Genomic DNA, 111,953 nt, shown 5'->3' on the forward strand with positions numbered 1-111,953 from the left:
CCTGCCAGCCCGAGCGAGCCAGCACGAACAGGGCCGGCGGCACCATGGTGAGCGCCCAGACGACATAGACCAGCGTTTCCGGAAAGCCGTGCTGTGTGGGCAGTCCCGCAAACGCGCCCCAAACGCCCCACAGCAGCGTAGTGGCCAGGGCGTAGCCGAGCCAGCGTGGCCGGCGTGCGCTGGCGCCCCGCTCAAGCGGCATGGTGGTCGTTGTCTTCATGGTGGCCTTGGCTCCGATTTGTGAACAGATCCGATAGTAACGAAATTATCGAACGAAATGTAGAAATCTTTCTAAATATTTTCGTTTTAGTTGTATTTTTTTCGTTTAAGGAGGGTTGCTTTTCTTTTTGACGTCTCTCGTTTACTATCTAAAGCCATAACATTTTCAGATTCCTTATCGGAGATTTGCATGCAAAAGCGCTGGCCTGGAATGAGTGAAGCCCCGAAATTCAGGGTTCTTAGTGGAGTTCTTGCTGCGGCAATCGCTTTATCGCTCACTCCGGCATGGGCCGGGCCGGCGGCCGATCCGCTGGCGCCCGCCGGCCGCTGGGAAGGCAGTGCCGGCGGCAGCGCCAGCACCCCGCCGATGGGCTGGAACAGCTGGAATGCCTTCCGCACCGAAGTCGACGAAGCGAAAGTCATGGGCGCCGCGCGCGTGCTGGTCGACAGCGGATTGGCCAAGCTTGGCTATATCTACGTTAACCTCGACGATGGCTGGTGGCTCAAGCGCCGCAGCGGCGATGGGCGCCTGCAGATCCGCACCGGCATCTTCCCGTCGGCGGCCACCGGCGGCCCGGACGGCACCAGCTTCAAGCCATTCACCGACCGGCTGCACGCCATGGGCCTGAAGGCCGGCATCTATACGGACATCGGCCGCAACGCCTGCTCGCAAGCCTACGACCTGCATTCCCCCAATCTGCCGGAAGGCACGACCGCCGAGCGCGAGGTAGGCCTCGACGGCCACGTCGAGCAGGACATCAGCCTGTATTTCAAGGAATGGGGCTTCGACTACATCAAGATCGATGCCTGCGGGCTGGCCGATTTCGTGCCGGGTTCCGATCTGGTGAAACGCCAGGACTACCGCGCCATGGCGCCGCTCATCGAACGCGGCTCGATCAACCGCACCGACATCGCTGCCGTGAAAGGCCGCTACGAAGCCGTTGCCGCCGCGCTGAAGGCGGCGCGGCCGGCCAGGGACTATGTGCTGTCGATCTGCGCCTGGGGCATGGCGAACGTGCGCAGCTGGGGCAAGGACGTCGGCAACCTGTGGCGCACCAGCGCCGACATCACGCCAAGCTGGACCAGCATGCTGCACAACTTCGACAGCGCCGCGAAACGCCCGCTGTATGCGGGGCCGGGCCACTGGAACGATCCCGACATCCTGCACATCGGCCATGGCGAATTTGACGCCGCCCATCCGGTCGAAGTGCGTTCCCACTTCTCGCTCTGGGCAATGATCAATGCGCCGCTGCTGGTCAGCTATGACTTGCGCAATGGGCCTGCATCATTCCTCGACGTGCTGGGCAACGCCGACGTGGTGGGACTGAACCAGGACAAGGCCGGCCACCAGGGCGTGGTGGCCTACGATTCCGACGATGCGCAGATCATCGTCAAGACGCTGGGCGACGGCCAGCGCAAGGCTGTCGCGCTGTTCAACCGCGGCGCAGCACCGGCGCCGGTGACTTTGCTCGCCAAACACCTGAAGCTGTCGGACAACGCACCGGTCACACTGCGCGATCTGTGGTCGAAGCAAAGCCTCACTTTCACCGGCGAGAAGGCATTTACGCTGGCGCCACACGAGACGCTGGTATTCGAAGCGACTGGCAAGCGGCAGCTGGAAAACGGCGTCTACCTCTCCGAGATTCCCGGCGCAATCAACGTCGCCATCGACGGCACCCGGCAGCCACAGCTCGACCCCAGCATTCACCGCATGATCGACCCATGGTCCAACACCCGCTCCGGCGGCTCCCGTCCCCAATACGCAGGCTGGGGCGGGGCACAGGCGGATACCACCCCGTACGGCCAGACCCTGCAAGTGGCGGGCCAGTCGTTCGACTCGGGGATTGGCGTGCTGTCCAACTCGCGTCTTCAGGTAAGGAACGATGCCGGCTATGCGCAGTTCACAGCCTCCGTCGGTGTAGATGACTCAACCGAAAACACTGGCCAGCCCCTGCGCTTCTACGTTTATGGCGACGGCAAGCTGCTGGCCGAAAGCCCGGAGCTGGCATTCGGCAGCAAGGCGCACCGCCTGAAGGCCGATATCCGGGGCAGGAAAGTCATCGAACTGGTGGTGCGGGATGCAAAATCCGGCAAGGCGCAGCCCGTGGTGGCAAGCTGGGGAGATGCCCAGTTGACGCGCTGATCCGCAGGCGTTTTGCTGCGCCTGTCCATCGGCTCATTCAGGCGGCTGGACTGAATAACCCTTGGTCTTCAGCGCGGCGATATAGCCGTCGGGGTCAACGATATCGCGTAGCTGGAGCACTGCGAATGTAGAGCGGTTGGCCGCCAGCGCGCGCTCGGCGGCATTCAGCCAGGATTCCCGCATGCGTTGTTCCATGGAGTGGAAGCTGGCCTGCTCTTTCATGAACTGGCTGTTGTATACGGCATCGCGGCAGGAATTCTCGCGCTCTGCAAAATTCAGCTTGAGGATCTCGCCGATATCGCCAACGGCCCAGGCGTTGGCGCGCGTACGCAGCGTATCCAGCTCGCCCTCAAGCTGGTCCAGCGTTTTGCGGAAACACGCCACGTCTTCCAATGGCGACTTCTTGAATTCCTTGAGCATGCGCGAGGGGTCATCCAGCGCCAGCGTGATGGTCGTTTTCGTGACCGGCACCTTGTTCTGTTTGGCGAGCTTCTCAATGCGCTCACGCACTTCCTTATCCGTACCGAGACCAATCTTGCCGAGCGCACGGCGATGCAGTTCGTCTGCCGCAAACAGCGGCCGTTCCCGTTCAATGCCGCTGTCGTCGCCAATGTATTTCTGCTTGAGTTCCAGCCAGCGCGCGTAGACGTCCGCAGGCAGCACTTCCTTCAGTTCCGCGCCGTCAGGATTTTTCTTCAGGCCGATCATCTGCGGCAGCAGGGTCAACCCCTTGAAGAACCCGACGTCGGCACGCGCATTTGGCGGCAGCAGATACTCCTGCGATTCCGCGAGTATCTTTTCCACCTCGCGCGAGCGCCACTCCATCTTCCTGGGCAGCGGCGCGTAGCTGCCGAACACCCACAGCACATGATCGCCCTTACTCACCTTCCACAAGCCCGGGCCCGGCTTCTGGCCCACCACCACGATCTGCTCGGAAGGTTTTTCGGGCTCGGCATCCTGCGCAAATGGAGAGGATGCTGCGAGACTCAGGAGAATGGCTGCGGCAATTTTCATGATCAAATTTTACCTCACCCCTTTCGACTCAAGCAGCGGCCGCATGTGCGATCATTGAATTTTCCAGCCGAAGATCGATGATGATGCGCTACCTCCTCACTGCCATGGCACTCAGCATTTCCGCCGCCGCGCCTGCGCAGGATTACCAGCATGAAGGCGTGCGCGATGCGCTGCCGGTCTATCAGCAGGCGCTGAAGAAGCGCCTGGCGTTCCCGATGGCGTGGTCGCAGGATGTGCACGACCTGCCGGCCTGGCGCGCCGCCGGCCGCGCGAAGCTGTGGGAACTCACGCTGCAGCCGCGCGATAACTCGCCCTTTGTGCCGCAGCTGATTGCGGAGCAGGACCGGGGCAGCTATGTGGCGCGCCAGGTCGTATTCAACCTCACCGCCGAAAGCCGGGTGCGCGCGCTGCTGCTGGTGCCGAAAGCGGCGGGCAGGCATCCCGCGGCGCTGATGCTGCACGACCATGGCGCGAAGTTCGATATCGGCAAAGAGAAGCTCATCACGACTTGGAACGATCCCGCGCGCGAGGCCTCGTCGATGGCATGGGCCGGGAAGAGTTTCTCCGGCCGCCTGCCGGGCGATGCGCTGGCCCAGCGCGGCTATGTGGTGCTGGCGGTGGATGCCCTGGGCTGGGGCGACCGCGGTCCGATGACGGCAGACGCGCAGCAGGCGCTGGCGGCTAATATGTTCAACCTGGGCAGCTCGATGGCGGGCGCCATGGCGGCGGAAGACGTGCGCGCCGCCGCCTTCCTCGCCTCGCTGCCGGAAGTCGATACGCGCCGCGTGGCCGCCATCGGCTTTTCGATGGGCGCCTTCCGCGCCTGGCAGGTGGCCGCGCTGTCCGATGATATCAAGGCCGTGGTGGCGGTGAGCTGGATGGCGACCACGGAAGGCCTGATGGTGCCGGGGAATAACCAGCTGCGCGGCTCCTCCGCCTGGCAGATGCTGCATCCCGGCCTGCTGCGTTATATGGACTTCCCGGACGTGGCCAGCCTTGCCGCGCCCAAACCCGCGCTGTTCTTCACCGGCGCGCAGGACAAGCTGTTCCCTCTGCACTCGGCCGAACAGGCTTTCGCGAAAATGCGCCGCGTATGGCAGTCCTGGGATGCGGAGGCGAAGTTCGATGCGCGCGTGCTGCCCGGCGGCCACGTGTTCCCGCGCGAAGCGCAGGATGCCGCCTTCGACTGGCTGGAGCGCCAGCCCTACTAGATGCTGCGCAGCAGGTTGAGGATCAGGCGCGGCTGGGAGTTGGCCTGCGCCAGCATGGCCATCGCCGCCTGCTGCAGGATCTGGCTACGCGTGAGCCGCGCGGTCTCCGCCGCGAAGTCGGTATCGAGGATGGCGGAACGGGAAGCGGCCAAGTTCTCGGCCATCGTGGCGTTATTACTGCTGGCGTAGCCCAGCCGGTTCTGCATCGCGCCCATGCGCGCGCGCACCATGTCGATATGCAGGATCTGCTCGTCGAGGAAAGTCAGCGCCTTGGTGGCGTCGGCATGCGAGGTCAGGTCAATGGAGGTCGGATTGTAGCCGTCGGCGTCCACATGGAAGATGGACGGTATGCCCAGCTGCAGCAGGTCCCCCGCATTCGCCCCTATCTGCAGGTGTGAGCTGAAGCTCCCGTCCAGCAGACTGATGCCGTTATAGTTGGTGTCCTCCACCATGCGCTTCGCTTCCAGCAGCAGCGCCGAAGCTTCGAGCTGGATCGCCATCCGGTCCTGCGCATTATTGGTATCGCTCGCCGCCTGCACGGCCAGCTCGCGCACGCGCTGGAAGATGTCGGTAATGGTGCCGAGCGCGCCTTCGCCGGTCTGGAGCAGCGAGATGCCGTCATTGATGTTGCGGTTCGCCTGCTGCATGCCGCGCAGCTGGGAGCCCATGCGCTCGCTGATCGCCAGGCCCGCCGCATCGTCGCGCGCAGAGCTCATGCGCAGTCCGCTGGACAGGCGGCGCAAGCTGTCGGCGACGTCCATCCCGTGGCGCTCGATGGCGCGCAGGGCGAAAAGCGCGGGCGTGTTGGTAAGCTGCATGGCGTGTCCGTGGCTGGCGGACAAAGCGCCGCTCTACCCTGTTAACGACAGGAAAGCAGAGAACTTAATCACCAATTGTCACAGCGGGGATTCAAGCGGCGGCCAGTTCCTGCCCGGCCCGGGCCGCCGCCAGCTGCGCCGGCGCCAGGCGGGCCGCGGCCTGCGCCAGGTAGCGCACCGCGCCGGGCATGCCCTGGCGTTCGGCTTGCGCCAGCCAGTGCCAGGCCTGGGCCGCATCGGCCGCCACGCCCTGTCCCGACAGGAACATCAGCCCCGTATTCAGCTGGGCGCGGCCATGCCCCTGTTCGGCGGCCCGCAAGTACCAGTGGAAGGCCTGCACGAAATCGCGCGCCATGCCCTGCCCGCTGTCGCAACGCAGCGCCAGCGTGAACTGCGACAGGGTGTGGCCGTTTTCGGCCGCCTTGCGGTACCAGTGGTTGGCGCGCACCGTGTTCGGCGCCGGACCGTCGTCGCGGTCATAGAGCTGGCCCAGCATGTACTGGGCGGCCGCGTAATCCTGTTCGGCGGCGCGCGAATACCAGCTCAGGGCCTTGCGCAGGTCGCGCGGCAGACCCTGCCCGTTTTCATAGCGCAGGCCGAGGTCGAACTGCGCGCGCGCGTGGCCCTGCTCGGCGGCCTCGCGGCACCAGCGGATGGCCTCCTGCGTATCCTGCGGCACGCCTTCGCCCGCCTCGTACAGCAGGCCGAGATGGTATTGCGCGGCCGGGAAGCGCTGCTCCGCCGCCTGGCGGTACCAGTGCGCGGCGCGCGTGGCATCGGCCGCCACGTCCTGGCCGTGCTGGTAGCGCTGGCCCAGGTTGTTCTGTGCCGCCGCATGGCCCAGCTGCGCGGCGGCGCGGTAGCACTCCATCGCGCGTTCGGGATTGCGCGGCACGCCGCTGCCGTTGTCGTAGATCAGCGCCAGGTTGAAATGCGAACTCACATGGTCCTGCGCGGCGGCGCGGCGGTACCAGTGGATGGCCTGGCGCGTGTCCTGCGGCACGCCGTCCCCCTTGTCATAGCGCAGCGCAAGGTTGAACTGCGCCGGCGCATAGCCCTGCTCGGCCGCCTTGCGGTACCACTGGATGGCCTGTTCCGGATCGGGATCGATGCCATGCCCGTTGTCGTAGCGCAGCGCGAGGTTGAACTGCGCGCGCGCATAGCCCTGCGTGGCGGCCTTCTGGTACCAGTACAGGGCTTGCGCATAGTCCTGCGGCACGCCCTTGCCGGTGTCGTACATCATGGCGAGGTTGTTCTGCGCGCCGGCATCGCCCTGTTCCGCGGCCTTGCTGAACCAGAAACGCGCCTGTTCGGTATCCTGCGCCACGCCCTGGCCCTTGGCATACAGCCAGCCCAGGTTGTACTGCGCGGCCGCATAACCTTTTTCGGCCGCCATCTGGTACCAGCGCGCTGCCTCGCACAGGTCGGCGTCCACGCCCTGGCCCTTCTGGTACATCACGCCCAGGTTGTATTGCGCGTGTTCTAGGCCGGCATTCGCGGCCTGGCGGTACCAGGCCACGGCCAGTTCCTCATTGCGCGCCACGCCCTTGCCGTGGAAGTACATATAACCGAGGCTGTGCTGCGCAGCAGGATTGCCGCGTTCAGCCTGGCCTTTCACGCGCAGGAATTCGGCGGTGTAGCTGCTGTTGTCGACGGCAGCGGCGGTTTTGGCGACGAGGGCTTCGGTGACGATCATGGGCTTATGCCTGCAGGGCGCGCGGCGCGGCCGCTTGCGGTGCGATGCGTTCCTGCGCGGCCAGCACGTCCATGAAGGCGCCCAGCGAAATCGGACGGTGGAACAGGTAGCCCTGCATGGTGCTGCAGCCGTTGGCCTGCAGGTAGCGCGCCTGCACTTCCGTCTCCACGCCTTCCGCCACCAGGTGCAGGCCGAGCCCGCGCGCGATCGAGATGATCGCCAGGATCACCGGGTAATGCCCGCTTTCGTCGTGGATCTCCTTGACGAAGCTCTGGTCGATCTTGATGGTGTGGATCGGGAAGCGGTGCAGGTAGCTCAGCGAGGAATAGCCGGTACCGAAATCGTCGATGGCGACCGACACGCCCAGCTGGCACAGCTTGTTCAGCTGCTCGATCGCATACTGCGGATTGCGGATGCAGATGTTCTCGGTGATCTCCACTTCGATCTGCGCCGGCGAGATGTTGTAGCGCGTGAGCGCGCCGCGCATCTTCTCGAAGAAATCGCCGCGGTCCAGGTATTGCGGCGACAGGTTCAGCGACAGGCGGATGGTGTCCGCGCCGGCCTGCTGCCAGTGCAGCAGGTCGCGGCACAGGGCGCCGATCATCCAGTCCGAAATCGGCAGCATCAGGCCGTTCTCTTCGGCGAAGGGCAGGAACTCGCCGGCCGACAGCAGGCCGCGCTGCGGATGGTTCCAGCGCATCAGGCCTTCGGCGCCGATGATGCGGCCGCTCGCCACGTCGAGCTGCGGCTGGTAGTACATTTCCAGTTCGCCGTGTTCCAGCGCCTTGCGCAGCGCCTGTTCCAGCGCGATCTTCTGGTGCGACACGTCCTGCATCGAGGCGTGGTAGAAGCTGTGGCCGTTCTTGCCCAGCGCCTTCACCTGGTACATGGCGATATCGGCGTGGCGCAGCAGCTCGTCGATGCTTTCGCCGTCGCTCGGATAGACGGCGATGCCGATCGAGGCCGAGATATGCACCACATGGCCATCCAGGTCGAAGGGCTTCTGCAGCGTTTCCAGGAATTTTTCGGCAATGACCTTGGCGTCGTTGCGGTCGCGCAGTTCCGGCAGCACGATGGTGAATTCGTCGCCGCCCTGGCGCGCCAGCGTGTCGCCCTTGCGCAGGCAGTCCTTCAGGCGTGCGGCGGCCTGCTTGAGCAGCTCGTCGCCCTTCACGTGGCCCAGCGTGTCGTTGACCAGCTTGAAGCGGTCCAGGTCGATGAACATCACGGCCAGTTCGGACAGTTTGCGCTTGGCCTGGATCACGGCCAGGCCCAGGCGGTCCTTGAACAGCACGCGGTTCGGCAGGTCGGTCAGGATATCGTGGTAGGCCTGGTAGGAGATGGTTTCCTCGGCGCGCTTGCGGTCCGTGATGTCGCGCGCCACGCCATAGGTGCCGAAGAATTCGTGCTTGCGCACCGCATTGTCCGGCACGTGCATGCCGATCGCGTTCAGCGAAATCGTCATCAGCGTGTTGTTGAAGGTGCGCTCGGCGCTGCCGATGGCCGTCTTGCACTTCAGGCGCAGCTCCACATTGCGCGAGGCGCGCTGGTCCACGCGGCGCTCGTTGAAGGCGTAGCGCGCCTTCTCCTGGTCCTCGTCGTGCACCACCAGCGAATAATGCTTGCCCAGCAGCTCGTCGCGCTCGTAGCCCAGCAGGGTGGCGGCGCGGTCGTTGACGAAGGTGAATTCGCCGGCGTGGTTCAGGGTGTAGATGAGGTCCGGCGAGCTGTCCACCAGGTAGCGGTACATCTTCTCCGAATTTTCCAGGCGCTGCGTGATGGTGTGGTTGTCGACCTTCAGGCGGCGCTTCTGCAGCGCGTTGTCGACGGTCTTGATCAGCTCTTCCGGGCTGTAAGGCTTGCGCAGGTAGTCGTAGGCGCCGCGCTTCAGCGCGCCGATCGCGGAATCGATGCCCACTTCGCCGGACATCACCACCACGTCGCAATCCATCTCGCGCGCATTGATCACGTCCATGATGTCATGCCCGCTCATGTCCGGCAGGCGCAGGTCCAGCAGCACCAGGTCGAACTGCAGCTTGTCCAGCTGGGCCAGCGCGTCGGCGCCGGTGGCCGCCGTTTCGAGGTGGTAGCCGCGGCCGGACAGCAGCGCATGCAGGGAGGCCAGCAGGCGCGGTTCGTCGTCGACCAGCAGCAGGCGCGGATAGAAGGCGGAGGCGTCGTTCGGGGTCAGGATCATGGTCGCTTATACGGAATCGAGCAGGCGGCCCGTGGCCGCGGTCGGGGCCGCGGCAGCGCGCACCGGCAGCAGCAGTTCGAAAGTGGTGCCGCCCTTGCCGCTGCGGCAGCTGATCATGCCGCCCAGCTTGTGCACCAGGCTGTGCACGATGGACAGGCCCAGGCCGCGGTGCGCGCCGCCCTTGCTGCTGGCGACCGGCGCGAACAGCTTGGCCAGCACCTCCGGCGGCAGGCCGGGACCGTTGTCGGCCACCGCCACTTCGGCGTACAGCTGGCGCTCGCGGTTTACCAGGCCGCGGTGGGCGATTTCGATGCGGCCGCCTTCGGGCAGCGCTTCCACCGCATTCTTCACGAGGTTGAGCAGGATCTGCTTCAGCGAGTCCGGGTCGCCCTCGATGTCATTGTGTTCGTCCTGCATGCGCACCAGCAGCTGCACCGAGGCCGGCACGAAGCTGGTGCTGCGGAAGAAGCGCAGCACATCGTCCACCACGCGCCCGATATGGGCGGTGCGCGCGGCGTCGGCGGCGGGCCCCTCGGCCAGGCCCTGGATCAGTTGGCCCACGCGGTCGATCTCTTCGTTCAGCACCGACAGCTCGCCCACCACCGGTTCGCGCCGCGCCAGTTTACTGTCCAGTACCGACAGGTAGTTCTTGATGATGGACAGCGGGTTGTTCACCTCGTGCACCACGCGCCGCGTGGCGTCGCGGTATTCGTCGGCCACATGCGCCAGCTGGCGCTTGGCGTGGCCGCGTTCGGACAGCGCGGTTTCCAGCGCGGCCCCGGCCTGGTTGCCGAAGGCCTGCAGGAAGCGCAGGCGCTGCTGCGCGGCCGGCAGCTGCCAGGCCGCGACGCCGCCCACCAGCACGCCGAGGCAGCGCTGCCCGGCCACCAGCGGCACGCACACCATGCCCTCGCTGCCCAGCATGCGGAACAGCTGTTCCTCGGCCAGCGAGGCCGGCGTGGCGCTGCTCGCGGCCAGCACCGGGCGCCGTTCGGCCGCGGCCTGCGCCGCGTGGCTGCCGTCGCCCAGCGGCAGGGTGAATTCGGCCAGGCGCTGCGGCTGCTCGCTGCCGCCCGCGCCCACCAGTCCCTGCCCGGCCGGATGCTCCAGCAGCAGCAGGGCGCTGTCGAAATCGAACAGGATGCGCGCCGAGCGCGTCATCGCGTCCAGCATGGCGCCATCGCCCTGCTGGCGGCTGAAGCTCTGGCCCATTTCGGACACCAGCACCATATCGCGCACTTCCTGCTGCAGGCGCTGCTGCACCGGGTCGGCCGGCGCGGCCAGCTGCGCCGGCGGCGGCACGATATCGTCCGCCCCTTCCAGGTCGATGCCGAGGTAGTCGGCCGACTGCTGCACCTGGCGCGCGGCATGCTGCACCACGCTTTGCAGCTGCGCCGGCTCCAGGCCGCACAGGCCGGCCGCCTCGTCCAGCGCGTCCGCATCGTCGCGGTGGTAGGCCAGCAGGTGCGCCAGGCGCACCAGGCGGATCAGCGGATGGGCGGTGCTCAGGCGCGCGCTGGCCTCGTGGTGGTACAGCACGGAGTCGGCCAGGAAGGAGTCCAGGCGCCAGCGTTCCACCAGCCAGGCGCCCGCTTCGGTATGGGTGATCTGCAGGGTGCGCTGCTCGACGGCGCACAGCGCCTCGTCGTCGCGCGCCTGGAAATTGGCGGCATATTCCTTGGGCGCCGTGGCCAGCAGCGCCAGCCGGCCCACATTGTGCAGCAGGCCGGCCAGGTAGGCCTCCTCCGGCTGCGGGTAGGCGATCAGGCGCGCCACGTCGCGCGCGATGACGGCCGTGGCCAGCGAATGCTGCCAGAAGCTGCGCAGATCGGTGCCGCCGGAATGGGGGAAGCTGCTGAAGGTCTGGTACACCGATTCGCTGATGACCAGGGTCTTGATCATGTCCGTGCCCAGCGACACCAGCGACTGCTCCAGGCTGACCTGGCGCCCGGCGCGGTGGTAGGCCGAGCTGTTGGCGACGCCCAGGATCTTGCTGGCCATGCCCGCGTCCTGGGCGATCAGCGCGGCCAGTTCCGGCATGCCGGCGTCGTCCGCCTGCAGCAGCTCGATCAGCTTGATCAGGATCTGCGGCATGGCCGGCAGCCGGGCGATCAGCAGTCGATTGCGGATGTCGTGGTCAGGTTGGTGCATGTGCGCTGTGCCGTCAGTGGACGTTTCCCCGGTGCGGGCCGCACGCCAGGCGGGGGCGCGGGACCAAAGGGGATCTTAGCATAAAGGTACGCTGGCTTAAGGGAAACACAAATTTCCCCCTAAACTTTTTCGATTTTTCCGCCGTTAATGTTGTTTCGCCGCCAGTCGGCGCCGGTACTGGCGTGCCAGCAGCCAGAGTCCCAGGCCGCCGCCCGCAAACAGCAGCTGGCCGGCGGCCAGCGCCAGCACCGAATGGGACAAAGCCGGGGCAACGACGCCGGCAATCACCGCGCTCAGCAGGGTGGTGGCGAAGCTCTGGCAGGACGCCACCGTGCCCCGGATCTGGGGGAACAGGTCCAGCGTCAGCAAGGTGGCGGCCGGCGCCACCATCGACATGCCGAAGGTGTAGACGAAAATCGGCAGCACGGTCCACGGCAGCGCCGGGGCGTGCAGCAGGTGGAAGGCCACATTGATGACGGCCGCCGCCAGCAGGAAGACGTAGCCGTAGCCGATCTGGCGCGCGAAGCTGATCCGGCCCGCCACCCGGTTCGCCGCCAGCGCGCCCAGGAAGATGCCGGCCACCGAGGGAATGAACAGCCAGCCGAAATCGCCCGGCCCCAGGTGCAGCTGCTGCGGCAGCATCACCGGCGCCGCCGTGATGAACACGAACAGCCCCGCGAAATTGAGCGCCACCACCCCGGATTTCAGGTGGAACAGCGGCGAGGCCAGGATCATGCGGTAGTTATGCCACAGGTGGCGCGGGTTGAAGGGCTGCCGCTTGTGCGGCGGCAGCGTCTCCGGCAGGCGCAGCCAGCACACCACGAACAGCACGATGCTGAAGCCCAGCAGCGCCAGGAAAATGGTGCGCCAGTCGGCCACCTGCACGATGGCGCCGCCCAGGATGGGCGCCAGCGCCGGCGCGATCGAGAAGATCATCGTCACCAGCGACAGCAGGCGCGCCGCTTCGGCATCGTGGTACAGGTCGCGGATGATCGCCCGCCCCACCACCAGCCCGGCGCCGGCCGACACGCCCTGCAGCACGCGGAAGATCCACAGGTATTCCACGCTGTGCGCGGCGGCGCAGCCCACGGTGCCGATGGCGAAGGCCACCAGCGACACCAGGATCACATTGCGCCGCCCGAAGGCGTCCGACAGCGCGCCATGCCACAGCACCATGCCGGCAAAAGCCAGCAGGTAGGCGGTCAGGCTCTGCTGCAGCTGCAGCGGCGTGGCGCGCAGGTCGGCCTCGATCTGCGGGAAAGCCGGCAGGTAGGCGTCGATGCAGAACGGGCCGAACATCGACAGCGCGGCCAGCACCACCGCCAGCCCGCGCCGCCCGAGCGGCCTGGGCCCCGGTTTCAGCTGGGGCGCAGGGGGTGGAACAGGATCGGGCGGCAGGTTGGCGGGTGATTCCGGGAACATTTACTCGGTTTTCGGTTTGGCTTCTTCGCGCCGGTTAAAGCCCGCCACCATATCGAAGCGGAACAGGCGGCATTCCAGCGCGCCATTGAAGAACGGCGTCTTGCGCGATTCCTTCAGACGCAGCAGCTTGGGCAGGCCAAGGTCGGCGGTGAACAGGTAGGCGGTCCAGCCCGCGAAACGCTGCTTCAGCGTGCTGCTGAAATCGGCGTAGAAGGACTTGGCCAGCTCGTCATCCGCCAGCGTGGAGTCGCCGCGCACGCCGATCCGCTCGCCATACGGCGGGTTGGTCAGCAAAATGCCCGGCTGGGCGGTCGGCGCCTGCACCTGCTGCGCCTCGATCTGCTTCAGCGGCACTTCGAACAGGATACCTGCACTCTTCAGGTTGTGGCGCGTCATTGCCACCATATCGCCCGAGATATCGGAACCGAAGATGGTGGGTTCGGACGGCAGCGGATTGGCCTTGATGGACGCCTTCATCTCCTGCCACGGGGCCGGATCGAAATCGTGGAACTTCTCGAAGGCGAACTTGCGGCGCGCGCCGGGCGGCACGCCCTGCACCATCTGCGCCGCTTCGCACAGGATGGTGCCCGAGCCGCACATCGGGTCGAACAGCGGCACGCCCGGCTTCCAGCCGGACACGCGCAGCAGGCCGGCGGCCAGGTTCTCGCGCAGCGGCGCGTCGCCCGTCTCGTTGCGCCAGCCGCGCTTGAACAGCGCCTCGCCCGAGGTATCGAGGTAGATGATGAACTGGCGCTGGTCCAGGAAGCCGGCGATGCGCATATCCGGCTCGCGCGTATTGACCGACGGCCGCTTACCGTACATATCGCGGAAGCGGTCACACACGGCATCCTTGATCTTCAGCGTGGTGAATTCCAGGCTCTTGAGCGGCGACTTGATGGCGGTGACATCGACCCGTATCGTGTGGTGCACGCCGAACCACTCCTCCCAGGGCTGGGCCAGCACCAGGTCGTAGATATCGTTCTCGTTCTGGTAATGGCAGACGCCCATGCGCATCAGCACGCGCGAGGCGATACGGCTGTACAGGTTGATGCGGTAAGCGTCATACAGGTCGCCCGAGCAATGCACGCCGCCCGGCACCTGGTTATGCACCTTGAGCGTCGGGCTCAGTTGTGCAATCTCCGCCAGCTCTTCCGCCAGCGGCCCTTCCATGCCGCGCGGGCATGGGCAAAAATAAGAAGTCATCGGTGTACCCTTTGTCCGTAAGTAAATATTGCCTGAAAATTGGGGACAGACCCGGATTTCGGAAATCCGGGTCTGTCCCCAATTTATTTAATCAGGGTCTGTCCCCAATTATTTTCCGCTCGAGGAAGTCGAGGCGGTCCTGGCCCCAGAAGCTTTCGCCGTCCAGGATGTACCAGGGCGAACCGAATACGTTCGCTGCCGTCCCCGCTTCGGTGTTGCTGTCGTATTCGGCCTGCACGCTCGCCGTTTGCGCCGCCTTCAGCAGCGCCGCGCCATCCAGCCCGCAGGCGCCGGCGATCGCCGCCAGCGTGGCCTCGTCGCCGATGTTCTTTTCTTCCGCCCACAGGCCGCGCATCACGGCTTCGCTCAGCGCCAGCGCCGCATCCAGGCCATGGCTCAGGCGCGCGGCGATGATCAGCCTGGCCGCCGCGTCCGGCGACACGGGGAAGAATTTCGGCTGCAGCGTCAGCGGCACGCCGAGAAATTCCGACCAGCGCGCCAGCTCCACCAGCCGGTAGGCCTGGCGCTGCGGTGCGCGCTTGGCCAGCGGCAGCCCGCCGGACACGCCGAACACCTTGCCCAGGTCCAGCGGCTTCAGTTCGATCGCCACCTTGTTGGCCTTGCACAGCGCCACGAAGCGCGCATGGCCCAGGTAGGCCCACGGCGAATGCGGCGCGAAATAGTATTGGCAGACCTTGCTCATCTCATCCTCAGAACGGTTTGACCGTCGCCAGCACCACAATGGCCAGCAGCAGCAGCACCGGCACTTCATTGAACCAGCGGTAGAACACATGGCCGCGCGCATTCACGCCGCGCTCGAATTTCTTCAGCAGCGAGCCGCAGGCGTGGTGGTAGCCAATCACCAGCACCACCAGCGTCAGCTTGGCGTGCAGCCAGCCCGGCAGCTTGCTGCCCGCTTCCAGGTACTGTATCCAGACCAGCCAGCCGCCCAGCACCAGCGCCGGCACGGCGAGGAGGGTGGTGAAGCGGTACAGCTTGCGCGCCATCAGCAGCAGGCGCTCGGTGGCCGGCGCCGACTTTTCCATCGCCAGGTTGACGAAGATGCGCGGCAGGTAGAACAGGCCGGCAAACCAGCTGGCGATGAAGACGATGTGCAGCGCTTTGATCCAGAGCATTGGCAGTCCTTGTTGGCGTCTTATTGACGTACTTCGCCGTGGCCGAACACCACGTACTTGAGGGAGGTCAGGCCTTCCAGCCCCACCGGCCCGCGCGCGTGCAGCTTGTCGTTGCTGATGCCGATTTCGGCGCCCAGCCCGTATTCGAAGCCGTCCGCGAAGCGCGTCGAGGCGTTCACCATCACGCTGGCCGAATCGACTTCGCGCAGGAAGCGCATGGCCGCGCTGTGGTCTTCGGTGACGATGGCTTCCGTGTGCTTGGACGACCACTGGCTGATGTGGTCCATCGCCGCGTCCATATCGTCCACCACGCGCACCGCCAGCACCGGCGCCAGGTATTCGGTGGCCCAGTCTTCTTCCGTGGCGTGCGCCAGGTGGGCATAGCCTTCGGCCGCCAGGATGCCGTAGGCCGCGTCGTCGCAGCGCAGCTCGACCTGCTGCGTGGCGTACAGCTGCGCCAGCGGCGGCAGGATGGACGGCGCAATGGCGCGCGCCACCAGCAGCGTTTCCATGGTGTTGCAGGTGCCGTAGCGGTGGCATTTGGCGTTGAAGGCGATGTCCAGCGCTTTCTGCGGGTCGGCCTTGGCGTCGATGTACACATGGCAGATGCCGTCCAGGTGCTTGATCATCGGCACCGTGGCCTCGGCCATCAGGCGCGCGATCAGGCTCTTGCCGCCGCGCGGCACGATCACGTCCACATATTCCGGCATGGTGATCAGGGCGCCGACGGCAGCGCGGTCGGTGGTGTCCACCACCTGCACGCCGTCTTCCGGCAGCCCGGCCGCCACCAGCCCGGCTTTCACGATCTGCGCCAGCGCGCGGTTGCAGTGGATCGCCTCCGAACCGCCGCGCAGGATGGTGGCGTTGCCGCTCTTGATGCACAGGCCGGCCGCGTCCACCGTGACGTTGGGACGCGCTTCGTAGATGATGCCGATCACGCCCAGCGGCACCCGCATCTGCCCGACCTGGATGCCGGTGGGGCGGAATTTGAGGCCGCTGATTTCGCCGATCGGATCCGGCAGCGCGACGATCTGGCGCAGGCCCTCGACCATGGTGCCGATCGCCTTGTCGCTCAGCGCGAGGCGGTCCAGCATGGCCGGCGCCAGGCCGTTGGCGCGCGCCGCGTCCAGGTCCTGCTGGTTGGCCGCGCGCAGCAGCGCGGCGTCGCGCTCGATGGCGTCGGCGATCAGCAGCAGCGCGCGGTTGCGCGTGGCGCTGTCGGCGCGCGCCATGGCGCGCGAAGCGGCGCGGGCGCGTTGGCCCAGCTGCTGCATATACTGCGCCACATCGGGCGTCTTGTCCGTCGGGGTGTTCATCTTTATCCTCTTGCCACGTTCAGCGCCAGGTGCAGCATGGCGTCCCATGCATCGCCGGCAAAGGCTTTGGCGCGCAGGCCCTTGACCATCTTGTCGACCTGCGCGGCCTGCTGCAGCGCCGCTTCCAGCGCGCCCTGCGTCAGGCGCCGCAGCGCCGGTTCCATCATCCGCTCGCGCGGGCCCCAGATGCGGTGCTCCTTGAGCAGTGCGCCCAGCGGCCGGCCCTGCGCCATGCCTGCCTTTAATTTTAGCAGCGTGCGCAATTCTTCGGAGACCGCCCACAGCACCAGCGGCAGCGCCTCTCCTTCGCCCTTCAGGCCTTCCAGCATGCGCACCAGGCGCGCCGGGTCGCCGGCCAGCATGGCCTCACTCAGCTTGAACACGTCGTAGCGCGCCACGTTCAGCACCGCGTCATGCACCTGCTCGTAACTCAGCTTGCCGGGCGGGTGCAGCAGGCCCAGTTTCTGGATCTCCTGATGCGCCGCCAGCAGGTTGCCCTCGACCCGGTCGGCAATGAAATCCAGGCTTTGCCGGTCGGCGCTCTGTTCCTGCTGCGCGAGGCGCAGCGAGATCCAGTTCGGCAGCTGCGCGCGCTCGACGTTGGGAATTTCGATGTACACCGCGGCCTGCTGCAGCGCGCCGACCCAGGCCGCCTTCGCGGTCTGCCAGTCCAGCTTGGGCAAGGTAATCAGCGTCAGGTTGTCCGGGCTCAGGTCCTTCACATAGCTTTGCAGCGCGGCGCCGCCGTCCTTGCCCGGCTTGCCGGTCGGGATGCGCAGCTCGATCAGCTTCTTGTCGCCGAACAGGGACAGCGCCTGGTTCGCGGCCAGCAGCTCGCCCCACTTGAAGCTGCGCTCCACCGTCAGCACGTCGCGCTCCGTATAGCCCTGGGCGCGCGCGGCGCGCCGGATCTTGTCGGCCGCTTCCAGCGCGAGCAGGTGCTCGTCGCTGGTGATCACGTACAGCGGCGACAGGGGTTTGGCCAGGTGGCCGTCCAGCGCTTCGGCCCGCAGTTGCATGGCGCTCCTTATTTGGCCGGCACCACCGGCAGCGCCGGCCCGGTGGGCTCGGTGGACTGCGGGGTCGGCGCCGCCGACGGCATCACCGGCACGCCCGGCAGCGAAGGCGCCACCGGCGCCGCATTGCTGGCCGGCGTGGCCGTCAGCTTGATGGCCGCCATGCGCCGCATCATCTGCTGCACCAGGTCGGTCTGCATGTCCTTGTACAGCAGCGCCTCTTCCTGCTCCTTGGCCAGCAGCTGGGTTTCATTGAAGGTGATCGGGCGCGTCAGGGTGATCTGGGTCGGCGCCAGCAGCTCGTTGCCGGCCTTGTCCTTCACGCGGAACACGATGTTATAGCTGAGCAGGTACTCGCGCACCCGGCCATTGCTGTTCAGCGACAGGATGGTCTTGCTGCGCGTTTTTTCCGGATCGGTGATCACTTCCACCACGCCGTCCGCATACTTCATTTCGCTGACCACGGCGGTGTGGCCGTTGACGCGGATATTGCGTTTCAGGTCGATCGCCAGCGGCGACGATTCCGGCAGCCCGATGTACATGGCGCGGAACGGCAGCGTGTAGTTGCCGCCCGAGCCGCGCAGGTGGAAGCCGCAGGCCGTCACGCTGCCGGCGAGCGCCGCGCACAGCAGCGCCGCCCTTGCCACGCGGACCATCCTGCCCATCCGGCCGACCGCGCCGATACCGCCCATCGAAATCCCCGCCATGCGACGCCCCTTATACGACGATGTTGACCAGCTTGCCCGGCACCACGATGACCTTCTTCGGCGTGCCCTCGATGAATTTCTGCACGCCCTCTTCGGCCAGCGCGGCCGCCTCGATACTGGCCTTGTCGGCATCCTTCGCCACCTTCACGGAGCCGCGCAGCTTGCCGTTCACCTGGATCATCAGCTCGATCTCGCTCTGCTCCAGCGCGGCCGGATCGACCTGCGGCCAGGCCGCGTCCAGGATGTCGCCGCCATAACCAAGCTCCTGCCACAGCACGTGCGTGATGTGCGGCGCCACGGGGTTCAGCAGGCGCAGGAAGATGGCGAAGCCTTCGGACAGCACCGCGGAGGACTCCGCGCTGTCATCCAGCTTGGCCGATTCCAGCGTGTTCAGCATCTTCATGCAGGCCGATACCACGGTGTTGTACTGGATGCGCTTCAGGTCGTAGTCGGCCTGCTGCAGCACCTTGTGCAGCTCGCGGCGCAGCGTCCTGGCCGCATCGGTGGAAGCGGACGCCGTCAGCGCGGCGCCGGCGGCGGCAATGCGCTCGCGCTGCGCGTAGCCGAAGGCCCACACGCGGCGCAGGAAGCGGTTGGCGCCTTCCACGCCGCTGCCCGACCATTCCAGCGTCTGCTCCGGCGGCGAGGCGAACATGGTGAACAGGCGCGCGGTGTCGGCGCCGTACTGCTCGATCTGGGCCTGCGGGTCGATGCCGTTGTTCTTCGACTTCGACATCTTCTCGGTGCCGCCGATCAGCACCGGCTGCCCGTCTTCCTTCAGCAGCGCCGAGACCGGGCGGCCCTTGTCGTCGGTGGTCAGCTCCACGTCGGCCGGGTTGTACCAGACCTTCTTGCCAGCAGCGTCTTCACGGTAATAGGTTTCGTTCAGCACCATGCCCTGCGTCAGCAGGTTGACGAAGGGCTCCTTGAAATCGACCAGGCCGAAGTCGCGCATCACGCGCGTCCAGAAGCGGGCGTACAGCAGGTGCAGCACGGCGTGCTCGATGCCGCCGATGTACTGGTCCATCGGCATCCAGTAGTCGTTGCGCTGGTCCACCATGGTGTCCGCGCCCGGCGAGGTATAGCGCATGTAGTACCAGGACGAATCGACGAAGGTGTCCATCGTGTCGGTCTCACGGCGCGCCGGCTTGCCGCACTGCGGGCAGTCGCACTTGAGGAAGGCTTCATGCTTGTTCAGCGGATTGCCCGAGCCGTCCGGCACGCAGTCTTCCGGCAGCACCACCGGCAGGTCTTTCTCCGGCACCGGCACCGAGCCGCAGTCGGCGCAATTGATCATCGGGATCGGCGTGCCCCAGTAGCGCTGGCGCGAAATGCCCCAGTCGCGCAGGCGGAAGGTGATCTTCTTCTCGCCCAGGCCCTTGGCCGCCAGGTCGGCCGCCACCGCATCGACGGCTTCGGCGTAGCGCAGGCCATCGTACTTGCCGGAGTTGGTCACCACCGAGATGTCCTTGTCGCCATACCATTCCTGCCAGGCGTCCGTGCTGTACTCCTTGCCTTCGGCCGTGATCACCTGCTTGATCGGCAGATTATATTTTTTGGCAAAGGCGAAATCGCGCTCGTCATGCGCCGGCACGCCCATCACGGCGCCGTCGCCATAGGTGATCAGCACATAGTTGCCGACCCAGACTTCCACCTGCGCGCCGGTCAGCGGATGGGTGACGAACAGGCCGGTCGGCATGCCCTTCTTCTCCATCGTCGCCATGTCGGCCTCGATCACGGAACCCTGCTTGCACTCGGCGATGAAGGCCTGCAGCGCCGGATTGTTCTGCGCCGCATGCGTGGCCAGCGGATGCTCGGCCGCCACCGCGCAGAAGGTCACGCCCATGATGGTGTCGGGACGGGTGGTGAACACATACATCTTGCCGTCGCCGATCAGCTGGCCGTCCGCACCCGCAATGCTGTGCGGGAAGGCGAAGCGCACGCCGGTCGATTTGCCGATCCAGTTCGACTGCATGATGCGCACCCGCTCCGGCCAGCCGGGCAGCTTGTTGTCCACATAGTCCAGCAGGTCTTCCGCGTAGTCGGTGATGCGCGCGTAGTACATCGGGATCTCGCGCTTCTCGATCACCGCGCCCGAACGCCAGCCGCGGCCATCCACCACCTGCTCATTGGCCAGCACGGTCTGGTCCACCGGGTCCCAGTTCACGGTGCCGGTCTTCTTGTAGATGATGCCCTTCTCCAGCATCTTGAGGAACATCCACTGGTTCCACTTGTAGTACTCCGGCTTGCAGGCCGTCATCTCGCGCGACCAGTCGATGGCCAGGCCCATCATCTCCATCTGCTGGCGCATATGGGCGATGTTCGAATAGGTCCACTGCGCCGGCGGCACATTGTTCGCCATCGCCGCATTCTCGGCCGGCATGCCGAAGGCGTCCCAGCCCATCGGCATCAGCACGTTGTAGCCGTTCATCCGCAGGTAGCGGTACATCACGTCATTGATCGTATAGTTGCGCACGTGGCCCATGTGCAGCTTGCCCGACGGGTAAGGCAGCATCGAGCAGGCGTAGTACTTCCCTTTCGGGAAACGCGGGTCGTTTTCGACGGCCTTGTAGGCGTCGATGGCCTTCCAGTGGGCCTGGGCTGCTTTTTCTACGTCGGCGTGACTATATTTGTCTTGCATGATGGGATGCGGATGTTGGTATAAGAGTGGAATGGATATGAACCGATCATTATACTGGTTCACGCCATGATGCTCTATCGCGAATATCCGCCCTGCCCCGCCCTGGCCCCGCATGTGGCCTGCCTCTGGACTTCCCACGTCCGCCCGGCGCCGGGGGCCTTGCCATTTATGCATCGTGTACTGCCCGATAACTGCGTCGATATCCTGTGGCAGGACAGCGGCGCTTCGGCCTTTGCGGTCGGCATGATGAGCAGCGCCATCTTCGTGGCCAGCTCCGGACCGGTGCGGACCGTGGCCGTGCGCTTCCGCCCGGGCGCGGCGCGCGGTTTTTTTGGCCTGCCGCTCGCCACACTCACCGATGGCCGCGCGGACCTGGCGGACTTGTGGGGCCGCTCATGCGCGGAGCGCTTGCAGGGTGATTTGTGGGAGCGCGAGCTGTCCGACCGGGAGCGGCTCAACCTGATTGAGCGGGCGCTGGTCGAACGGTTCATGGCGCGGATGTCTGGCTCGCTGCCGGCGCGAGTCGGGACGGTTCGCGGTTCGCCGGTGGCGCGGCTCGCTGCGGTGGACGGGTCGCTGCTGGCACGGGCCGCTGTGGCGCGCATTGAGGCTTGCGGCGGCGCGCTGCGCGTGGAGTCGCTCGCGGACGAGCTGCGCGTCTCGCGCCAGCACCTCGCTGTGCAGTTCCGCGAGCAGGTGGGCCTGTCGCCTAAACTGTTCGCACGCATCACGCGCTTCCGCCGCGCTGCCGAAAAGGCGCGCAGCCAGCATGCGGTCGATTGGGCTGCCCTCGCCCTTGATTGCGGCTATTTCGACCAGTCCCACCTGATCCGCGATTTCCGCGACTTCGCCGCCACTACGCCGGAACAATTCCTGTCCCCGCCACGCTATTGAGGGTGGGGCAGTGCTTTCCCAGCCTTCTCTCAAAACCTCTCAAACTGGGTCTCTTTTTCTCTCTTTTTGACCTTTTTTCTCTCAAATTGACCCGTTTTCATAACAGGTGGCAATTTGAGAGGAAAAAGGCCGATTTGAGAGGATTTGAGAGGGCATTTGAGAGGATTTGAGAGGCCCGTTTTGCCACCCGCGCCCCGGGCCTTGTTCAGTCCGCTCTCAAATCCTCTCAAATGAGCTCTCTTTTTCTCTCTTTTGAACCTTTTTCCTCTCAAATTGTCCAACTCTAACAAAAGGGCCCAATTTGAGAGAAAAATGGCCGGTTTGAGAGGAAAAGAGAGGAGATTTGAGCATGTTTGAGACGACGGGCCTGTCCATACACCCGGACACCATGTACCAGCTGCTGGACTACCTGCGCGAATCCGGCAGCCCCCTTCACCCCGCTGCGGCCGCCGACCAGGCCTTGCGCGCCTGGCTGTCAAAGGCACGCGAACAGCACGGCAAAGCTGGCGCCCCGCTGCGCGGCTATCGCTGGAAGCAGCTTTTCCTGCCTGATGGCAGCCGCTTGCGCGTATGGCTGCGCCACGAACATGGCCACGCCGAGGTGATCGGTGACGAGCTGGTTTACGACGGCCGCCCAGTCTCCCCGAACGAATACGTGCGCTACTGCGTAGGCGCGAACCGCAACGCCTGGGAGCTGATCAGCGTTCTGCTGCCCGGCGCGCCCAAATGGATTCCGGCAGCGGTGCTGCGGCGCCAGGCCGCCACGCCACCGCTGGACGCAGCAGCAGTGGCGCCCGCAACGCCTATCGCCGCCGAACCCGCAATCAAACTCCCGCCCGCCCCGCCCCCGAAGCAGGCCAGCCAAAAGCGCTGGGGCGAGCGCCGCGCCTGGAACCAGCCCGGACGGCGCGAAACCGACTGCATGCCGGAGCAGGTGTTCCTCGACCACTGAAGACGCTTTCCATTTTTCCAATCGGCGCCGCGCGCGCCATGCGAAGATGCGGCTCTCAAGAACAAGGAGGAAGATCATGATCAAAGGCCTGCGCACTGCGCTGTATCCCGTCAACGACCTGGCGGCGGCCAAAGCCTGGTATGCCGAGGTGGCGGGCGTCCCGCCCTATTTCGACCAGCCGTTTTATGTGGGCTTCGCGGTCGGCGGCTTCGAGCTGGGCCTGGTGCCGGACGGCGAGCCGGGCAAGGCCGGCACGCAAGTCTACTGGGGCGTGGACGATATCGAAAGCGAGGTGCAGCGCATCCTCGCGCTCGGAGCAAGCACTCACACCGCGATCCAGGACGTGGGCGACGGCATCCGCGTGGCCGAGCTGGCCGATCCATTCGGCAATGTGCTGGGCCTGATCCAGAATCCGCATTTCGACTTGCAAGCGGTACGCTGAGTCATGCTAATATACGGTTTATATACAAACCGTATAAAGGCATGAAGAAATGGGCATCGTAAAAATTTCCGACCAGATGCATGAGAACCTGCGCATTGCGAGCGGCGCGCTGAGCCGCTCGATCAATGCCCAGGCCGAGCACTGGCTCCGTATCGGCCTGCTGGCCGAAACCAATCCCGACCTGCGCTACAGCGAGCTGTGCCAGCTGCTGCTGCGCGGCGAGATCGGCGGCGGCGGCGGGCCGCTGAGGCTGGGCAGTGTCGAGGTGGAGGCGCTGCAGAATGCGTAAGAAGAACAGCAACGCCATCCTGGTCAAATCGCCGGAGCAGGTGGCGCAGTCGCGCGTGGCGGCCCAGCTGGCCTCGCGCGTGCTGGACATGATCGGCCCGCACGTGAAGCCGGGCGTGAGCACGGAAGACCTGGACCGGATCTGCCACGACTTCATCGTCAAGGAGCTGCAGGTGATCCCGGCGAATGTGGGTTACGGCGGCTTCACGAAAACCATCTGCACCTCGGTCAACGAGGTGGTGTGCCACGGCATTCCCACGCCGAAGAAGGTGCTGAAGGACGGCGACATCATCAACATCGACGTGGCCGTGATCAAGGACGGCTGGTTCGGCGACACCAGCCGCATGTACTACGCGGGCAATCCCGGCAAGGCGGCGAAGCGCCTGTGCGAAGTGACCTATGACGCCATGTGGGCCGGTATCCGCGCCGTGAAGCCGGGCGCCACGCTGGGCGATGTGGGGCATGCGATCCAGATGCTGGCCGAGAATGCGGGCTACAGCGTGGTGCGCGATTATTGCGGCCACGGCATCGGCATGGTCTACCACGAGGATCCGCAGGTGCTGCATTACGGCCGCAAGGGCCAGGGCCTGACGCTGCAGCCGGGCATGATCTTCACCATCGAGCCGATGATCAACGCCGGCAAGCACCACACGCGCGCCCTGCCGGACGGCTGGACCGTGGTGACGGCGGACCGTTCGCTGTCCGCGCAATGGGAGCATATGGTGGCTGTTACCGACAGCGGCTTCGAGGTGCTGACCCTGGCGCCCGGCGAGCAGGCGGCTTGAGAGCCTAGCGCAGCACCAGCTTGAGGGCCGGCTTTTCGCCGTAGTCCTCGTAGCGCTCGTTGATGCCGCCCACGCAGAAGACGATTTCCTCCAGCAGTTCGGGCACGGCGGCGCGCATCGCTTCCGCCTGCTCGATCACCAGTTCCAGCACCTCGTTCGGTTTCAGGCGGAACTGCGTCATGCCCTCGGTATCGCGCAGGTAGCTGAGGGCGTCGATCCAGCTGTCGATGCTGGTCACGTATTCGGGCAGGCCGAGCGCCGCGCGGCTGGCGGCGAAGAAGGTGGCCTCGTCGCGGATTGCCGCGCCATTGATGCTTGCGGTGGCCATTATTTGCTTTCCTTGGGGTCGGTGACGAACACCAGGCGGTTCAGGCCGCGGCCCTGGGCCGCCGCCATCAGCTGCGCCACCACTTCGTAGCGCGTGTCGCGGTCGGCGCGCAGCTGCAGTTCGGGCTGCGGCTCGCGCTGCGCCGCTGCGGCCAGGCGTTCATCCAGTTCGCCCGCCTGCAGCGGGCTGTTGTTCCAGTAAATGGTGCCGGCGGCGTCGATCGCGATGGCGATGCTGTCCTGCTGCTGCGGCGCGGCGGCGGCCTGGGCTTTCGGCAGGTCCAGCCGCACGGCGTTGGTGAACATGGGCGCGCTGATGATGAAGATCACCAGCAGCACCAGCATCACGTCCACCATCGGCGTGACGTTGATGTCGGCCATGGCCTCTTTCTGCCGGTGGTGGTTGAAGGCGCCGAAAGCCATTTCAGTCCCCGCGCGTCAGCCAGGCATGCAGGTCGTGGGCGAAGGCATCAAGCTCGCTCAGCGTAAGGCGGTTGATGCGGTTGAAGCCGTTGTAGGCCAGCACGGCGGGAATCGCCACCATCAGGCCGACGCCGGTCATGATCAGCGCTTCGCCCACCGGGCCCGCCACCTTGTCGATCTGCACCGTGCCGCTGGACGACACCGCCGCCAGCGCGTGGTAGATGCCCCACACGGTGCCCAGCAGGCCGACGAAGGGTGCGGTGGAGGCGATCGAGGCCAGCAGGGTCAGGCCGCTTTCCAGCCGCGTGGTCGAACGGTGGATCGCGTCGCGCAGCAGGCGCGTGGCCTGTTCGGCGCGGCCCACGTCGGCGCCCAGCGTGCTGCGGCCAGCCGCCGCGGCGCTACCAGCGCCAGCAATGGGCATGGACGCAGCGCCAGCGCCACCGGCCGCGCCCGCAACGCCAGCGCCAGCCGCCGGCACGCCTGCGCCGCCGGCCGTGCCGTGGGCCGCGGCGTGCAGCGCCGCAGCGCGCACCAGCTCCGTGTAGATGCCTTCCGCGTCGCCCGCTGCAACGACGGCCACGCCGTCCTGCAGCGCGGGCGCATCCCAGAAGGCCTGCACCACGCGCGCCGCACGCCGCACGCGCCACGCGGTGTAGCCTTTGGCCAGGATGAAGAACCAGCTCGCCAGCGACATCGCCAGCAGCAGCCACGCCACCGCATGGCTGATCGCATCGCCCCGTTCCCAGTAGCTGGCGAAGCTGAAGTGCTCCATCAGCCGTTCAGCCCCAGCACGTCGTACATGTCGTACAGGCCGTTCGGCTTGTCGGCCAGGAAGCGCGCCGCGCGCAGCGAGCCGTGGGCATAGGTCACGCGGCTGCTGGACTTGTGGCTGATTTCGATGCGCTCGCCGGTGCCGGCGAACAGCACCGTATGGTCGCCCACGATATCGCCGCCGCGGATGGTGGCAAAGCCGATCGAGGACGGGTCGCGCTCGCCGGTCACGCCTTCGCGCGCATAGACGGCGCAGTCGTCCAGGTTGCGGCCCAGCGCGCCGGCGATCACTTCACCCATCTTGAGCGCGGTGCCGGACGGCGCATCCACCTTGTGGCGGTGGTGGGCCTCGATGATTTCGATGTCGTAGCCGGTGGCCAGGCTTTTGGCGGCGAACTCCAGCAGCTTGAGCGTGACGTTGACGCCCACGCTCATATTCGGCGCGAACATGATGGCGGTCTTTTGCGCGGCGGCGCCGATGGCGGCCTTGCCGGCCGCGTCGAAGCCGGTGGTGCCGATCACCATCTTGATGCCGTGCTGGGCGCACCAGGCCAGGTGCTCCAGCGTGCCTTCCGGCCGGGTGAAGTCGATCAGCACATCGGCGCCCTGCAGGCCTTGCGCGAAATCGGCCACGATGGCCACGCCGGAGGACTGGCCGAGGAAGGCGGCCGGATCGCTGCCCAGCGCCGGCGAGCCGGCGCGGTCCAGGGCGCCGGACAGGCGCAGATCATCGGCCTGCAGCACGGCTTCGATCAGCATGCGGCCCATGCGCCCGCTGGCGCCGGCAATTGCAATATTGAGTGCCATGGCTGCCTTATTGTTTGATCGGCGGCGTAACCTCGACCGGGCGGGCGGCCGAGCTGTCGGTGCCGGCCGGCAGCGGCGCCTTGCTGTCGCCCATGGTGTTCTCGGCGGCCCGCTTCTGCTCCTTGGCGAACTGCTTGACCGGGCCGGCGATGCGGGCGATGTATTCCTGTTCGGTCGGCAGGTTGCCGCCTTCCCAGCGCGCCACCTTGCCGTCCTTGTCGAAATAGACCACCACGGTGGACACGGTCAGCTCGCCGTTGCCCTTGGCCATGCGGAAGGGGTAGTCCCAGCGCTCGGCGTGGAAGATATCGGCCAGCAGCGGGGTGCCGAGCACGAAGCTGACCTGCTCGCGCGTCATGCCCTCCTTCAGCTTGGCCAGCATTTCCTGGGACACGAAGTTGCCCTGCTGGATATCCGGGCGGTAGGGCGAGAAGAACCACATGAACTTCTGCAGCTGGGTCACGGTGCTGGTCTGGGCGCCTTTGGACGGGTCGAGGGCGGCGGCGTCGGCCGGGTGGCCGCCCTCCTGCGGGCCGAGCACGGTGCGGCTGGCGCAGCCGGTGGTGGCCAGGACCAGGCCCAGCAGGCCGAGGGCCGGAACCCGTTTCAACGACAACAATGGGGTGAAGCGCATAAAAGACCTCAATTCGGATTGAGCAGAAGTGCCAAAACGCTATATCATAAAGCACTCCAGCCCCAAACGACACCAAACATGAGTAACAGCCCTACCGACCTGAAGGCGAGCGGCCTGAAGGCGACCCTGCCGCGCCTGAAAATCCTCGACATTTTCCAGAGCAGCCCAGTGCGCCACCTGACGGCGGAAGACGTCTACAAGATCCTGCTGGCCGACAATATGGACGTGGGCTTGGCCACCGTCTACCGCGTGCTGACGCAGTTCGAGCAGGCCGGCCTGCTGAACCGCAACCATTTCGAGAGCGGCAAGGCGATTTTCGAGCTGAACGAAGGCTCGCACCACGACCACCTGGTGTGCCTGGACTGCGGCCGGGTGGAAGAGTTCATCGACGAAGACATCGAGCAGCGCCAGCAGCGCATCGCCACCGAGCGCGGCTTCAAGATCGCCGAGCACGCGCTGGCCATCTACGGCAACTGCGTCAAGACCAACTGCCCGCACCGCTAAAATAAATGGGGACAGACCCGGATTATACGAACCGTATAATCCGGGTCTGTCCCCATTTATTTAGTTCTGGCTCAGGGCGTTCGACAGCAGCCGCGATGTAATATCGACAATCGGGATCACCCGCTCGTAGGCCATGCGGGTCGGCCCGATCACGCCCAGGGTGCCGACGATGCGGCCGTTCTGCATATAGGGCGCGGTGACCACGCTCATCTCGTCCAGCGGCACCAGGGTCGACTCGCCGCCGATGTAGATCTGCACGCCGGAGGCCTTGCTCGACACGTCGAGCAGCTGCATCAGCCCGGTTTTCTGCTCGAACAGGTCGAACATCGCGCGCAGCGAGCTCATATTCGAGGACAGCTCGTTGACCGACAGCAGGTTGCGCTCGCCGGCGATCACCACCTCCTCGCTGCTTTCGGCCATGGCGGCGCTGCCCGCCTCCACCGCGGCCTGCATCAGGCGCCCCATATCGTCGCGCAGCTGGGCCACCTCCTGCTGCAGGCGGCCGCGCACCTGCTCGAAGGACAGGCCGCTGTAATGCTGGTTGATGAAATTGGCCGACTGCTGCAGCTGGGCCGGCGAATAATCGACATCGGTCAGCAGCAGGCGGTTCTGCACATCGCCGCCGGGCGCCACGATGACGAGCAGGATGCGCTTCTCGCCCAGGCGTAAAAACTCGATCTGCTGGAAGGCCGACTCATGGCGCGGCGTCATCACCACGCCGGCGAACTGGGACAGCGAGGACAGCATCTGCGCCGCATTGGCGATCAGCTTCTGCGGCGGCTGGGCCTGGGCCTGCAGGCGCGACTCGACGGCGCGCTCGTCCAGCGGCTGCACCGTCAGCAGGGTATCGACGAAGATGCGGTAGCCGCGCGGCGTGGGCACCCGGCCGGCCGAGGTATGGGGGCTGGCCACATAACCCAGCTCCTCCAGGTCGGCCATGATATTGCGGATGGTGGCCGGCGACAGGTCGAGGCCGGAGATCTTGGACAGCGCGCGGGAGCCGACCGGCTGGCCGTCGGCAATATAGCGCTCCACCAGCGCTTTCAGTAGGGTTTGGGCACGTGTATCGAGTTGCATAATGAGATCAAGCACTTTCCGCCTATTATGCACGGCCCGCGCCGGGCCGGGGCCTCAATTGGCCAATTGTTGTTCCATCCACGCAATGAGTTCGGTAAAACTGCCGACGATGGCATCCGGCTGCACGCCGGCCGCCAGGTGGGCGTCGCTGCCGCTGCGGTTCATCCACACGGCGCGCAGGCCGGCCTGCTGGGCGCCGCGCACATCCAGCTCCAGGTCGTCGCCCACATAGACCGCCGCCGCCGGGGCCACCCCCAGCGCCTCGCAGGCGGCGCGGAAGATGGCCGGATCCGGCTTGCCGCGCCCGAAGCGGGCGGCGGCCAGCGATACCTTGAAATGGTGGGCCAGGCCGACAACTTCAAGGTCCGCGTTGCCGTTGGTGATGGTGCCCAGCGCCAGGCGCTGGCCCAGGTGCAGCAGGCCGGGCAGCACGTCGTCATAGGGCTGCACGGCATTGCGCGCGGCCAGGAAATGCGCCATTGCGCCCTCGATATGGGCCGCATCTTCGCCGGCGTGGGCAAACGCCTGCTCCAGTCCGCGCCGGCGCAGGGTGGCCAGGTCGTGCGCCAGCTGCGGCGCGTCCTGCAGCAGGGCCAGGCGGCGCGCGCGCAGGGCCGCGATATCGAAGGCCGCCGCCACGCGCGGCGCATGGCTGGCCAGCCAGGCATGCAGGCTGGTCTCGGCGGCGGCGATCACGGGGGCGATCGGCCACAGGGTATCGTCCAGGTCGAACAGGATGGCTTGGGGGCGCATGGCGCCATTGTCGCATGGCGGGCGGTCACAAGCTGTTACAAGGATTAATCGTCCTGATGCTTGCCAAATGCACTAAAATAGGCGCCGATTCCGTGCCGCGCGGCGGCAATGGCCCTGATTGTGGAGATAGAGTTCAATATGAAGAGTATGTTTGTGCGGGCGGGCAGCGGCCTGCTGTGCGCCGCCGTGCTGAGCGCCTGTGGCGGCGGCGATGGCAATGGCAATCTGCTGCTGGGCGGCTCGGTCGTGGGCCTGAGCAAACCGGGCCTGGTGCTGCGCAATGGCGACCAGACGGTGGAAATCGGCGCCGGCGCCAGCAGCTTCTATTTCCCCAACCTGATCGCCCCGGACGCCAACTTCGACGTCCAGATCAAGACCGACGCCACCGCCAGCGAATGCAAGATCGAGAACGGCAGCGGCAAGGCCAACTACTACAACACGCAGCAGGTGGTGGTGCGCTGCACCACCGACAGCTACCAGCTGGGCGGCAGCATCAGCGGCCTGACGGCGGACGGCCTGGTGCTGGCCAATGGCGCCAGCACGGCCGGCGTGCTCAAGGGCAGCACCAGCTTCCGCTTCACCACCCCGGTGTTCGACGGCGCCAACTACGGCGTCACGGTGCTGGCGCAACCGGCCGGCCAGGTGTGCACCGTGGCCAACGCCAGCGGCACCATGCCCTCGGGCGACGTGCTGACGGTCGCCGTCAGCTGCCAGCCCGCCGCCTGACCCGCCCCTGACCTGGAGACCTGAATGAAAGCCAAGTACTTCCTCGCCGCCGGCGCCCTGGGCACCGTGCTGGCGCTCGCCGCCTGCGGCGGCAAAGCCAGTTTCGCCATCAACGGCGTGTTCATCGACGGCAACGGCAATGAAACCGGGGTGCCGAACAGCGGCCTGGTGCTGCAGAACGGCGGCGACACCGTCAGCGTGCCGGCCGGCGCCAGCCGCTTCACCTTCCCCAACACCATCAGCTACGGCACCGAATACCATGTGACGGTCAAGACCCAGCCGGAGCACATGACCTGCGGCACGGTGGGCGGCAGCGGCATCGGCTCGGCCGGCCACACCACGGCGATCAATGTGCTGGTGAGCTGCGCGCAGAACACCTATTCGCTGAGCGGCACGATCAGCGGCCTGACGGCGGACGGCCTGGTCATCATCAACGGCAGCAACGGCACCGGCCTGACCCTGGTCAAGGGCGCCACCACCTTTGCCTATCCGGAAGCGATTCCGGTGGGCGTGGCCTACGGCCTGACGGTGCTGACCCAGCCGGCCGGCCTGCGCTGCACGATCGCCAACGGCACCGACGTGATGGGCGACGCCAACCGCGCCAATATCGTGATCACCTGCGTGCCCGCCTGATATTCACGGTGGAAATGACGGGCATCCATAAAATAAATTGGAACAATATGCGGCAGTGCCGCATAATCACTCCCGTCTCCTCCACTTCTTTCTGAGAATTGGATTTAGCCGGCTCCCAGAGCCGGCTTTTTTTTGCCTGAAAAATGGGGACAGACCCTATTTTTTAAATGATCAGGGGCTCGGCGCCCCCGTCTGTCCCCAATTTCCGGGCGAGGGCCACGTAGGCTTCGAGGGGGATGGTTTCGGCGCGGGCGGTGGGGTCGATGCCGGCGTCGCGCAGCTGGGCTTCCGTGAACATGCCGCCCAGGGTGTTGCGGAGGACCTTGCGGCGCTGCGAGAAGGCCTGCTGCACCACTTTTTCCAGCGCGGCGGCGTCGCATTCCAGCGGCTGCTCGATGGGGATCATGCGCACGATGGCCGAATCCACCTTCGGCGGCGGGTCGAAGGCTTCCGGCGGCACGATGAACATCAGCGCCATGCGGTAGCGCCATTGCAGCATCACCGACAGGCGGCCGTAGGCCTTGCTGCCCGGCTCGGCCACCATGCGCTCCACCACTTCCTTCTGCAGCATGAAATGCTGGTCCTGCACCAGCGGCGCAATCTGCGCCAGGTGGAACAGCAGGGGGCTGGAGATGTTGTAGGGCAGGTTGCCCACCACGCGCAGCTTCTTCCCTTGCGCCACCGGGATGCCGGCGAAATCGAATTTCAGCGCGTCGGCCGAATGGATCACCAGGCGTTCGCGCGGGTAGCGCTTTTCCAGGCGCGCCACCAGGTCGCGGTCCAGCTCCACCACATGCATCTGTTTGACCGTCTGCAGCAGCAGGTCGGTCATGGCCGCCAGGCCGGGGCCGATTTCGACCATGGCATCGTCCGGCGCCGGATTAATCGCGCTGATGATGTCGTTCAGGATGCTGTCGTCCTGCAGGAAGTTCTGGCCGAAGCGTTTGCGGGCAATGTGTTTCATGCTGTGTTCTATGGTTGGTTGCGGACGGCATCGGCCATGCGCAGGGCGCTGCGGATGGCTTCCTCCATGCTGCTGCTGTCGGCCAGGCCCAGGCCGCGCGCGGCCAAGTCGAGCGCCGTGCCGTGGTCCACCGAGCTGCGCACCAGCGGCAGGCCGAGCGTGATGTTGACGCCGCGCCCGAAGGTGGCGTATTTCAGCACCGGCAGGCCCTGGTCGTGGTACATGGCCAGCACGCAGTCGGCGTCCCGCAGGTATCTGGGCTGGAACAGGGTGTCGGCCGGATAGGGGCCGCGCGCATCGATGCCGCGCGCGCGCGCCGCGGCCAGCGCCGGTTCGATCACCTCGATCTCCTCGCGCCCCAGGTAGCCGTTCTCGCCCGCATGCGGGTTCAGGCCCGCCACCAGGATGCGCGGCGCGGCGATGCCGAATTTGGCGCGCAGGTCGGCGTGGATGATGTCCAGGATCTGCGCCAGGCTGTCCTGCGTGATGGCGGCCGCGACGTCCTTCAGCGGCAGGTGGGTGGTGGCCAGCGCCACGCGCAGCGGCGGCGCGTCCTGCGGCGCATGCGGCTGGCCGGCCAGCATCATCACCACGCGCGGGGTGCCGGTGCGGCCGGCGAAATATTCGGTGTGGCCGGAGAAGGCGATGCCGGCGTCGTTGATGGTGCTCTTCTGCAGCGGCGCGGTGGCCACGGCCTCGAACCAGCCGGCGCCGATGCCTTCGATGGCGGCATCCAGCGTGGCCAGCACGGCGCGGCCGTTCTCCTTGTCGAGATGGCCGGGCTGCACATGGGCGCTGAGGGGAAGGTCGATCACGCACAGGCGCTCCGGCCCGAAGTGCGGCAGGCCGCTGTTGCGCACGGCCTGCAGCGACAGCGCGCTGACGCGGATTTCGGGATCGATCTGCTGCGCCGTCATCGCGAGGAAGGCGGCGTCGCCCAGCAGCACGGCGTTGACCTCATGGCGCAGCGCCCAGGCCGCGCGCAGCGAGATCTCCGGGCCGATGCCGGCCGGCTCGCCGGTGGTGACCGCAACGGCGGGGCGCGCTCCAGGGCGCCGTGCTTGCAAAGTGGCGCGCATGAAGCCGGCCCGCCTTTACTTGAGGTCTTCGCTGCGGTACTCGACGTAGGCGCGGTCGCGCGTCTCGCGCTGGAACTCGTCGGCCGCCTCCACCATCTTGCGCTCGCGCAGGGCCAGGCGGGCTTCGTTGCGCTTCTTCTCTTTCGACATGTCGTCGCTCTTGCGCTCCAGCACCTGGATCAGGTGGTAGCCGAAGCTGGTTTCGACGATCCCGCTGACCTCACCCGGCTGCAGCGCATTCATGGCCTGTTCGAATTCCGGCAGCGTGTCGCCCGGATACAGCCAGCCCAGGTCGCCGCCCTTGCCGGCCGAGCCGTCCTGCGAATTCAGGCGCGCCAGTTCCTCGAAGGTGGCGGCCTTGTTGTCGAGGCGCTCCTTCAGGTCCGTCAGGCGGCGCTTGGCGTCGGCCGCGGTCTGGGTCGGCGTCACGCGCAGCAGGATGTGGCGCGCGTGGGTCTGCTGCACGGCGGCGGTGGCCTGGGCTTCGGCCAGGCTGCGCTTGTCCACCAGCTTCAGGATGTAGAAGCCGTTGACGGTCTTCATGGCCGGCGTGACCTGGCCCGGTTTCAGCTTGCCCAGCGCGTCGGCGAACAGCGGCGGCAGGCGGTCGCTCGGGCGCCAGCCCACGGCGCCGCCCTGCAGCGCGTCGGCCGCGTCGGAATAGGTGGCGGCCATCTTGGCGAAATCGGCGCCGGTGCGCAGCTGGCGCATCACCTCATCGGCGCGCGCCTGGCGCTGCGCGATGACTTCCGGCGTGGCGTTCTCCGGGATGCGCACGAAGATCTGCGCGATATTCAGTTCGAACTGCTCCTGGGCCGCCGCCTCCTGGGTGGCCAGGAAGCTGTCCACTTCCGCTTCCGAAATCTGGATCTTGTTGTCCACCTGGCTCTCGCGCAGGCGCTGCATGATGATCTCTTCGCGGATCTCCTCGCGGAAGGCGGCGAAGGAGGTGCCCTCCTTCTCCAGCTGGTTGCGCATCTGCTGCAGGTTCATCTTCTGCTGCTCGGCGATGCGGGCGATGGCGCGGTCGACGATGGCGTCGTCGGCGCGGATGCCCATTTCCCTGGCCAATTGCAGCTGGGCGCGTTCCACGATCATGCGTTCCAGGATCTGGCGCTGCAGGTCGGCGGCGGACGGCAGCTGCACCTGCTGCTGCTGCATGCGCTTGATGACGGTCTGCACCCGCTCGCGCAGCTCGCGCTGCGTGATCACATCGTCATTGACCACCACGGCAATCGAGTCGATCTCCTGGTTGGCCGACTGGCCGGGCGGCGTAAAGCCGGACGGCGCCGGCGGGGTGCTCTGCGCGAAGGCGGCGCTGCCCGCGCCCAGGGCGCACAGCAGGACTACGGCAAGTTTGATCGGGTGCATACTGGCATTACGCATATCGGAGACGCTCATGTGTCGGTGAAAGGGGTAGTGTAGCGCGGAATCAGCGGCGGTAGCCCTCATTCAGGCGCTGATAGCCGGGAATGCTGTTCTTCAGCACCTCCAGCGGATTGCCGATGCCGAACTTGGACAGGCCGTTCAGTTCGAGCTGGAAGAAGACCTGGGTCGAGGTCTTGTTCGCGGTAGTGACGAAACGCTGGGCGCCCATGCGGAACACCCAGCAGTCGCAGTTGTATTCCAGGCCGATCAGGCTTTCCAGCACGCGGTGGTCCTGCAGCGAGTAGCTCAGGCGGCTCACGCCGAACCACTTCTGTGACAGCGGCCACTGGGTCGAAAAATCGGCATTGCGGAAACTGTCGCGCAGGTAGCGGTAGCCGGCATTGAACACCTTCTTCGGCCCCGGCTGGAACTGCACATTGAAGTTCGAGCTGATGATGCGGCTGTCACCCGGATTGTACTGCACGGCGCTGTCCACGGCCCAGGTATCCGAAATGCGGCCGCTGGCGGCCAGCAGGTAGTCGGAGCGGCTGATGTTGCGCTTCACGTTCGGGTCCAGCTGCACGCGCTGGTCGTTGAAGTAGAAGCGCTGGCCGAAGGCCAGGCGCAGGCGCTCGGCGCCGGACGGCTCCAGGAAGCGCGACACCACGGCCGCCGTCAGCTGGTTGGCATCGCTGATGCGGTCCGAACCCACGAAGCGGTTCTCGTTGAAGATCTGCGAGAAGTTGAAGGTGGATTCGGCCGTGTCGAAGTTCGGGAACGCGGTCTGGTCGCGGTAAGGCGTGTAGACGTAGAACAGGCGCGGCTCCAGCGTCTGCGTGACGCTGCGGCCGAACAGCCTGGTCTCGCGCTCGAACTCCAGGCCCGAATCGAGCGAGAAGGTGGGCACGGCGCGGCGCAGCGATTTCGGGTCGTCCTCGTTGGGCGTGGCCGGATCGTCTTCCAGCTGGTAGGCGCTGGCGTTCATCATCAGCTTGGGCGTGATGAAGAAGCTGGGGCCGATGATCGGATAGCTGACCTGGGGCTGCACCACCAGGCGGTTGCCGCGGATCAGGTCCGGATGCCAGAAGCGGGTCAGCTCGCTGTCCACCTGCCAGTCGAAGCCGCCCACGTCGTAGCGCGCGGCGTGGAAGTTAATCGCGGGCAGGCGGTCGTAGGGACGGGTAACGAACAGGCTGGGATCCGTGACCGAATCCGGATCCTGCAGCACCTGGTATTTCTGCACGCGCGCGGTCAGGCTCCAGAACTCGCCGCGGTAATCGCTGCGCAGTTCGCGCAGCAGCTGGCGCTCGGCGCTGCTGGCCACCGTCTTCGAGAAGTCGTTCGGGTAGTTGTCGTCCGATGCGGCGCGCACGTTCCAGCCGTAGGACCATTCCCTGGTCAGCGCCTGCGAATGGGTGGAGGTGACTTGCCAGCGGTCCGAGTCCGTCTTGCGGTCATGCGGCAGGTACTCGATGAAGGTGCGGCCTTCATAGTAGTTGCCCGCGTCCGTCTCGCCGATATAGCGGCCCACGGCGCCCAGCTGCAGGCCGCGGCGCGAGATATAGCGCGGATACAGCGTGAGGTCGCGGTTGGGCGCGATATTGAAGTAGTAAGGCACCGTCAGTTCGGCCGCGCCGCGCGAGCTGAAGCCCGGCACCGGCGGCAGCCAGCCGGAGCGCCGCGCGCCGGACAGCGAGAAGGACAGCGCGGGCGTGCCGATGATGGGCACGTCCTTGAAATAGACGATGGTGCCGCCGGCGGTACCCAGGTCGCGCGCCGTGTCCAGGTTCAGGGTGCTGGAACGCAGGTACCAGTCCGGGTTCGGGCCCTCGCAGGTGCTGTAGGTGCCGTCCACCACCACCGCCTCTTCCTGGTTCAGGAAGTCGATGCGCTGCGCCTTGCCCTGCGCATTGTTCAGTTCCAGCTTGTAGGTCGGGCGCAGCATGTAGCCGACGCCGGTTTCCGTATTCAGCTTGAATTCGTCGGCCGTGTAATAGTCGCCGAAGCGCCAGATGCGCACATTGTTGTTCGCCTCGATCTCCGCTTCCACATTGCGGTAGCAGGCGGCATCGGCGGTCACGCGCATCTTGTCGCGCACGATTTCCACATCGCGCTTCAGAATCAGCTCGCGTTCCGGGCGGCCGCTGATTTCCTCGGCCTGGATGGTGACGGGGGCGTTCGGGTCTTCCACGCGCGGCCCCGGCTTCTGCTGGCCGGCCGGCACGGTCTGGGCGTGGGAAGGCAGCGCCGAAGCGGCGGCCAGTGCGGTCAAGGCATATGCCCAGCGTTGCTTGTGTTGGGGGGCCAAAAACCAGCTCATGAAAAGAACGCGTGAAACACCATTGAAGGCGAATTTTTGATTGGAATCCCTTATTATATGAGAATTGTCTCCACCAACCGGATTTCACAGGCCGTTTTCATGTCTTTATTGTCTAATTCACCATCCGGCACCGCCGATGTTCGCCTGATCCAGTTGAAAGAATGGCTACACAGCACCGGTCTGGTGCTGGCCGATTCCGCCCGTCCCGCCTCCGCCGACGCCAGTTTCCGCCGCTATTTCCGCATCGACGTGCTGCCGCAGCACCAGGCCGCCCATGGCGCCACCCTGATTGCGATGGATGCGCCGCCGGAGCGCGAGAACGTGCCGGCCTTCGTCAAGGTGGACGGCATCCTGGCCGCTGCCGGCGTGTCGGTGCCGAAGATTGTAGCGGACGACGTGCCGCGCGGCTTCCTGCTGCTGTCCGACCTGGGCACCACCACCTATCTGCAGGCGCTGAACCACGATAACGCCTCCGCCCTGTATGCCGAGGCGCTGTCGGCGCTGGTGAAGATCCAGCAGCATAGCCAGCCCGGCCTGCTGCCCGAATTCGACCGCGCCTTCATGCTGCGCGAGCTGAATATCTTCCCCGAGTGGTATATCGGGAAACACCTGAATACCACGCTGACAGATGCCCAGAGCGCGGACCTGAACAAGGTGTTCGACACCATCATCGGCAACTGCCTGGCGCAGCCGCAGGTGACCATGCACCGCGACTACCATTCGCGCAACCTGATGTGGATGGACGAGAACAATCCCGGCATCCTCGACTTCCAGGACGCGGTGTGGGGTCCGATCACCTACGACGCGGCCTCGCTGCTGCGCGACGCCTATGTGTCGTGGGACGAGGAACTGGTGCTGGACTGGGTAATCCGCTACTGGCAGCACGCCAGATCGGTGGGCCTGCCGGTGCACAGGGACTTCGATGACTTCTACAAGGACTTCGAATACATGGCGCTGCAGCGCCACCTGAAAATCCTCGGCATCTTCTGCCGCCTGAACTACCGCGACAACAAGCCGATGTACCTGGGCGACCTGCCGACGGTGATGGAATACGTGCGCAAGACGGCCGGCCGCTACCGCGACCTCAAGCCTCTCCTGAAACTGCTCGATACGCTGGAAAACGTCCAGCCCCAGGTCGGCTACACCTTCTGAGGACGCACGCATGAAAGCCATGATACTCGCCGCAGGCCGCGGCGAACGGATGCGTCCATTGACGGACACCAGCCCCAAGCCCCTGCTCAAGGTGCGCGGCCGGCCGCTGATCGAGTGGCATGTGCTGAACCTGGTGCGCGCGGGATTGAAGGACATCGTCATCAACCACGCCCACCTGGGCCACATGATCGAGGAATACCTGGGCGACGGCAGCCGCTTCGGCGCGCGCATCGCCTACTCCGCGGAGAAGGAAGCGCTGGAGACGGCGGGCGGCATCGCCAACGCCATGCACCTGCTGGGCGATGAGCCTTTCCTGGTGCTGTCCGGCGACATCTACTGCCCGCATTTCGATTTCAGCGAATGCGTGGGCGTGCTGCATGACCGCGATGCGCGCGGCGGCCTGTACACGGCGGAGCAGCGCGATATTGCATGGATCTGGCTCACGCCGAATCCCTGGCACAACCCGAAGGGCGACTTTGCGCTGACGATGTACACGGTGTCCGGCCAGGGCGAGCCGAAATGGAACTTCTCCAATATCGGCGTGTACCGTCCCGAAATGTTCGCCGGGATTGCGCCGGGCCAGAAGGCGGGCCTGGGCAAGCTGCTGTTCGAATACGCGGACAAGGGCCTGATCGGCGGCGAGATGTATGAAGGCGAATGGGTCAACGTGGGCACCGTGCAGCAGCTCGAACAGCTGAACGCGGCGATGAACGCATGAGTCCCCACGCCGCGCGCCGTGCCCGTTTGCTGGCGCAGATGGAGCCCGGCAGCGTGGCCGTGCTGTTCACCGCGCCGGAAGTGCTGCGCAACGGCGACAGCGACTATCTGTACCGCTACGACAGCAGCTTCCACTACCTCACCGGCTTCGGCGAACCGGAAGCGGTGCTGGTGCTGGCGGCGCCGTCGCAGAGCATCCTGTTCTGCCGCGAGAAAAACCAGGAACGCGAAATCTGGGAAGGCCGGCGCCATGGGCCGGAAGCGGCGCGCGAAGCCTTCGGCTTCGATGCGGCGTATCCCATTTCCGCGCTCGACGAACAGATGGCGAAACTGCTGGCCAATGTGCCGACGCTGTACAGCGCCAGCGGCCGCAGCGAGAAGCACGACGCGCAGCTGCGCAAATGGCTGGACAGCGTACGCGCGCAATCGCGCAGCGGCGTCACGGCGCCGTCGTCCCTGCGCGACCTTGTTCCGCTGGTCGATGAAATGCGGCTGCTGAAGGATGCGCACGAACAGTCCATCATGCTGCGTGCGGGCGAAATCTCCGGCGCCGCCCACGCCCGGGCCATGCGTGCGGCGAAACCCGGCATGTACGAATACGAACTGGAAGCGGAGCTGCTGTACGAGTTCCGCCGCCGCGGCGCGCAGTACCCGGCCTACACGCCGATCGTCGCATCGGGCGAGAACAGCTGCATCCTGCACTACAACATGAACAACCGGCGCATGCAGGACGGCGACCTGGTGCTGATCGACGCGGGCTGCGAGCTGGATGGCTATGCGTCCGACATCACGCGGACCTGGCCGGTGAACGGCAAATTCAGCGGCCCGCAGCGCACCCTGTATGAGCTGGTGCTGGCCGCGCAGCAGGCGGCCTTCGGCGCCATCGAACCCGGCAAACCGTATTCGGCGATGCACGAAGCGGCAGTGCGCGTGCTGGCGCAGGGCATACTGGACCTCGGCCTGATTGCGCGCAACCGCGCCGCCACCGCCGACGACGTCATCACGAACAAGCTGCACCTGCCCTTCTACATGCACGGCACCGGCCACTGGCTCGGCATGGACGTGCACGACAGCGGCGCCTACCGCGACCTGACGCAGGCCGGCAAGCCATCGCGCCCGCTGCAGGCCGGTATGGCGGTGACGGTGGAACCGGGCATCTATGTGCGCCCGGCGCAGGGCGTGCCGGAGGAATACTGGAACATCGGCATCCGCATCGAGGACGACGTGATCGTCAGCGACAACGGCTACACGCTGCTGAGCGGCAGCGCGCCGAAAGCCATTGCAGACATCGAAGCGCTGATGCGGGACACGGCATGAGCCTCGACTACGACATCGCCATTTGCGGCGCCGGCCCTTCCGGCATGGCCTTCGCGGCACTGCTGGTGAAGCGCGGCATGCCCGGCGCGCGCATCGCCCTGATCGACGCCAAGACGCTGGAGCAGGCCAGCGCCGACCCGCGCACGCTGGCCCTGTCGCACGGCAGCCAGCAGATCCTCGAGCAGATCGGCGCCTGGCCGATTCCGGCCACGGACATCCACGAAATCCACGTGTCGCGGCGCGGCCAGTTCGGCCGCAGCATGATCTCGCGCGAGGACGAAGGCGTGCCGGCTCTCGGCCATGTGGCGCGCTATGGCGATATCGTCACGGTGCTGGGCCGCGCCTGCGCGGCGCACGGCATCGTGGCGCTGCGTCCTGCCCGCGTGGCTGCCATCGACGAACAGCAGGACCACGTCGCCCTCACACTGGAGGACGGCAGCACGCTGTGCGCCGCGATCGTGGTGCAGGCCGAAGGGGGCCTGTTCGGCGAACAGGGCGCCAAGGCCGTGCAGCGCGATTACGGGCAGACGGCGATCATCGCGCAGGTGCAATCGACCGCGCCGGTTGCGCACCGCGCCTACGAGCGCTTCACGCACGAAGGGCCGCTGGCGCTGCTGCCGCAGGGCGAGGAATATTCGATGGTATGGTGCGTGCGTCCCGGAACGGCGGAAACGCTGCTCGCGCTGGATGACACGGCTTTCCTGGACAAGCTGGGCGAGATGTTCGGCCAGCGCGTGGGCCGCTTCAGCGCCATCACGCGCCGCCTGGCCTTCCCGCTCGGCCTGAACGCAGGCGTCTCGGGCACGCCGCGCATCGCGGCCATCGGCAATGCTGCGCAGACCCTGCATCCGGTGGCGGGCCAGGGCCTCAACCTCGGCCTGCGCGACGCCACGGTATTGGCGCGCTTGCTGGCGCAGGAAGCATCGCCGGCCCGGCTGGCCGAGTACGCCGCGCTGCGCCGCCGCGACCGCGACACGACGGTGCGCCTGACGGACACCATGGCGCGCATCTTCGCCAACAACTCCCCTGCGCAGGGCCTGCTCGGCCTCACCCTCGCCGCCATCGACCTCGCCAGCCCCGCCCGCAGCGTGCTGGCCGAGCTCATGATGTACGGCCGCCGCTAAAAAAAAGTTGCAAAAAAATTGGGGACAGACCCGGATTTCTAAAATCCGGGTCTGTCCCCAATTTTTGAGAAATATTTCTTACTGTTTATGGAGGTTGGCGTATTTCAGGCCGAAGTAGAGGATGAAGGCGTAGCACGCAACGGGAACGAAGAACGATACCTGCAGGCCCGACGAGTCGGCCACTGCGCCCTGTACGAACGGCACCAGAGCGCCGCCCACAATCGCCATGCACAGCAGTCCCGATGCCTGGCCAGTCTGCGAGCCCAGGCCGTGCAGCGCCATGCTGAAGATGGTCGGGAACATGATGGAGTTGCACAGGCCAACCGCGATGATCGCCCACATCGCGACGTGCCCGCTGCCGAAGATCGCGGTCAGGATCAGCAGCACGCTGCACAGCGCGTTGAACGCCAGCGCCTTGCCCGGGCTGACCGTGCGCATCACGGCAAAGCCGATGAAGCGGCCCACCATCGCGCCGCCCCAGTAGTAGCTCACGTAGACCGCAGCGTCGGCGTGCGACAGGCCCGCAATATGTGCTTCGCCGAGGTAGTTGATGAGGAAGCTGCCGATGCTGACTTCACCGCCCACGTACAGGAAGATGCCGATGGTGCCCAGCACCAGGTGCTTGTGCTTGAACAGGGCGCTGAAAGGCTGCGCGCTGTCCGTGTCGGATTCGCTGGCGCCGCTCAATTTCGGCAGGCGTGCGATGGCAAACAGCACCGCGAGCAGCAGCAGCGAGCCGGCCAGCGCCAGGTATGGGCCCTGCACGCTGGCGGCTTCCTGCGCACGGTGCGCTTCCTGCTGCGCCGCCGTCATCGCCGCCAGCTGGTCTGCGCTGAATGCGGCGCCGTTCAGGATCAGCATGCCGCCGACCAGCGGCGCCAGGGTGGTGCCCAGCGAGTTGAATGCCTGGGTCAGCGTGAGACGGCTCGATGCGGTGCGCGGGTCGCCCAGCACCGTCACATAGGGATTGGCCGCCACCTGCAGGATCGTGATGCCCGACGCCAGCACGAAGAAGGCGAACAGGAACAGGCCGTAACCCGCCTGCGCCGCCGGATAGAACATGGCGCAGCCGAAGGCGGCAATCACCAGGCCCGTCACCGCGCCCATTTGATAGCCGATGCGGCGGATCAGCATCCCCGCCGGCAGGGACACGATGAAGTAGGCGCCGAAGAAGCAGAACTGCACCAGCATGGCCTGCACATAGCTCAGCGTGTAGATCGCCTTCAGGTGCGGGATCAGCACGTCGTTCAATGCCGTCAGCGCACCCCACATGAAGAACAGGATGGTGATGATGACCAGCGGCCCGGTATTGGACTGGCTGGACGTCCCCTGCGGCACTGCGGCCGCTTGCGAATAGTGTTCCATGTCTCCTGTTCCTTATCTTTAGTTATTGCAGCTCAGCGTATCTTTGTCGCCTGCCGCACCGCCAACGATCTGGATGTTGGTGATGGCGGCCACCAGCCCGCCTTCGGCGCTGATCTTGAAGGGCGTGTCCACCTTCTTCAGGTCCACACCCTTCGCGGTGAAGCAGGACAGCGGGATCTTGACGGTGCTCTTAGGCTTGCCGGCGCGGCTTGCCAGCGCTTGCGTCACGTCCACGGCGGCCTTGTCCATCGAGATCTCGGCCTTGCCCTGCGGCGCGGCGCTCACGATGGTGTCGAAGGATAGCACGCCGTCCTTGACTGCATATTCAGGAATCTTATAGGGCTTCTTGCCGTGCGCCTCCACGCTGCCGGCGCCGGTCCAGCTGATTTTCTTGGCGTCCTGCTGGGTGTTGACCTGCGCGGTTTCGATTTTCATCGTCGGCAGCGTGTACACGGCATTCAGGTCGGTGCCCAGCGGCTGGCGCTCGCCGCCGCTCGTCACATACAGCGGGAAGGTGGCGCGGTCGGCCTGGCTGAACACGGGGAAGGCGGTGGTGTTGCCGCAGCCCGCGGTGCTGCTGTCCACCGGCAGCTTGCCGACCTTGCTGGCTTTGCCGTAAGTGAGGCCGTAGCCGTAGGCGAACAGCGGCGCGTAGTTCTTGTCACCGACGTTGAGCGGGGTCTGGCACGGCGCTTTCGGCCAGGAGAAGGACAGCTTGCCGCTGAACGGCGCATTGACCTTGCCGTTGGCGGCGCGCACCAGCACGTCCGCCACGCCCTTGCCTTCGGAGCCCGGCAGCCACGCCGCCACGAAGCTGTCCGACAGGTTGAGCAGGTCATTGGCATACAGCGGGCGGCCGGACAGGAATACCGTCACCACCGGCTTGCCCTTGCCTGCCACGGCTTGCAGCACTTCCAGGTCCTGCGGGAAGCGTGCGCTGTGGCGCAGGTTGCCCGCCGGGCCGATGTCGCCGTCGCCTTCCGCGTAAGGGTGTTCGCCGATCACGGCCACCACCGCGTCGAACTTGCTGAGGTCCACGCCCGCGCCGTCGATACTGAAGCTCACGTTCGCCTCGCCCAGCGCGTCGCGCAGTCCGGCCAGGATGGTGTCGCCGTATGGGAAGTCCTTGTTGGTGTTGCCGGTGCCCTGCCAGGTCAGAGTCCAGCCGCCGGTCTGGTCGGTCATGCTGTCCGCGCTCTTGCCGACGACGAGCACTTTCTTGCCGCGTGCCAGAGGCAGGGTGTTGGCGTCATTCTTGAGCAGCACCAGCGATTCCTGCACCAGCTTGCGCGCCAGCGGGCGGGCCTGCATGGATTCCATCTTGCCGGCATGGACCGACTCGGATGGCTTCTTCATGTTCGCGCGCAGCTTTACGCGGATGATGCGGCTCACCGCGTCATCGATGCGCGCCATCGGGATCTCGCCCTTCTTCACCTGCTCGATGGTTTTGGCGATGAAGGACTTCCAGTCGTCCGGCACCATGATCATGTCGATACCGGCGTTGATCGCCTGCGCGCAGTGGTCCTTGGCGCAGCCCGGCACTTCTTCCAGCGCGTTCCAGTCGGAGACCACGAAGCCGTCGAAGCCCATTTTTTTCTTCAGCACATTGGTCAGCAGCTCTTCGCTGCCGTGCATCTTGCCGAAATTGGTGCCGTGTTCAGGATCGGTCACGCTGCTGAACGATGCCATCACCGTCTGCGCGCCCGCTTCCAGCGCCGGGTAGTAGCCCGCGCCGTGGATGTTGATCAGGTCCGACAGCGGCCCCTTGGTGGCGCCGCGGTCCTTGCCTTCGGCCGTGCCGCCGTCGCCCAGCCAGTGCTTGGCGGTGGCCACCACGGTGGCGTCGCCTTTCAGGTCGCCCTGCAGGCCTTTCACGTACACGTCGGCATAGTCGGCAACGATGCGCGGATCTTCCGAGAAGCTTTCATAGGTGCGGCCCCAGCGGTCGTCGCGCACCACGGCCAGCGTTGGCGCGAACACCCAGTTGATGCCGGTGGCGCGCACCGCTTTCGCCACCGCTTCCGCCATCTGGCCGATGCCGGCGCGGTCGCGCGCGGCACCGAGGCCGATATTGTGCGGGAACAGCGTGGCGCCCAGCACATTGCTGTTGCCGTGCATGGCGTCGATACCCCAGATGACCGGCACCTTGTGCTTCATGTCGGTGGACATGGAGGCGTCGTAGTAGGCGTCCGCCAGCTTCACCCAGTCGGCCGGGGTGGCGTTCTTGCTGTTGTTCGGCCAGCTGCCGCCGCCGTTCAGCACGGAACCCAGGTAGTACTTGCGCACGTCGTCCGGCGTGGCGGTCTTGATCTCGGGCTGGGTCATCTGCCCGATCTTCTGCTCCAGCGTCATGCTGGCGACGATTTCCTTCACGCGCGCCTCGATGGCGGCATCCTGCTTCACGGCGCTGGTGATGTGCGGCCAGTCTTTCAGCGCTGCTTTGGCAGGTGCTGCAGCCGGGGTGGCGGCAAACGCGGTAGCGGCGCAGAGCAGCTGCACCGCGGCAGCGAGGGCGGTAAGTGGACGATTCAAGGCAAGTCTCCTGGTTGTTGTCATCGCAGGCAACGTCCGTTGGAAACGTTACCAATCATCCCGCAATTATTCGGCTGGGCGATTTTTTTGTCAACGAATTCCTTTCAGGAAGTCGCGGTACCACTGGCCGCTCAGTTTCAGGGAGCGCTGCTGCGTCGCGAAATCCACATACGCCAGGCCGAAACGGCGGATATAGCCTTCCGCCCATTCGAAGTTGTCCAGCAGGCTCCAGGCGAAGTAGCCTTTCACCGGCACGCCCCGGGCGATGGCGTCGCGCACGGCATTCAGGTGGCGCACCAGATAGGACAGGCGCTGGGGATCCTGCACCGTGCCGTCCGGCCCCGGCACGTCTTCGTAGCTGGAGCCGTTTTCGGTGACATAGATGTTCTGCGCGCCGTAATCCTTGTTCATGCGGACCAGCAGTTCCGTCAATCCTTCGGGGGACACTTCCCAGTTGAAGGCGGTGCGCTCCACGCCTTCCACATGCACTACCCTGCCTTCCAGCGGACCGTTGCCCGGCGCATGCGCAATTACTTCCGGGAAGTAGTAGTTCAGGCCCACGAAGTCGGTCTTGCGCGCGATGGCTTCCACGTCGCCCGGCTCGATGCGCGGCGCGGCGTGGCCCATCAGGTCCAGCACGTCCTGCGGGTAGCCCTTGCCGTACAGCGGATCCAGGTACCAGCGGTTGCGCAGGCCGTCGTGGCGGTGCGCCGCCGCCAGGTCCTCCGCGCTGCCGGATGCGGCGCGCGTCGGATGCAGGCTCAGTGCAATGCCCACCTGCGCATCCGGCACATTGCGGCGGATGATGGGCAGCGCCAGCCCGTGCGACACCAGCACGTTATGGCTGCACTGCACGGCAGTCGCAAAGTCCTTCATGCCGGGAGCGTGCATGCCGTCCCAGTGCCCGTGCATGGCCGTGCACCATGGCTCGTTGTGCGTGATCCAGTGCTTGACGCGGTTGCCCAGGCGCTTGCTCACGATGTCCGCGTAGTGCAGGAACGCGTTCACCGTTTCGCGCACGGCCCAGCCTCCCTGGTCCTGCAGCACCTGCGGCAGGTCCCAGTGATACAGCGTTACCCAGGGCTGGATGCCGCGTGCCAGCATGCCGTCCACCAGCTTGTCGTAGAAGGCCAGGCCTTCCTCGTTCGGGGTCTTGCCGTCGCCGTAAATGCGCGGCCAGGCGATGGAGAAACGGTACACCGTTGCACCGGTATCACGCAGCAGGTCCAGGTCCTCCTCCCAGCGGTGGTAGTGGTCGCACGCCACGGCGCCGCTGGAGCCGTCGCGGATCTTGCCCGGCTGCTCGCAGAAGGTGTCCCAGATCGATTTGACGCGGCCGCCTTCGTTGATGGCGCCTTCAATCTGGTACGAAGAGGTGGCGAAGCCCCAGAGGAAGTCGCCTGCGAAGTCACTGCGCTTGGGCGCGTTGTCGTTATTGGATGTCATTGATGTTCCGTGGAGAGGTGCTGGTGAGCCAACGCTGCAGCGGCTCGTGGATTTCATATGGCTGGGTGCCGAAGGAACGGAACAGCGCTTCGATTTCAGCCAGCGATGCGGTATTGAAGTTCGTTTCGGGAACGGTGGCGCCTTTGGCGTTGGTGATCATGCCCCAGATGCCTTCGCCATGGCCGCCATTGCGGGTGACGATTTTCCAGGACCACGCCGTGGCGGCCCAGCCGTACTTCGCATAGGTGTCGAAGGAAGCGCGCGCCACCTGGCCGCCACGCTCCAGGCCGAGGAAGGCATAGGGCTGGATCTCGCCGACGTAGAAGGCGGTATCGAGCTTCTTCAGGCGTTCGTCCCAGGCGCAGACGGTATCGCCGCCGCTCTTGTCGCAGGTGAGCCATTTGCGGTGCACCTCGATGCCCGGCTTGTCCCAGCCGAAGTGGCCTGGGTAAGGGTGCATTTCAAACGCCACGTTGCGCATGCCGTAGTCGGACGGCTTGCCGTAGGCGTCGATGCCTTTCACATGGCCCGGCAGGATAATGACGTGGTTCGGGTCCGCCGCACGCACCGCCGCGTACAGCTTGCGCATCACGGCCGCCATATTCTCCGGCGTGGTGCCCCACGGTTCGTTCAGGATGCTGTAGCCCGCCACCGATTTGCGGTCCTTGTAGCGCCCTGCCACCTGCTGCCACAGCCACTCGGTGCGCGCCTGGTATTCCGGGTTGCTCCAGTATTCGTTCTTGTTGGCGCAGCCGCTGTGGTGCTCCGTGCCCTGGCTGCCCACGGCGCCGTGCAGGTCGAGAATCACGTAGATGCCGCGCGACTCGGCCTGTTCGATAGCCCAGTCCAGGTAATGCCAGGCATCCGGGCGCAGGGTGCGCGGCCTGGTTTCGTCTTCCACCACGCTGTAGATGAAGGGCAGGCGCACCACGTTCAGGCCATGCTGCTTGATCAGGTCCCAGTCGCGGGTGGTGATCCAGTTGTCGCGGAAAAGCTTCATCAGGCGTTCGCGCTCCGCGTGGCCGAAGCGCTTGTCCAGCACCGCTTCCAGCTTGCACTGGTCGTCGATGCCGGCTGAACCCTGCTCCATCATCCAGAATTCGTTCAGCAGCCAGTTGCCGAGGTTAACACCGCGCAGCGTAAGCTGCTGATTGTTGGAATCCAGCCAGCGTGTGCCTTCGGTATGAATCATGGGCAGTTGCGGCGCGGGCTCGCGCACGGCGGCGCAGCCGGCCAGCACGGCCAGCGCGGAACAGAGCAGAAGCTTCTTTAACAACTCCATCATTGTCTCCTTATGGTGGAAAGCTTTCCATATACCGCACTTATAAAGGCATGCCGAAAACGCATGCCTTGCCGCTTTTATTTGCGAGTGCGTGATCCTTCAGATGCTGCAGCCAGCGAGGCGCGGTGCGTCACGCTGACGGGATACTGGCGCGACACCGGCCGCTCGCCGCCATAACATCGGTTCATCAGCGAATTCAGGCCGCTCAGCGTCACGTCGCGCCACGGCACGTGGACGGAGGTGAGTCGCGGCGCGGTAAACTCGGCGCTCGGGGTGTCGTCATAGCCAAGCACGGATACCTGCTCCGGCACCTTGATGCCGGCCTGCTGGAAGAAGGACAGCGCCCCCACCGCCATCTCGTCATTGGCGCACCAGACAGCCGTGAAGTGGTAGCCGGACTTCAGCAGCTCTTCGGCGCAGGACCAGCCGCCTTCCGGCGAGAAGTCGCTCTCCGCCACCCACAGCTTCTTGGTGTCGATGCCGCAGCGCTCCAGTTCCGCCATGAAGCCGCTGATACGGTCCACGTTGTCCGGCGCGGTCGATGGGCCGGCAATCACGGCGATGTGCTTGTGTTTCTGCGCCAGCAGCGTGGCCGCGGCCAGCGCGCCGCCCTGCCGGTGATCGACATAGAAGCACTGTTCGCTGGGGCCTTTGAAGTTATGGTTCACGGCCACCATCTTCCAGCCGCGCGCGGTAAACGCTTCGATATCGGCATCCAGCAGCGAGGTGCTCATGCTGATGATGCCGTCGCAGCCGCGCTGCATCAGGAATTCTATGCCCTCGATGGCCTGGCCGCGCGCGTCGGCCTGGCCGTAGCCGAAGGCCACCACCATATGCAGGCCGTTGTCGCGCAGCTCGGTGTCGATCAGCTGCAGGATGGGCGTATAGAAGGTGCCCTTCAGCACCGGGATATACACGCCGATCATCTGCGTGGTGCCGGAAAGGAGGGAACGCGCCGCGTGCGAGGGACGGAAATCGAGTTCTTCGATGGCCTTGCGGACCTTGGCCAAGGTGGCCGGCGACACGGCGCCCTTGCCACTTACAACGCGCGAAGCGGTGCCCAGGCCTACGCCTGCCAGCCGAGCCACATCTTTGATGGTTGCCAAGGTTCTAGTGCCTTATACAGTCTGTCATCCCGCAAGGATACTGCAAAGCGCTGCTCCCGGGCTACCTGCCGGTCGCAATCTGCAGCCTGTGGAAACGTTACCACAAGGATGGCGCTGACTATAGCACAACCGCTGGGCGATGCAAGCGTTCAGCGCGCGGGCGGGATGACAGCCAGCTGGCCGTCCAGCAGCACGGAGAGGCCGGTCAGCATCTGCGCCACGCGCGCGAAGAAGTCGGCGTTGATGCGGTCGAAGGTGTCGGTGGACGCGTGGTAGTCGGCATGGTCTTCCACGCCAAAGTAGAGGAAGGGGATGCCGGCCTTGTGGAAGGCGCCATGGTCGGAGCTGCCGGTCCAGTCCTCCACCTTTCCTGCCAGCGCCTGCGGCATATCGTGGCCGGCCGTCACGCGCACCGTGGACTTTGCGGCGGCACGCTCCACCAGGGGCTTCAGCCAGGGATAGTGATAGGTGCCGGCGACGAAAATCTGGTTCTGGTCATTATGCGAAATCATGTCCATGTTCAGGTTCAGCGCCACCTGCTCCTTCGGCACCGGCAGCCGGGCGACGAAGGCCTTGGCGCCCTGCAGTCCCTGCTCCTCGGCGTCGAAGGCGGCAAAGATCACCGAATGCTTCGGCGGATGCGCCTTGAACCAGGCCGCCATGGCCAGTAAGACAGCCACACCGGAGGCATTGTCGTCCGCGCCATGATAGATCTTGCCGTCGCGGACGCCCAGGTGGTCATAGTGCGCAGAGATCACCAGGTAGCGGTCCGGCTTTTCGATGCCGCGCTGCCAGCCGACGATATTGGTGGCATCCGGATAAGCCGTTTCATAGTGTTTGCCCGGCGTGAGCAGGCCCTTCACGCTGTGGTGGGTGAAGCTGAAAGGCTGCCTGAAGCTGCCGCCGAAAGGCTGCAGGCCGAGGGCGGCAAAGCGCTGTTCGATCAGCGCCTGCGCCTTCTTGTTGCCCGGGCTGCCCGTTTTGCGGCCCTCGAACTCAGGCGATGACAAAGTGCGCACATCGTCCAGCAGTGCAGTGCGCGCGGCGGCCGGCATGGCTTCCGCCTCCAGCTTCGCCGACGGCATCGGCTCGGCAATGCGCTTCGCCTCCAGATAACCGGCGCCGTAGAACCACGCGCCGAGCACCGCCACTACCGCCAGACCTCGCACGACGCGCGCTTTCTTTGCCATTGACCTTACTCCGCTGCCTTGACCATGTCTTCGATGACTTTCTTGGCGTCGCCGAAGACCATCATGGTCTTATCCATATAGAACAGTTCATTGTCCAGGCCTGCATAGCCGGCCGCCATTGAACGCTTGTTGACGATGACGGTCTTGGCTTTGTAGGCCTCCAGGATCGGCATGCCGGCAATCGGCGATTTCGGGTCCTTGGCTGCCGGATTCACCACATCGTTCGCGCCCAGCACAAGCACCACGTCCGCCTGGCCGAATTCGCTGTTGATGTCCTCCATCTCGAACACCTGATCGTAAGGCACTTCCGCCTCCGCCAGCAAGACGTTCATATGTCCCGGCATACGGCCCGCAACGGGGTGGATGGCGTATTTGACCGTGACTCCATGCTCCGTGAGCTTCTCCACCAGTTCCTTCAGCGCGTGCTGGGCGCGCGCCACGGCCAGGCCGTAGCCCGGCACGATGATGACGGTTTCCGCATTGCTCATCAGGAAAGCAGCATCGTCGGCCGAACCGGATTTCACGGGACGCTGCACCTGCGCGCCGCCCGTGCTGGCCGCTGCCGCGTCGCCGCCGAAGCCGCCCAGGATCACGTTGAAGAAGGAGCGGTTCATCGCCTTGCACATGATGTAGCTCAGGATGGCGCCGGAGGAGCCCACCAGCGAGCCCGCGATGATCAGCATGGAGTTATTCAGCGAGAAGCCGATGCCCGCCGCCGCCCAGCCGGAATAGCTGTTCAGCATGGACACCACCACCGGCATGTCGGCACCGCCGATCGGGATGATGATCAGCACCCCCAGCACGAAGGCGATGGCCGTCATGATGAGGAAAGGCGTCCATGCCGGCTCGGCGCCGCCGCTGAACACGAACACGAGGCCCAGCGCAATCATCACCAGCGCCAGCACCAGGTTGAGGATGTGCTGGCCGCCGAACACCACGGGCGCGCCCTGGAACAGGCGGAACTTGTATTTGCCCGCCAGCTTGCCGAAGGCGATCACCGAGCCGCTGAAGGTAATGGCGCCCACGAAGGTGCCGATGAACAGCTCGATGCGGTTCCCCATCGGCAGCGCCTCGCCCACGGCAGCGATGCCGAAGGCGTGCGGCTCCGACACGGCAGCCACCGCAATGCACACTGCGGCAAGACCGATCAGCGAGTGCATGGCCGCCACCAGTTCCGGCATCTTGGTCATTTCGACCTTCTTTGCCAGGTAAGCGCCGATGCTGCCACCCACGATCACGCCCAGCGCCACCAGGCCGAAGCCCATGCCGCCCGCAGGCGCTTCCGCCTTCAGTTTGAGGATCAGCGCCAGCGTGGTGACAAAGGCGATGGCCATGCCGGTCATGCCGAAGGCATTGCCCTTGCGCGCCGTGGCGGGCGAAGACAGCCCTTTGAGCGCCTGGATAAAGCAGACGGAGGCGACCAGGTAGAGCATGGTCACCAGGTTCATGGAGATAAAGCTCATTGCTTGCCTCCTTCCTTGGCGCCCTTGCCTTCTTTTTTCTTGAACATTTCCAGCATGCGCTGGGTAACGAGGAATCCGCCGAAGACGTTCACCGCGGCCAGCGCAACGGCCACCGTGCCGGCCACCTGGCCGACGATGCCTTCAGTGAGGCCGGCCGCCAGCATGGCGCCGACGATGATGATGGCCGATACCGCATTCGTTACCGCCATCAGCGGCGTATGCAGCGCGGGCGTAACAGTCCAGACCACGTGGTAGCCGACGTAGATGGCCAGCACGAAGATGATCAGGTTGATGATGGTGTGGCTGACTTCCATGTCTTTCTCCTATTTGCGCAGCACTTCGCCTGCGTGGGCGACGAGCGTGGCCTTGATGATTTCGTCTTCGCGGTCGATCAGCAGCGGAGCGCCGCCCGATTTGTCTTCCTTGTCGATGATGAGCTTCAGGAAGTCCAGCACATTGCGGGCGTAGAGGGCGGAGGCGTCGGCTGCCACCAGGCAGGCCAGGTTCGGTTCGCCGACGATGGACACGCCATGCTTGACCACCGTTTTGCCCAGCTCGGACAGCGGGCAGTTGCCGCCCTGCTCCACCGCCAGGTCCACGATCACGGAGCCGGGCTTCATGGCCTTCACAGTCTCCTCGGAGATCAGCACCGGCGCCGGGCGGCCCGGAATCAGCGCGGTCGTAATAATGATGTCGGCCTGTTTCGCGCGTTCGTGCACCAGTTCACCCTGGCGGCGCATCCAGTCGGCAGGCATGGGGCGTGCGTAGCCGCCCACGCCCTGTGCGATTTCCTTCTCTTCGTCGGTGAGGAAAGGCACATCGATGAATTTGGCGCCCAAGGACTCCACCTGCTCCTTCACCGGCGGGCGTACATCGGAAGCCTCGATCACGGCGCCGAGGCGCTTGGCGGTGGCAATTGCCTGCAGGCCGGCCACGCCGACACCCATGATCAGCACACGGGCCGCCTTCACGGTGCCTGCGGCCGTCATCAGCATCGGCATGAAGCGCTGGTAGGTATTGGCAGCCACCATCACGGCCTTGTAGCCGGCGATATTGGCCTGGGACGACAGCACATCCATCGACTGGGCGCGGGTGATGCGTGGCACGGCTTCCAGCGCAAAGGCGGACAGGCCGGCGGCGCCCAGCGCGGCGACGGTCTCGGCATCGAAGGGATTCAGCATGCCGATCACCACGCTGCCCGGCTTCATCTGGGCGCGCTCGGCCGCATCGGGAGCGCGCACCTTCAGCACGATCTCGGCGCCCAGGGCATCGGCCGCGCTGCCGATGGCGGCGCCGGCTGCGGCGTAGGCTTCATCCGTAATGGAGGCCGAGGCGCCCGCTCCGGACTGCACGACGATCTGGTGTTTCGCTGCAAGCTTCTTGACGGTTTCGGGCGTGGCTGCAACCCGGGTCTCCCCCGGCCGAGTCTCGGCCGGAATGCCTATTCTCATCTCTGCCTCCAAATTGTGGATAAACTGGCTAAAATCTAACACGGATTCATATTCGTCAACATTTAGACTTTGCAACTTTTGGAAGAATCCGACACCCATCAGTTGCCCGGCGGATGCGCAATGGCGGAACAGGCTAAAATAGCGCCTCTTTCAAGGATGAAACATGCCGCTTACCTGGAGACCTAACGTGACCGTAGCCGCTGTTATCGAGCGGGACGGGAAGTTTTTGCTGATCGAAGAAGAGACCAGCGACGGCGTTCGCCTGAACCAGCCGGCCGGCCACCTGGACCCGCACGAGTCGCTGGAGCAGGCCGTGGTGCGCGAAACCCTGGAAGAAACGGCGCATGACTTCACGCCGACCGCGCTGGTGGGCATGTATATGTCGCGCTACCGCTCGGCGCGCACCGGCGAGGCCGTGACCTACCTGCGCTTCGCCTTCTGCGGCGAAGTGGGCAAGGAACACAAGGACCGCCCGCTGGACGAAGGCATCCTGCGCACACTGTGGCTGACGCGCGACGAAATCGCCGCCTGCCGCGAACGGCACCGCAGCCCGCTGCTGCTGACCTGCGTGGACGAATACCTGGCGGGCAAGCGCGCGCCGCTGGAAATCCTGCATACGCACTCTTCGGTGTTCGAAGAGGTGTAATCGATATCGGAATACTGCAATGAGCAAGAAAAAAGTCGTGATCGGCATGTCCGGGGGCGTGGACTCCTCGGTCGCGGCGTGGATGCTGAAGGAACAGGGTTATGAAGTCATCGGCCTGTTCATGAAGAACTGGGAAGACGACGACGATTCCGAATACTGCTCCACGCGCCAGGACTGGATCGACGCGGCCAGCGTGGCCGACGTGATCGGCGTGGACATCGAAGCCGTCAACTTCGCCGCCGAATACAAGGACCGCGTGTTCGCGGAATTCCTGCGCGAGTACCAGGCCGGCCGCACGCCGAATCCGGATGTGCTGTGCAATGCCGAAATCAAGTTCAAGGCCTTTCTCGACCACGCCATGCACCTGGGCGCGGACCTGATCGCCACAGGCCACTATGCGCGCGTGCGCCAGAACACGGACAGCGGCCGCTTCGAGCTGCTGAAAGCCTTCGACCATACCAAGGACCAGAGCTACTTCCTGCACCGCCTGAACCAGGCGCAGTTGTCGAAGACCCTGTTCCCGCTGGGCGAAATCCCGAAAACCGAAGTGCGCAAGATCGCCGAGAAACTGGGCCTGCCGAATGCGGCCAAGAAGGATTCCACCGGCATCTGCTTTATCGGCGAGCGGCCGTTCCGCGACTTTTTGAACCGCTACCTCTCTTATAAACCGGGTCCGATGAAGACGCCGGACGGCAAGGTGGTGGGCGAGCATGTGGGCCTGAGCTTCTACACGCTGGGCCAGCGCAAGGGCATCGGCATCGGCGGCGTGAAGACCTACCAGAACGCGGACGGCAGCAGCGACGCCTGGTATGTGGCGCGCAAGGACATCGCCAACAATACGCTGTGGGTGGTGCAGGGGCATGACCACCCCTGGCTGCTGTCGCAGACGCTGGAAGCCGACCAGGCCAGCTGGATTGCCGGCGTGGCGCCGGAAGCGGGCCGCATCGCCGCGAAGACGCGCTACCGCCAGTCGGACGTGGCCTGCGATGTGGCGCCGCGCGAAAACGGCAATTTCGCCTTGAGTTTCGTGGATGCCCAGTGGGCAGTCACGCCGGGCCAGTCGGCCGTGCTGTACGACGGCGACGTGTGCCTCGGCGGCGGGATTATCGACAGCTCAAGCTTCGTCGCCGCCTGATTCCCCGGCGGCGGCGGCCTGGGCTTTTTGCTGGCGCCGCACCATCGTAATCACGGTATTGCGGATTGTCTTCAGCACCGTGCCGGCATTGAAGGGCTTCACGATAAGGCCGTTGATGCCCAGGGCGTGCGCCCATTGCACGGTGGCGGTATCGAACTCGCTGGACACCATGAACATCATCGCCTTGGGATAATCGGCGCGCATGGCTTTGGCGCCTTCCTCATCCGCCTCCGCCACATCGCGCGAAATGCAGATGATCTGCGGCTGATGCTTGATCAGCAGGACGGTGGCGGAAGGACAGGTATGGGCCTGGCCGGCCACCTCGTAGCCGCCATCCGTCAGCACCGTCTGCAGCAGGCCGCGCGCAACGGCGCTGCTATCGATAATCACTGCCTTTAACATCTTCTCTGAGCCCTATTCGGCGCGGTGCCAGGCCAGCATATTCCAGCTCACCCCGACCCGCACATCTGTTTTTAACTGAACCAGCTGACGAGAAAGATACAGCATCTCGCGCTCTTTTCGTAGTGTTTCGCCCAGCTTGTCCTTCAGGATGCCCGCGCCCTCCATGATGCCGTCCAGCGTGCCATAGGTGCGCAGCAGCCTGGCGGCGGTCTTCGCGCCGACCTTGGAGACGCCGGGAATGGAGTCGGTGGCATCGCCCATCAGCGCCAGCAGGTCGGGCAGCTGGTCCGGCGGCACGCCCCATTTGCTCTCGACCCAGGCATGGTCATGCCATTCGCTCTTGAAGTGGTCCCAGACCAGGGCGCCGTGCGCGATCAGGCAATGCAGGTCCTTGTCGGTGCTGGCCACGACGGCTTCGCCGCGGCCCTCGTTCAGCCAGCGCATGACGACGGTGCCGATCACGTCATCGGCCTCCACTTCGGGCAGGGACACGGGCTTGAGGCCGAGTTTTTCCAGCGTCTGGTAAAAGCCCGGCAAGGCGGCGCGCAGCGGGGCCGGCATGGGATCGCGCGCCTCGCGGTAGCCCTGGTAGAGGGAGTGGCGCCAGGTCGTGCCGCCGAAATCGAAGGCAGGCAGCACGTGGCTGGGATCGTGGTCGTTGACGAGGGTGCGGAAGGAAGACAGGGCATGGCGCAGCGCGATATCAGCCTTCAGATCCGAATCCGGCTCCGGGCTGGCCTCATACACGCGCCGCACGATATTCAGGCCATCGATGGCAAGCAGTCTCCCCATCCCGCCATTCTACCGCAGAGCAACTGACACCCTGGGGTCAGGCACCACCTGTCAGGTTCACAGACGCAACATGACAGCGGTGCCTGACCCCATGGTGTCATGCTTAGCGGAGGAGCTCGTAGGGGCCGCCGCGTTCGAGGGCGCGCTGGTAGGCGGGGCGGGCGTGGATGCGGGCGAGGAAGGCTGTCAGCTTTGGATAGCCGCTGCCCAGGCCGCCACGGGCGGCGGCGGCTTCGAGGGGGAAGCTCATCTGGATGTCGGCGGCGCTGAATTCTGCGCCGGCGAACCAGTCGCGCCGGCCCAGCTCGGATTCGAGGAATGCCAGGTGCTGGTCGATCTGCGGCTGGATGTAGCTGCCTTTGACCTTCCTTGCGATGCCGCGCGCGATGGGTTTCACGAAGAACGGCGCCGGGCTGCTTTCTATCCGGTCGAATACGAGCTTCATCAGCAGCGGCGCCATCATCGAGCCTTCCGCGTAGTGCAGGAAGTAAGTCCAGCGCAGCTTGTCCTGCGTGCCGGCGGCGGGCTTCAGGCGGCCATCGCCGTATTTTTCGACCAGGTATTCGATTATGGCGCCGGATTCCGCCAGCACAGCATCGCCATCCACCACCACGGGGGACTTGCCTAGCCGGTGCACCTGCTTCAGCTCCGGCGGCGCCAGCATGGTCTTGGGGTTGCGCTCGTAGCGCACGATCTCGTATTCAAGCCCCAGTTCTTCCAGCAGCCAGAGCACGCGCTGCGAACGGGAGTTGTTCAGGTGGTGGACGGTGATCATGCGCTTCCTTTCTCGACGGAGAAAGGAAGCTTAGCAGTTTGCTTAGAAGCCTGGCGGCGGATTCTCGGGAATCTGGTTGCGCAGGCTGAGGTTAATCGCGTTCCAGCCGCGGATCACGGCCACGTTGTAGCAAAGTTCGGCGATTTCGGTCTCGTTGAAGAAGTCCTTCACCTTGGCATAGGCGGCGTCGGTGTGGTCCTGGCCCGGCAGCGCGTTCACGGCTTCGGCCCATTCCAGGGCGGCGCGCTCACGTTCGGTGAAGAACGGCGATTCACGCCAGCCGGCGATGGAGTTCAGGTGGCGCGCATCCGCGCCCTGCTTGATCAGGTCGCGCCAGTGCATGTCGATGCACACGCCGCAGCCGTTGATCTGCGATACGCGCAGGTTGACCAGTTCCACCAGGCGGATGCCCAGCGAGCTTTTCTTCACGCTTTGCGACAGGTCGATCATCGCGCGCAGGTTGGCGGGCGCCAGCTGGAAGAAGGAAGGGAGACGTGCAGTATGGGTCATGATAAGCCTCTCGGGTTGCGAGGACGCCCTGTGCGCCCTCTTCATACCCATAAGACGGGAGGCTTCTTCAGTTTGTGACAGCTTCGCTCAAATATTTTGCGGGATGCCAGCCAGCTTGTCCGGATTGCGCACGATGTAGACCGCCACGATCTTGCCGTCGTCCATAATGAAGGACTGGGCGGATTCGATTTTGCCGTCCACATAGCGCAGCAGCCCCGGTTCGCCGTTGATGGAGGCCATGCGGTAGGAAACCTGCCCCGGGAATTTGTGTTCGAGCGACCAGAAGACGCCTGCCACGCGTCCTGCCCCGTGCAGCGTATGCATGAAGGCCGTGGCCTTGCCGCCGCCATCGGCCACCAGCTGGGCATTCGCGGACAGCAGCTCCTTCATGGCTGTGCGGTCCGCCGCCTGCGCCGCTGCCATGAATTTGCCCAGCAGCTCGCGGTGCGCGTCCTTCGGCACCTCAAAGCGCGGGGTTTCCTGCTGCACGCGCGCCTGGGCGCGGCTCACCATCTGGCGGCAGCTGGCTTCAGACTTGCCCAGCATGCCCGCGATATCGCCGTAGTCCTGATCGAAGACCTGGCGCAGCAGGAAGGCGGCGCGCTCCTCGGGCGCCAGACGCTCCAGCACCCACATCACGGCTACCGAGACATCGCTGGCCAGTTCCGCTGCCGTCTCCGGCGTGCGCTCGTCCAGTTCCACGATGGGTTCCGGCAGCCACCAGCCGATATAGGCTTCGCGCTCCACCTTGCGCGTGCGCAGGCGGTCGATGGCGAGACGGGTGGTGATCGTCACCAGCCAGGCCTCGGCCGACTGCACGGCGCCCTGGTCGGACTCGTTCCAGCGCAGCCATGCATCCTGCACCACGTCCTCGGCATCGGCGCGGATGCCCAGCATGCGGTAGGCGATATTGAAGAGGCGCGGGCGCAGCCGCGTAAACAGCTCAGTGCTCATGGTTGTCCATTGTAGGGTCAATGGACACCAGACGCACCAGCCTCCGGTTTTGTGACAGCCGGCGTCTATTTTTTGTGGATTTTGATGACTTTGCGGCCGTCTTCCGGCGGCGGCAGCGGCGCATCGCTCTCGCAGGAGCCGCAGGAACCGCAGCCGTCGCCACAGCTGGACTGGGTCTTGAAGATTCTGGCCAGCCGGTCCTGGTTCAGGCCCCGTTTGGTGAGGAAGAACACAATGCGCTGGCGCCATGCGGCAGGCAGATACTTCGTGCAGGCGTGCAGCGCGGCCAGGGCCACGATCACGCCGACGACGATCTCCTGCCACATGCTCAGCTCCCCAGCATCAGGGCGATGCGGTAGGTGAGGAAGGAGGCCGTGTAGGCCAGTGCGAACATATAAGCCGCCATCAGCAGCGGATAGCGCAGGCTGTTGGTTTCGCGGCGCACCACCGACAGGGTGGACAGGCACTGCGGCGCAAACACATACCAGGCCAGCAGCGACAGCGCCGTGGCCATGGACCAGGTCTGGGCGATGACCGGCGCGAGCGAGGTTGCCAGCTCATCGCCGGTCTGGGACAGCGCGTACACGGTGCCCAGCGCGCCAACCGCCACTTCACGCGCCGCCATGCCCGGCACCAGCGCGATGCAGATCTGCCAGCCGAAGCCGATCGGCGCGAACACCACTTCCAGCGCGCGGCCCAGCATGCCCGCAATGCTGTAATAGATGGGCGGATGGATGGCGCCTTCCGGCGCGCCGGGGAAGCTGCTCAATGCCCACAGCAGCACCATCAGCGTGAGAATGATGGTGCCCACGCGGCTCAAGAAGATCTTGGCGCGCTCCCACAGGCCGAGGCCCAGGTTGCGCATATGCGGCCAGTGATAGCTCGGCAGCTCCAGCATCAGCGGCTGGTTGCGCTTGGCGCCCATGGTGCGCTTCATGAAATAAGCCACGCCCATGGCAGAGATAATGCCGGCGAAGTAGAGGCAGAACAGCACCAGGCCCTGCAGGCTCACGCCGCCCCACACATCGCGTTCGGGAATGAAGGCGGCAATCACCAGCGCATACACCGGCAGGCGCGCGGAGCAGGTCATCAGCGGCGCGATCATGATGGTGACGAGGCGGTCGCGCGGATTCTGGATGGTGCGCGCCGCCATCACGCCCGGAATGGCGCAGGCGAAGCTGGACAGCAGCGGAATAAAGGCGCGTCCGGACAGGCCCACCCCGCCCATCAGGCGGTCCAGCAGGAAGGCCGCGCGCGGCAGATAGCCGCAGTCTTCCAGCACCAAGATAAAGAAGAACAGGATCAGGATCTGCGGCAGGAACACCAGCACGCTGCCCACGCCGCCCAGGATGCCTTCGACGATCAGGCTGCGCAGCACGCCCTCCGCCATATGGGTTTTCACCAGTTCACCGATGCTTTCCACGCCGGCGGTAATCATGTCCATCGGCGTTTCGGCCCAGCTGAACACGGCCTGGAAGATCAGGAACATCAGCACGGCGAGAATCAGCGGCCCGGCCACCGGGTGCAGCACCACGTTGTCGATCTTCTCGGTGAGATTGCCCGTATCGTGGAAATCATTGGAGACGATGGACAGGATGCGGCGTACTTCGCGCTGGGTGTCTTCAACCGACACGGTGTCGATGGCAGCCAGCGGACGCGCCGCCGTTTCATGCAATGGCCACATCTGGTCCAGCGCACGCAGCAGCGATTTTTCGCCGCCGCTCTGCACCGCCACGGTTTCCACCACCGTCATGCCCAGTTCCTGGGCCAGCTTGTCGGCGTTGATCTCGATGCCGCGCTTCTTGGCAACATCGACCATGTTCAGGCACAGGATCATGGGCAGGCCGAGGCGCTTGATTTCCAGGACCAGGCGCAGGTTCAGGCGCAGGTTGGTAGCGTCGACGACGCACACCACCACTTCCGGCGCGGCTTCCCCGGCACGCAGGCCGGCTACCACGTCGCGCGTGATTTCCTCGTCCGGCGTATGGGCGGACAGGCTGTAGGCGCCCGGCAGGTCCAGCACGCGGTACTGGTTGCCGGCCGGGGACGTGAACTGCCCTTCCTTGCGCTCAATGGTCACGCCCGCGTAGTTGGCGACCTTCTGGCGCGCGCCGGTGAGACGGTTAAACAGGGCGGTCTTGCCGCAATTGGGATTGCCCAGCAGGGCGACCATCGGCATCTGCACCACGGCAGGCGCGGCCTTCTCAACTACATCCATTACTTATTGTTCCGGTTGAATGGCGATCAGCGCGGCTTCAAAGCGGCGCAGCGCGAAGGTGGCGTTGCCGACCTTGATGGCAAGCGGCTCGCCGCCCGGCATGCCGCGTTTCAGCATGCGGATGCGCTCGCCGGGTACGAAGCCCAGTTCCATCAGGCGGCGGGCCAGGTCGGCGCCGTCCTCGGTATCCGCCGGATTGCCGGGCGCCACGTGCACCACGGTGCCGCTTTTTCCGGCCGCCAGGGCGTCCAGATTGATCAGGGTAGGGGCAAGTGTCATGGCGGGTCCGATGGATTCTTTGGGGAAAGTCAACGTACTCATTATATGGTGAATGCGAATGGTTTGTATTTGCATGAACCGCTTGCATTGTACGCTCTCTTGCGGCAGAATAGGAAACGTAATGATAATGATTCTCATTAAGTTACATGCAATAGTGGCTGAAAGGTAAGCAATGATTGTCTGTGTCTGCAATAACATCTCTGACCGCGAAATCCGCCAGGCTGTGGATATGGGCTTGAGCACCATGGCTGAACTGCGCCGCGACCTCGGCGTGGCGACCTGCTGCGGCAAATGCGCGCCCTGCGCCAAGGAAGTGCTGACCGAGCACCTGGCCGTGCAGGTCAATGAGACCGTCCTGAAACGTCCCGTCTTCACCGAATAAAACCTGTTATGAGTACGATGACCGTCCCTTCCGGCGACGCCGGCGCCTTCCTGTCTGAACTCTGGCAAGAAAAGCGCGGCCCGATCGGCAAGTTGGCGGTCATCTTTGGCATTCATGCTGCGCTGTTCTACGGGCTGCAAAGCTCGATGGTGCGCGAGGTGGTCAAGCAGCTGCCGCAAGTCGTGAATGTGAGCTTCGTGGCGCCGCCCGAGCAGCCGCCTGCCCCGCCGAAGATGGTGGAAGTGGCGCCGAAGCCCCCTGTTGTGATTACCCCGATTATTCCGATGCTGCCGGTGCAGATCGAAAATACGATCACGGTGCAGCATGAGCCGCAGCCGCCGAAGCAGGCTGAAGCCGCCCCTGCGGCCATCACGCCGCCTGCCCCGCCGGCGCCTGCCGTAAAGGCCGCGCCACCCGGTCCGCGCATTGTGTCCGCCGTTGAATATATCCGTCCGCCGCAGCCGGTGTACCCGTCGATTTCGCGCCGCATGGGCGAGAGCGGTGTGGTGACGCTGCGTGTGCTGATCAGCGAGAAGGGCCTGCCGGAGCAGGCCGTTATCCAGAAATCTTCGGGATCGTCGAACCTCGACGAAGCGGGCCGCCAGGCGGCCATGCGTACGCTGTTCAAACCGTATGTGGAAGATGGCAAGCCGATCCCGGTCTATGTGCTGGTGCCGATCAACTTCCAGCTGTCCTGATCAGAATTTATGAGCTCTTAGGCCCGCCTGTCTCCTCAGCGCGGGCTGTTTTTTTTCCGCGCTCAGCGGACGTTGGCGGCGGCAACGTCAGTTTTGATAATCGCAACATCGTTTTCGAGCCGCGTTATCCGCTGCTCAATGCCATCTCTTCCGGCCGGCTCGGGGCTAGTGTTCGATGACATAACTCCTCCTCGGCAGGCGTCTCAGCGGACGTGGGTCGCTATGTAATAGGTAGCACCGACCAGCGCGGCGTTGAAGCCGCATACGAAAGTGACGAGGCGCCAGGTCTGGCTGTGCATGGCCTTGTAAAGGTCTTCCTTCGTCACGTAATTGGATCGGATGACGGCAACGTCCTCTTCCAGCTTTCTCAGCCGGAGTTCGATGAAGCCCGGCTCCGCAGCAGGCTGGGTGTTCGAGTGTTCCATATGACCTCCACGGGCGGTGTGGATCTGTCAGTGTACCCCTTATCCCGCCACGGCCTATGCGGCAAATCAGTCGTGCGCGATGTCGCGGTGCTGGGTGCCTTCGCCGCGGGTGATGTGCAGCATACGGCTGGGCGCCAGCACTTTCGCGGTGTGCCAGACTCCGCGTGGAATCACGACCGCGCCGGCGCCGTTCAGGGCGATGCGCTGGACGCCGTCCGGCTGCTCCAGCAGCAGTTCCAGCGCGCCCGACAGCAGGTAGACGAACTCGTCGCCGTGCGGATGCATCTCCCAGTTCGGCCAGTCTTCCGTGAACGTGAACTCGGACACCAGCCAGCCCTGCGCAACGCGCTCGAACTCGGATTCGGGAAGACTCCAGAACGCATCGCCGCCGGGCATCTTGGTGGCGGCGCCGTTCTCCGCGAGGTGGACGTAGGTGTCCTGTGGATTCAGCGGCATGGCGCCCTCCGGTCAGCGAAGATTCTCGACGTGGTGCGCGAACTTGTCCAGGATGGCTTGCCAGCCGTCGCGCTGCTGCTCGATGGAGTGCGTGTCTTCCGCGTCGAAGGTTTCGCGCACCGTTACGCCGCCGGGAATCTCGATGAATTCGACCTGAAGGCTGCGGCCGCCGAAGGCGCATTCAATCAGCTTGTGCGGAACGATCTTCGTGTAGGTGCCCGCGAAATCGAAACCCATGCTGCCGTCCTTCGCTTCCATGCGCGAGGAGAAGGCGCCGCCTTCGCGCAGGTCCACCGAGGAGCTCACGGTATGCCAGTCATCCGACGCGGCGTTCCACTGCTTGATGTCTTCGGGCGAGGTCCAGGCACGCCACACCTCGGCCACCGGGGCGCGGACTGTCGTTTCGATGCTGATCTTCATTGGCAGCTCCAAATGAGAAGGAGTGCCAATGCTACCGCATTTACATCTCGGCCCACATGCGCAGCAGGTTGTGATAGTGGCCCGCGAGGCCGACGGTGGCCTCGTTGTCGCCATGCTGGCCGCGCAGCTTCTGGATGTTCTGGTCAAGATCGAACAGCATCGAGCGCTTCCAGTCGTCGCGCACCATGCTCTGGGTCCAGAGGAAGGAGGCGATGCGCTCCCCTTTGGTGACGGGGTTCACGCGATGGATGCTGCTGGAAGGGTAGACAATCGCGTCGCCGGCCGGCAGCTTCACTTCGTGCGAACCATAGGAGTCCATCACCGTCAGCTCGCCGCCTTCGTATTCCTCGGGATCGCTGAGGAATACCGTGGTGGAGACGTCGGCGCGCAAGGTCTGGCTGCCGTCGTTGCGGGCGCGGATGGCGCCGTCGATATGCAGGCCGTAATGCTCGCCGCCAGTATAGCTGTTGAAGTACGGCGGCAGGATGCGCAGCGGCAGCGCGCCGGAAAAGAACAGCGGATTCGCGGTCAGCGCACGCACGATGATGTTGCCCAGCTCGACGCACAGCGGCGAGCCTTCCGCCAGCTGGCGGTTGCGCTTGACGGCCGCGCCCTGCGGCCCCACGCTCGCTCGCCCGTCGATCCATTCCGCTGCGGCCAGCTGCTGGCGGAACTGCCGGACCTGCTCGGGCGTGAGGACGCCGGGAACGTGGAGCATCATGATGGGAACTTTCGTGGATAAAAAACAGGTTCTAAATGATAATGGTTTTCATTTACGTTAGCAATCCTGATTGCTCCCTCTGCCTTGCGCGCCCTTACGCCGGCCTTGCTAACGTGGCAAAATGCTCGCATTCACCACCTTATAGAAAGCACTCCCATGAAGGGCGATAAAGACGTCATCCGTCTGCTGAATGCACAGCTGACCAATGAACTGACGGCCATCAACCAGTATTTCCTGCATGCGCGCATGTACCGCCACTGGGGCTTCGAGAAGATCGCGAAGAAGGAATACGAGGAATCGATCGGCGAGATGAAGCACGCCGACAAGCTGATCGACCGCATCCTGATGCTGGACGGCCTGCCGAATCTGCAGGCGCTGCACAAGATCATGATCGGCGAATCGACCCAGGAGATGCTGGAGTGCGACCTGAAGCTGGAGCGCGCCGCCCACATCACCATCAAGGAGGGCATTGCGCAGTCGGAGAAAGTGGGCGATTACGTGTCGCGCGACCTGCTGCTGACCATCCTGGAAGACACCGAAGAACATATCGACTGGCTGGAAACCCAGCTCGACCTGATCGGTAAGATCGGCATCCAGAACTACCTGCAAAGCCAGATGGCCGACGCAGAGTAAGTCCGCTTCAGCGCGCCCAGCTTTCGAGCCAGGGCGCGTACTCCGCCGGCTGCGGTACGGCGCCCGCCACACCGCAGCTTGCCGCCGCAAAGGCATTCGCCCGCACCAGCGTCTGTTCGATGCTCCAGCCGCGCATCCGTCCCAGCAGGAATACGGACACAAAGGCATCCCCCGCTCCCACCGTATCGGCGAATTGCGCCGGAGGTTTCACCTCATGGTTGGACACGCGAACGCCGTCCGCGCTGTACCAGGTGGCGCCGCGCTCGCCCAGCGTGACGATCAGGCCCGACAGGGAAAAATTGTGCATCAGGGCGCGGCATTCCGTCTCCACGGCCACGCAATCCATATCCCCCGTCTCGGGACAGGTGTGGCAGTACCAGCCGAACAGCACCTGCAGCTCGTCTTCGTTGACCTTGAGGATATCCGCCTGCTGCAATGAGTCGAAGACGATGGCTTCGTCCACCTGCCCTTCGCGCAGGTTGAGGTCGAGGAAGCGCGTGGCCTGGGTGGCGGCCAGCAGGGTGTGCAGGGTGGCGCGGCTTTCCTCGCCGCGCTGGGCCAGGGTGCCGAACACGATGATGTCCGGCTGCGCCGACTGCAGCGCCGCCAATGCGGGGCCGGCGGCGATATGGTCATATGCCTGGTCCGGCAGGATGGTGAAGCGGTGCGATCCATCGTCCTGCATCGCCACAGCAACCCGGCCGGTAGGATGGGCGCTGTCGCGCTGCAGGCCGGCCAGTCCCATGCCGAAGCGTTCGAAATCGGCCTGGATCAGGGCGCCGTTCGCGTCGCTGCCCACGCGCGTGACCATGGTGGTGCGCACGCCGAGGGCGGACAGGTTGCGCGCCACATTGAAGGGGGCGCCGCCCACCACCTGATGGCTTCCGAAGTCATCCACCAGCGCCTCGCCAAAGACCAGTACCGCATGTTCCATGACCGTCCCATCCCCTTAGCCGCGATGGGATACAGTGTAACCGAAGCCCGCCCGGCCGGAGCGTCAGGCAAGGCGGAAGAGGCTCACGGCGCGGCCCAGGGCGCCGGTCTGTTCGCGCATGCTTTCGGCGGCGGCCGCCGTCTGGCTGACGAGCGCGGCGTTCTGCTGGGTCATATCGTCCACTTCCCCCAGGCTGCGGTGCACCTGCTCGATGCCGGCCGCCTGCTGCCGGCTGGCGGCGGCAATGCCGTCCATGATGCCCGCCACCTGCGTCACCGAAGCGATCAGCTCATGCATGGTGCGGCCTGCGTTGTCCACCATTTCGGTGCCGTGGCCGATGCGCTCCACCGAGCTGTCGATCAGCTGCTTGATCTCGCGCGCCGCCACGCCGCTGCGCTGCGCCAGGTTGCGCACTTCGCCCGCCACCACGGCAAAGCCACGCCCCTGCTCCCCTGCCCTGGCGGCTTCGACCGCAGCGTTCAGGGCCAGGATATTGGTCTGGAAAGCGATCTGGTCGATCACGCTGATAATCTCCACGATCTTGCGCGAACTGTCGCGAATCGCGCCCATGGTGCTCACCGCATCGCTGAAGGCCTGGCCGCTGCGCGAGGCCACGCCGGCGGCGTCGTTGACGAGGCGGTTGGCCTGCTCGGCGCTGCCCGCGGTCTGGCGCACGGTGGCGGTAAGCTCGTTCATCATGGCCGAGGCGCTGCGCAGTGAGGCGGACTGTTCCACGCTGCGGGCGGCGAGATCGGCATTGCCGTCGGCAATCTCGTCCGAAGCGGCAGCGAGATTCTCCGTGCTGGCATGCACTTGCGTGATGGCCTTGACCAGGCTGCCGTTCATATCGGCCAGGGCTGACAGCAGCTGGCCCGTTTCGTCTCGGCTGCGGGCGGCAATGTGGGCCCTGAGGTCGCCTTGGGCAACGCGGCGCGCCAGCGCCACGGCCGCGTCCAGCGGCGCCGTGATGGAGCGCGTAATCAGCAGCGCGGCCAGCATGCCGATGACCACCGCAAACAGGCCGAGGCCGATGGCGAGGGCGCGCGATTGCACGATGTTCTGCTTGATATCGCTGCCGTTGGCTTCCATATCGCGCTTTTGCGTCGCGACGATCTCGGCCACGATGCGCAGCACCCGGTCCAGCGCGGGTTCCACCTCGCTGTTCATGGTGGCCACGGCGCGCTGCTGTTCGCCCTCCTCCACCAGGTCGGCGGCGCCCGTATAGGCTTTCTGGAAGCCGGTGTAGGCGGCGGTGAGGCGGGCCAGCGCATCGCGTTCCGCGGGCGTGGCGGCCAGCCGGTCCAGCACCTTCATCAACTCCGCGATGCGGCGCTGATTGGCGTCGATCGCCTTGTATTGGGCCACGCGCACCTCGCGCTCCTCATTGATGAATAGCGCCAGGGTGCGGCCACGGTTCTGCTGGGTGAGCGCTTCGATCTCCTGGGCGGCGGAAGCGCCCAGCCAGTTCTTGTCCACGATGATGGCGTTCTTGCGCTCGATCGCCATCAGCCGCGAGGCTCCCGTCACGGCCAGCACGGCCATGATGACGATCAGCATGCCGAAGCCCAGCGCCAGCCTGCGGCTGATCTTGAGATTGCGGAGTCCCATGGCTCACCTTTCCCGTTGGAAATTATTGATGAGCCTTTGTCGGCGAAGCCCGCCGAATCCTTACAGGATTTTAATTTTGCGGCAGGGTGTCGCGGAAGGACGGCCGTTCGGCCAGCTTGTCGAACAGCTTGCCGAGGTTGGGATGGGCGCTGCGCCAGTCGATCTCCGGGAAGCGGAAAGCGAACCAGCCCAGGGCGCAGCCCACCGCCACATCGGCCAGCGAATAGTGGTTGCCCGCGCACCAGGGAGAATCGCCGAGGCGGTCCGAGATGGAGGCCATGCCGCGCTGCACCTTGCCCATCTGGCGGGCAATCTGGTCCTCGCTCTGCAGTTCGGGCGGACGCTGGGTGCGCTCCAGGCGCATGGCCACGCCGGCGTCGATCACGCCATCGGCCAGGGCCTCCCAGTTCTTGATGTCCACGCGCTCGCGGCCGTTCGGCGGCAGCAGCTTGCAGACCGGCGTGAGGGTATCGAGGTATTCCACGATCACGCGCGAGTCATACATCACATAGCCATCCTCCAGCACCAGGCAAGGCACCTTGCCAAGCGGGTTCAACTGATGAATCGTGGTTTCCGGCACCCATACATTTTCCAGCTCAATCGCATAGTCGAGCTTTTTTTCCGCCAGCACCACGCGCACCTTGCGCACGTAGGGACTGGCGAGCGAACCAATAAGTTTCATAGACGAGATGAGTGAAAGATTGGGCCCCAGTATACCATTCGGGCCGTTGCCGCAGGCGCAGCGCTGGCAAGGCTGGGCGCCGCGCAGGATGGTAAAATCGTCTTTTTTCCTGCCTCTCCTCCCCGCCATGACTACTCCATATTCGACCTTGTCGGCCCTGTCCCCGCTGGACGGCCGTTATGCCTCCAAAACCGACAAGCTGCGCCCCATCCTGTCCGAAGCCGGCTTCATGCACCACCGCGTGAAAGTCGAAATCGCCTGGCTGCAGGCCCTGTCGCTGGCCGGTTTCGCCGAGATCAAGCCTTTTTCCGCTGCCGGCACCGCGCTGCTGGACAAGCTGGCCGCCGATTTCACCGAAGCCGACGCTGCCCGCATCAAGGAAATCGAAGCCGTCACCAACCATGACGTGAAGGCCGTGGAGTACTGGCTCAAGGAGAAAGTGAAGGACGTGCCGGAGCTGGTGGCCGCCTCCGAGTTCATCCACTTCGCCTGCACCTCGGAAGACATCAACAACACCTCGCACGGCATGATGCTGAAAGCGGCGCGTGACGGCGTGATGGTGCCTGCGCTGCAGGGCCTGGTGGCCAAGCTGAAGGACATAGCGCATGCGAACGCCGAATTGCCGATGCTGTCGCGAACCCACGGCCAGACCGCCAGCCCGACCACGCTGGGCAAGGAATTCGCGAACGTGATCGCCCGCCTGCAGCGCGCCATCGAGCGCATCAGCAAGGTGGAAATCCTGGGCAAGATGAACGGCGCGGTCGGCAACTACAATGCCCACCTGTCGGCCTACCCGTCCTTCGACTGGCCTGCGTTCTCCAAGAAGGTGATTGAAGAACGCCTGGGCCTGGTATTCAATCCGTACACGATCCAGATCGAGCCGCACGACTACATGGCCGAGCTGTTCGACGCCTTCGCGCGCGCCAACACCATCCTGCTGGACCTGAACCGCGACATCTGGACCTATGTGTCGCTGGGCTACTTCAAGCAGAAGCTGAAGGCCGGCGAAATCGGCTCCTCCACCATGCCGCACAAGGTGAACCCGATCGATTTCGAGAACTCGGAAGGCAACCTGGGCCTGGCGAATGCGGTGCTGAAGCACCTGTCGGAGAAGCTGCCGGTGTCGCGCATGCAGCGCGACCTCACGGACTCCACCGTGCTGCGCAATATCGGCGTCGGCCTCGGCTACGCCCTGCTGGCCTACGACAGCTGCCTGCGCGGCCTGAACAAGCTGGAAGTGAACCCGGCCCGCCTGGAAGCCGACCTCGACGCGAACTGGGAAGTGCTGGCCGAGCCGGTGCAAACGGTGATGCGCCGCTACGGCATCGAAAATCCCTACGAGCAGCTGAAAGAACTGACGCGCGGCAAAGGCATCTCGAAGGAAGCCCTGCGCGACTTCATCACCGGGCTGGCGATCCCGCAGGATGCCAAGGACCTGCTGCTGGCGATGACCCCCTCCAACTACACCGGCATCGCCGCCCAGCTCGCAAAAGCCATCTGACACCCTGGGGTCAGGCACCCAGGTGTCACCCCCTGTTTACATGAGCCCGTGTCCACCTTGGTGCCTGACCCCAAGGTGGACACGGGCTCATGTGTTATGCGGGGATGGAAAAGTTGGGGTAGAGTCGGCGTTCTGCGCAGTTTGCGTTTCTTTGGTATATTTAGTCCTAACACGTACTATTTTCCTGAAAGAAGCCGATGCAACGCTATACGAAGACCGCCATGCTGCTGCACTGGCTAAGCGCCGGGCTGATCGTTGCCGCCTTTTCCATGGGCCTGGTGATGGTCGATATTCCCGGTATTACGCCGACCAAACTCAAGTATTACTCCTGGCATAAGTGGATGGGCGTGACCGTGCTCGCGCTGGCGGCTGTCCGCCTGCTGTGGCGCAAGGCCAATACGCCGCCTCCGCATCCGCCCGGCATGCCTGCCTGGCAGGTGAAGGCGGCCGACGCTACGCATGTGCTGCTGTATGTGCTGATCTTCGCGGTGCCCCTTTCAGGTTATCTGTACACAACTGCGGCCAATGTGCCTGTGGTGTATCTCGGCCTGTTCCAGATTCCCGCCCTGTTCGAGGGCTCGCCGGAACTGAAGGCGCTGTTCAAGCCCGTGCATTACTGGCTGAACATGCTGCTGCTCGCCGCCGTGCTGGCGCACGTGGGCGCTGCCCTGAAACATCACTTCATTGACCGCGACGACGTGCTGAAACGCATGTTGCCCTGATCCTTTCCCTATGGAGCTCCAACAATGAAGAAAACCCTGCTGCTCGGCCTGCTTGGCCTGTCGCTCGCTGCCAGCGCCGCTGTCCTGAAAACCGATCCGGCCAAGACCACCGTGTCCGCCGTGTTCAAGCAGATGAATGTGCCGGTCGAGGCGAAGTTCAAAAAGTACAATATCGTGATCGACTATAACGCTGCGGCGCCCGACACCTCGAAGGCCACTGTGGAAATCGAGACCGCGAGCCTCGACGTGGGCGACGCGGAAATGAACAAGGAAGTGGCGAAGAAGGAGTGGTTCAACTCCGCCCAGTTCCCGAAAGCGAGCTTCGTCTCGAGCGCGATCAAGAGCGCGGGCGCAGGCAAGCTGACCGTCACCGGCAAGCTGACCATCAAGGGCAGGGCTGCCGATGTGAGCTTCCCCATCACCGTAAAAACCGAAGGCGGCAAGCAGGTCTTCGACGGCGCGCTGCCGATCAAGCGCCTGGCGTTCGGCGTCGGTGACGGCGAATGGAAAGACACCAGCATGGTGGCTGACGAAGTAACCATCAAGTTCCACGTAGTAGGCCAATAACACTTCCTTTTTTGACTGGAGACCGTATGAAACTGAAGCTGATGATCGCTGTGCTGGCTGCCGCTGCTGCAAGCTCCGCTTTTGCAACGACTTACAACATCGACCCTAACCACACCTATCCAAGCTTTGAAGCGGACCACAAGGGCCTGTCCCTGTGGCGCGGTAAATTCAACAAGACCAGCGGCACCATCGAGCTGGATCGCGCGAAGAAGACCGGCAGCATGGAAGTGACCATCGATGCAACCTCCATCGATTTCGGCCACGAGAAGATGAACGCGCACGCGAATTCGCCGGATATCTTCGACACCGCGAAATATCCAACCGCCGTCTACAAGGGCAAGTCCTTCAAATTCCAGGGCGATACCCCGGTTGCCGTGGAAGGCGAACTGACGCTGCACGGTGTTACCAAGCCGCTGGCGCTGAAGATCAACAAGTTCAAATGCGTGATGAACGAGCAGCTGAAACGCGAAGTCTGCGGCGCCGACGCCACTGCTGAATTCAAGCGCACCGACTTCGGCATCAACTTCGGCACCCCGGCGTTTGCGCCGGAAGTCACGCTGCGCATCCAGGTGGAAGCGATCGCCGCGCAGTAAGCCCGCCCGGCCAGAAGCCCCTGCCCGCAGCCGCGCGCAGGGGCTTTTTCATGTGTATGATGCATGCCCATGTACAGACTCTTACTACTCGCCGCCCTGCTTCCCGCTGCCGCCGGCGCCGCCGAATGGCGCGGCCTGGTGGATGTGCGCGCCGGGTATTCGAATGCCGGGCGCAGCTGGCTGGAAGCGGGTATGGACAAGGGCCGCTATGACCGTGGTTCCGACCGCATCGGCATCGGCCAGGCCGTGCTGCGCGGCGACTTCGACCTGCCCGCATCGCTCACTGCTTCGGTGGCGCTCAGCGCGGACGACCGGCATCACGGCGTGGTGGATGTGCGCGAAGCCTGGCTGGCATGGAATCCGCTGCCGTCCGGCGCATGGAAAATCAAAACCAAGCTCGGCGCCTTCTTCCCCCAGACCAGCGTGGAAATCGATTATGACGATATCGCGTGGACGCCGGTGCGCACCATCTCATCGTCCGCCATCAACAGCTGGATCGGCGAGGAACTGCGCGCCAAGGGCCTCGAGGTGCAGCTGCTCAGGAGCGGCAAGTTCGAAGGCTCGCCGCACGATTTCGGCCTTACCGCTGCGCTCTACCGCGGCAACGATCCCACCGGCACGCTGCTCGCCTGGCGCGGCTGGACCATCAGCGACCGCATCGCAGGCCTGAACGAATCCGTGCGGCTGCCGGACCTGCCGGTGTACCGCAGCGATGGCGATATTCCGCGCCAGACCCGCAATATCCATCCTTTCCGCGAACTGGATGGGCGCCTCGGCTACTACGCGGGCGCGCAATACCGTTACGGCACGCGCCTTGAGCTGGCGGCGCTGCATTACGATAACCGCGCCGATCCGCTGGTGGTGGTGGATGGCCAGTACGGCTGGCGCACGCGCTTCGACCATGTGAGCGCCGTGCTGCGCCCGACCGGCCAATGGGAACTGATGATGCAGGCGATGCGCGGCGATACGCTGATGGGCAAGAACGGCGTGGCGCTCGATTTCCGCGCCTGGTATGCGCTGGCGGCGCACCCGGTCGGCAAGGGCAAGCTGGCCGTCCGCTACGACCGCTTCAGCACCACCGGCCACGACGCGCTGCCGCAGGATCCGAACGATGAGCGCGGCCATGGCATCGCGCTGGCCTACAGCATGCCGCTGCAGGCGTCGCTGGAGCTGGTGGCGGAACTGCTGCGCATCCGCAGCGAACGCGGGGCGCGCAGCCAGATGGGCCAGGCGCCCCTGCAGGATGAGCACAGCGCCACGGTGGCGCTGCGCTGGCACTTCTGATTCTACTTCTGACGATTATTTGCCGTCGCGGTCGGAATCGCCGGGGATGGCGCGTTCCACCTTGTCCCACGCAGCGCGGGTAGCGCTCTTGGCCTGTTCCCAGCTCAGGCGCGACTGGCCCTTCACGCTTTCCCAGTCGTTGCGCAGGTTGTTTTCGCTTTCATCCCAGGTGCCTGCATAACGGCCGCGGCTCGTGTAGCCCAGCGAGTAGGCTGGATCGTAGTCGTCGTAGGTGTAGGCCGGGTTGTAGTAGGACTCGTTGCGGTAGTTGTCCTGCCAGTAGACTTTTTCGTCCGCCGGATTCACCAGGCCGCCCACGCCCTTGCCGGCCATGCCGCCGGCCAGTGCGCCGATCGCGCCGCCTGCCGCCATGCCCACAGGGCCTGCTGCCGCACCCAGCGCCATGCCGGCCATCGCGCCGCCGCCTGCGCCCACGCCGGTTGCCATGTGGTGGTCGCTCAGGTCATCGCCCGCTTTCGGGTTCACGACTTCGGCCGCGCCCTTGCCGGCAAGGCCGCCGGCGATGCCGCCCACCACCGCGCCTGCCGCCATGCCGACCGGACCGCCCGGGATACCCGCCGCGGCGCCAGCAGCCGCACCGCCTGCAGCACCAAGGCCGGTGCCGATCACGTGCTGGCCTGCGCTGTCTTTCCAGCTCTGTTCGATGTGCGCGGTGTCTTCATCCGATCGGGTGTTCACGCCCATCACGATGCCGCCGTTTTTCAGGCCTTCTTCATAGTGCTTCACGCGCTCTTCCGGAATGCCTGCGCCGACCAGTGCGCCCAGCAGGCCGCCCGTCAGGCCGCCTGCGCCCGCGCCGGCCAGTGCGGCAGCCAGTGGACCGGCCACCACCACGCCCAGGCCTGGCAGCACCAGCGTGGTGCCGACGGCAGCAACGGCAGCCAGTGCTGCGCCCACAGCGCCGCCCACGCCCGCGCCGATGCCTGCGCCTTCCGCGGCTTTACTGCCGAGCTCGGTTTCGGTGTCACCGCTGAATTGGGTTTTGCGGGTATCGTCCGACATCATCACGTTGATGTCATCCTTCCCGTAGCCACGTGCCGTGGCATGCTGGTAGGCGCGTTCGGCGCTCGCGCGATCAGTGAACAGGCCGGTGACCAGGCGGGAATTCTTGTCGTATTGATTCATGGTATTTCCTTTCGCGTTGTCGGGTTACGAGAGAGAGCAACCAGCACACGATAGGCTGCGCACCGCGCCACATCTGTACGTTCCCGCACGCTGAGCCGGCAAGCGGATTGCCTGTCCGCATGTCGCGCCAAAGGTTCGCTGGCGCACCGACCACGCGCTCCACGCTGCCTACACTTTTCTCCACGGCAGGGCATTCGTCCCGGTCATTTCGTCAACGATAAAGAGGGGAATGAACATGAACTTTATTATCTGGATCGTCATCGGCGGCATCATCGGCTGGCTCGCCAGCCTCGTTATGAAAACCGACGCACAGCAAGGTCTTTTCCTGAATGTCGTCGTGGGTATCGTCGGCGCCCTGCTGGGTGGCTGGCTGCTGTCGCCGCTGTTCGGCACCGGAACCATCAACTCGGATGACTTCAGCGTAATGTCGCTGGTGGTCTCCTTCCTCGGCGCCGTGATCCTGCTGGCGATCGTGAACCTGGTATTCCGCGGCCGCGCGCGATAAGCACGCCTCGCACCTTACAAAAGCCAACGCTGTGAAAGCGTTGGCTTTTTTATTTGTGCGGAACACAACATGGTGCGCCGCACCAATCCGGAATGGCAGCGTTTTCAGGTTGACGAATCGAAACGTCGTGGGGATACTCTCAGACGCCTCAACCACCGGGACAACCCATAATGAAAAAATCACTTCTTGCGCTCGCCATCCTGAGCGCCAGCGCAGCCTATGCCGACGAAGGCATGTGGATGCCGCAGCAGCTGCCGCAGATTGCAAAACAACTGAAAGCCGCCGGCCTGAAACTTGATCCGAATTCCCTGACCAAGCTGACCGAATTTCCCGCCGGCGCGATTGTGAGCCTGGGCGGCTGCTCGGCTTCCTTTGTGTCGCCGCAAGGCCTGGTCATCACCAACCATCATTGCGTGTATGGCAGCATCGCCGCCAACTCCACGCCTGAGCGCAACCTGCTGGCCAACGGCTTCGTGGCGCACAGCTTCGCCGAAGAAGTGCCGGCCGCTCCGGGCAGCCGCATCTTTGTCACCAAGGAAGTGCTGAACGTCACCGACAAGGTCATCACGCCGGAAGTGGCAAAGCTGAGCGGCAAGGCGCGCAGCGACGCGATCGAGAAGAACCAGAAGGCGCTGGTTGCCCAGTGCGAGAAAGACGAAGGCCACCGCTGCACCGTGTCCGCGTTCTACGGCAGCCTGGAGTTCTACCAGATCAAGCAGCTGGAGATCCGCGACGTGCGCCTGGTGCACGCGCCGGCTGAAGGCGTGGGCAAATTCGGCGGCGACACCGACAACTGGATGTGGCCGCGCCACACCGGCGACTACGGTTTCTACCGCGCATACGTGAGCAAGGATGGCAAGGCCGCCGACTACAGCAAGGACAACGTGCCGTACGTGCCGAAGCACGTGCTGAAGCTGGCCAAGGAAGGTGTGAAGGAAGGCGACTTCGTGATGGCGATGGGCTACCCGGGCCGCACCAACCGCCACCGCCTGCCATCGGAAGTGGCGTTTACCTTCGACTGGAACTATCCGGCATTCGTGAAAGCCTCCGGCGAAACGCTGGCGATCATCGACCGCGAAACGAAGGACAACAAGGACACCGCGCTGAAATACGCCAGCCGCGTGGCCAGCATCAACAACTACTACAAGAACCGCCAGGGCATGATCGACTCCTACGCGGGCAGCGATTTCCTGGCGCGCAAAACGGCGCAGCACGAAGAGCTGAAGAAGTGGGTGAATGCGGACGCCAGACGCAAGGCTGAATACGCAGCCGATATCGACAAGGTGGAAAAGCTGATCGCCGAGCGCGATGCCGACACCAAGGCCGATTTCAATTACAGCTATTCGCAGCCGCGCCTGCTGGAGCTGGCGCGCGCGCTGTACCGCCTGTCGGTGGAATCGCAGAAGCCTGACGCCGACCGCAAGGCCGGTTACCAGACGCGCGACCTGAAGCGCTTCCAGGCCAGCGTTGCCTCCGTGGCGCGCACCTATGATCCGAAAGTGGACAAGGCCATCGCCATGCACCACATGAAGAACTACCTGGCGCAGCCTGCCGCCGAGCAGAAGGCTTCCTTCAACAGCGCGCTGGGCATCCGCCAGGGCATGAGCGATGCCGAGCTGTCCGCAGCTCTGGACAAGCTGTACGCAGGCACCCAGCTGGGCGACGCCGCCGCACGCAGCGCATGGCTGGACAAGAAGCCGGCTGACTTCCAGGCATCGAACGACAGCTTCATCAAGGCTGCCGTGGCGATGTTCGACGCCTCCATGAAGTCGGAAGCGGAAGAGGAAGAACTGGCCGGTAATATCCAGCAGGCTTACGCCAGCTACATGAAGGCCAAGATCGCCTTCATGAAGACCAAGGGCCAGGCCGTGTACCCGGATGCCAACAGCACACTGCGCGTCACCTACGGCAATATCGCCGGCCGTGACCACGGCGCCGACGGCACCGCCTGGACCGCCTTTACCACCGTCAACGGCGTAACGGCCAAGCACACTGGCAAAGGCGAGTTCAATGCGCCGCAAGCGCAGCTGGACGCGATCAAGCGCAAGGAGTTCGGCAAGTATGTCGATCCGAAGCTGAAGACGGTGCCGGTGAACTTCCTGGCGACGCTGGACATCACCGGCGGCAACTCCGGTTCCGCTGCGCTGAATGCCAAGGGCGAGCTGGTGGGCCTGGCCTTCGACGGCACGCTGGATTCCATCATCTCGGACTGGGACTTCAACAAGGCCAACACCCGCGATATCCAGGTCGACCTGCGCTACATCCTGTGGAACATGAAGTATGTGGACAAGGCCGATAACCTGCTGAAGGAAATGGGCGCCGAGTAATCACGGCCGCTCACCGGAAGCCGCGCACACGCGCGGCTTTTTTCGTTTACGATCTGCGGATTGTTCAAACACCGGAGCTTATATGGCCAACCGCAAAGTAGCAGTCCTCATCGGCAGCCTGCGCAAGGAATCGCTGACCCGCAAATATGCCCACGCCCTCGCCGAACTGGCGCCGTCCTCGCTGGAGTTCGAGTTCATCGAACTGGGCGACCTCCCGCTCTACAACCAGGACCTGGACGACAGCGGCGCGCCGCCCGCCAGCTGGACCACGCTGCGCAGCAAGATCAAGGCGGCGGATGCGGTGCTCATCGTAACGCCTGAGCACAACCGCTCGATTCCGGCCGCGCTGAAGAACGCCATCGATATCGGCTCCCGGCCCGCCGGCCATAGCGTGTGGAACGGCAAACCGGCAGGCGTGGTATCGCAGTCGCCGGGCGCCATCGGCGGCTTCGCGGCGAACCACCACGTGCGCCAGACCCTGGTCGGCCTCAATGTAGCCGTGATGCCGGCGCCCGATCCTTACATTGGCAGCTCCGCTACCTATCTGGACGAACAGGGCAAGGTGGTGAATGAGCGAACGCGCGAGACGCTGGGCAAGTTCGGCGCGGCCTTCGCGAAATGGATCGAGGCTAACGCCGCACAGGCTTGAAGCGGTATATCTCGCCCGGCACCGGCACGGTAAGCCTGAGCGAACCGGCCGGCGTCACAACGCCCAGCATGCGCCTGCCGGCCCGTCCCGGTAACACGATATCGGCGCCGGGAAAATGCTGCGGGATGAGGGCAATCTCTTCGTCCCGCATGGCGCGGGGCCCGATATAGATACGGCATGCGCCGGCGCTGCCACTGAAGTCCAGCAGAGCGGCCTGGCCCGGCAGAGCCGTCAGCCGCAGCGCGGCACGGCCTTTCTGCAGCTGCACTGCCCCCCATACCGGCAAGCCCCGGCCTGCGGCCATCAGCGGCGCGTCGCCTGGCGCGGGAGTGCGCAGGGACAGGTCGGCCGCAGGGTCTTCTTCCGCCTGCCCGGCATCGGCCAGCACGCTGATGCCGCCATGCCGGGCCAGCACCGTCAGCTCGCCGCTGAAGCGCAGTTCGCAGCGCCGGGCCCAGGTCTCCGAACAACACAGCATGGCAAGAAGCACAATCACGGCTTTCACGGCGGTCTCCAGCGGAAAATGCCATAGATAGCACGCCGGAAGCCATCAGAATATGAATTTTCTCAAGATGCGCGAGTGCTACAATTCCGGCTCGTCTTCCTAAACTCCCCTGTCATGCCACACGATATGCTCACGCCCTACGAGAAGGGCAACCAGAACCAGACCACCCTGTGGAGCGACTGCATCGCTTTCTACGAGGAGCTGGCGCGCCGTTTTCCGCAGGTGCTGCGCTTCGAGCAGGCCGGCGTGTCCGATATGGGCATTCCGCTGCACGTGGGCGTGGTGAGCGCGGATGGGGTGTTCGACCGCGAGCAGATCAAACGCGAAGGCCGCACGGTCTTCTTCAACAACAATGGCATCCATCCGGGCGAGCCCGAAGGTATCGACGCCTGCATGGCCATCGTGCGCGACTTCTGCTTCGAGCCGGCGCGCCTCGCCGCGCTCGGCAAGACCGTGCTGCTGTTCGTGCCGGTGTATAACGTGGACGGCTGCTGGAACCGTGCCAATACTTCGCGCCCGAACCAGGAAGGCCCGGAGCAGTTCGGCTTCCGCGGCAACAGCCGCCACCTGGACCTGAACCGCGACTTCATCAAGTGCGATACGCTGAATGCGCAGTTCTTCAACAAGCTGATTACGGCCTGGGATCCGGACGTTATGGTCGATACCCATACTTCGAACGGCGCCGACTATACGTATACGATGACGCTGATCCACACGCAGGCGGACAAGCTGGGCTCGGGCCTCGGCCCCTTCCTGCGCGACACCATGCTGCCGCGGATCTACAAGGACATGGATGCGCGCGGCTGGCCGACCTGCCCTTACGTGAACCCGGTAAAGGATACGCCGGACGACGGCATCGCCGATTTCCTCGAAGTGCCGCGCTTCTCCACCGGCTTCACCGCCCTGCACAACATCATCGGCTTCATGCCGGAAACGCATATGCTGAAGCCTTTCAAGGACCGCTACGAGTCCATGCGCGCGCTGGTGGAAGTGACGATGGCCTTTACCGTCTCGCATGGGGACCAGATCAAACAGCTGCGCGCCGAGGCAAAGGCAGCACAGCGCAAGCAGAAGGAATGGGCCATCAGCTGGACCATGGACGAAGCCAATCCAGCCACCTTCCGCTTCAAGGGCTACGAAGCGAAGCGCCATCCTTCGGTGCTGGGCAACTATACGCGCCTTTCCTACGACCGCAGCAAGCCCTGGGAACGCGACATCGCCTGGTACACCAACTACCTGCCGGACGTGAAGGTGCAGGCGCCCAAGGCCTATATCGTGCCGCAGCAGTGGCGCGAGGTGGTGGAACGCCTGCAGTGGAACGGCGTGCAGATGACGCGTTTCGAGAAGCCGGAAACGCTGACCGCGCGCTACTACCGGATCGGCGATCTGAGCACCCGCGGCCACGCCTACGAAGGCCATATGTTCCACGACGTGGTGGAAGTGGAACAGCACGAAGCCAGCTTCACCGTCAACGCCGGCGACTGGTATATCCCGCTGGACCAGGACAATGCGCGCTATGCGGTGGAAACGCTGGAGCCGCAGGCGCACGACAGCTTCTTCCGCTGGGGCTTCTTCAACTCCGTGCTGGAGAAGAAGGAGGCGATTTCGGACTACGTGTTCGAAGACCTGGCCCTTGAACTGCTGCGCACCGAACCTGAACTGAAGGCGAAGTTCGACGCATGGAAGGCCGCCAATCCGGAGCTGCTGTCGAACCAGGATGCGGTGCTGCACTTCATCCTCCACAACTGCGCGCGCCATGCGGAGCCGGAATGGCGCCGCTATCCGGTGCTGTCGATTCCATGCACTACGCACTAAGCCCGCGCACCTTCTTCTACAGTCACTACTTCCACCTCGGCCTGCGCTTCGGTGCCGGCCTGGTGGGCATCATCTGGTTTACCCTGCAGCTGTCCGATATGCATACCGCCATGACGGTGGGCATCGGCGCGCTGTGCACGGCGCTGATGGATTTGCCCAGTCCCCTGCGCCACAAGCTCAATGAGATGACGGCCTCGGTGCTGCTGTGCAGCGTCGTTACGCTGCTCATCAGCCTGTGCGGGCCGTATTACTGGCTGCTGATGACGATGCTGGTGCTGATCAGCTTCTTCGCCAGCATGATGGTCGTCTACGGCAAGAAGTCGATGCCGCTGCAGCTGGCCACGCTGTTCATCATGACAATGTCGATGGAACACCAGCTGACGCCGGCGCAGTCCTTCCTGCACGCAGGCCTGTTCACGGTTGGTGCGCTGGCCTACCTGGCCTATGCCATGGGCGTTTCCTGGCTGCTGCGCCACCGCATCAAGCAGCAGGTGCTGGCGGAGGCGCTGTTCGAGCTGGCCGCCTACATCGACATCAAGGCCGACTTCTACGACACCCGCTACAACCTGAACGAACAGTTCAACAAACTCGTGCGGCACCAGGCTTTGCTGGCGGACCGCCAGCAGGCCTCGCGCGACCTGATCCTGCGTGCACACAATAACCGCAAGGACGCCATCGTCGTGCAGATCCACGTGTGCATGCTGGACCTGTACGAGCAGGTGCTGTCCACGCACACCGATTATGCGCAGCTGCGCGCCCACCTCGCCGATTCGCCGGCGCTGGCCAGCCTGCACGGCCTGGCCTACAAGGCGGCGCGCGATATCGAGTCCGTGGCGTATGCGGTCACGCGCAAACGGGCCTCCTTCCCCTCCATCAGCTACGAACCGGAGATGAAGGCCATCGAGGAACAGCTGGTGCAGCTGCAGGCCGCGGTGGATGCGGGCAAACCGGCGCAGGAAGCGCTGGCCGTGCTGCGCGCCCAGCGTAACAAGGTACGCGCGATCATCAATATGATCGGCGAACTGCATGTAGCGAGCCAGCGCGTATACGACAGCACACCGTTCTGGAAGGATGCGGACATGCAGCCCTTCCTGTCGCAGCAAAAGTACGAGCTGCAAGTGATGCTGTCGCACTTCCGCATGGATTCGCCGATTTTCCGCTTCTCGCTGCGGGTGTCACTGGCGATTGCCACCGGGCTGCTGATCGGCGCATTGCTCCCGTATACTGCGCACAGCTACTGGATCGTGCTGACCATCGTCATTATCCTGAAGCCAAGCTTCAGTATGACCAAGCAGCGCCGCACCGACCGCATCGTGGGCACGGTGATCGGCTGCATCATCACGGCGGTGATACTCACCTGGTTCAACTACCCGGCCGTGATCCTCACCGCCCTCGTGCTGTCGACCGTTGCCACGCCGACCTTCGTCTACCTGCGCTACCGCTATGCGGCGATTGCCGTCAGCGTGATGATCCTGCTGCAGATGAACCTTGCGGCGGGCAGTACGCTGAGCGCCGTGTCCGAGCGCCTGACGGACACCCTGATCGGCGCAGCCGTGGCCACGGTGTTCAGCTTCGTGCTGGCAAACTGGGAGTACCAGTCGCTGCCACGCCTGGTGCGGCGCGTGCTGGAGGCCAACCTGCGCTATATGCAGGCCAGCTTCGAGCTGCTGCGCGGTGACTGCCGGAACGACTTCCCTTACCGCATCCAGCGCAAGGGACTGATGGACAGCCTGGCGGACCTGAGCGCCGCCATGGTGCGCATGCTGGACGAACCGGCAAGCAAGCAGCGAGCGATGGAAGACATCAATCTCTTCATCGTGCAGAACTACCTGCTGGTGGCGCACGTTGCCGCCTTGCGCGCCATCCTGCGCCGCCATGTGAAGGATATTCCTGCGGACGAGGTGAATGCGATGCTGGCGCACAGCCACAGGCAGGTATGCCGCACACTGACGGAGGCGCTGGCGCGCCATGGCATGACGGCCACGGTGGTCCTCGTTCCAGCCGGGGCAGGGGAAGCGCCGCCGCCGGCATCCGTGGCATGGTCCGGCTGGCCGCTGGTGCAGCGCCGCATCCGCCTGCTGCAGGCCGATGCGGAGAAGATCATCGTCCATAGCGAGGCGATCGAACGCAACGTCAGCAGGGAAGCGGAATGAATACCGCCCCGCTCACCGGCCGCGACCTGCTGGCAGCCCTGAGCGTGGTGCTTATCTGGGGCACCAATTTCGTCGCCATGAAGATCGGCCTGCGCGACTTCACGCCGTTCCAGATGGGAGCCGGGCGCTATCTGTTTGCGGTGCTGCCGCTGGTCTTCATCATCAAGCCGCCCAAACTGCCCCTGAAGTGGCTCGCCCTTTACGGCCTGTTCCAGGGCGTGGGACAGTTCGGTTTTGTTTTCCTGTCGCTGAAGGTCGGCATGTCCGCATCGCTGGCTTCGGTGCTGCTGCAGACGCAGGTGTTCTTCACCGCCCTGTACGGCTTTGTGCTGCTGGGCGAACGCCCCAGCCGCGCGCTGATCGCCGGACTGCTCCTGGCCGCTGCGGGCCTGCTCTGCTTCGGCATGAACTATGCGGGCGCGCAGGACCACAGCGGCACCACGCTCGGCGGCTTCCTGCTCTGCCTCACCGGCGCGTCGATGTGGGCCGCGTCGAATATCGTGGTGCGGCGCGCGCAGCATGCCACGCCGGAGTTCGATCCGGTGGGCTTCCTCGTGTGGGCCAGCATCTGGCCCATCATTCCCTTCATCGCACTGTCGCTGGCTTTCGATGCTCCGGAAGCGCGCTGGCACTGGACGAACGCACCGTTCAGCACCTGGGCCGCCATCGCTTACCTGGGCTGGATGGCCACGATCGTGGGCTATGCGCTGTGGACCGGCCTGCTGAAGCGCCACCCGGCCAACCGCGTGGCGCCGTTCAGCCTTGGCGTGCCGGTAGTGGGCATTGCCGCGGGCATGCTGGCGATGGGCGACACCATCACCGGCTGGCAATGGGCCGGCATCGCCCTGATCGCCGCCGCGCTGGTCTGCGTGCTGTTCGGCGGCCGCTGGCTCGACCGGCGGGCCTAGCCGCTGTTCGCCAGCGCCACGCGCGCCGCGGCAAGATCCCAGGCGGCGCAGCCCACGGTTTTGAACAGCACCGCTTCCGTATCGGCCATCGGCACGCCATCGAGGGCTGCGGAAATGCCTTTCACCTGCGCCCAGTCGATGCCGGCCTGCAGCAGGTCTCCCGCCTCGTGATGCGCGCCGTGCGGATCGTCCACGAAGATGCGGCTGGCGCGCACTGTCGCCGATGCGATTTCGGCCGCATGCGGTTTGAAGGCGCCCACGGCGATCAGCAGCCGGCCCGCGCGCGCGGCGTGCTGATAGACCGGCTGCCTGCTGGTGGTGCAGGTGATGACGAGGTCAATATCTTCGGCAAGGTCCGCGAGCGATCCTGCCCGTGTGCCGGGCGCTTGCGCGCAGAACGCGGTGACGGAAGCGGGGCTGCGGGCGACGACGCTGAGGCGCGCTTCGGGATAGAGCGCGGCCAGTGCCTGCGCATGGTTCAGGGCCTGCGTGCCGGCGCCAACCAGCAGCACATGGCGCGGTGCGCGCCCGAGCAGCACCTCGACGCCTAGCATCGACAGGGCGGCCGTGCGGCGGCCTGTGACCGTGGCGCCGTCGAGCACCAGCCGCACCATGCCATCCACGGCATCGACCACGCTGACGCGGCCTGAAATGGTCGGCAGGCCGCGCGCGGGATTCTGCGGCACCACTGAAATGAGCTTATGCACGGCAACGTCCTGCGCCGTGGCGATCATCGACAGCAGCAGCGCACCGTCCTGCAGAGGCTCCACCTGGCGCGCAGGACACAGGATGGCGCCCTGCGCCAGCTCGGCCACGGCAGTGCGCAGTGCGCGCACCAGCTGGGGGTATGGCAGCAGGGCTGCGGTCTGCTCTGCATTCAGCGTTTGTGTCATGCGGTCTCCTTAGTGCCAGCTTTGCTATCATATCCGCTCACCATCACCCTGCATGAAGCGATGTCCGAATCCTGCCAGGAATGCGGCGCCTGCTGCGCGCATTACCGCGTTTCCTTCTACTGGGGCGAGAGCGACGCCCATCCCGGCGGCACCGTGCCGCAACAGCTGACCATTCCGGTCACGCCAATGCGCATCGCCATGCGCGGCACGGAACGTTCACCGGTGCGTTGCGTTGCGCTGGAAGGGGAAGTAGGTAAGCGGGTGGGTTGCGCCATCTATCCGCAGCGCTCTGCCACCTGCCGCGAGTTCACAGCAGGAACGCCGGAGTGCGACAAGGCGCGCGCCGCTTACGGCCTGGAGCCGCTCGCCCTTCAGATATGACAGACCCGGTTGCGGCCCGCTTCCTTGGCGCGGTACAGCAGCACATCCGCCTTGCGCAGCATGGCATCCGCGCTGCCCGCGGCGAGGTCGGAGCAGACGCCCATGCTCATCGTCACGCGCAGCTCCGCATGCAGGGTACTCCAGGGATAGCTTTCGATCAGGCCGCGCAGCTTGTCGCATAAAGCGCGCGCCTGCGGGCCGGCGGTTTCCGGCAGCGCCAGCACAAACTCTTCACCGCCATAGCGCGCTACCAGGTCGCTGAGCCGCATATGCGTGCGCAGGATCTCGCCGATCTGGCGCAGCACGGCATCGCCCACGGCATGGGTGTACTGGTCGTTGATGCGCTTGAAGTAGTCGATGTCGGCAATGACAAGGCTCAGCGGGCGCTTGTGGCGCATGGCCTGCTTGAACAGCGTGGAGGCCTGCTCGTCGAAATGGCGCCGGTTGTAGAGCTGGGTGAGCGCGTCGCGCACGCTCAGTTCGCGCAGCTGGGCGGCCTGCTCCAGCACCTTGCGGTTCGATTCCTGCAGCGCCGCATGGCTGGCGGCGAGCCGCGTGCTCATGTCGTTGAAGGCCCGCGCCAGCAGCGCCACTTCGTCCTTGCCCTCGGCCGGCACCTGCTGGTGCAGCGCGCCGCCATGCATGGCGCGGATCGCGCCGGTAAGGCCCTGCAGCCTGCGGCTCAGCCCCCCGCTCAACAGAAGGCCCAGCCCAGTGGCAACGACCACGGCGGCCAGCCCGCCGGCCAGCAGCGAGGAACGCATGGCGTTCAGGTAGGCGCGCTCCTGCGAACTGGGAATGAAAAGGCCTTCCGAGACCACGTGCGCAACCGTGCTGCCGGAGACGGTAATCGGGTGCGTGGCGCTGCGGATATCGGCCGGCAGCGCCTCGCCGGGTTCGAACACGCCCGCGCCGAGCAGCACGCGGTAGTCGGCATCGGCCAGCACAAAGCGGAATGGCGGCTCGCCGCCATGCGGCGGCGGTGGATGGCCGGGCTGCGGGGCGGCATCATGCAGTGCCGGCCGGGGCCGGGGCGGCCCGTCATCGCCCGGTGGGCCGCTCAGGCGCTGCAGGAAGCGGTCGACGGGCTCGGCCCGGTTGGCACTGATCCAGTCGCCATATTTGCCGAAGTACGCCGTCATCGCGGCACGGAAATGCTCCGAAGCCTGCTCGCGGCGGATTTCATCGACCCGGTGGCTCAGCCCCATATATGACAGGCCGCCCACGATCGCCACGGTAGCGAGCCCTGTCGCGAGCAGTGCTGCCATGAGCTTGAGCCTGAGAGACATATGATGACCTGTCGAAAAATCAATTGCCGATAATGCATGGATAATATCGCAAGTCACTATCAGCAAAGCAACAGAATGTTTCAGTCATACAGTTTACGTATACCGAACATCATGAACGGAAAGTTTATTTATGACGGAGCGCGTCCTATACTGCACTGCAACAGGACATCTTTCAGGAGTACATCATGACGACCGCAACGCTGAACAGCTATACCGAACGTGGCTATCTGGGCAATCTGGCCAAGGCAGCAGGCACTTTCCTGCGCGCGCTGTTTGCAATGGCGCCGGTAACCGCCTCCGTTTCGCACGGCATGGCATCGCAGCGCAGCATTGTGCGCGACCGCGATTCCCTGTGGAAGCTGGCACGCGATTTCGACACGCTCTCGCCAAGCCAGGCGGCCGAACTGCGCAATATCGCAGGCCGCGACTAAGCCGCCGCGCACGCAGCACCATAAAAAAACCGGGCCTCAGCCCGGTTTTTTATTTGCCCAGGTATTTGTCGAACCAGGCGATGGTGCGTTCGCGCTGGTCGCGCTGGTGCTCCGGCTTGCGGATGCTGTGGCCTTCGTCCTGGTAGATCACCAGCGTGGTCGGCACGCCCATGGCGCGCAGGCCATGCCAGAACTCCATCGACTGCACCGCCGGGGTTTCCACATCGCGCTCGCCGACGTAGATGAAGGTTGGCGTTTTCGCATGCTTGATGGTTTCGATCGGCGACAGCTGGCGGTAGATGGCGGGATCGTCATACATCGAAGCGCCGAAGAAGGGAATCATCCACTGGTCGATGCCGTTCTGGCCGTAATAGCTGATCCAGTTCGCGATGCCGGCGCCTGCCACCGCCGCCTTGAAGCGGTGCGAATGCGTCACGGTCCACATGGTCATGAAGCCGCCATAGGAATGGCCCATGATGCCGAGGCGTTCACCGTCCACCGGCACGGTCTTCAGCACGGCATCGATGCCGGCCTGGATATCGCGCAGGTCGCCGCCGCCGAAATCGCGGCGGTTGGCGCGGGCGAAGTCCTGGCCCTGGCCGTAGCTGCCGCGCGGGTTCGGCAGGAACACGTAGTAGCCCTTCTTCACCAGCTCGCGCACCAGCGCGTCGCCGCCGCCATCCGCTGCGATATAGCGCGGCGTTACCGCCGACGCAGGGCCGCCGTGCACGCGCACCACCATTGGATAGGTCTTGCCGGCTTCGGTCTTCTGCGGGCCAAGCAGCCAGCCCTGCACATTGAAGCCCTCGTTGGTCCACGCGATATTGCGCACCGCGACTTGCGGTGCCGAGTCGTCGTTATCGTGCGTGACCTGCGACAGCTGCGGCAGGCGACCTGCCACGATGTGCTGGGCGTGCTCGTAGTCTTCCACCGTACCTGCGGCCATGCTGCCGTCCGCACTGAAGGAGAGGCGGCCATCGGAACCGCTGCTGGTGACGGCGGCGGACCACAGCTTCTCAATCTTGCCGCTCGATGCGTCCACGGCCAGCGCCGTCTGCTGGTCGCCCATCAGCGCGGTGCCGACCAGGCCCTTGCGCTTCCACGCCAGGCCGTTGAAGGTGCCCTTGAAGCCGGGCGTGATGTTCTTTGGCTCGCCACCGGCCAGCGGCACCGTGTACAGGTCGCCGCCAATGGAACCGAAGTCCGACATCAGGCCGCCGATATAGGCTACCGTTTTGCCGTCCGGCGAAACGCGCGGCATGTTCAGTTGCGTCGTTGGCGAAGCGATGATGCGCAGCGCGCCCGTTGCTGCATCCACATAGGCCAGCTTTGCTACCCACCAGTTATTGTCGCCGTTGCCTTTGGCGCCAGTGGCCACAAAGCCTTTGCCATCCGGCGTCCAGTCGTATTCGTAGATGAAGGTGTCGTCCGGCGACAGCAGTTTCAGTTCACCGCCAGCTGCCGGCACCGTAGCGATGCGCTGCGCGTCTTCCTCCGAGCCGATTTCGCCGACCAGGCGCGCGCCCGCGGCGGTGGCGCCGGTTTCCTTCTTCGCGCCGGGCGTGGCCAGCAGGGCCACGGTTTTGCTGTCCGGCGACCAGCGCGCCGTATTGGCGACGCCCTTCACCACGGCTACCGCGCGGGCCTTGCCCTGTTCCGCCACATAGAGCGTGGCGCTGCCTGCCTTGCTGTCGCTGCCGATAAAGGCCACGCTCTTGCCGTTCGGCGACCAGCTCGGGCGGTCATAGCTGCAGCTGCCGCATGGGTCGCTGGCCCACAGGATGCGGCCGTTCGAGCCGTCGCGCACGACGATGGCGGCGTGCTGGCGCTGGCCGCCCACAGCAGGCGGCGTCTCGATGGCCACGAGCCGTTCGCCGTCGCCGGAGATGGCAACGTTACGGTAGTCGCGGATGCCCTCGGCCTGGGAGAGCGCTGCGGACAGAAGGGAGGCGGCGATAAAGCTCGCCTGCGCAACAGCTTTGACGTACATGATCAGGCCTTATTCAAACGGGAATTGCGAATACCATACAGGAAGTAGGTAGCGACAGCGGCGGCCATCCACACGGCGAAGACCACGCGCGTGGTGGTTGGCAGGTCCACCATGATGTAGAGGCAGGCGAAGATCGACAGGCCGGGAATCAGGTAAGGGCCGAGCGGCACGCGGAAGCCGTCTTTCTTGTACACGCCTGCCTTGCGCTCCTTGCGGCGCATTACCGGCACCGCGATGGACACCACGATGAAGGCTGTCAGCGTTCCCATGCTCACCATGTCCCACAGGAAGGTGGAATCCACCAGGCCGCCCAGCAGCGCAACAACGATGGACACGATAACGGTGTTGATGACCGGCGCATGGCTGCGCTGGTTCACGCGCTGGAATACCTTCGACACCAGGCCGTCGCGCGAAATCGCGTACAGGATGCGGGTCTGGCCGTAGATCGTTACCAGGGTAACGGAGAACACGGAGATTACCGCGCCCGCAGACAGCACCAGCGCGGGCCATGCCTGGCCGGTCACGTTCTGCAGGATGACGGACAGGCCGGCCGCCTGGCCTTCGAACATCTTCGCCGGCTGGGCGCCCAGCGCCGCCACGGCAACCAGCATGTAGAACACGGTGACGATGAGCAGCGCAGCCAGGATCCCCAGCGGCACATTGCGTTTCGGGTTCTTCACTTCTTCGCCAGCGGTGGCTACCGTATCCAGGCCGATGAAGGAGAAGAAGACGGTGCCCGCGGCGGCCGTAACGCCCGCCATGCCGACCAGCCCCGGCGCCCCTTCCGTCTTGAAGAATGGCGTGAAGTTGGCGCTGTCGAAGCCGGTGAAGGCAATCGCCATGAAGAAGACCAGGATGGCCAGCTTGATGATGACCATGATGGTGTTGGTCAGCGCCGACTCCCTGGTGCCGCGCGCCAGCAGGATGCAGCACAGCGCGCACAGGATCATGGGCGGCAGGTTGATATGGCCCGTGTGCCACACCGCGCCGTCCGGACTCGATGCAATGAGCGGTGTGCGCAGCCAGACCGGGATGTCCCAGCCGAAGGCGTTATTGAGGAAGTTATTCAGGTAGTCCGACCAGCCGATGGCCGTGGCGCTTGCGGCCAGGCCGTATTCCAGCAGCAGGCAGGCCGCCATCACGAAGGCCAGGAATTCGCCCACCGTGGCATAGGCGAAGGAATAGGACGAACCGGAAGCGGGAATGCGGTAAGCCAGTTCGGCGTAGCACAGCGCGGTCAGGCCTGCGGTGACGGCGGCCATCAGGAAGGACAGCAGCACGGCTGGACCGGCTTTCGGCACCGCTTCGGCCATGGTGAGGAAAATGCCGGTGCCGATGGTGGCGCCGACGCCGATCATCGTCAGGGAGAACAGGCCGAGAGAGCGGGTCAGGCCGCCGCTGGACGGGTGGTCTTCGCCTGCGTGGGCTTCGACCGGCTTGGTACGCGTGAGTTTCTGGACCAGCGTTTGGTTCACAGGCATTCCTTCGGGAGCAAAAACAATCCGGCGATTATAGGCCCAGAGCGTGCCGCATCCCTAAAGGAATTTTGTACAAGAAACACAACGAAACAATATCAGTCCAGTGTGGCTCTCATGTCGGCGATGGTAGCGAAAACATGGCGCGGCGCCCGGGCTTGCAGGGCCTGAGGCGCCGTATACCCCCAGGCCACAGCACCGAAATCCAGCCCCGCGCCGTGGGCGGCTTCAATGTCGCGCACTTCGTCGCCCAGGCACAACACCTTGTCCGGCGCCACGCCGCTGCGGCGCAGCACATGGCGCAGGCGGCGGCGCTTGCCGAACAGGGCGGCGCCGCATTCGTAATAGCGGAACAGGCCTGCATCCTCGCCCAGCACCATGCGCACGTTTTCTTCCGAGTTGGAGCTCACAATCCCCAGCTGCACGCCCTTGGCCGCCGCAGCGCGCAGGAATTCGCGCATGCCCCCGAAAAGCTGGATGCGCGAGATATTCTGCGCCATCAGGGAGCGGAAATGCACGCCCACCGGCAGCAGCTTCCAGCGCGGCAGACCGACGTACTGCATCATCTGACGCAGGTCGTAGTGGCGCAGCACGTCCAGGCGATCGCGTTCCAGCCGGCGGAAGCCGTGGGCATCCGCCAGCGTGTCGAACACGTCGAGGAAGAAGGGAAAGCTGTCGGCAAGCGTGCCGTCGAAGTCGAAGATCAGCAGCTGGTAGCGGCTCATCGTTGTCCGAGGGACGTGTCGCCAAACAGATCTTTCAGCCGGTGGGGCTGCGAACGCCAGTATTGCGGCGGCGCGTCCACCTGCGCTCCCAGTTTGGCGGCGGCATGCCACGGCCAGCGCGGGTCGTAAAGAATGCCGCGCGCCAGCGCCACCACATCCGCCTCGCCCTGCACGATGATGGATTCGGCATGTTCCGCTTCGGTGATCAGGCCCACGCCGATGGTGGGCAGGCCGGTTTCCTTTTTGATGCGGGCCGCGAACTGGATCTGGTAGCCGGGGCCAAGGGGGATTTTCTGCAGCGGCGATATGCCGCCGCTGGAAATGTGCATGAAGGCCGTGCCGCGCTGCTTGAGCTCCTGGGCGAAGACCACGCTCTGCTCCAGGTCCCAGCCGCCATCGACCCAGTCGGTGGCCGAGATGCGCATGCCGACCGCGACTTCCGGTGGCACGGCGGCGCGCACCGCATCGAATACCTCCAGCGGGAAGCGCATGCGGTTTTGCAGCGAGCCGCCGTACTTGTCGCGGCGCTGGTTGGCGATGGGTGACAGGAACTGGTGCAGCAGGTAGCCGTGCGCGCCATGCAGCTCGATGCCTTCGATGCCCAGCGCGTGCACGCGGCGGGCGGCGTCCACGAAAGCGTCCCGGATGCGCTGCAGGCCCGCTTCATCGAGCGCCTCGGGCGGCGCGTCGCCCGGCGCATGGGGCAGCGCGGAAGGCGCAACGGTCTGCCAGCCGTCTTCCTCGGTGGGCGGCACGCTGGCGCCGCCTTCCCATGGCACCCTGCTGGAGGCCTTGCGGCCCGCATGCCCCAGCTGCACGGCCAGCTTGATGGGCGAGTGGCGGCGGATGGCCTGGACCACCGGCGCCAGCGCCTGCTGGTGACGGCTGGACCACAGGCCCAGGTCGCGCGCCGAGATGCGGCCTTCCGGCGTGACGGCGGTGGCCTCCGTCATCAGCAGCGCCGCGCCGGACAAGGCCAGGTGGCCGAGGTGCATCATGTGCCAGTCGGTGGCCAGGCCGTCCTGGGATGAATACTGGCACATGGGGGCGATGGCGATGCAGTTCTTCAGTTCGAGCGGCCCGAGCTGAAAGGGCGTAAAGAGCTGACTCATGCTGGAATATCCCCTCTAAAGTTACAGTTACTTACTTTTGATACAGGGCAGTGGGTAGATTGCCAATAGGCATAACGGTAATCTTTAACCATGCCTTAAACAGCTCAAGAGGAGCAAGATCATGACCCTGTACCAGAAAATCCCAACCGTCTCCGCCCGTGTTCATCCTCTGATGATCGGCGCCGCGCTGGGCGTGATCGTCTTGAGCCTTATTTCTACCGCAGCAATTATCGGCTGGCTGCCGGCGCAGCAGCACACGCTGGCCAATGCCGAAACGGCGATGAATGCCTCCGTACCGGCTGCGGGTTTTGCCAAGGTTTCGGCTCCTGTCGCGGCAGATGCTGCGCAGGCTCCGTCCCCCAAGACGCCGCGCAAGACGCCGGCGCGGATCACGAACGCCTGAGCGTCCGATGATCCTGCAAGCCGCCCGGCTCCGGCCCGGCGGCTTTTTTTACGCCTTGTCGAAGGCGCCCAGATAGTCCAGCTTACCGATTTTCACGCCCTGGTTGCGCAAGATATCGTAGGCGGTAACGATGTGGAAGTAGAAATTCGGCAGGCCGAAGCTGAGCAGGTATTCCTGGCCGCTGAAGGTGGGCGCGAAGGAACCCCAGTTCAGCTGGATGGTCTTGTCCTGGCCGGCATCGACATCGGCGGCAGCCACGCTCTCCAGGTAGGCGATGGTTTTGGCGATGCGTTCCTGCAGCTGCTGGAAAGAGGTTTCATCGTCCGGGAACTTGGGCGCGTCGCCGCCGGCCAGGCGGTGCACGCAGAGTTTGGAGGCATCGCTGGCGCGCTGGACCTGGGCGGACAGCGGCAGCATATCCTCCGCCAGACGGGCGCCGAGCAGCACTTCAGGCACCATACCCTTCTCCGCCGCAAATTCCTCGCCCTTCTGCAGCAGCGTGGACAGCACTTTCAAGCCGCGCACGAACAGCGGCACCGACACCCTCGACATAGTCAATGACATAGCAAATCCCCTTTAAGCAAAACGCCAGTCTATCGCCTCCGCCGATTTCCCGCTCATGACACCCTGGGGTCAGGCCCCCTCGTGTCACTGACAGCGGGTGCCTGACCCCATGGTGTCATGTTGTCAGGCGCGGGTGACCATGAGGGCGGCGCGGAGGCCGATGCGGACGTCGGGGTTGGGGAATACCACCAGTTCTTCGTCGTGCTCGACCAGGTGCACTTCATCGCCGTCGCGGGCGATTTCGGCGCCTTTGCCGAGCGGCGTGAAGTTCTGGGTGTCGCGGCCGAAGGCCATGGTGAAGGCATCGCTGCGCTTGATGATGTTGCGCGCGACCTTGTAGACGTGGGGCTCGCTGGCCGCTGCCAGCGGCGCGGCGCCGCGCAGCAGCCGGTCCAGCGCGCGGCGCGCATCGTCGAACTGGGACAGGTCGTTCTGCCCCAGCACGCCGATGCGGCCCAGTTCCACTGTGGCGCCTGCGGCGCCATGGTGCTCGGCGCTGTAATAGCTGTAGGTGCCCACGGATTCCGGATTCATGATGATGGCGCCAATGCCTGCCTCGCCCATCCAGCCGATCAGTTCACGCTTCGCGCCCTCCTCGATCAGGTCGGGAACGATGGCAAAGTTCGGGTAGTAGGAGGGACGGATGGCCGTGTGCAGGTCGAGGTGCCAGCGCTCCTTGCCTGCGTTGGCGAAGAAGCCCGCAGTGGCGGCGATCATCACGTCGGCGCGCGCTGCTTCGGCAGTATTGGCCAGCGTGCCGCGCACGGGACGGAACATGCGGTTCAGGTCCGCATCGATGAAGCGCTTGCCTTCGCGGATGGCGCCGATGTTGCCGACGCAGAGCATCAGGTCCACCGCCAGCTTTTCAGGTTCCTGCGCGAGCGCGTCGAGCAGGAAGGCGGTGAGTTCGATCGGGCCGGTTTCGTCGCCATGCACGCCAACCGATACCAGCACGGCGGGACGGCCGCCGCCGCGCTGGATAGTCAGGATGCCGTCCGCCGGCTCGGCGACCGTGAAGCCGGCCGCCGCGAAGCTGCGCGAAACGGCGCTGAAGTCTGCTTCGGCCAGCGCCCGGACGGCGGCCGGCAGGCCATTCGATGGACCTGCCATGGGCTTACGCTGCCTGCGCCATGCCGACCGCGTTCACGGCTTCGGACAGCGCCCACACGTCCAGCATCGCCTGCTCCAGGTCCGATGCCACCGGATAGCCGGACAGGCCCAGCGTGTTGGTGACGACTTCCACCGCTTCCGCTGCATCGTGGCCGTTGGTGGCGCGCAGCAGCACTTGCGTCAGCAGGCGCTGCTGCGTGCGGCGCAGCGTCTGCAGCGCATAGGCGCGCAGCTGTTCCTGCGAACGGGTGGCGGCCGGCAGCTTCAGGCCGCGCTCCAGGTTGTCGATGCCGGCCTGCGCACGCAGCGACATGCCAACCTGCAGGAAGGCCGGCAGGTCCATCCCCGCCGGACGCTTCACGGACAGCGCAGCGAACACGAAGGCCGCCACGCTGTCGATCGCATCGACCGCTTTCCACGCCTGCACATATTCGCTGCGCAGGCCCGGAATCGCGTCGGCTTCCGACTTGCCTTCGCCGGACAGCTTGCTGATGGTGGCCGGTTCGCCGAACAGGCGCGCCAGTTCGGCAATGCCGCCGCCGTTGCGCAGCTGCTCGCGCGGCACGGACAGCACGCCTTCGATCACGGATTTCAGCATCGCACGGGTGCGCGCATCCACACGGATCGCCACTTCGCGCGGCACCTTCAGCATGTCCGCATCCAGCGTGTCGAATGCAGGCGCCAGGTTCAGCGCGGACCATGCCTGGCCCCAGGCCAGGATCACGTCGGATTCATCAACCCCGTGCTGGGCAGCGAGGTCGCGCAGCATCAGCGGGCCGCAGCGGTTCACCACTTCGTTCGCCAGCACCGTGGCCAGGATGGCGTTCGCCAGCGGGTGGGCCAGCGCGGAACGGGTGGCGACCAGCAGGTCCGGGAAATATGGCTTGAGCACGGACTCGGCCCAGCTTTCATCCGTCAGCGGCAGTGCGGACAGGATGCGCTTGTAGCGGTTCTTCACGTTGGCGATCACCACCGCCAGTTCCGGCGTGGTCAGGCCGCGGCCGTCGGCCTTGCGGCGCGCCAGCTCGGCCACGCTTGGCAGCTGTTCCAGTTCGCGCGACAGCGCGCCCTCTTCTTCCAGGCTCGCGATCAGCGCGGCGTAGCCGTCCTGCACATGCACCTCGGACTGGGCTTGCAGCTCGCGCACCAGCAGGCGCGTTTGCTGCGTGTTGTCGCGCAGGACCAGGCGTTCGATGTCGCCGGTCATGTCGTTCAGCACGCGGTTACGCTCTTCCTCGCTCAGCTGGCCGGCGTTCACTTCCACGTCCAGCCAGATCTTCGCGTTCACTTCGTGGTCGGAGCAGTCCACACCGGCCGAGTTGTCGATGGCGTCGGTGAAGATGCGGCCGCCGGACAGCGCAAACTCGATACGGCCGGCCTGGGTTGCGCCCAGGTTGCCGCCTTCAGCCACCACCTTGCAGCGCAGTTCACTGCCGTTGACGCGGATATTGTCGTTGGCGCGGTCTTTCACCTGTGCGTGCGTTTCCGCCGAGGACTTGATATAGGTGCCGATGCCGCCGTTGTAGAACAGGTCCACGGGCGCGAGCAGGATGCGGTGCATCAGTTCTTCCGGGGTCAGCGAGGTCTCTTCGATGTCCAGCGCCGCGCGCACCTGCGGCGACAGTTCGATGGAGCGCGCGGTACGCGGGAACACGCCGCCGCCTTCGGAGATCAGTTCCTTGTTGTAGTCGTCCCACGAGGAACGCGGCAGCGCGAACATGCGGGCGCGTTCGGCGAAGGACTTCGCGGTGTCCGGATTCGGGTCCAGGAAGATATGGCGGTGGTCGAAGGCCGCCAGCAGCTTGATCTGCTTGGACAGCAGCACGCCGTTGCCGAACACGTCGCCGGACATGTCGCCCACACCGACAACGGTGAACGGCGTGGTGTCCATATCGTGGCCCATCTCGTAGAAGTGGCGCTTCACGGCTTCGAAGGCGCCCTTCGCGGTGATACCCAGCTTCTTGTGGTCATAGCCGTTGGAGCCGCCCGATGCGAAGGCGTCGCCCAGCCAGAAGCCGCGCTTCACGGCGATGCTGTTGGCGATGTCGGAGAAGGTTGCGGTGCCCTTGTCGGCGGCCACCACCAGGTAAGGATCGTTGCCGTCGTAGCAGACGGTGTCCTCGGGCGCGACGATCTTGCCCAGCACGCGGTTGTCGGTCACTTCCAGCAAGCTGGCGATGAACAGGCGGTAGACTGCTTCGCCTTCCGCCGCCACCACTTCGCGCGGCGCGCCGGCCGGCATCTGCTTGCAGACGAAGCCGCCCTTCGCGCCAGCCGGCACGATCACGGCGTTCTTCACCATCTGCGCTTTCACCAGGCCCAGCACCTCGGTGCGGTAGTCTTCCATACGGTCCGACCAGCGCAGGCCTCCGCGCGCCACAGGGCCGCCGCGCAGGTGCACGCCTTCGAAACGGCGCGAGAACACATAGATTTCGCGGAATGGGCGTGGCTCCGGCACCAGCGACAGGTTGCTGGTGTCGAACTTGAAGATGATCTTGTCGCCCTGGCCCACTTTCTGGAAGTAGTTGGTGCGCAGCGTTGCCAGCACCAGGTCGATCAGCGCGGCGAGCATCAGCTCCGTATCCGCATGGTTGACCGATGCCAGGCGCGATTTCAGGCCGATCAGGGTATCGCGAGCACTGGTGCGGGTGGCTTCGTCCAGTGACGGGTCGAAGCGCTGCTTGAAGGCGTCCACAATGGCTTTCACCAGCGCGGGCTGCCTGCGTACCGTCTCCGCGATGTAGCGCACGGAAAGCTGGGTGCCGGTCTGGCGCCAGTAGCTCATATAGGCGCGCACCAGCTGCACTTCCTGCGTGGACAGGCCGCCTTCGACCACCAGGCCGTTCAGGCGGCCGTCTTCCACGTCGTTGTTGAACAGCTTCGTGAACAGGTCTTCCGCCACCGCGGCGATGTCAGGATTGGCCAGCTTCTCGGCGCTGGACGCATCCACGGCCAGGCTGGTCACGTAGTGGCGCTTGCCGTCCGAGGTGCGGATGGAGTGCGCCTGCTCACGCTCGATCGAGACGCCGGCGTTATGCAGCGCAGGCAGCAGTGCGGACAGTGAAGGCACCTTGTCCACCGAGTAGATACGGATGGTGGTCGGGGCGCCCGGCGTGTTCTCGACGCGCACCGCCGTGCGGGCGCCGTCGCCATTGCGCAGGATCTTGTCCAGGTCGTGGAAAGCCACCACCGGCGAGGTGGCGCTGACGTAGTCCACCGGCAGCGTGGAGCACAGGCGGCGCAGGTTATTGCGCATCTCTTCGTTGCCGACCGCATCGGCCAGTTCGGAGAAGCTGTTATGCCAGCCGTCCAGGATGGCCAGCAGCGGACGCTGGATATCGCTTTCCAGGTCCAGCGGATTGCGTGCGGCGCGGGCGATCAGGTAAAGGCGGGCCAGCGGGCCGTCGGCCACCAGGGTCTGCGTGCTTACATTGCTGGCGCCGGAGCTCTCCTGCAGCGCGCGCGACAGGGCGTTGGCAACGCTCTGGCTGTAGCGTTCGCGCGGCAGGTAGACCAGCACGTTCAGGTGGCGGCCGTATACGTCGCGGCGCGCGAACACCTTGGTGCGCGGCTGCTTGTACAGCGAAACCACGGAGCCGCAGACTTCGGCCAGCCATTGCGGATCGGCTTCCAGCGCTTCGGTGCGCGGCAGCGACTCCAGGATTTCAACGAATTTCTCGGCGCGGAAGCCGGTCTCGCGCACGCCGGCGATCTGCAGCACCTTGGCGATGCGGCCGCGCGCGAACGGCAGGCGGGCCAGCGGCGTCAGGGTGGCGGCGCGGGTGAACAGGCCAACGAAGCAGTGCTCGCCGAGCACATTGCCCTGCGCGTCCATATTGCGCACGCCGATGAAGTCCAGCTGCTGGTCGCGGTGCAGGGTGCCGCTCACGTCCGCCTTCACGATGGACAGCGTATGGCCGCGGCGCGACAGGGTTTCGAAGTCGCCGGGAATATTGGCGAGGCAGGTGCCGTACACCGGATGCGAAGTATCCTGCAGCACGCCGATGCGGCTCGGGATATCGCGTTCCAGTTCGCGTGCGCCGGCCTTTACCTGGTAGTAGGCGTAGCCGTGCACTTCAAAACCTTCCTTGCGCGCCCATTCGAGGAAGGCCGCCACTTCGGCGCCCTCTTCGCTCTGGCTGGCGGCTTGTTCCGCCACGGCCGCAAGGCGGTCCTTCATCGCGGCCAGGTCGCGCTTCACCACGGCGGCGTCGCGCGCCACCATTTCGATGCGGCCGGTCAGTTCTTTCAGCGATGCTTCGTCCAGTTCTTCGGACAGCAGCACCAGCACATAGGATTCGAGTTTGGAGCCGTCTTCCAGCACCGAGACGACGGTGCCGTCGTCGGAGCGGCGCACCGGCAGCACGGCATTCAGCACGCCGTTGGCGACAACATGCTGGCGGCGCAGGGCCATCACGATGGAGTCGACGAGATAGGGCATGTCGTCGTTCAGGATCAGCAGCGCGGTGGCATCGCCGCCACGGCCGTCCGCATAGCGCAGCGATGCGATCTGGCAGCCCTCGGTGGTGCGGTTCGCGGCTTGCGTGAAGCCTTGCACCAGTACCGGGGCCAGACTTGCCGGCGATACGTCAGCCAGGTCTTCGTCGTCCAGGGATTTGAGCCAGGCTGCGATCAGGGCGGCAACCTGCGTGCCTTCTGCGGGCTTGCCCGCGTTCACGAGGTCCAGCGTCTCTTTACGCAGGTCTTGTGGCATTTTCGTCATCGTGCATCTCCAATACGTTATAGGTATTCCGTTGTGCGCCCTCTCGCTTTTGGCAGAGCGGCTAAACCATCAGGGGCGGAGGATCGCCCCGCCCCATCTTGGGATGAATCTCAATATTACAAATCATACAGGCCTGGCAGGCCAAGGATGCGGGTCAGCTCTTCGAGCGCAGCGTGGACTTCGATCGCCAGCGCGGGGTCGGCCAGGTCTTCCGGCTCCAGGTGGTCGCGGTAGTGCTTCTCCACCCAGGCAACCAGCTGATGATACAGCGCTTCGGTCATGATCACGCCCTGGTGCATGGCGCGCGCCTCCTCATCGGTCAGGGCCACGCGCAGGCGCAGGCAGGCAGGCCCGCCGCCATTGCGCATGCTCTGGCGCAGGTCGAAGTGGATCAGCTCATCGACCGGACCGCCGCTCTTCACCAGGCCTTCCAGGTAGCGTGCCACCGATTCCACCTCCTGGCATTCCTGTGGAATCACCAGCGCCATCTTGCCGCCTTCCTTTGACAGCAACTGGCTGTTGAACAGATAGCTCTTCACGGCGTCCAGCACCGGCACCGCGCCGGTTACCACACGAATGCCGGTCAGCTCCGCATCCACGCCGGCCATGGCCTGGCGCAGCTGGAACAGCGCACCCTGCTCGTCGGCGAAGGCCTGTTCGTGATAGAACAGCACATTCGCATTGCCGACCGCGATCACGTCATTGTGGAATACGCCCTGGTCGATGACATCCGGATTCTGCTGGATGTAGACGGCGCGCGCCGGGTTCAAGCCGTGCAGGCGGGCCACGGCCTGAGACGCTTCCAGCGTGTGGCGGGCCGGATAGCGCTTCGGAGCAGGTGCATTCGCATCGAACTCCACGCGGCCGTACACGAACATCTCCACCGCGCTGGCGCCATGCGATGCGCCCAGGCGCGTATGGTTCGCCGCGCCCTCATCACCGAAGGCCGGGGTGCCGGGCAGCGCGTCATGCACGGCAAAATGCTTCGCGTCCGCAAAGATGGCGCGCAGCGTGCGGGCCGACTGCAGGTGCTCGAAGGCGCGGTGCAGCTTGTTGTTCAGGTTGGCGGGCGTGAAGTGCACGCGGCCGTCGGCGGTGTCTGCCGACGGGCTCACGGTCGCCGCATTGGCGGTCCACATCGGCGATGCGGAATAGGCGCAGGCCAGGATGACCGGCGATTCCTTGTAGGCTTTGGCCAGCACTTCCGAATCGCTGCCGCTGAAGCCGAGGCTGCGCAGCAGGCGGAAGTTCGGGCGGTCCTGCGGTGGCAGCACGGCCTGGGCGAAGCCGCGTGCGGCCAGCGCACGCATCTTGGCCAGCCCCTGCAAGGCCGCCTGCTTCGGGTTGGAGGCGCTCTTCACATTGTTGAAGGACGCCACATTGCCGAACGAAAGGCCGGCATAGTTGTGCGACGGCCCAACCAGGCCGTCGAAATTGAACTCGCGTGCGTGTGCCATGATGGACCTCAGAACTGCAGACCGGGCGACAGCTTGGCCGGCATTTCCAGCGCGCTGTTCTCGATCGACGCAACAGGATAGGCGCAGTAGTCGGCTGCGTAGTAAGCGCTCGGGCGGTGATTGCCGGACTTGCCGACGCCGCCGAACGGTGCGCTGCTGGCCGCGCCGGTGGTCGGGCGGTTCCAGTTCACGATGCCGGCGCGGGCCCGCAACTGGAACTTCTGCCACAACGATTCATCGTTCGACAGAAGCGCCGCCGCCAGTCCAAATTCGGTATTGTTGGCCACCTTGAGCGCCGTGTCGAAATCCTTCACGCGCACGATCTGCAGCAGTGGGCCGAACCATTCTTCGTCGGGAATGCCCTGTGCATCGGTAACGTCCACGATGCCGGCGGATACAAAGCCGGTGCCCGGCTGCAGCTGCTTCATTTCCAGCAGCAGCTTGCCGCCTTTGGCGACCATGTCCTTTTGCGCCTGCAGCAGTTTTTCAGCCACGGCTGCCGACACCACCGGCCCCATGAAGGGCTGCGGTTCCGCATTCGATTCGCCGACAGTGATCTTCGAGGCCACGTCAACCAGGCGCTGGATGAACTGCGCGCCTTCGGGCGTATCCTGCACCACCAGGCGGCGCGCGCAAGTGCAGCGCTGGCCGGCCGAGATGAAAGCGGAGGAAATGGCCATGAACACGGCGGCGTCGATATCCTTCACGTCCCACACCACCAGCGGGTTGTTGCCGCCCATTTCCAGCGCCAGCAGCTTGCCCGGCTGGCCGCCGAACTGCTTGTGCAGCGCGGCGCCGGTCTGGCTGCTGCCGGTGAACAGCACGCCGTCGATGTCCGGGTTCTGGCCCAGTGCGATGCCGGTTTCGCGGCCGCCGTTGACCAGGTTGATCACGCCCGCAGGCACGCCGGCCTGCTCCCACAGCTGCACGGTTTTCACGGCGGTGCGCGGTGCGTATTCGCTCGGCTTGAACACCACGGTGTTACCGGCGATGAGGGCCGGCACGATATGGCCGTTCGGCAGGTGGCCTGGGAAGTTGTACGGACCGAACACGCCGAATACGCCGTGCGGGCGGTGCCGCAGCACTGCCTCGCCGTCGGCGACCTTGTTTTTCGTTTCGCCGGTGCGCGCGCCGTAGGACTGGATCGAGATATCGACCTTGTTCGCCATGGTGGTGACTTCGGTGCGGGCTTCCCACATGGGTTTGCCCACTTCTTCCGCGATCAGCAGCGCCAGCGCTTCCGCGTTTTCCTTCAGCAGGTCGCGGAACTTCGTCACGATGGCAATGCGTTCTTCCAGCGGGCGCCAGGCCCAGGCTTCGAAGGCAGCGCGCGCCGCGGCGGCGGCTTCGGCCACATCGGCGGCCGTGGCTTCGCGGCTGGCCCAGGTCTGCTTGCCGTTGGCAGGATTGATAGTGACCAGTTCCGCGCCGCTGCCGGCTTTCCACTGGCCGTTGATGAAATTGCTCAGTGCTTGTTCAGACATTGGAATTCTTCCTCACGTTGAGAGACAGGGTGCGGACGGCTTCGCCCGGATGGCAGTGCAGCAGCTTCTGTTCTGCCGTGGTCAGGTCGATCTTGCCGTTCACAGGCATCGATTCAGTAATAAGCATGCGGAAATCCTTCAGCGTGGTGTTGGACACCAGCGTAGGTTCCGGGTTCACGGGCGCGCAGGCATGCGTGGCGTCGGTATCACGGTCCACGATCGCCAGCTCGCTGTCGCGAATGGCGCGCAGCTCGGACACGCGGGCCTGCAGCACCGGGCCGGCGTCGAAGATATCCACATAGCCTTCGTAGTGCATGCCTTCCTGCTCCAGCAGGCGGCGCGCCGGGGCGGTGGACAGGTGCACCTTGCCCACAACGTCCTGGGCGGACTGCGGCAGGTAGGCGATGTACAGCGGCTGGCGCGGCATCAGTTCCGCGATAAAGGACTTCTTGCCTAGCGCCGTCAGGTCATCCACATGGTGGAAGTCCATCTTGAAGAAGTGGCGGCCCAGGCCTTCATAGAAAGGCGAGCTGCCGTCCTCGGCCTGGTAGCCGCGCATCTCGGCGATCAGCTTCTGCGTGAACAGGTGCGGGAACTGGGCGATGAACAGGAAGCGGCTCTTCGACAGCAGCTTGCCGTTGTGGCCCTTGCGGTAGTCCGGGTGCAAAAACAGCGAGCACAGTTCGCTGCTGCCCGTGAGGTCGTTCGACAGGTAGAGCGTGTCCATCTTGGTGAACACGTTCAGCTCGCGGCTGGAATGCACCAGGGTGCCGATGCGGTAGTTGTAGAACGGTTCCGTGAGGCCGACCGCGCCTTTGATGGCGCACACGCCGGCGAGGCGTCCCGTGTCGGTGTCTTCCATCACGAACATGTAGTCGCGCTGCTCCGGCGGGATAGCTTCGGCGAAGGAAGCACAGGCCGTTTCGAGGCGCTCGCCCATCATTTTCATGTCGGGCTTGAGGGTCGTCATGCCGGTGCCGACCTGCGTGGCCAGGTCATACAGGGCTTGAAGGTCGTTGGCGTTGATGGCGCGTACAACTAGCATATGGTTCTCGCAATAAGTGGTTGCGGCATCAGAGTCGGACGCAGGTGACGGTGTCACCCGGCGAAACGTTCAGTACTTCCTGCACATCGGCGCTGAGGGCGACCGCATTCACATCTTCCAGCGCCGGGCTGCGGATAGTCACGGCGCGGAAGTTCTGGTCGGCGCCTGTGGCCACGGCATACATCGCATCGCCGCCACGCGTGCCAACGGCATCGGCTACGCGCAGGGTCAGCGAGGAAGTGAAAGTGCGCAGCGCGTGCTTGTGGGCCTGCAGGATCGGGCCGCCGTCGAAAATGTCGATGTATTCGTCGGCTTCGAAGCCTTCGGCCGTCAGCAGGTTGAAGGCGAGTTCGCCGGACGGATGGATCTGGCCCATCACGGCCTGCGCGTCGCCCGGCAGCAGCGGCACGTAGACCGGATAGTGCGGCATCAGTTCCACGATCAGCGTGCGGTTACGCGCGCCGCCGATGGTGCGTTCGGCGTCGAGGAAATCCATCTGGAAGAACTTGCGGCCCAGCGCATCCCAGAACGGCGAGCCGCCCTTGTCGTCGGTGACGCCGGCCAGGGGCACGAAGAAGCGGTCGCCGAAACGCTGCGGCGCCTGCAGCGCATACAGCAGGCGGGAACGCGACAGCAGCGCCGCTTCCGGACGCTGCTGCAGCTGCTCATCCACATAGAAGCTGGACAGCTGCGAGTAGGCCGTGAGTTCCGAACACAGTGTGAGCGCATGCACGCTGTGGCTGATATTCAGGTCGCGCGAGACCTGCTGGATCACATCGTTACGGAAGGAGAAGTAGGTGCCGTTGGAGCCGGCCGAGGCGAAGATGGCGGCGGTGCCGCAGATCTTGCGCTCGTCCAGCGACTCCAGCACGAACAGGTACGATTCCTCGCTGGGGATATCGACCTGCGCCGAGAACGAAGCAATCGAACGCTCGACGGCCTGCGCGATTTTCTCGCGCGTCTTGGGCAAGGTATGGACACCCGGCATAGTGACCGCGGCCAGCGATTCAAGCGCTGCGATATCCGCAAGTTCTACCGGACGGACAACATACATGTGAACTCCTTCTTGCTCTAATAAGAAACGCCCGGCACGAGGACCGGGCGGATGGGCCGGGAGGCGGGCCGCTTATGCAGCCTTGATCATGCCGTCGAGGGCCAGGCGCAGCAGGCGGTCGGCCTCGTTGATCTGGGCGTCGGTGACCACCAGCGCAGGCGCCAGGCGCAGCACGTCCGGGCCGGCGATCAGCACCATCAGGCCCTGTGCTTCGGCGGCGCGCTGGATATCCTTCGAACGGCCCTTGAACGGCTCGGCCACCACGAGGCCCAGCAGCAGGCCGGCGCCGCGCACGGCGGTGAACACTTGCGGATAGTCCTTCACCAGCTGTTCCAGCTTGCCGATCAGGGTCAGGCTGGCTTCTTTCACGCGCGCCAGGAAGGCCGGCTGGTTGATGGTATCGAACACGGTGAGCGCCACGGTCGCGGCCAGCGGATTGCCGCCATAGGTGGTGCCGTGGGTGCCGACGGACAGGGTCTGGCCCAGTTCCTCGGTGGTCAGCATGGCGGCCACAGGGTAGCCATTGCCCAGCGCCTTGGCGGAGGTCAGCACGTCCGGCGTCACGCCGTAGCCCATGTAGGCGAACAGGGAGCCGGTGCGGCCCATGCCCGACTGCACTTCGTCGAAGATCAGCACGGCGCCGGTCTTGTCGCACAGTGCGCGCAGCTCTTTCAGGAATTCCACATTACCCGGCATCACGCCGCCTTCGCCCTGCACCGGTTCCACGATCACGGCGCACACGTCGTCGGTTATGTTGGCGCGCGCGGCTTCGATATCGTTGTACGGCAGGTGGTCGATCTGCGGCGGCAGCGGCTCGAAGCCTTCGGTGTACTTCGACTGGCCGCCGACGGACACGGTGAACAGCGTGCGGCCGTGGAAGGAGTTCAGGAAGGACACGATGCGCGACTTGTGCGGGCCGAACTTGTTGTGCGCGTGGCGGCGGGCCAGCTTCAGCGCGGCCTCGTTGGCTTCCGCGCCGGAATTGCAGAAGAAGGCGCGGTCGGCGAAGGTGGCTTCGGTCATGGCCAGGGCGAGGCGCAGCACCGGCTCGTTGGTGTAGCCGTTACCGAGGTGCCACAGGGTATTTGCCTGGCGGGTCAGCGCTTCCACCACGATGGGGTTGCAGTGGCCGAGGGCGGACACGGCGATGCCGGAGGTGAAGTCCAGGTAATGCTTGCCGGTCTGGTCCCACAGATCCAGGCCGCTGGCCCGCACTGGAACCATGTTTGCCGGTGCATAGGTCGGCACGAGGACTTCATCGAAAGTCTGCCGGGTGACAGGGCGGGTGGTTACAGACGAGTCAAGCTTGGCGTTCATTTGGCAAATCCCCAATAGAAAGAGGTGAGTACTGCATGCATTGTAAGAGGCGCGATCCTAAAACTCTTTTGAATCTGCGACAAGGTTTTTCAAAATTGCCTAAAAAATGGGGACGGACCCTGATTTTAAAAAATAGGGTCTGTCCCCAATTTCTAAGCAACATTAACGGGTGGCAAGGCGGCGCTGGCGCTCTTCGCGGGGGGTGTTGCCGAACAGGGTGCCGAAGGCGGTGGAGAAGTGGGAACCGGAACTGAAGCCGCACATCAGCCCGACTTGCACAATCGAATGGTTGGTATCAAGCAGCAACTGGCGCGCGCGCTGCAGCCGCAGCTCCAGGTAGTAGCGCGAGGGCAGGCTGCCGAGGTATTGCTTGAACAGCCGTTCCAGCTGGCGCCGCGACAGGCCGACGAGGTTGGCGATATCGTCCGTTGACAGCGGTTCCTCGATGTTGGCCTCCATTAGCTGCACGGCTTCCGACAGCTTCGGCTGCAGGGCGCCGAAGCGGGCCTGCAGCGCCACCCGCTGGCGCTCTTCCGGACCGCGTACCTTTTCGACGCACAGCGCTTCCTTTACCTCGGCCTGCACCTGGGCGCCGAACAGGGATTCGACCAGCGTCAGCGAGAAGTCGATGCTGGCCGCGCCGCCGCAGCAGCTGAGCTGGCGGCCATCGATCGCGAACAGGTGGGGCGTGAGGATGGCGCGCTCGGTAATGTCCTCGGTCTCCGCGTACAGCGCCCACGGCAGGGCGATACGCACTCCTCCGGCCACGCCCGCTTCCGCCAGCCACAGCACGGCCGCCCCTACCCCACCCCAGTATTCGGCGGCGCGCAGGCGTTCGATCACCGTCCGGGCCAGTTCGGGCGCAAGGCGCGGCGCGTGCTCGTCGGCGACCAGCAGCGCCAGCTGCCAGTTGCCGGTACTCGCGGCAAGCTGTTCGGGAGTGAGGATGTCGAGCTGGCACTTATCTGCCAGCCGCTGGGCCAGGCGCAGCGGTTGCGCCAGGCCGGACCAGCTCAGGCTGTCCGCCTCTCCCGCATTGACCAGCAGCAGGCGCAGCGGCGGTTCCTGGGCCAGACGGGTGAGATCGGAAAAAGACATGCGGGCAGCGTTTTACTCAGGCGCGAGCGAATGCGGTGGCCGCTCGCCAGTGTTCCATTGACTGACTATCATACCGGAGATCAGCAGGGCCGCGCCGAGCAGCCCGGTCCAGCCCAGGGTTTCTCCCAGCCAGAAATAGGCGAAAATCGCCGCACAGCCCGGTTCGAAGGCGTAGATAACCGCCGCTTCATTGGCCGTGGCGTGGCTCTGCCCCCAGGTTTGCAGCGAGATGATGGCCGCCGTGGCCACCACGCCCAGGTAGATGAGGTTGACCGAATACAGCTGCAGCCCCTGCCAGATATAGGCCCAGTAGTCGGCCTGGTCCTGCGCCACGTCCACCGGGCCGCGCGGCACTTCGCGCAGCAGGATCCAGATGGCGGCGCAGACCGCCACCGTCATGATCTGGGCGGCAGTGAGCGTCATCAGCCTTTCCGCCCTGCGCGAGAACACTTCCATTACCTTGATATAGCCGCCGAAGCAGAGCGCCGCCAGCAGCGCCAGCGTGTCGCCGTCGCCCCAGGTAAAGCTGCCTTCCCAGCACAGGGCGAACAGGCCCGCCACCGCCAGCAGCAGCGCCGCCACGATGCGGCGGTCAGGCCACTTGCCCATGGCGATGCCGAGCAGCGGCACCACCAGCACGTTCAGGCCGCAGATGAAGGCGTTGCGGTTGGAGGTGGTGAGCGCCAGCCCTTCCACCTGGAACAGGTAGCAGAAAAACAGCAGCACGCCGGCCAGGAAGCCGTAGTGCAGGTCTCTCCAGCGCGCGCGGATCACGAAGGGCAGCAGCAGCACGCTGGCGATGCCGAAGCGGCTCACCACGATCCAGTTGGCGGACAGGTAGCCCGTCATTTCCTTCATGGCGGGGAAAGTGGTGCCCCAGACGATGGTGACGATCAGCAGGGCGAGAATGCCGCGGGCGTGTTGGGGCATGGAAGAATGTGTTAGTTCAGCAAGATTATCAATGGTAACTGAATGCGGGACGGGTGCGGCGCTATAATTCCGGCCATGGGCGAACGTTATCTGAAAAGTATCCGCTTGCTGGCCGAGTGCATGCAGGGCTTCGAACGCCTGTCCGGCCAGCATGTGCGCGAGTGCGGCCTCACGCATGCACAATTCGATATCATTGCCACGCTGGGGAATACCGCAGGCATGTCGTACAAGGAGCTGGGCGAGCGTACCCTGATCACCAAGGGCACCCTGACCGGCGTGATCGAGCGGCTGGAAGAGAAAGGCCTGGTGGCACGCGAGCGCTGCCAGATCGACAAGCGTTCATTCTTCATCCGGCTTACCCGGCAGGGCGAAAAGCTGTTCGCCGAAGTGTTCCCCCAGGTAGTGTCCAAAGGCGCTGAACTGTTCGCCGGCATGCAGGCCGCGGATTTCGATGCGCTGGAGCTGCAGCTGTCCCGTCTCAAGCAGGTTCTGGCCAAGGCTGGAAGCTGAGTTTTCACTCTCACTAAGGTAATAATGCTAAAAACTACCCTCATCGATGGCATCCCGCCGGCGAAGTTCGACAAACAGATCACCACCAACCTGCTGCTGGAACATGTGGCTGCCGAGGTGGTGCGCAAGGAAAAGCTGCTGATCGGCGTGCGCAATGAGGAAGGCGATATCTACCGCCTGATCGGCGCCACCAAGCACAACAGCTTTACCAATGCAGTCGAGGAGCTGGAAGACCTGGAGCTGGTGGACGAGCTGGCCACGGTAGAAGGCACGCATGAGGGCTGCGACGCCATTTTCCGCGAAGCCTGAGCTGCTGGATTAATCTTTCCAATCGGCAACATCAGTCCGATTAAGAAACAAACGATGCCATTCGGCAATAGTTGAGTATAATTTTTGGATGGACCGACTGGATATCCTCAAACTCATCATCGCCGAAGCCTCACGCGGCGAGATGGTGTTTCCCGCCAACGTCAACGCTTCGCTGCGCCTGCAGGAGGCGCTGACCGATCCTGACTGCCATGTGGACCTGGCGGCGCGCCTGATCTCGGCCGATCCCCTGCTGGCTGCCCGTACGGTGGCCATCGCCAATTCCGTCGCCTACAACCGTTCCGGCACCGAGATTTCCGGCGTGCGTCCCGCCGTGCAGCGCCTGGGCGTGCGCACCCTGCAATCGCTGGTGGCCGCCCTGCTGGTGCGCCAGATCGGCTACCGCATCGAAGATCCCGCCATCCGCGCCAAGGCCGACCAGCTGTGGGAACATTCGGCCCATGTCGCCGCCATGTCGCAGGTGATCGCCCGCCGTGTAACCCATGTGGACCCGGATACCGCCCTGTTCGCGGGCATCGTGCACGAGGTGGGCGCCTTCTACCTGCTGTCGCGCGCCGAGGAATTCCCCGGCGTGGCCGATGGCGAACCGCAGGACTGGGTGGAAAACGGCGAAGTGGAGCTGGGCCGCCTGGTGCTGCAGCGCCTGGCCGTGCCGGACTCCGTGCAGCGTGCCGTGGAAGCCATGTGGACCGGCCTGCGCGCCCTGCCGCCCGAAACCCTGGGCGACACCCTGCTGCTGGCCGATGACCTGTCGCCCGTTGCTTCCCCGCTGCACAGCCGCAGCGACGCCACCACGCCGCTCGCCGCCCGCACCATCGATTTCGTGGTGGGCGACGGCACCCTGCACGAGATCCTGGAAGAGTCGGCCGACGAAGTGCAATCCCTGTATTCGGTGCTGATGCTTTAACGTGCTGCCCGCTTGGGCGATAATGGCGTTTTGCCTCGTCCGGGTTTCCGCATGTCCATGCTCCGCTTCCTGGCCAGCCTTGTCCTGGCCTGCTCCACCTTCAACGCCACCGCCCAAGGCAGCATTGCGCTGGAAGGCGCGCCCTATGTGCTGGAGGGAACCGAGGTGCGCACCATCCGCGCGCAGAAACTGCAGCGCGACTACCAGGTCTTCGTCAGCCTGCCGGCTTCCTACGAAAAGTCGGGCCGCAGCTATCCGGTGGTCTTCGTCACCGATGCCAACTACGCCTTCCCGCTGACCCGCGCCATCGCGGCGCGCGCCGGCAGCCATGGCCGCGAGATCGAAGAGTTCATCCTGGTCGGCCTGTCCTATGCGCGCGGCGATACCCCGACCTACAGCCGCCGCCGCGACTACACGCCCACGCCCACCGCCGACAAGACTGTTACTTCGGACATGCCGGGGCGCGAAGTGAAATACGGCGAGTCCGAAGGCTACCGCCGTTTCGTCATCGACGAGGTGCTGCCTTTCGTCGCGCAGCGCTACCGCGCCGACATGAACCGCAAAACGCTGATGACGCATTCCTACGGCTCCCTGCTGGCACTGGACATCCTGTTCAATGAGCCGGGCGCCTTCGAAAACTACATTCTCGGCAGCCCATCGCTCTGGTACAACAACAAGGTGATGTTCGAGCGCGAACGCGCCTATGCCGCGAAGAACCGCGACCTGCGCGCCAACCTTTACTTCGCGGTGGGCGGCTACGAAACCCTGCGTCCGGGCCCACGCTACAACAAGGACGACGACATGGTGGGCGATATGCGCGCCTTCATGCGCGCCCTGCGTTCGCGCCACTACCCCAGCCTGCGCATGGAAGGAGAAGTGATCCGCGATGAGGACCACCTGACGGTGGCCCCCATCATCATCACGCACGGCCTGCGCTGGGCGCTGCCGGGCAAGAACCACAAGTAAGGCTCAGGGCGCGCTGGCCAGCGCGGCCGACGCCGGGTCGGCGGCCGCTTCGCCTTCCATCACCACGATGCGGCTGGCGGCGCGCGCCGCTTCGCCGCCGGCGAAAGCACGCACCGGCCCGATCATGGTGCCGCCTGCCGCGCCTTTCTGGTCGGTGCGGAAGCTGCCCACCGGGCTGGCCTGGCTGCCCAGATACACGCTGTAGACCGTTTCCGGCTTCAGCCTGAACAGCGATACCTCCAGCGCATCGGTCAATCCAAGGCTGCGCGCCACCACGAAACCACGCCCGCTGCTGCGCACCGGCTTCAGCGCCACATTGGCCGGGTCGGCATTCGCACGCGGCTGCAAGCCCTGCCTGCCGTCGCCGCCCTGCGCCACGCCGGACAGGTAGACCAGGGCCTGCGGCGCCTGGCCCGCCGGCATGCGGCTCACCACCTTCCCTGCCGCGGTATCGATCACGTCCACCGCGTCGCCATTTTCGAGGCCGACGTAGATGCGGCTGCCGTCATCCGATGCCCAAATCCCGTGCGGCAGGGCGCCGGTGGGGATGGCCGCCAGCAGCCGGGGCGTGTCCTCCGTGCTGAAGACCTTCACCACATTCTCGCCGCCCACGGTGACATAGGCCAGCAGCTTGCCGCCCACTTTCGCAAACGCCAGGTGGTTGGTGATGAAACCGGTGTCGAACACGCCCTTCACTTCCAGCGTGCGGGTATCGATGCGCGTGACCTTGCCCACGTCCTTGTGCGTCAGCCACACTTCGCTGTGGTCGGGCATCATCTGCAGGAAGGGCGAGAAGGGGCTCACCACCGGAATGCGCTTCACCACGCTGTAGCTCTTTACGTCGATCACATCCACTTCCGGCGTGAAGCTGGAGACGGCAAAGGCCAGGCGGCCGTCCGGCGTGAACAGCACCATGCCGGGGCCGGGCGCCGTGGGAATGCGGCGCGTCTCCCTGAAGCTTTGCGGATCGATCACGGAGATATAGTCTTCCCCGCGCACCACCACCCAGGCTTCCTTGCCGTCCGCCGTGAAGAAGCCCTCATGCGGGGAGCGCCCCACATAGGTCTTGCCCTTTACCTTGTTGCTGGCGGTATCGATGAAAGTCACCGAGTTCGAGCCGTTGGAAACCGCCATCAGCGTTTTGTGGTCCGGCGAGAAGCCCAGGCCGTGCACATTGATCTCGCCCTTGTACAGCGGGGACAGCACATCCGGACGCGGGTTCCCGAGGCGTATCTGGCCCAGCAGCTCGGCGCTGGCGGGATTGAAGACGGAGATGGTGTTGCTGTTCTGGTCAGCGGTATACACGCGGTCTGCCGGCGACGGCTGGGCAAAGGCGGCGCCCGCGGCGCACGCCAGTACAATGGCTGCAGATTTCATTGTTTCTCCCTGGCGGCATGGCGCTCAAGCCATGCCTTCATGAGGTTGATCTCGTTCTGCTGCTCGGCGATGATGCCGAGCGCGAGGTTGCGCAGCTCCGGATCCTGCGAATACAGGAGCAGCGCCTTGGCCATGTCCACCGCGCCCTGGTGGTGCGGGATCATCATGGTGACGAAGTCATGGTCCGGCTGCCCGTTCATGGGAGCCCGTTTCATGCCGTCGTCCATCACGGCCATGGCGTCATCCATCAGTCCGGCGAAAGGCTTGGCCGTGCTGGCGATGAACACCGGCGGCGGCGCTCCCTCCGGCCGCGGCGCACCGTGGTGATGGTGTGCTTCCTGGGCGCCCGCGGCGAGCGGCAGGAGGCATAGCAGCAATGCGGCGCGCATGGCTTCAGCCCAGGTAGAGCGGATTCGGCGCAAGGTAGATGCGCACATCGGGCACGGCCATGCCAGCCGGGGCGATTTCCGACAGCTGGAGCGCACCCACGTTACCCGGCGCATTGAAGGTGTAGCTGAAGCTTTGCGCGCCGATCACGAAGCGCACCGTCTGGCCGTTTGTCACGTTGACGTGGCGCGTGCCCTCGCCGATTTCGATGGTGGAGTCGGCGTAGCTGCCGGAGGCGGCCATCCCATAGCCAGCCAGCGACAGCGCATGGGCGCCCGGCGCCAGCGCCAGGACAGCGCCGTTCAGCGCAAGGGATATCAGCATATTGCGGGTGTGGCGTTTCATCGGTTTTCTCCTTGGTGGTCGATGAAGGCCAGTATAGAAACCGCGTTCTGACGCCAGCATGACCCGCACATTACAATGCGATGACAGCGCAAATGACCAACTTGTAATCCCCGGCCGCCGCCGCGCGCGGCACAATGGCGCGGAAAGGGAGCATGCATGCGAATACTGATCGTGGAGGATGAGCCGAAGACGGGCAGCTACCTGCTCAAGGGGCTGCAGGAGTCCGGCTATGGGGCGGACCTGGCGCGCAACGGGGCCGACGGCCTGCACATGGCGCTGGAACGGGATTACGAGCTGATTGTGCTGGATGTGATGCTGCCGGTGATGGATGGCTGGACCGTGCTGCGCAAGCTGCGCGAACGCAAGGAGACGCCGGTGCTCTTCCTCACCGCCCGCGACGAGGTGCCGGACCGGGTGCGCGGCCTGGAGCTGGGAGCGGATGATTACCTGGTGAAGCCCTTCGCCTTCGCCGAGCTGCTGGCCCGCATCAAGACCCTGCTGCGGCGCGGCCCGGTGCGCGAAGCGGAAATGCTGCGCCTCGCCGACCTGGAAATCGACGTGCTGCGCCACCGCGTCACGCGCGCCGGACAGCGCATCGATCTCACGCCCAAGGAATTCGCCCTGCTGCACCTGCTGGCGCGGCGCCAGGGCGAGGTGCTGTCCCGCTCCCTGATCGCCTCCCAGGTGTGGGACATGAACTTCGATTCCGATACCAATGTGGTCGACGTGGCGATCCGCCGCCTGCGCGCCAAGATCGACGATCCCTATACCGCCAAGCTGGTACACACCGTGCGCGGCATGGGCTACCTGATGGAGGAGCGATGCTGAAGCGGCGCGAGCCGCTGTCGATCACGCTGCGCCTTGCGCTGCTGTTTGCCGCCATTGCGGCGGCCGCCTTCGTCGGCGTGGGCGCCTACCTGTACCAGACACTTTCGCGCCAGATGGTGCAGCGCGACGATATGGACCTGCTGAACAAGGCGGTGATGCTGCGCCACGTGCTGGCGGAACAGGGTTCGCTGGCCGCCTTGCGCGCCCAGCCGGACATGGCACTCAACACCGTCTACGGCCAGGATATCCGCCTGCGCATCGCCGCCATGGACGGCAGCCCGCTGGCGCAGAACAGCAGCGCCCTGCCGCCGCCCGAACTGCCGGGCGTGCCGGCGGCGCGCGAACCGGCCATGGGCGATATCCGCAACTGGCATTCCGGCACCGGCATGGCGCGCGTGCTTAATGTGCAGGCCACGCTCAACAGGCGCGAGCCGCCGGTGCACATAACCCTGCTGCGGGAGCGCTCCGACCGCCTGGCCATTATCCGGCGCTATGCCATCGACCTGCTGGGAGCCCTGCTGGCCGGGGCGGCGCTGGTGGCGGCGCTGGGCTTCCTGATCGTGCGCACCGGCATGCGGCCCCTGTATGCGGTGATCGGCAAGGCGAACGACATCAGCGCGCACCGGCTGAACAGCAGGCTCGCGGTGGACGAGGTGCCCGCCGAGCTGCGCGAACTGGGCGTGGCCTTCAATGCA

108 protein-coding genes and 1 pseudogene (2 of these 109 running past the window's edge) are annotated in these 111,953 nt (G+C 64.8%); 39 read left to right on the top strand and 70 right to left on the bottom strand.

The genetic code is table 11. The features are described from left to right. Positions 1-220, bottom strand: partial view of an EamA family transporter gene (locus tag ACJRPG_RS17875; protein WP_408001453.1) — the 5' end (the start) only. It extends 731 nt beyond the left edge of the window; the window shows 220 of its 951 coding nt (coding positions 1-220); it begins with the start codon at positions 218-220; its stop codon lies beyond the left edge, outside the window. 210 nt (positions 221-430) lie between these two features. Here ACJRPG_RS17875 and ACJRPG_RS17880 point away from each other — a divergent pair, with 210 nt between their 5' ends. Then, complete coding sequence (locus ACJRPG_RS17880) at positions 431-2,362, top strand: NPCBM/NEW2 domain-containing protein (protein WP_408001454.1); 1,932 nt, start codon at positions 431-433, stop codon at positions 2,360-2,362. Between the two features lie 33 nt (positions 2,363-2,395). Here ACJRPG_RS17880 and ACJRPG_RS17885 read toward each other — a convergent pair whose 3' ends face one another. After that, complete coding sequence (locus tag ACJRPG_RS17885) at positions 2,396-3,376, bottom strand: TraB/GumN family protein (protein ID WP_408001455.1); 981 nt, start codon at positions 3,374-3,376, stop codon at positions 2,396-2,398. A gap of 77 nt (positions 3,377-3,453) precedes the next feature. Between ACJRPG_RS17885 and ACJRPG_RS17890 the strand changes: the two genes are divergently transcribed. Further along, positions 3,454-4,587, top strand: coding sequence for a dienelactone hydrolase family protein (locus ACJRPG_RS17890; protein WP_408001456.1), 1,134 nt, complete (start codon positions 3,454-3,456; stop codon positions 4,585-4,587). Here ACJRPG_RS17890 and ACJRPG_RS17895 read toward each other — a convergent pair. From ACJRPG_RS17895 to leuS, 12 genes are all read right to left on the bottom strand, one after another. Further along, entirely contained in the window at positions 4,584-5,405 is an 822-nt protein-coding gene (locus tag ACJRPG_RS17895) for a flagellin N-terminal helical domain-containing protein (protein ID WP_408001457.1), read from the bottom strand. The genes ACJRPG_RS17890 and ACJRPG_RS17895 overlap by 4 nt on opposite strands. A gap of 91 nt (positions 5,406-5,496) precedes the next feature. Beyond that, a complete protein-coding gene (locus ACJRPG_RS17900) occupies positions 5,497-7,101 on the bottom strand; it encodes a tetratricopeptide repeat protein (RefSeq protein WP_408001458.1) in 1,605 nt (534 codons plus the stop codon). A gap of 4 nt (positions 7,102-7,105) precedes the next feature. Beyond that, positions 7,106-9,298: a putative bifunctional diguanylate cyclase/phosphodiesterase gene (locus tag ACJRPG_RS17905; protein ID WP_408001459.1), complete on the bottom strand. Its 2,193-nt coding sequence runs from the start codon at positions 9,296-9,298 to the stop codon at positions 7,106-7,108. A gap of 6 nt (positions 9,299-9,304) precedes the next feature. Continuing rightward, the gene (locus ACJRPG_RS17910) at positions 9,305-11,449 is read right to left on the bottom strand and encodes an HDOD domain-containing protein (RefSeq protein ID WP_408001460.1); all 2,145 of its coding nucleotides are present in this window, start codon (positions 11,447-11,449) and stop codon (positions 9,305-9,307) included. A gap of 144 nt (positions 11,450-11,593) precedes the next feature. Beyond that, complete coding sequence (locus ACJRPG_RS17915) at positions 11,594-12,871, bottom strand: multidrug effflux MFS transporter (RefSeq protein ID WP_408001461.1); 1,278 nt, start codon at positions 12,869-12,871, stop codon at positions 11,594-11,596. Then, on the bottom strand, positions 12,872-14,074 hold the full coding sequence (locus ACJRPG_RS17920) for a THUMP domain-containing class I SAM-dependent RNA methyltransferase (protein WP_408001462.1): 1,203 nt from the start codon (positions 14,072-14,074) through the stop codon (positions 12,872-12,874). Positions 14,075-14,165: 91 nt separating this feature from the next. Beyond that, entirely contained in the window at positions 14,166-14,777 is a 612-nt protein-coding gene (locus ACJRPG_RS17925) for a 2-hydroxychromene-2-carboxylate isomerase (protein WP_408001463.1), read from the bottom strand. A gap of 7 nt (positions 14,778-14,784) precedes the next feature. Further along, the gene (locus ACJRPG_RS17930; protein ID WP_408001464.1) at positions 14,785-15,210 is read right to left on the bottom strand and encodes a CopD family protein; all 426 of its coding nucleotides are present in this window, start codon (positions 15,208-15,210) and stop codon (positions 14,785-14,787) included. Positions 15,211-15,230: 20 nt separating this feature from the next. Next, a complete protein-coding gene (locus tag ACJRPG_RS17935) occupies positions 15,231-16,526 on the bottom strand; it encodes a glutamate-5-semialdehyde dehydrogenase (RefSeq protein WP_408001465.1) in 1,296 nt (431 codons plus the stop codon). A 2-nt stretch (positions 16,527-16,528) separates the two neighbouring features. Then, positions 16,529-17,545, bottom strand: a complete 1,017-nt coding sequence (holA, locus tag ACJRPG_RS17940; RefSeq protein WP_408001466.1) for a DNA polymerase III subunit delta — start codon at positions 17,543-17,545, stop codon at positions 16,529-16,531. A gap of 8 nt (positions 17,546-17,553) precedes the next feature. Next, positions 17,554-18,249 carry an LPS-assembly lipoprotein LptE gene (locus ACJRPG_RS17945; protein WP_408001467.1) on the bottom strand — a complete coding sequence of 232 codons (696 nt, stop codon included), beginning with the start codon at positions 18,247-18,249 and terminating at the stop codon, positions 17,554-17,556. Between the two features lie 10 nt (positions 18,250-18,259). Continuing rightward, positions 18,260-20,890 carry a leucine--tRNA ligase gene (gene leuS / locus ACJRPG_RS17950; protein WP_408001468.1) on the bottom strand — a complete coding sequence of 877 codons (2,631 nt, stop codon included), beginning with the start codon at positions 20,888-20,890 and terminating at the stop codon, positions 18,260-18,262. 69 nt (positions 20,891-20,959) lie between these two features. Here leuS and ACJRPG_RS17955 point away from each other — a divergent pair, with 69 nt between their 5' ends. The 5 genes and pseudogenes from ACJRPG_RS17955 to map all read left to right on the top strand — a co-directional run bounded on the left by ACJRPG_RS17955 (position 20,960) and on the right by map (position 24,251). Continuing rightward, positions 20,960-21,784, top strand: coding sequence for a DUF6597 domain-containing transcriptional factor (locus ACJRPG_RS17955; protein ID WP_408001598.1), 825 nt, complete (start codon positions 20,960-20,962; stop codon positions 21,782-21,784). Positions 21,785-22,133: 349 nt separating this feature from the next. Further along, entirely contained in the window at positions 22,134-22,736 is a 603-nt protein-coding gene (locus tag ACJRPG_RS17960; protein WP_408001469.1) for a hypothetical protein, read from the top strand. Between the two features lie 76 nt (positions 22,737-22,812). After that, positions 22,813-23,178, top strand: a complete 366-nt coding sequence (locus tag ACJRPG_RS17965) for a VOC family protein (RefSeq protein ID WP_408001470.1) — start codon at positions 22,813-22,815, stop codon at positions 23,176-23,178. 49 nt (positions 23,179-23,227) lie between these two features. Next, a pseudogene (locus ACJRPG_RS17970) lies at positions 23,228-23,413 on the top strand (ParD-like family protein); the annotation flags it as partial. Positions 23,414-23,459: 46 nt separating this feature from the next. Next, a complete protein-coding gene (gene map / locus ACJRPG_RS17975; RefSeq protein ID WP_408001471.1) occupies positions 23,460-24,251 on the top strand; it encodes a type I methionyl aminopeptidase in 792 nt (263 codons plus the stop codon). Between the two features lie 4 nt (positions 24,252-24,255). Here the strand turns inward: map and ACJRPG_RS17980 are convergent, their stop codons facing one another. The 5 genes from ACJRPG_RS17980 to ACJRPG_RS18000 are packed head-to-tail and all read right to left on the bottom strand — an operon-like array spanning position 24,256 to position 27,216. After that, positions 24,256-24,579, bottom strand: a complete 324-nt coding sequence (locus ACJRPG_RS17980) for a barstar family protein (RefSeq protein WP_408001472.1) — start codon at positions 24,577-24,579, stop codon at positions 24,256-24,258. Further along, on the bottom strand, positions 24,579-25,001 hold the full coding sequence (locus ACJRPG_RS17985) for an ExbD/TolR family protein (RefSeq protein WP_408001473.1): 423 nt from the start codon (positions 24,999-25,001) through the stop codon (positions 24,579-24,581). Before ACJRPG_RS17985 ends, ACJRPG_RS17980 begins: the two co-directional genes overlap by 1 nt. 1 nt (position 25,002) lies before the next feature. Beyond that, on the bottom strand, positions 25,003-25,779 hold the full coding sequence (locus tag ACJRPG_RS17990; RefSeq protein ID WP_408001599.1) for a MotA/TolQ/ExbB proton channel family protein: 777 nt from the start codon (positions 25,777-25,779) through the stop codon (positions 25,003-25,005). Continuing rightward, positions 25,776-26,582, bottom strand: coding sequence for a 4-hydroxy-tetrahydrodipicolinate reductase (dapB, locus tag ACJRPG_RS17995; protein WP_408001474.1), 807 nt, complete (start codon positions 26,580-26,582; stop codon positions 25,776-25,778). Before dapB ends, ACJRPG_RS17990 begins: the two co-directional genes overlap by 4 nt. 7 nt (positions 26,583-26,589) lie before the next feature. Further along, the gene (locus ACJRPG_RS18000; protein ID WP_408001475.1) at positions 26,590-27,216 is read right to left on the bottom strand and encodes an outer membrane protein assembly factor BamE; all 627 of its coding nucleotides are present in this window, start codon (positions 27,214-27,216) and stop codon (positions 26,590-26,592) included. Positions 27,217-27,294: 78 nt separating this feature from the next. On the opposite strand from ACJRPG_RS18000, the gene fur reads away from it, so the two are divergent. Further along, positions 27,295-27,720: a ferric iron uptake transcriptional regulator gene (gene fur, locus ACJRPG_RS18005; protein WP_408001476.1), complete on the top strand. Its 426-nt coding sequence runs from the start codon at positions 27,295-27,297 to the stop codon at positions 27,718-27,720. 60 nt (positions 27,721-27,780) lie between these two features. On the opposite strand, the gene hrcA is transcribed toward fur, so the two are convergent. Further along, positions 27,781-28,797 (bottom strand): heat-inducible transcriptional repressor HrcA, encoded by a 1,017-nt coding sequence (gene hrcA / locus ACJRPG_RS18010; RefSeq protein ID WP_408001477.1) that lies wholly within the window; start codon positions 28,795-28,797, stop codon positions 27,781-27,783. Between the two features lie 54 nt (positions 28,798-28,851). Then, a complete protein-coding gene (locus tag ACJRPG_RS18015; protein ID WP_408001478.1) occupies positions 28,852-29,550 on the bottom strand; it encodes an HAD family hydrolase in 699 nt (232 codons plus the stop codon). 138 nt (positions 29,551-29,688) lie between these two features. Here ACJRPG_RS18015 and ACJRPG_RS18020 point away from each other — a divergent pair, with 138 nt between their 5' ends. Together ACJRPG_RS18020 and ACJRPG_RS18025 are read left to right on the top strand one after the other, a co-directional pair. Continuing rightward, a complete protein-coding gene (locus tag ACJRPG_RS18020; protein ID WP_408001479.1) occupies positions 29,689-30,276 on the top strand; it encodes a hypothetical protein in 588 nt (195 codons plus the stop codon). Between the two features lie 24 nt (positions 30,277-30,300). After that, positions 30,301-30,909, top strand: coding sequence for a hypothetical protein (locus tag ACJRPG_RS18025; RefSeq protein ID WP_408001480.1), 609 nt, complete (start codon positions 30,301-30,303; stop codon positions 30,907-30,909). A 163-nt stretch (positions 30,910-31,072) separates the two neighbouring features. Here ACJRPG_RS18025 and rsmA read toward each other — a convergent pair whose 3' ends face one another. The 4 genes from rsmA to ACJRPG_RS18045 are packed head-to-tail and all read right to left on the bottom strand — an operon-like array spanning position 31,073 to position 36,640. Next, positions 31,073-31,873 (bottom strand): 16S rRNA (adenine(1518)-N(6)/adenine(1519)-N(6))-dimethyltransferase RsmA, encoded by an 801-nt coding sequence (gene rsmA, locus ACJRPG_RS18030; RefSeq protein WP_408001481.1) that lies wholly within the window; start codon positions 31,871-31,873, stop codon positions 31,073-31,075. Between the two features lie 8 nt (positions 31,874-31,881). Beyond that, complete coding sequence (gene pdxA, locus ACJRPG_RS18035) at positions 31,882-32,952, bottom strand: 4-hydroxythreonine-4-phosphate dehydrogenase PdxA (protein ID WP_408001482.1); 1,071 nt, start codon at positions 32,950-32,952, stop codon at positions 31,882-31,884. A gap of 15 nt (positions 32,953-32,967) precedes the next feature. Further along, positions 32,968-34,338 carry a peptidylprolyl isomerase gene (locus tag ACJRPG_RS18040; protein ID WP_408001483.1) on the bottom strand — a complete coding sequence of 457 codons (1,371 nt, stop codon included), beginning with the start codon at positions 34,336-34,338 and terminating at the stop codon, positions 32,968-32,970. 46 nt (positions 34,339-34,384) lie between these two features. Further along, on the bottom strand, positions 34,385-36,640 hold the full coding sequence (locus ACJRPG_RS18045; RefSeq protein ID WP_408001484.1) for an LPS-assembly protein LptD: 2,256 nt from the start codon (positions 36,638-36,640) through the stop codon (positions 34,385-34,387). Positions 36,641-36,739: 99 nt separating this feature from the next. Between ACJRPG_RS18045 and ACJRPG_RS18050 the strand changes: the two genes are divergently transcribed. Genes ACJRPG_RS18050 through ACJRPG_RS18065 form a run of 4 tightly spaced genes read left to right on the top strand, consistent with a single transcriptional unit; the run spans position 36,740 to position 40,950 of the window. Next, complete coding sequence (locus ACJRPG_RS18050) at positions 36,740-37,792, top strand: aminoglycoside phosphotransferase family protein (RefSeq protein WP_408001485.1); 1,053 nt, start codon at positions 36,740-36,742, stop codon at positions 37,790-37,792. 10 nt (positions 37,793-37,802) lie between these two features. Further along, positions 37,803-38,510 (top strand): N-acetylmuramate alpha-1-phosphate uridylyltransferase MurU, encoded by a 708-nt coding sequence (murU, locus tag ACJRPG_RS18055; protein WP_408001486.1) that lies wholly within the window; start codon positions 37,803-37,805, stop codon positions 38,508-38,510. Continuing rightward, positions 38,507-39,826: a Xaa-Pro aminopeptidase gene (gene pepP / locus ACJRPG_RS18060; protein WP_408001487.1), complete on the top strand. Its 1,320-nt coding sequence runs from the start codon at positions 38,507-38,509 to the stop codon at positions 39,824-39,826. The genes murU and pepP overlap by 4 nt, the downstream gene beginning before the upstream one ends. Further along, a complete protein-coding gene (locus ACJRPG_RS18065) occupies positions 39,823-40,950 on the top strand; it encodes an FAD-dependent monooxygenase (RefSeq protein ID WP_408001488.1) in 1,128 nt (375 codons plus the stop codon). Before pepP ends, ACJRPG_RS18065 begins: the two co-directional genes overlap by 4 nt. A gap of 78 nt (positions 40,951-41,028) precedes the next feature. Here ACJRPG_RS18065 and fucP read toward each other — a convergent pair whose 3' ends face one another. From fucP to ACJRPG_RS18110, 9 genes are all read right to left on the bottom strand, one after another. After that, complete coding sequence (fucP, locus tag ACJRPG_RS18070) at positions 41,029-42,315, bottom strand: L-fucose:H+ symporter permease (RefSeq protein ID WP_408001489.1); 1,287 nt, start codon at positions 42,313-42,315, stop codon at positions 41,029-41,031. A gap of 18 nt (positions 42,316-42,333) precedes the next feature. Next, the gene (locus ACJRPG_RS18075; RefSeq protein ID WP_408001490.1) at positions 42,334-44,847 is read right to left on the bottom strand and encodes a glycoside hydrolase family 3 protein; all 2,514 of its coding nucleotides are present in this window, start codon (positions 44,845-44,847) and stop codon (positions 42,334-42,336) included. Positions 44,848-44,937: 90 nt separating this feature from the next. Beyond that, a complete protein-coding gene (locus ACJRPG_RS18080) occupies positions 44,938-46,293 on the bottom strand; it encodes a GH1 family beta-glucosidase (protein WP_408001491.1) in 1,356 nt (451 codons plus the stop codon). Next, a complete protein-coding gene (locus tag ACJRPG_RS18085) occupies positions 46,280-47,578 on the bottom strand; it encodes a glycoside hydrolase family 5 protein (RefSeq protein WP_408001492.1) in 1,299 nt (432 codons plus the stop codon). Before ACJRPG_RS18085 ends, ACJRPG_RS18080 begins: the two co-directional genes overlap by 14 nt. A gap of 74 nt (positions 47,579-47,652) precedes the next feature. Then, positions 47,653-48,681: a LacI family DNA-binding transcriptional regulator gene (locus tag ACJRPG_RS18090; RefSeq protein WP_408001493.1), complete on the bottom strand. Its 1,029-nt coding sequence runs from the start codon at positions 48,679-48,681 to the stop codon at positions 47,653-47,655. Between the two features lie 149 nt (positions 48,682-48,830). Further along, entirely contained in the window at positions 48,831-49,871 is a 1,041-nt protein-coding gene (locus ACJRPG_RS18095) for a M20/M25/M40 family metallo-hydrolase (RefSeq protein WP_408001494.1), read from the bottom strand. A gap of 5 nt (positions 49,872-49,876) precedes the next feature. Next, complete coding sequence (locus ACJRPG_RS18100; protein ID WP_408001495.1) at positions 49,877-51,334, bottom strand: NAD(P)(+) transhydrogenase (Re/Si-specific) subunit beta; 1,458 nt, start codon at positions 51,332-51,334, stop codon at positions 49,877-49,879. Further along, positions 51,331-51,648 (bottom strand): proton-translocating transhydrogenase family protein, encoded by a 318-nt coding sequence (locus tag ACJRPG_RS18105; protein WP_408001496.1) that lies wholly within the window; start codon positions 51,646-51,648, stop codon positions 51,331-51,333. Before ACJRPG_RS18105 ends, ACJRPG_RS18100 begins: the two co-directional genes overlap by 4 nt. Positions 51,649-51,657: 9 nt before the next feature. Next, positions 51,658-52,785, bottom strand: coding sequence for a Re/Si-specific NAD(P)(+) transhydrogenase subunit alpha (locus ACJRPG_RS18110; protein WP_408001497.1), 1,128 nt, complete (start codon positions 52,783-52,785; stop codon positions 51,658-51,660). A 163-nt stretch (positions 52,786-52,948) separates the two neighbouring features. Between ACJRPG_RS18110 and ACJRPG_RS18115 the strand changes: the two genes are divergently transcribed. Continuing rightward, on the top strand, positions 52,949-53,431 hold the full coding sequence (locus tag ACJRPG_RS18115) for an NUDIX hydrolase (protein WP_408001498.1): 483 nt from the start codon (positions 52,949-52,951) through the stop codon (positions 53,429-53,431). 19 nt (positions 53,432-53,450) lie between these two features. Continuing rightward, entirely contained in the window at positions 53,451-54,566 is a 1,116-nt protein-coding gene (gene mnmA, locus ACJRPG_RS18120) for a tRNA 2-thiouridine(34) synthase MnmA (protein WP_408001499.1), read from the top strand. On the opposite strand, the gene ACJRPG_RS18125 is transcribed toward mnmA, so the two are convergent. The 8 genes from ACJRPG_RS18125 to ACJRPG_RS18160 form a co-directional block, all read right to left on the bottom strand. Further along, entirely contained in the window at positions 54,546-54,968 is a 423-nt protein-coding gene (locus tag ACJRPG_RS18125; RefSeq protein ID WP_408001500.1) for an ANTAR domain-containing protein, read from the bottom strand. The two genes, mnmA and ACJRPG_RS18125, sit on opposite strands and share 21 nt — an antisense overlap. 12 nt (positions 54,969-54,980) lie before the next feature. Then, a complete protein-coding gene (locus ACJRPG_RS18130) occupies positions 54,981-55,760 on the bottom strand; it encodes a 5'-3' exonuclease (RefSeq protein WP_408001501.1) in 780 nt (259 codons plus the stop codon). 103 nt (positions 55,761-55,863) lie between these two features. Then, positions 55,864-56,535 (bottom strand): glutathione S-transferase, encoded by a 672-nt coding sequence (locus ACJRPG_RS18135; RefSeq protein ID WP_408001502.1) that lies wholly within the window; start codon positions 56,533-56,535, stop codon positions 55,864-55,866. 42 nt (positions 56,536-56,577) lie between these two features. After that, entirely contained in the window at positions 56,578-57,045 is a 468-nt protein-coding gene (locus ACJRPG_RS18140) for a carboxymuconolactone decarboxylase family protein (RefSeq protein ID WP_408001503.1), read from the bottom strand. Between the two features lie 87 nt (positions 57,046-57,132). Further along, entirely contained in the window at positions 57,133-57,999 is an 867-nt protein-coding gene (locus ACJRPG_RS18145; RefSeq protein ID WP_408001504.1) for an RNA polymerase sigma-70 factor, read from the bottom strand. A gap of 65 nt (positions 58,000-58,064) precedes the next feature. Next, positions 58,065-58,325, bottom strand: a complete 261-nt coding sequence (locus ACJRPG_RS18150; protein WP_408001505.1) for a DUF6587 family protein — start codon at positions 58,323-58,325, stop codon at positions 58,065-58,067. Between the two features lie 2 nt (positions 58,326-58,327). Further along, positions 58,328-60,217, bottom strand: a complete 1,890-nt coding sequence (gene feoB / locus ACJRPG_RS18155) for a ferrous iron transporter B (RefSeq protein WP_408001506.1) — start codon at positions 60,215-60,217, stop codon at positions 58,328-58,330. A 3-nt stretch (positions 60,218-60,220) separates the two neighbouring features. After that, entirely contained in the window at positions 60,221-60,496 is a 276-nt protein-coding gene (locus ACJRPG_RS18160) for a FeoA family protein (protein ID WP_408001507.1), read from the bottom strand. 172 nt (positions 60,497-60,668) lie between these two features. Here ACJRPG_RS18160 and ACJRPG_RS18165 point away from each other — a divergent pair, with 172 nt between their 5' ends. Continuing rightward, complete coding sequence (locus ACJRPG_RS18165; protein ID WP_408001508.1) at positions 60,669-60,878, top strand: (2Fe-2S)-binding protein; 210 nt, start codon at positions 60,669-60,671, stop codon at positions 60,876-60,878. A gap of 8 nt (positions 60,879-60,886) precedes the next feature. Further along, entirely contained in the window at positions 60,887-61,576 is a 690-nt protein-coding gene (locus tag ACJRPG_RS18170; protein ID WP_408001509.1) for an energy transducer TonB, read from the top strand. A 203-nt stretch (positions 61,577-61,779) separates the two neighbouring features. On the opposite strand, the gene ACJRPG_RS18175 is transcribed toward ACJRPG_RS18170, so the two are convergent. From ACJRPG_RS18175 to ACJRPG_RS18190, 4 genes are all read right to left on the bottom strand, one after another. After that, positions 61,780-62,001: a hypothetical protein gene (locus ACJRPG_RS18175; protein WP_408001510.1), complete on the bottom strand. Its 222-nt coding sequence runs from the start codon at positions 61,999-62,001 to the stop codon at positions 61,780-61,782. Positions 62,002-62,067: 66 nt separating this feature from the next. Further along, positions 62,068-62,457, bottom strand: a complete 390-nt coding sequence (locus tag ACJRPG_RS18180; protein ID WP_408001511.1) for a cupin — start codon at positions 62,455-62,457, stop codon at positions 62,068-62,070. A gap of 12 nt (positions 62,458-62,469) precedes the next feature. Continuing rightward, positions 62,470-62,877, bottom strand: a complete 408-nt coding sequence (locus ACJRPG_RS18185) for an SRPBCC family protein (RefSeq protein WP_408001512.1) — start codon at positions 62,875-62,877, stop codon at positions 62,470-62,472. A gap of 40 nt (positions 62,878-62,917) precedes the next feature. Then, entirely contained in the window at positions 62,918-63,598 is a 681-nt protein-coding gene (locus ACJRPG_RS18190; RefSeq protein ID WP_408001513.1) for a Fe2+-dependent dioxygenase, read from the bottom strand. A 156-nt stretch (positions 63,599-63,754) separates the two neighbouring features. Between ACJRPG_RS18190 and bfr the strand changes: the two genes are divergently transcribed. Then, complete coding sequence (gene bfr / locus ACJRPG_RS18195) at positions 63,755-64,231, top strand: bacterioferritin (RefSeq protein WP_408001514.1); 477 nt, start codon at positions 63,755-63,757, stop codon at positions 64,229-64,231. A gap of 7 nt (positions 64,232-64,238) precedes the next feature. Here bfr and ACJRPG_RS18200 read toward each other — a convergent pair whose 3' ends face one another. From ACJRPG_RS18200 to ACJRPG_RS18210, 3 genes are all read right to left on the bottom strand, one after another. Beyond that, on the bottom strand, positions 64,239-65,165 hold the full coding sequence (locus tag ACJRPG_RS18200) for a carbohydrate kinase family protein (protein ID WP_408001515.1): 927 nt from the start codon (positions 65,163-65,165) through the stop codon (positions 64,239-64,241). 63 nt (positions 65,166-65,228) lie between these two features. Continuing rightward, positions 65,229-66,773 (bottom strand): methyl-accepting chemotaxis protein, encoded by a 1,545-nt coding sequence (locus tag ACJRPG_RS18205; RefSeq protein ID WP_408001516.1) that lies wholly within the window; start codon positions 66,771-66,773, stop codon positions 65,229-65,231. Between the two features lie 70 nt (positions 66,774-66,843). Further along, positions 66,844-67,455 carry a glutathione S-transferase family protein gene (locus tag ACJRPG_RS18210; protein ID WP_408001517.1) on the bottom strand — a complete coding sequence of 204 codons (612 nt, stop codon included), beginning with the start codon at positions 67,453-67,455 and terminating at the stop codon, positions 66,844-66,846. 127 nt (positions 67,456-67,582) lie between these two features. Here ACJRPG_RS18210 and purB point away from each other — a divergent pair, with 127 nt between their 5' ends. The 5 genes from purB to ACJRPG_RS18235 all read left to right on the top strand — a co-directional run bounded on the left by purB (position 67,583) and on the right by ACJRPG_RS18235 (position 72,122). After that, complete coding sequence (gene purB, locus ACJRPG_RS18215; protein WP_408001518.1) at positions 67,583-68,956, top strand: adenylosuccinate lyase; 1,374 nt, start codon at positions 67,583-67,585, stop codon at positions 68,954-68,956. A 197-nt stretch (positions 68,957-69,153) separates the two neighbouring features. Beyond that, on the top strand, positions 69,154-69,678 hold the full coding sequence (locus ACJRPG_RS18220) for a cytochrome b (protein ID WP_408001519.1): 525 nt from the start codon (positions 69,154-69,156) through the stop codon (positions 69,676-69,678). Positions 69,679-69,702: 24 nt separating this feature from the next. Beyond that, on the top strand, positions 69,703-70,245 hold the full coding sequence (locus ACJRPG_RS18225) for a YceI family protein (protein ID WP_408001520.1): 543 nt from the start codon (positions 69,703-69,705) through the stop codon (positions 70,243-70,245). Between the two features lie 26 nt (positions 70,246-70,271). Then, positions 70,272-70,838, top strand: coding sequence for a YceI family protein (locus ACJRPG_RS18230; protein WP_408001521.1), 567 nt, complete (start codon positions 70,272-70,274; stop codon positions 70,836-70,838). A gap of 69 nt (positions 70,839-70,907) precedes the next feature. Further along, a complete protein-coding gene (locus ACJRPG_RS18235) occupies positions 70,908-72,122 on the top strand; it encodes a hypothetical protein (protein ID WP_408001522.1) in 1,215 nt (404 codons plus the stop codon). A gap of 15 nt (positions 72,123-72,137) precedes the next feature. Here ACJRPG_RS18235 and ACJRPG_RS18240 read toward each other — a convergent pair whose 3' ends face one another. Beyond that, complete coding sequence (locus tag ACJRPG_RS18240; protein WP_408001523.1) at positions 72,138-73,268, bottom strand: hypothetical protein; 1,131 nt, start codon at positions 73,266-73,268, stop codon at positions 72,138-72,140. A gap of 235 nt (positions 73,269-73,503) precedes the next feature. Between ACJRPG_RS18240 and ACJRPG_RS18245 the strand changes: the two genes are divergently transcribed. From ACJRPG_RS18245 to ACJRPG_RS18255, 3 genes are all read left to right on the top strand, one after another. Then, positions 73,504-73,773, top strand: a complete 270-nt coding sequence (locus tag ACJRPG_RS18245) for a GlsB/YeaQ/YmgE family stress response membrane protein (protein WP_408001524.1) — start codon at positions 73,504-73,506, stop codon at positions 73,771-73,773. A 170-nt stretch (positions 73,774-73,943) separates the two neighbouring features. Continuing rightward, on the top strand, positions 73,944-76,100 hold the full coding sequence (locus tag ACJRPG_RS18250) for a S46 family peptidase (RefSeq protein ID WP_408001525.1): 2,157 nt from the start codon (positions 73,944-73,946) through the stop codon (positions 76,098-76,100). 82 nt (positions 76,101-76,182) lie between these two features. Beyond that, entirely contained in the window at positions 76,183-76,749 is a 567-nt protein-coding gene (locus tag ACJRPG_RS18255; RefSeq protein ID WP_408001526.1) for an NADPH-dependent FMN reductase, read from the top strand. Here the strand turns inward: ACJRPG_RS18255 and ACJRPG_RS18260 are convergent. Continuing rightward, entirely contained in the window at positions 76,730-77,254 is a 525-nt protein-coding gene (locus ACJRPG_RS18260; protein ID WP_408001527.1) for a hypothetical protein, read from the bottom strand. The two genes, ACJRPG_RS18255 and ACJRPG_RS18260, sit on opposite strands and share 20 nt — an antisense overlap. A gap of 114 nt (positions 77,255-77,368) precedes the next feature. Between ACJRPG_RS18260 and ACJRPG_RS18265 the strand changes: the two genes are divergently transcribed. The 3 genes from ACJRPG_RS18265 to ACJRPG_RS18275 are packed head-to-tail and all read left to right on the top strand — an operon-like array spanning position 77,369 to position 82,130. Further along, complete coding sequence (locus ACJRPG_RS18265) at positions 77,369-79,069, top strand: M14 family zinc carboxypeptidase (RefSeq protein WP_408001528.1); 1,701 nt, start codon at positions 77,369-77,371, stop codon at positions 79,067-79,069. Further along, complete coding sequence (locus ACJRPG_RS18270; protein WP_408001600.1) at positions 79,054-81,222, top strand: FUSC family protein; 2,169 nt, start codon at positions 79,054-79,056, stop codon at positions 81,220-81,222. Before ACJRPG_RS18265 ends, ACJRPG_RS18270 begins: the two co-directional genes overlap by 16 nt. Further along, positions 81,219-82,130 (top strand): EamA family transporter, encoded by a 912-nt coding sequence (locus tag ACJRPG_RS18275; protein WP_408001529.1) that lies wholly within the window; start codon positions 81,219-81,221, stop codon positions 82,128-82,130. The genes ACJRPG_RS18270 and ACJRPG_RS18275 overlap by 4 nt, the downstream gene beginning before the upstream one ends. Here the strand turns inward: ACJRPG_RS18275 and lhpI are convergent. After that, a complete protein-coding gene (gene lhpI / locus ACJRPG_RS18280) occupies positions 82,127-83,023 on the bottom strand; it encodes a bifunctional Delta(1)-pyrroline-2-carboxylate/Delta(1)-piperideine-2-carboxylate reductase (protein ID WP_408001530.1) in 897 nt (298 codons plus the stop codon). The two genes, ACJRPG_RS18275 and lhpI, sit on opposite strands and share 4 nt — an antisense overlap. A 21-nt stretch (positions 83,024-83,044) precedes the next feature. Between lhpI and ACJRPG_RS18285 the strand changes: the two genes are divergently transcribed. Further along, positions 83,045-83,404, top strand: coding sequence for a YkgJ family cysteine cluster protein (locus ACJRPG_RS18285; protein ID WP_408001531.1), 360 nt, complete (start codon positions 83,045-83,047; stop codon positions 83,402-83,404). Here the strand turns inward: ACJRPG_RS18285 and ACJRPG_RS18290 are convergent. After that, a complete protein-coding gene (locus ACJRPG_RS18290) occupies positions 83,395-84,693 on the bottom strand; it encodes a GGDEF domain-containing protein (RefSeq protein WP_510183110.1) in 1,299 nt (432 codons plus the stop codon). The genes ACJRPG_RS18285 and ACJRPG_RS18290 overlap by 10 nt on opposite strands. Positions 84,694-84,878: 185 nt before the next feature. Between ACJRPG_RS18290 and ACJRPG_RS18295 the strand changes: the two genes are divergently transcribed. Then, positions 84,879-85,124, top strand: a complete 246-nt coding sequence (locus tag ACJRPG_RS18295; protein ID WP_408001533.1) for a hypothetical protein — start codon at positions 84,879-84,881, stop codon at positions 85,122-85,124. Between the two features lie 49 nt (positions 85,125-85,173). On the opposite strand, the gene ACJRPG_RS18300 is transcribed toward ACJRPG_RS18295, so the two are convergent. The 4 genes from ACJRPG_RS18300 to ACJRPG_RS18315 form a co-directional block, all read right to left on the bottom strand. Then, positions 85,174-87,114, bottom strand: a complete 1,941-nt coding sequence (locus tag ACJRPG_RS18300) for a S9 family peptidase (RefSeq protein ID WP_408001534.1) — start codon at positions 87,112-87,114, stop codon at positions 85,174-85,176. A 2-nt stretch (positions 87,115-87,116) separates the two neighbouring features. Beyond that, positions 87,117-88,589 carry an APC family permease gene (locus tag ACJRPG_RS18305; RefSeq protein ID WP_408001535.1) on the bottom strand — a complete coding sequence of 491 codons (1,473 nt, stop codon included), beginning with the start codon at positions 88,587-88,589 and terminating at the stop codon, positions 87,117-87,119. Between the two features lie 98 nt (positions 88,590-88,687). Continuing rightward, positions 88,688-89,314, bottom strand: coding sequence for an HAD-IA family hydrolase (locus tag ACJRPG_RS18310; RefSeq protein ID WP_408001536.1), 627 nt, complete (start codon positions 89,312-89,314; stop codon positions 88,688-88,690). Continuing rightward, entirely contained in the window at positions 89,311-90,426 is a 1,116-nt protein-coding gene (locus ACJRPG_RS18315; protein ID WP_408001537.1) for an NADH:flavin oxidoreductase/NADH oxidase, read from the bottom strand. Before ACJRPG_RS18315 ends, ACJRPG_RS18310 begins: the two co-directional genes overlap by 4 nt. A 121-nt stretch (positions 90,427-90,547) precedes the next feature. On the opposite strand from ACJRPG_RS18315, the gene ACJRPG_RS18320 reads away from it, so the two are divergent. Then, positions 90,548-90,829: a hypothetical protein gene (locus ACJRPG_RS18320; protein WP_408001538.1), complete on the top strand. Its 282-nt coding sequence runs from the start codon at positions 90,548-90,550 to the stop codon at positions 90,827-90,829. A 48-nt stretch (positions 90,830-90,877) separates the two neighbouring features. On the opposite strand, the gene ACJRPG_RS18325 is transcribed toward ACJRPG_RS18320, so the two are convergent. The 10 genes from ACJRPG_RS18325 to ACJRPG_RS18370 all read right to left on the bottom strand — a co-directional run bounded on the left by ACJRPG_RS18325 (position 90,878) and on the right by ACJRPG_RS18370 (position 105,611). After that, on the bottom strand, positions 90,878-91,393 hold the full coding sequence (locus tag ACJRPG_RS18325; RefSeq protein WP_408001539.1) for a DUF1993 domain-containing protein: 516 nt from the start codon (positions 91,391-91,393) through the stop codon (positions 90,878-90,880). Between the two features lie 123 nt (positions 91,394-91,516). Beyond that, positions 91,517-92,503, bottom strand: coding sequence for a succinylglutamate desuccinylase (locus ACJRPG_RS18330; protein WP_408001540.1), 987 nt, complete (start codon positions 92,501-92,503; stop codon positions 91,517-91,519). 4 nt (positions 92,504-92,507) lie between these two features. Then, positions 92,508-97,226, bottom strand: coding sequence for an NAD-glutamate dehydrogenase domain-containing protein (locus tag ACJRPG_RS18335; protein ID WP_408001541.1), 4,719 nt, complete (start codon positions 97,224-97,226; stop codon positions 92,508-92,510). A 116-nt stretch (positions 97,227-97,342) separates the two neighbouring features. Continuing rightward, a complete protein-coding gene (gene astB, locus ACJRPG_RS18340; RefSeq protein ID WP_408001542.1) occupies positions 97,343-98,683 on the bottom strand; it encodes an N-succinylarginine dihydrolase in 1,341 nt (446 codons plus the stop codon). A gap of 8 nt (positions 98,684-98,691) precedes the next feature. Then, entirely contained in the window at positions 98,692-100,167 is a 1,476-nt protein-coding gene (gene astD / locus ACJRPG_RS18345; RefSeq protein ID WP_408001543.1) for a succinylglutamate-semialdehyde dehydrogenase, read from the bottom strand. Next, positions 100,160-101,212 (bottom strand): arginine N-succinyltransferase, encoded by a 1,053-nt coding sequence (gene astA / locus ACJRPG_RS18350; protein WP_408001544.1) that lies wholly within the window; start codon positions 101,210-101,212, stop codon positions 100,160-100,162. The genes astD and astA (ACJRPG_RS18350) overlap by 8 nt, the downstream gene beginning before the upstream one ends. Before the next feature lie 28 nt (positions 101,213-101,240). Continuing rightward, on the bottom strand, positions 101,241-102,266 hold the full coding sequence (gene astA, locus ACJRPG_RS18355) for an arginine N-succinyltransferase (protein WP_408001545.1): 1,026 nt from the start codon (positions 102,264-102,266) through the stop codon (positions 101,241-101,243). A 72-nt stretch (positions 102,267-102,338) separates the two neighbouring features. Further along, positions 102,339-103,583, bottom strand: coding sequence for an acetylornithine/succinylornithine family transaminase (astC, locus tag ACJRPG_RS18360; RefSeq protein WP_408001546.1), 1,245 nt, complete (start codon positions 103,581-103,583; stop codon positions 102,339-102,341). 162 nt (positions 103,584-103,745) lie between these two features. Continuing rightward, positions 103,746-104,681 (bottom strand): GlxA family transcriptional regulator, encoded by a 936-nt coding sequence (locus ACJRPG_RS18365; protein WP_408001547.1) that lies wholly within the window; start codon positions 104,679-104,681, stop codon positions 103,746-103,748. A 12-nt stretch (positions 104,682-104,693) separates the two neighbouring features. Further along, positions 104,694-105,611: a DMT family transporter gene (locus ACJRPG_RS18370; RefSeq protein WP_408001548.1), complete on the bottom strand. Its 918-nt coding sequence runs from the start codon at positions 105,609-105,611 to the stop codon at positions 104,694-104,696. A gap of 75 nt (positions 105,612-105,686) precedes the next feature. On the opposite strand from ACJRPG_RS18370, the gene ACJRPG_RS18375 reads away from it, so the two are divergent. From ACJRPG_RS18375 to ACJRPG_RS18390, 4 genes are all read left to right on the top strand, one after another. Continuing rightward, positions 105,687-106,121, top strand: a complete 435-nt coding sequence (locus tag ACJRPG_RS18375) for a MarR family winged helix-turn-helix transcriptional regulator (RefSeq protein ID WP_408001549.1) — start codon at positions 105,687-105,689, stop codon at positions 106,119-106,121. 24 nt (positions 106,122-106,145) lie between these two features. Next, entirely contained in the window at positions 106,146-106,430 is a 285-nt protein-coding gene (locus ACJRPG_RS18380) for a hypothetical protein (RefSeq protein WP_408001550.1), read from the top strand. Positions 106,431-106,518: 88 nt separating this feature from the next. After that, entirely contained in the window at positions 106,519-107,355 is an 837-nt protein-coding gene (locus ACJRPG_RS18385) for an HDOD domain-containing protein (RefSeq protein ID WP_408001551.1), read from the top strand. 51 nt (positions 107,356-107,406) lie between these two features. Then, complete coding sequence (locus tag ACJRPG_RS18390) at positions 107,407-108,321, top strand: alpha/beta hydrolase (RefSeq protein WP_408001552.1); 915 nt, start codon at positions 107,407-107,409, stop codon at positions 108,319-108,321. Positions 108,322-108,324: 3 nt separating this feature from the next. Here ACJRPG_RS18390 and ACJRPG_RS18395 read toward each other — a convergent pair whose 3' ends face one another. Genes ACJRPG_RS18395 through ACJRPG_RS18405 form a run of 3 tightly spaced genes read right to left on the bottom strand, consistent with a single transcriptional unit; the run spans position 108,325 to position 110,430 of the window. After that, the gene (locus ACJRPG_RS18395; RefSeq protein ID WP_408001553.1) at positions 108,325-109,698 is read right to left on the bottom strand and encodes a YncE family protein; all 1,374 of its coding nucleotides are present in this window, start codon (positions 109,696-109,698) and stop codon (positions 108,325-108,327) included. Next, the gene (locus tag ACJRPG_RS18400) at positions 109,695-110,087 is read right to left on the bottom strand and encodes a DUF305 domain-containing protein (protein ID WP_408001554.1); all 393 of its coding nucleotides are present in this window, start codon (positions 110,085-110,087) and stop codon (positions 109,695-109,697) included. The genes ACJRPG_RS18395 and ACJRPG_RS18400 overlap by 4 nt, the downstream gene beginning before the upstream one ends. 4 nt (positions 110,088-110,091) lie before the next feature. Next, a complete protein-coding gene (locus ACJRPG_RS18405) occupies positions 110,092-110,430 on the bottom strand; it encodes a CzcE family metal-binding protein (RefSeq protein ID WP_408001555.1) in 339 nt (112 codons plus the stop codon). Between the two features lie 156 nt (positions 110,431-110,586). On the opposite strand from ACJRPG_RS18405, the gene ACJRPG_RS18410 reads away from it, so the two are divergent. Together ACJRPG_RS18410 and ACJRPG_RS18415 are read left to right on the top strand one after the other, a co-directional pair. Next, positions 110,587-111,258: a heavy metal response regulator transcription factor gene (locus tag ACJRPG_RS18410; protein WP_408001556.1), complete on the top strand. Its 672-nt coding sequence runs from the start codon at positions 110,587-110,589 to the stop codon at positions 111,256-111,258. Continuing rightward, positions 111,252-111,953, top strand: partial view of a heavy metal sensor histidine kinase gene (locus ACJRPG_RS18415; RefSeq protein WP_408001557.1) — the 5' portion only. 702 nt of this gene lie beyond the right edge of the window; only the first 702 of its 1,404 coding nucleotides appear in the window; it begins with the start codon at positions 111,252-111,254; its stop codon lies off the right edge, out of view. The genes ACJRPG_RS18410 and ACJRPG_RS18415 overlap by 7 nt, the downstream gene beginning before the upstream one ends.

It is taken from the genome of Pseudoduganella rhizocola, from assembly GCF_045984285.3.
Lineage (GTDB): Bacteria > Pseudomonadota > Gammaproteobacteria > Burkholderiales > Burkholderiaceae_D > Rugamonas.

Coding starts and splice junctions, on each gene's coding strand:
- ACJRPG_RS17935 (WP_408001465.1), bottom strand. CDS start 16,526: ATGAACACCCCGACGGACAAGACGCCCGATGTGGCGCAGTATATGCAG.
- lhpI (WP_408001530.1), bottom strand. CDS start 83,023: ATGACACAAACGCTGAATGCAGAGCAGACCGCAGCCCTGCTGCCATAC.
- ACJRPG_RS18315 (WP_408001537.1), bottom strand. CDS start 90,426: ATGAGTCAGCTCTTTACGCCCTTTCAGCTCGGGCCGCTCGAACTGAAG.
- fucP (WP_408001489.1), bottom strand. CDS start 42,315: ATGGAACACTATTCGCAAGCGGCCGCAGTGCCGCAGGGGACGTCCAGC.
- ACJRPG_RS18320 (WP_408001538.1), top strand. CDS start 90,548: ATGACCCTGTACCAGAAAATCCCAACCGTCTCCGCCCGTGTTCATCCT.
- ACJRPG_RS18150 (WP_408001505.1), bottom strand. CDS start 58,325: ATGTGGCAGGAGATCGTCGTCGGCGTGATCGTGGCCCTGGCCGCGCTG.
- ACJRPG_RS18400 (WP_408001554.1), bottom strand. CDS start 110,087: ATGCGCGCCGCATTGCTGCTATGCCTCCTGCCGCTCGCCGCGGGCGCC.
- ACJRPG_RS18200 (WP_408001515.1), bottom strand. CDS start 65,165: ATGGAACATGCGGTACTGGTCTTTGGCGAGGCGCTGGTGGATGACTTC.
- ACJRPG_RS17960 (WP_408001469.1), top strand. CDS start 22,134: ATGTTTGAGACGACGGGCCTGTCCATACACCCGGACACCATGTACCAG.
- ACJRPG_RS18245 (WP_408001524.1), top strand. CDS start 73,504: ATGAACTTTATTATCTGGATCGTCATCGGCGGCATCATCGGCTGGCTC.
- ACJRPG_RS18210 (WP_408001517.1), bottom strand. CDS start 67,455: ATGAAACTTATTGGTTCGCTCGCCAGTCCCTACGTGCGCAAGGTGCGC.
- ACJRPG_RS17895 (WP_408001457.1), bottom strand. CDS start 5,405: ATGCAGCTTACCAACACGCCCGCGCTTTTCGCCCTGCGCGCCATCGAG.
- astD (WP_408001543.1), bottom strand. CDS start 100,167: ATGTCTGAACAAGCACTGAGCAATTTCATCAACGGCCAGTGGAAAGCC.
- ACJRPG_RS18390 (WP_408001552.1), top strand. CDS start 107,407: ATGTCCATGCTCCGCTTCCTGGCCAGCCTTGTCCTGGCCTGCTCCACC.
- ACJRPG_RS17945 (WP_408001467.1), bottom strand. CDS start 18,249: ATGGCGGGGATTTCGATGGGCGGTATCGGCGCGGTCGGCCGGATGGGC.
- ACJRPG_RS18185 (WP_408001512.1), bottom strand. CDS start 62,877: ATGAAGATCAGCATCGAAACGACAGTCCGCGCCCCGGTGGCCGAGGTG.
- ACJRPG_RS17955 (WP_408001598.1), top strand. CDS start 20,960: ATGCTCTATCGCGAATATCCGCCCTGCCCCGCCCTGGCCCCGCATGTG.
- ACJRPG_RS17880 (WP_408001454.1), top strand. CDS start 431: ATGAGTGAAGCCCCGAAATTCAGGGTTCTTAGTGGAGTTCTTGCTGCG.
- astA (WP_408001545.1), bottom strand. CDS start 102,266: ATGTATGTTGTCCGTCCGGTAGAACTTGCGGATATCGCAGCGCTTGAA.
- ACJRPG_RS18020 (WP_408001479.1), top strand. CDS start 29,689: ATGAAGAGTATGTTTGTGCGGGCGGGCAGCGGCCTGCTGTGCGCCGCC.
- ACJRPG_RS18095 (WP_408001494.1), bottom strand. CDS start 49,871: ATGGCAAAGAAAGCGCGCGTCGTGCGAGGTCTGGCGGTAGTGGCGGTG.
- murU (WP_408001486.1), top strand. CDS start 37,803: ATGAAAGCCATGATACTCGCCGCAGGCCGCGGCGAACGGATGCGTCCA.
- ACJRPG_RS18330 (WP_408001540.1), bottom strand. CDS start 92,503: ATGGCAGGTCCATCGAATGGCCTGCCGGCCGCCGTCCGGGCGCTGGCC.
- ACJRPG_RS18015 (WP_408001478.1), bottom strand. CDS start 29,550: ATGCGCCCCCAAGCCATCCTGTTCGACCTGGACGATACCCTGTGGCCG.
- ACJRPG_RS18385 (WP_408001551.1), top strand. CDS start 106,519: ATGGACCGACTGGATATCCTCAAACTCATCATCGCCGAAGCCTCACGC.
- dapB (WP_408001474.1), bottom strand. CDS start 26,582: ATGGCACTCAATATTGCAATTGCCGGCGCCAGCGGGCGCATGGGCCGC.
- ACJRPG_RS18365 (WP_408001547.1), bottom strand. CDS start 104,681: ATGTCTTTTTCCGATCTCACCCGTCTGGCCCAGGAACCGCCGCTGCGC.
- pdxA (WP_408001482.1), bottom strand. CDS start 32,952: ATGCGCGCCACTTTGCAAGCACGGCGCCCTGGAGCGCGCCCCGCCGTT.
- ACJRPG_RS17985 (WP_408001473.1), bottom strand. CDS start 25,001: ATGGCTTTCGGCGCCTTCAACCACCACCGGCAGAAAGAGGCCATGGCC.
- ACJRPG_RS18335 (WP_408001541.1), bottom strand. CDS start 97,226: ATGACGAAAATGCCACAAGACCTGCGTAAAGAGACGCTGGACCTCGTG.
- ACJRPG_RS17930 (WP_408001464.1), bottom strand. CDS start 15,210: ATGCTCTGGATCAAAGCGCTGCACATCGTCTTCATCGCCAGCTGGTTT.
- ACJRPG_RS18235 (WP_408001522.1), top strand. CDS start 70,908: ATGTACAGACTCTTACTACTCGCCGCCCTGCTTCCCGCTGCCGCCGGC.
- ACJRPG_RS17900 (WP_408001458.1), bottom strand. CDS start 7,101: ATGATCGTCACCGAAGCCCTCGTCGCCAAAACCGCCGCTGCCGTCGAC.
- leuS (WP_408001468.1), bottom strand. CDS start 20,890: ATGCAAGACAAATATAGTCACGCCGACGTAGAAAAAGCAGCCCAGGCC.
- ACJRPG_RS17925 (WP_408001463.1), bottom strand. CDS start 14,777: ATGAGCAAGGTCTGCCAATACTATTTCGCGCCGCATTCGCCGTGGGCC.
- ACJRPG_RS17915 (WP_408001461.1), bottom strand. CDS start 12,871: ATGTTCCCGGAATCACCCGCCAACCTGCCGCCCGATCCTGTTCCACCC.
- ACJRPG_RS18175 (WP_408001510.1), bottom strand. CDS start 62,001: ATGGAACACTCGAACACCCAGCCTGCTGCGGAGCCGGGCTTCATCGAA.
- ACJRPG_RS18270 (WP_408001600.1), top strand. CDS start 79,054: ATGCACTACGCACTAAGCCCGCGCACCTTCTTCTACAGTCACTACTTC.
- ACJRPG_RS18225 (WP_408001520.1), top strand. CDS start 69,703: ATGAAGAAAACCCTGCTGCTCGGCCTGCTTGGCCTGTCGCTCGCTGCC.
- ACJRPG_RS18275 (WP_408001529.1), top strand. CDS start 81,219: ATGAATACCGCCCCGCTCACCGGCCGCGACCTGCTGGCAGCCCTGAGC.
- ACJRPG_RS18295 (WP_408001533.1), top strand. CDS start 84,879: ATGACGACCGCAACGCTGAACAGCTATACCGAACGTGGCTATCTGGGC.
- ACJRPG_RS18170 (WP_408001509.1), top strand. CDS start 60,887: ATGAGTACGATGACCGTCCCTTCCGGCGACGCCGGCGCCTTCCTGTCT.
- ACJRPG_RS18140 (WP_408001503.1), bottom strand. CDS start 57,045: ATGACCCATACTGCACGTCTCCCTTCCTTCTTCCAGCTGGCGCCCGCC.
- ACJRPG_RS18250 (WP_408001525.1), top strand. CDS start 73,944: ATGAAAAAATCACTTCTTGCGCTCGCCATCCTGAGCGCCAGCGCAGCC.
- feoB (WP_408001506.1), bottom strand. CDS start 60,217: ATGGATGTAGTTGAGAAGGCCGCGCCTGCCGTGGTGCAGATGCCGATG.
- ACJRPG_RS18085 (WP_408001492.1), bottom strand. CDS start 47,578: ATGATGGAGTTGTTAAAGAAGCTTCTGCTCTGTTCCGCGCTGGCCGTG.
- pepP (WP_408001487.1), top strand. CDS start 38,507: ATGAGTCCCCACGCCGCGCGCCGTGCCCGTTTGCTGGCGCAGATGGAG.
- ACJRPG_RS18080 (WP_408001491.1), bottom strand. CDS start 46,293: ATGACATCCAATAACGACAACGCGCCCAAGCGCAGTGACTTCGCAGGC.
- ACJRPG_RS17885 (WP_408001455.1), bottom strand. CDS start 3,376: ATGAAAATTGCCGCAGCCATTCTCCTGAGTCTCGCAGCATCCTCTCCA.
- astC (WP_408001546.1), bottom strand. CDS start 103,583: ATGAACGCCAAGCTTGACTCGTCTGTAACCACCCGCCCTGTCACCCGG.
- mnmA (WP_408001499.1), top strand. CDS start 53,451: ATGAGCAAGAAAAAAGTCGTGATCGGCATGTCCGGGGGCGTGGACTCC.
- ACJRPG_RS17920 (WP_408001462.1), bottom strand. CDS start 14,074: ATGACTTCTTATTTTTGCCCATGCCCGCGCGGCATGGAAGGGCCGCTG.
- ACJRPG_RS17910 (WP_408001460.1), bottom strand. CDS start 11,449: ATGCACCAACCTGACCACGACATCCGCAATCGACTGCTGATCGCCCGG.
- ACJRPG_RS18105 (WP_408001496.1), bottom strand. CDS start 51,648: ATGGAAGTCAGCCACACCATCATCAACCTGATCATCTTCGTGCTGGCC.
- ACJRPG_RS18000 (WP_408001475.1), bottom strand. CDS start 27,216: ATGCGCTTCACCCCATTGTTGTCGTTGAAACGGGTTCCGGCCCTCGGC.
- ACJRPG_RS18100 (WP_408001495.1), bottom strand. CDS start 51,334: ATGAGCTTTATCTCCATGAACCTGGTGACCATGCTCTACCTGGTCGCC.
- ACJRPG_RS17980 (WP_408001472.1), bottom strand. CDS start 24,579: ATGGCCACCGCAAGCATCAATGGCGCGGCAATCCGCGACGAGGCCACC.
- ACJRPG_RS18310 (WP_408001536.1), bottom strand. CDS start 89,314: ATGAGCCGCTACCAGCTGCTGATCTTCGACTTCGACGGCACGCTTGCC.
- hrcA (WP_408001477.1), bottom strand. CDS start 28,797: ATGCAACTCGATACACGTGCCCAAACCCTACTGAAAGCGCTGGTGGAG.
- ACJRPG_RS18025 (WP_408001480.1), top strand. CDS start 30,301: ATGAAAGCCAAGTACTTCCTCGCCGCCGGCGCCCTGGGCACCGTGCTG.
- map (WP_408001471.1), top strand. CDS start 23,460: ATGCGTAAGAAGAACAGCAACGCCATCCTGGTCAAATCGCCGGAGCAG.
- ACJRPG_RS18050 (WP_408001485.1), top strand. CDS start 36,740: ATGTCTTTATTGTCTAATTCACCATCCGGCACCGCCGATGTTCGCCTG.
- ACJRPG_RS18240 (WP_408001523.1), bottom strand. CDS start 73,268: ATGAATCAATACGACAAGAATTCCCGCCTGGTCACCGGCCTGTTCACT.
- ACJRPG_RS18180 (WP_408001511.1), bottom strand. CDS start 62,457: ATGCCGCTGAATCCACAGGACACCTACGTCCACCTCGCGGAGAACGGC.
- ACJRPG_RS18165 (WP_408001508.1), top strand. CDS start 60,669: ATGATTGTCTGTGTCTGCAATAACATCTCTGACCGCGAAATCCGCCAG.
- ACJRPG_RS18405 (WP_408001555.1), bottom strand. CDS start 110,430: ATGAAACGCCACACCCGCAATATGCTGATATCCCTTGCGCTGAACGGC.
- ACJRPG_RS18065 (WP_408001488.1), top strand. CDS start 39,823: ATGAGCCTCGACTACGACATCGCCATTTGCGGCGCCGGCCCTTCCGGC.
- purB (WP_408001518.1), top strand. CDS start 67,583: ATGACTACTCCATATTCGACCTTGTCGGCCCTGTCCCCGCTGGACGGC.
- ACJRPG_RS18255 (WP_408001526.1), top strand. CDS start 76,183: ATGGCCAACCGCAAAGTAGCAGTCCTCATCGGCAGCCTGCGCAAGGAA.
- rsmA (WP_408001481.1), bottom strand. CDS start 31,873: ATGAAACACATTGCCCGCAAACGCTTCGGCCAGAACTTCCTGCAGGAC.
- ACJRPG_RS18375 (WP_408001549.1), top strand. CDS start 105,687: ATGGGCGAACGTTATCTGAAAAGTATCCGCTTGCTGGCCGAGTGCATG.
- ACJRPG_RS18040 (WP_408001483.1), bottom strand. CDS start 34,338: ATGCGTAATGCCAGTATGCACCCGATCAAACTTGCCGTAGTCCTGCTG.
- astB (WP_408001542.1), bottom strand. CDS start 98,683: ATGGCACACGCACGCGAGTTCAATTTCGACGGCCTGGTTGGGCCGTCG.
- ACJRPG_RS18265 (WP_408001528.1), top strand. CDS start 77,369: ATGCCACACGATATGCTCACGCCCTACGAGAAGGGCAACCAGAACCAG.
- astA (WP_408001544.1), bottom strand. CDS start 101,212: ATGCTAGTTGTACGCGCCATCAACGCCAACGACCTTCAAGCCCTGTAT.
- ACJRPG_RS18145 (WP_408001504.1), bottom strand. CDS start 57,999: ATGAGCACTGAGCTGTTTACGCGGCTGCGCCCGCGCCTCTTCAATATC.
- ACJRPG_RS18370 (WP_408001548.1), bottom strand. CDS start 105,611: ATGCCCCAACACGCCCGCGGCATTCTCGCCCTGCTGATCGTCACCATC.
- ACJRPG_RS18110 (WP_408001497.1), bottom strand. CDS start 52,785: ATGAGAATAGGCATTCCGGCCGAGACTCGGCCGGGGGAGACCCGGGTT.
- ACJRPG_RS17965 (WP_408001470.1), top strand. CDS start 22,813: ATGATCAAAGGCCTGCGCACTGCGCTGTATCCCGTCAACGACCTGGCG.
- ACJRPG_RS18230 (WP_408001521.1), top strand. CDS start 70,272: ATGAAACTGAAGCTGATGATCGCTGTGCTGGCTGCCGCTGCTGCAAGC.
- ACJRPG_RS18395 (WP_408001553.1), bottom strand. CDS start 109,698: ATGAAATCTGCAGCCATTGTACTGGCGTGCGCCGCGGGCGCCGCCTTT.
- ACJRPG_RS18160 (WP_408001507.1), bottom strand. CDS start 60,496: ATGACACTTGCCCCTACCCTGATCAATCTGGACGCCCTGGCGGCCGGA.
- ACJRPG_RS17890 (WP_408001456.1), top strand. CDS start 3,454: ATGATGATGCGCTACCTCCTCACTGCCATGGCACTCAGCATTTCCGCC.
- bfr (WP_408001514.1), top strand. CDS start 63,755: ATGAAGGGCGATAAAGACGTCATCCGTCTGCTGAATGCACAGCTGACC.
- ACJRPG_RS18115 (WP_408001498.1), top strand. CDS start 52,949: ATGCCGCTTACCTGGAGACCTAACGTGACCGTAGCCGCTGTTATCGAG.
- ACJRPG_RS18135 (WP_408001502.1), bottom strand. CDS start 56,535: ATGATCACCGTCCACCACCTGAACAACTCCCGTTCGCAGCGCGTGCTC.
- ACJRPG_RS18130 (WP_408001501.1), bottom strand. CDS start 55,760: ATGGGGAGACTGCTTGCCATCGATGGCCTGAATATCGTGCGGCGCGTG.
- ACJRPG_RS17905 (WP_408001459.1), bottom strand. CDS start 9,298: ATGATCCTGACCCCGAACGACGCCTCCGCCTTCTATCCGCGCCTGCTG.
- holA (WP_408001466.1), bottom strand. CDS start 17,545: ATGCAACTGCGGGCCGAAGCGCTGGACGGCCACCTGGCCAAACCCCTG.
- ACJRPG_RS18325 (WP_408001539.1), bottom strand. CDS start 91,393: ATGTCATTGACTATGTCGAGGGTGTCGGTGCCGCTGTTCGTGCGCGGC.
- ACJRPG_RS18220 (WP_408001519.1), top strand. CDS start 69,154: ATGCAACGCTATACGAAGACCGCCATGCTGCTGCACTGGCTAAGCGCC.
- ACJRPG_RS18380 (WP_408001550.1), top strand. CDS start 106,146: ATGCTAAAAACTACCCTCATCGATGGCATCCCGCCGGCGAAGTTCGAC.
- ACJRPG_RS18125 (WP_408001500.1), bottom strand. CDS start 54,968: ATGTTAAAGGCAGTGATTATCGATAGCAGCGCCGTTGCGCGCGGCCTG.
- ACJRPG_RS18290 (WP_510183110.1), bottom strand. CDS start 84,693: ATGTCTCTCAGGCTCAAGCTCATGGCAGCACTGCTCGCGACAGGGCTC.
- ACJRPG_RS18300 (WP_408001534.1), bottom strand. CDS start 87,114: ATGTACGTCAAAGCTGTTGCGCAGGCGAGCTTTATCGCCGCCTCCCTT.
- ACJRPG_RS18410 (WP_408001556.1), top strand. CDS start 110,587: ATGCGAATACTGATCGTGGAGGATGAGCCGAAGACGGGCAGCTACCTG.
- ACJRPG_RS18045 (WP_408001484.1), bottom strand. CDS start 36,640: ATGAGCTGGTTTTTGGCCCCCCAACACAAGCAACGCTGGGCATATGCC.
- fur (WP_408001476.1), top strand. CDS start 27,295: ATGAGTAACAGCCCTACCGACCTGAAGGCGAGCGGCCTGAAGGCGACC.
- ACJRPG_RS18190 (WP_408001513.1), bottom strand. CDS start 63,598: ATGATGCTCCACGTTCCCGGCGTCCTCACGCCCGAGCAGGTCCGGCAG.
- ACJRPG_RS18205 (WP_408001516.1), bottom strand. CDS start 66,773: ATGGGACTCCGCAATCTCAAGATCAGCCGCAGGCTGGCGCTGGGCTTC.